Source organism: Bacillus yunxiaonensis (assembly GCF_037104695.1).
In the GTDB taxonomy this organism is placed as follows: Bacteria; Bacillota; Bacilli; order Bacillales; family Bacillaceae_G; genus Bacillus_A; species Bacillus_A yunxiaonensis.
Window position 1 is genome coordinate 288,357 of the sequence record NZ_JBAWSV010000004.1, and the last position, 115,343, is coordinate 403,699.

124 protein-coding genes, 3 other RNA genes, 1 pseudogene and 3 riboswitches (2 of these 131 cut by a window edge) are annotated in these 115,343 nt (G+C 36.0%); of the genes and pseudogenes, 109 read left to right on the forward strand and 19 right to left on the reverse strand.

The window, feature by feature from the left end:
- The 31 genes from WAX78_RS13575 to WAX78_RS13725 all read left to right on the forward strand — a co-directional run.
- Positions 1-310, forward strand: the 3' portion of a protein-coding gene (locus WAX78_RS13575; RefSeq protein WP_336482790.1) for a YphA family membrane protein. Its footprint begins 290 nt before the window's first position; the window shows 310 of its 600 coding nt (coding positions 291-600); its start codon lies off the left edge, out of view; its stop codon occupies positions 308-310.
- Between the two features lie 3 nt (positions 311-313).
- Positions 314-1,207 (forward strand): YIEGIA family protein, encoded by an 894-nt coding sequence (locus WAX78_RS13580; RefSeq protein WP_336482791.1) that lies wholly within the window; start codon positions 314-316, stop codon positions 1,205-1,207.
- Positions 1,204-1,392, forward strand: coding sequence for a capping complex subunit for YIEGIA (locus WAX78_RS13585; protein ID WP_230574009.1), 189 nt, complete (start codon positions 1,204-1,206; stop codon positions 1,390-1,392). Before WAX78_RS13580 ends, WAX78_RS13585 begins: the two co-directional genes overlap by 4 nt.
- A gap of 120 nt (positions 1,393-1,512) precedes the next feature.
- The gene (gene der / locus WAX78_RS13590; RefSeq protein ID WP_336482792.1) at positions 1,513-2,823 is read left to right on the forward strand and encodes a ribosome biogenesis GTPase Der; all 1,311 of its coding nucleotides are present in this window, start codon (positions 1,513-1,515) and stop codon (positions 2,821-2,823) included.
- Between the two features lie 18 nt (positions 2,824-2,841).
- Positions 2,842-3,864, forward strand: a complete 1,023-nt coding sequence (locus WAX78_RS13595; RefSeq protein ID WP_336482793.1) for an NAD(P)H-dependent glycerol-3-phosphate dehydrogenase — start codon at positions 2,842-2,844, stop codon at positions 3,862-3,864.
- 117 nt (positions 3,865-3,981) lie between these two features.
- Positions 3,982-4,233: a stage VI sporulation protein F gene (locus WAX78_RS13600; RefSeq protein ID WP_336483023.1), complete on the forward strand. Its 252-nt coding sequence runs from the start codon at positions 3,982-3,984 to the stop codon at positions 4,231-4,233.
- A gap of 552 nt (positions 4,234-4,785) precedes the next feature.
- Positions 4,786-4,989: a DUF2768 domain-containing protein gene (locus WAX78_RS13605; protein WP_336482794.1), complete on the forward strand. Its 204-nt coding sequence runs from the start codon at positions 4,786-4,788 to the stop codon at positions 4,987-4,989.
- A 21-nt stretch (positions 4,990-5,010) separates the two neighbouring features.
- Positions 5,011-5,721 carry a hypothetical protein gene (locus WAX78_RS13610; protein WP_336482795.1) on the forward strand — a complete coding sequence of 237 codons (711 nt, stop codon included), beginning with the start codon at positions 5,011-5,013 and terminating at the stop codon, positions 5,719-5,721.
- A 191-nt stretch (positions 5,722-5,912) separates the two neighbouring features.
- Complete coding sequence (gene spoIVA / locus WAX78_RS13615; RefSeq protein WP_336482796.1) at positions 5,913-7,391, forward strand: stage IV sporulation protein A; 1,479 nt, start codon at positions 5,913-5,915, stop codon at positions 7,389-7,391.
- A gap of 287 nt (positions 7,392-7,678) precedes the next feature.
- A complete protein-coding gene (locus WAX78_RS13620) occupies positions 7,679-7,951 on the forward strand; it encodes an HU family DNA-binding protein (RefSeq protein ID WP_001043860.1) in 273 nt (90 codons plus the stop codon).
- Positions 7,952-8,074: 123 nt separating this feature from the next.
- Entirely contained in the window at positions 8,075-8,644 is a 570-nt protein-coding gene (gene folE / locus WAX78_RS13625) for a GTP cyclohydrolase I FolE (protein WP_154709048.1), read from the forward strand.
- Between the two features lie 217 nt (positions 8,645-8,861).
- Positions 8,862-9,605: a heptaprenyl diphosphate synthase component 1 gene (locus tag WAX78_RS13630; RefSeq protein WP_336482797.1), complete on the forward strand. Its 744-nt coding sequence runs from the start codon at positions 8,862-8,864 to the stop codon at positions 9,603-9,605.
- A gap of 37 nt (positions 9,606-9,642) precedes the next feature.
- Entirely contained in the window at positions 9,643-10,350 is a 708-nt protein-coding gene (locus tag WAX78_RS13635; protein WP_336482798.1) for a demethylmenaquinone methyltransferase, read from the forward strand.
- A gap of 187 nt (positions 10,351-10,537) precedes the next feature.
- Positions 10,538-11,500, forward strand: coding sequence for a heptaprenyl diphosphate synthase component II (gene hepT / locus WAX78_RS13640; protein ID WP_336482799.1), 963 nt, complete (start codon positions 10,538-10,540; stop codon positions 11,498-11,500).
- Between the two features lie 123 nt (positions 11,501-11,623).
- On the forward strand, positions 11,624-12,070 hold the full coding sequence (gene ndk / locus WAX78_RS13645) for a nucleoside-diphosphate kinase (protein ID WP_336482800.1): 447 nt from the start codon (positions 11,624-11,626) through the stop codon (positions 12,068-12,070).
- Between the two features lie 352 nt (positions 12,071-12,422).
- Positions 12,423-13,595, forward strand: coding sequence for a chorismate synthase (gene aroC / locus WAX78_RS13650; protein WP_336482801.1), 1,173 nt, complete (start codon positions 12,423-12,425; stop codon positions 13,593-13,595).
- Complete coding sequence (gene aroB / locus WAX78_RS13655) at positions 13,595-14,686, forward strand: 3-dehydroquinate synthase (protein ID WP_336482802.1); 1,092 nt, start codon at positions 13,595-13,597, stop codon at positions 14,684-14,686. The genes aroC and aroB overlap by 1 nt, the downstream gene beginning before the upstream one ends.
- Positions 14,683-15,045 carry a chorismate mutase gene (gene aroH / locus WAX78_RS13660; protein WP_336482803.1) on the forward strand — a complete coding sequence of 121 codons (363 nt, stop codon included), beginning with the start codon at positions 14,683-14,685 and terminating at the stop codon, positions 15,043-15,045. Before aroB ends, aroH begins: the two co-directional genes overlap by 4 nt.
- A gap of 14 nt (positions 15,046-15,059) precedes the next feature.
- Positions 15,060-16,172, forward strand: coding sequence for a histidinol-phosphate transaminase (gene hisC / locus WAX78_RS13665; protein WP_336482804.1), 1,113 nt, complete (start codon positions 15,060-15,062; stop codon positions 16,170-16,172).
- A 207-nt stretch (positions 16,173-16,379) separates the two neighbouring features.
- Positions 16,380-17,669 carry a 3-phosphoshikimate 1-carboxyvinyltransferase gene (gene aroA / locus WAX78_RS13670; RefSeq protein WP_336483024.1) on the forward strand — a complete coding sequence of 430 codons (1,290 nt, stop codon included), beginning with the start codon at positions 16,380-16,382 and terminating at the stop codon, positions 17,667-17,669.
- A gap of 109 nt (positions 17,670-17,778) precedes the next feature.
- Positions 17,779-19,041: a tetratricopeptide repeat protein gene (locus tag WAX78_RS13675; RefSeq protein ID WP_336482805.1), complete on the forward strand. Its 1,263-nt coding sequence runs from the start codon at positions 17,779-17,781 to the stop codon at positions 19,039-19,041.
- Positions 19,042-19,113: 72 nt separating this feature from the next.
- Positions 19,114-19,650, forward strand: a complete 537-nt coding sequence (locus WAX78_RS13680) for a ReoY family proteolytic degradation factor (RefSeq protein ID WP_336482806.1) — start codon at positions 19,114-19,116, stop codon at positions 19,648-19,650.
- 234 nt (positions 19,651-19,884) lie between these two features.
- Positions 19,885-20,340 carry a YpiF family protein gene (locus WAX78_RS13685; protein WP_336482807.1) on the forward strand — a complete coding sequence of 152 codons (456 nt, stop codon included), beginning with the start codon at positions 19,885-19,887 and terminating at the stop codon, positions 20,338-20,340.
- A gap of 140 nt (positions 20,341-20,480) precedes the next feature.
- The gene (locus WAX78_RS13690) at positions 20,481-20,993 is read left to right on the forward strand and encodes a QcrA and Rieske domain-containing protein (RefSeq protein WP_336482808.1); all 513 of its coding nucleotides are present in this window, start codon (positions 20,481-20,483) and stop codon (positions 20,991-20,993) included.
- A 1-nt stretch (position 20,994) separates the two neighbouring features.
- Positions 20,995-21,669, forward strand: coding sequence for a menaquinol-cytochrome c reductase cytochrome b subunit (gene qcrB, locus WAX78_RS13695; RefSeq protein ID WP_336482810.1), 675 nt, complete (start codon positions 20,995-20,997; stop codon positions 21,667-21,669).
- 47 nt (positions 21,670-21,716) lie between these two features.
- Complete coding sequence (locus WAX78_RS13700; protein ID WP_336482811.1) at positions 21,717-22,484, forward strand: menaquinol-cytochrome c reductase cytochrome b/c subunit; 768 nt, start codon at positions 21,717-21,719, stop codon at positions 22,482-22,484.
- Between the two features lie 141 nt (positions 22,485-22,625).
- Positions 22,626-23,216, forward strand: a complete 591-nt coding sequence (gene lhaT, locus WAX78_RS13705) for a lipoprotein heptaprenylglyceryl N-acetyltransferase LhaT (RefSeq protein ID WP_336482812.1) — start codon at positions 22,626-22,628, stop codon at positions 23,214-23,216.
- A gap of 27 nt (positions 23,217-23,243) precedes the next feature.
- A complete protein-coding gene (gene lit, locus WAX78_RS13710; protein WP_336482813.1) occupies positions 23,244-23,942 on the forward strand; it encodes a lipoprotein intramolecular transacylase Lit in 699 nt (232 codons plus the stop codon).
- A gap of 71 nt (positions 23,943-24,013) precedes the next feature.
- Entirely contained in the window at positions 24,014-24,796 is a 783-nt protein-coding gene (gene ypjB, locus WAX78_RS13715) for a sporulation protein YpjB (protein WP_336482814.1), read from the forward strand.
- A gap of 120 nt (positions 24,797-24,916) precedes the next feature.
- Complete coding sequence (locus tag WAX78_RS13720; RefSeq protein ID WP_336482815.1) at positions 24,917-25,600, forward strand: zinc metallopeptidase; 684 nt, start codon at positions 24,917-24,919, stop codon at positions 25,598-25,600.
- A 290-nt stretch (positions 25,601-25,890) separates the two neighbouring features.
- Positions 25,891-26,523, forward strand: a complete 633-nt coding sequence (locus WAX78_RS13725; RefSeq protein WP_336482816.1) for a uracil-DNA glycosylase — start codon at positions 25,891-25,893, stop codon at positions 26,521-26,523.
- 113 nt (positions 26,524-26,636) lie between these two features.
- Here the strand turns inward: WAX78_RS13725 and WAX78_RS13730 are convergent, their stop codons facing one another.
- Positions 26,637-27,518, reverse strand: a complete 882-nt coding sequence (locus tag WAX78_RS13730; protein ID WP_336482817.1) for a YitT family protein — start codon at positions 27,516-27,518, stop codon at positions 26,637-26,639.
- Between the two features lie 270 nt (positions 27,519-27,788).
- Here WAX78_RS13730 and WAX78_RS13735 point away from each other — a divergent pair, with 270 nt between their 5' ends.
- The 17 genes from WAX78_RS13735 (at position 27,789) to WAX78_RS13815 (ending at position 43,055) form a co-directional block, all read left to right on the forward strand.
- Positions 27,789-28,133, forward strand: coding sequence for a nucleotide pyrophosphohydrolase (locus WAX78_RS13735; RefSeq protein WP_413789197.1), 345 nt, complete (start codon positions 27,789-27,791; stop codon positions 28,131-28,133).
- Positions 28,130-28,930 (forward strand): 4-hydroxy-tetrahydrodipicolinate reductase, encoded by an 801-nt coding sequence (gene dapB / locus WAX78_RS13740; protein ID WP_336482819.1) that lies wholly within the window; start codon positions 28,130-28,132, stop codon positions 28,928-28,930. The genes WAX78_RS13735 and dapB overlap by 4 nt, the downstream gene beginning before the upstream one ends.
- 14 nt (positions 28,931-28,944) lie before the next feature.
- Positions 28,945-29,340, forward strand: a complete 396-nt coding sequence (gene mgsA / locus WAX78_RS13745; RefSeq protein ID WP_336482820.1) for a methylglyoxal synthase — start codon at positions 28,945-28,947, stop codon at positions 29,338-29,340.
- A gap of 10 nt (positions 29,341-29,350) precedes the next feature.
- On the forward strand, positions 29,351-30,055 hold the full coding sequence (bshB1, locus tag WAX78_RS13750) for a bacillithiol biosynthesis deacetylase BshB1 (RefSeq protein WP_336482822.1): 705 nt from the start codon (positions 29,351-29,353) through the stop codon (positions 30,053-30,055).
- A complete protein-coding gene (gene bshA, locus WAX78_RS13755) occupies positions 30,052-31,197 on the forward strand; it encodes an N-acetyl-alpha-D-glucosaminyl L-malate synthase BshA (protein ID WP_336482823.1) in 1,146 nt (381 codons plus the stop codon). Before bshB1 ends, bshA begins: the two co-directional genes overlap by 4 nt.
- Positions 31,184-32,377 carry a CCA tRNA nucleotidyltransferase gene (locus WAX78_RS13760; protein ID WP_336482825.1) on the forward strand — a complete coding sequence of 398 codons (1,194 nt, stop codon included), beginning with the start codon at positions 31,184-31,186 and terminating at the stop codon, positions 32,375-32,377. Before bshA ends, WAX78_RS13760 begins: the two co-directional genes overlap by 14 nt.
- Positions 32,362-33,342, forward strand: coding sequence for a biotin--[acetyl-CoA-carboxylase] ligase (locus WAX78_RS13765; RefSeq protein ID WP_336482826.1), 981 nt, complete (start codon positions 32,362-32,364; stop codon positions 33,340-33,342). Before WAX78_RS13760 ends, WAX78_RS13765 begins: the two co-directional genes overlap by 16 nt.
- Before the next feature lie 399 nt (positions 33,343-33,741).
- Positions 33,742-34,578 (forward strand): 3-methyl-2-oxobutanoate hydroxymethyltransferase, encoded by an 837-nt coding sequence (gene panB, locus WAX78_RS13770; protein WP_336482827.1) that lies wholly within the window; start codon positions 33,742-33,744, stop codon positions 34,576-34,578.
- A complete protein-coding gene (panC, locus tag WAX78_RS13775; protein WP_336482828.1) occupies positions 34,578-35,426 on the forward strand; it encodes a pantoate--beta-alanine ligase in 849 nt (282 codons plus the stop codon). The genes panB and panC overlap by 1 nt, the downstream gene beginning before the upstream one ends.
- Before the next feature lie 12 nt (positions 35,427-35,438).
- On the forward strand, positions 35,439-35,822 hold the full coding sequence (gene panD / locus WAX78_RS13780; RefSeq protein WP_336482829.1) for an aspartate 1-decarboxylase: 384 nt from the start codon (positions 35,439-35,441) through the stop codon (positions 35,820-35,822).
- 159 nt (positions 35,823-35,981) lie between these two features.
- Complete coding sequence (dinG, locus tag WAX78_RS13785) at positions 35,982-38,771, forward strand: ATP-dependent DNA helicase DinG (RefSeq protein WP_336482830.1); 2,790 nt, start codon at positions 35,982-35,984, stop codon at positions 38,769-38,771.
- 390 nt (positions 38,772-39,161) lie between these two features.
- Positions 39,162-39,332, forward strand: coding sequence for a YpmA family protein (locus WAX78_RS13790; RefSeq protein WP_098309380.1), 171 nt, complete (start codon positions 39,162-39,164; stop codon positions 39,330-39,332).
- 7 nt (positions 39,333-39,339) lie between these two features.
- The gene (locus tag WAX78_RS13795) at positions 39,340-39,816 is read left to right on the forward strand and encodes a cell wall elongation regulator TseB-like domain-containing protein (RefSeq protein WP_336482831.1); all 477 of its coding nucleotides are present in this window, start codon (positions 39,340-39,342) and stop codon (positions 39,814-39,816) included.
- A gap of 18 nt (positions 39,817-39,834) precedes the next feature.
- Positions 39,835-41,019 carry a pyridoxal phosphate-dependent aminotransferase gene (locus tag WAX78_RS13800; RefSeq protein ID WP_336482832.1) on the forward strand — a complete coding sequence of 395 codons (1,185 nt, stop codon included), beginning with the start codon at positions 39,835-39,837 and terminating at the stop codon, positions 41,017-41,019.
- A 144-nt stretch (positions 41,020-41,163) separates the two neighbouring features.
- Positions 41,164-41,871: a DNA replication protein DnaD gene (gene dnaD, locus WAX78_RS13805; RefSeq protein ID WP_336482833.1), complete on the forward strand. Its 708-nt coding sequence runs from the start codon at positions 41,164-41,166 to the stop codon at positions 41,869-41,871.
- 15 nt (positions 41,872-41,886) lie between these two features.
- The gene (gene nth, locus WAX78_RS13810) at positions 41,887-42,543 is read left to right on the forward strand and encodes an endonuclease III (RefSeq protein WP_336482834.1); all 657 of its coding nucleotides are present in this window, start codon (positions 41,887-41,889) and stop codon (positions 42,541-42,543) included.
- Positions 42,540-43,055: a YpoC family protein gene (locus WAX78_RS13815; RefSeq protein WP_336482835.1), complete on the forward strand. Its 516-nt coding sequence runs from the start codon at positions 42,540-42,542 to the stop codon at positions 43,053-43,055. Before nth ends, WAX78_RS13815 begins: the two co-directional genes overlap by 4 nt.
- 44 nt (positions 43,056-43,099) lie before the next feature.
- Here WAX78_RS13815 and WAX78_RS13820 read toward each other — a convergent pair whose 3' ends face one another.
- Positions 43,100-45,700, reverse strand: coding sequence for a PBP1A family penicillin-binding protein (locus WAX78_RS13820; protein ID WP_336482836.1), 2,601 nt, complete (start codon positions 45,698-45,700; stop codon positions 43,100-43,102).
- Positions 45,701-45,765: 65 nt separating this feature from the next.
- Positions 45,766-46,368 carry a Holliday junction resolvase RecU gene (recU, locus tag WAX78_RS13825; RefSeq protein ID WP_336482837.1) on the reverse strand — a complete coding sequence of 201 codons (603 nt, stop codon included), beginning with the start codon at positions 46,366-46,368 and terminating at the stop codon, positions 45,766-45,768.
- A 105-nt stretch (positions 46,369-46,473) separates the two neighbouring features.
- On the opposite strand from recU, the gene WAX78_RS13830 reads away from it, so the two are divergent.
- From WAX78_RS13830 to WAX78_RS13840, 3 genes are all read left to right on the forward strand, one after another.
- On the forward strand, positions 46,474-47,475 hold the full coding sequence (locus WAX78_RS13830) for a DUF2515 domain-containing protein (protein ID WP_336482839.1): 1,002 nt from the start codon (positions 46,474-46,476) through the stop codon (positions 47,473-47,475).
- A 529-nt stretch (positions 47,476-48,004) separates the two neighbouring features.
- Positions 48,005-48,247: a hypothetical protein gene (locus WAX78_RS13835; RefSeq protein WP_336482840.1), complete on the forward strand. Its 243-nt coding sequence runs from the start codon at positions 48,005-48,007 to the stop codon at positions 48,245-48,247.
- Positions 48,248-48,260: 13 nt separating this feature from the next.
- On the forward strand, positions 48,261-48,611 hold the full coding sequence (locus WAX78_RS13840; RefSeq protein ID WP_336482841.1) for a YppE family protein: 351 nt from the start codon (positions 48,261-48,263) through the stop codon (positions 48,609-48,611).
- Between the two features lie 114 nt (positions 48,612-48,725).
- Here the strand turns inward: WAX78_RS13840 and WAX78_RS13845 are convergent, their stop codons facing one another.
- Positions 48,726-48,935: a YppF family protein gene (locus tag WAX78_RS13845; protein ID WP_336482842.1), complete on the reverse strand. Its 210-nt coding sequence runs from the start codon at positions 48,933-48,935 to the stop codon at positions 48,726-48,728.
- 292 nt (positions 48,936-49,227) lie between these two features.
- Between WAX78_RS13845 and WAX78_RS13850 the strand changes: the two genes are divergently transcribed.
- The 9 genes from WAX78_RS13850 to WAX78_RS13890 all read left to right on the forward strand — a co-directional run bounded on the left by WAX78_RS13850 (position 49,228) and on the right by WAX78_RS13890 (position 57,409).
- Positions 49,228-49,644, forward strand: a complete 417-nt coding sequence (locus WAX78_RS13850) for a YppG family protein (RefSeq protein ID WP_336482843.1) — start codon at positions 49,228-49,230, stop codon at positions 49,642-49,644.
- 445 nt (positions 49,645-50,089) lie between these two features.
- Positions 50,090-50,593, forward strand: coding sequence for a spore coat protein (locus WAX78_RS13855; protein WP_336482844.1), 504 nt, complete (start codon positions 50,090-50,092; stop codon positions 50,591-50,593).
- 58 nt (positions 50,594-50,651) lie between these two features.
- Positions 50,652-51,206, forward strand: coding sequence for an SLOG family protein (locus tag WAX78_RS13860; RefSeq protein ID WP_336482845.1), 555 nt, complete (start codon positions 50,652-50,654; stop codon positions 51,204-51,206).
- A 70-nt stretch (positions 51,207-51,276) separates the two neighbouring features.
- Positions 51,277-51,624 (forward strand): cell division regulator GpsB, encoded by a 348-nt coding sequence (gene gpsB / locus WAX78_RS13865; RefSeq protein ID WP_336482846.1) that lies wholly within the window; start codon positions 51,277-51,279, stop codon positions 51,622-51,624.
- Between the two features lie 87 nt (positions 51,625-51,711).
- Positions 51,712-52,100: RNase P RNA component class B (gene rnpB, locus WAX78_RS13870), an RNA gene on the forward strand.
- A gap of 210 nt (positions 52,101-52,310) precedes the next feature.
- Positions 52,311-53,447 (forward strand): THUMP domain-containing class I SAM-dependent RNA methyltransferase, encoded by a 1,137-nt coding sequence (locus WAX78_RS13875; RefSeq protein WP_336482848.1) that lies wholly within the window; start codon positions 52,311-52,313, stop codon positions 53,445-53,447.
- Between the two features lie 63 nt (positions 53,448-53,510).
- Positions 53,511-53,696: a DUF3921 family protein gene (locus WAX78_RS13880; RefSeq protein WP_336482849.1), complete on the forward strand. Its 186-nt coding sequence runs from the start codon at positions 53,511-53,513 to the stop codon at positions 53,694-53,696.
- Positions 53,697-53,828: 132 nt separating this feature from the next.
- Positions 53,829-55,766: an ATP-dependent DNA helicase gene (locus WAX78_RS13885; RefSeq protein ID WP_336482850.1), complete on the forward strand. Its 1,938-nt coding sequence runs from the start codon at positions 53,829-53,831 to the stop codon at positions 55,764-55,766.
- 125 nt (positions 55,767-55,891) lie between these two features.
- Positions 55,892-57,409, forward strand: a complete 1,518-nt coding sequence (locus WAX78_RS13890; protein ID WP_336482851.1) for a carboxypeptidase M32 — start codon at positions 55,892-55,894, stop codon at positions 57,407-57,409.
- 38 nt (positions 57,410-57,447) lie between these two features.
- On the opposite strand, the gene WAX78_RS13895 is transcribed toward WAX78_RS13890, so the two are convergent.
- The 3 genes from WAX78_RS13895 to WAX78_RS13905 are packed head-to-tail and all read right to left on the reverse strand — an operon-like array spanning position 57,448 to position 59,744.
- A complete protein-coding gene (locus tag WAX78_RS13895) occupies positions 57,448-59,097 on the reverse strand; it encodes a b(o/a)3-type cytochrome-c oxidase subunit 1 (protein WP_336482852.1) in 1,650 nt (549 codons plus the stop codon).
- Entirely contained in the window at positions 59,094-59,567 is a 474-nt protein-coding gene (locus tag WAX78_RS13900) for a cytochrome c oxidase subunit II (protein WP_336482853.1), read from the reverse strand. Before WAX78_RS13900 ends, WAX78_RS13895 begins: the two co-directional genes overlap by 4 nt.
- A gap of 30 nt (positions 59,568-59,597) precedes the next feature.
- Positions 59,598-59,744 carry a cytochrome c oxidase subunit 2A gene (locus WAX78_RS13905; protein ID WP_336482854.1) on the reverse strand — a complete coding sequence of 49 codons (147 nt, stop codon included), beginning with the start codon at positions 59,742-59,744 and terminating at the stop codon, positions 59,598-59,600.
- A 375-nt stretch (positions 59,745-60,119) separates the two neighbouring features.
- A riboswitch (purine riboswitch) is annotated at positions 60,120-60,221 on the forward strand.
- 107 nt (positions 60,222-60,328) lie between these two features.
- Here WAX78_RS13905 and WAX78_RS13910 point away from each other — a divergent pair.
- Together WAX78_RS13910 and pbuX are read left to right on the forward strand one after the other, a co-directional pair.
- Positions 60,329-60,922 (forward strand): xanthine phosphoribosyltransferase, encoded by a 594-nt coding sequence (locus WAX78_RS13910; RefSeq protein ID WP_336482855.1) that lies wholly within the window; start codon positions 60,329-60,331, stop codon positions 60,920-60,922.
- A gap of 1 nt (position 60,923) precedes the next feature.
- Complete coding sequence (gene pbuX / locus WAX78_RS13915) at positions 60,924-62,246, forward strand: xanthine permease PbuX (RefSeq protein WP_336482856.1); 1,323 nt, start codon at positions 60,924-60,926, stop codon at positions 62,244-62,246.
- Positions 62,247-62,790: 544 nt separating this feature from the next.
- On the opposite strand, the gene WAX78_RS13920 is transcribed toward pbuX, so the two are convergent.
- Positions 62,791-64,119, reverse strand: coding sequence for an erythromycin esterase family protein (locus WAX78_RS13920; RefSeq protein WP_336482857.1), 1,329 nt, complete (start codon positions 64,117-64,119; stop codon positions 62,791-62,793).
- 343 nt (positions 64,120-64,462) lie between these two features.
- On the reverse strand, positions 64,463-65,632 hold the full coding sequence (locus WAX78_RS13925; protein ID WP_336482858.1) for a DUF418 domain-containing protein: 1,170 nt from the start codon (positions 65,630-65,632) through the stop codon (positions 64,463-64,465).
- A 342-nt stretch (positions 65,633-65,974) separates the two neighbouring features.
- Here WAX78_RS13925 and WAX78_RS13930 point away from each other — a divergent pair, with 342 nt between their 5' ends.
- Entirely contained in the window at positions 65,975-66,139 is a 165-nt protein-coding gene (locus tag WAX78_RS13930; RefSeq protein ID WP_336483035.1) for a hypothetical protein, read from the forward strand.
- A gap of 134 nt (positions 66,140-66,273) precedes the next feature.
- Positions 66,274-69,924, forward strand: coding sequence for a dynamin family protein (locus tag WAX78_RS13935; protein ID WP_336482859.1), 3,651 nt, complete (start codon positions 66,274-66,276; stop codon positions 69,922-69,924).
- 3 nt (positions 69,925-69,927) lie between these two features.
- Here WAX78_RS13935 and WAX78_RS13940 read toward each other — a convergent pair whose 3' ends face one another.
- Positions 69,928-70,182, reverse strand: a complete 255-nt coding sequence (locus WAX78_RS13940) for a DUF3931 domain-containing protein (protein ID WP_336482861.1) — start codon at positions 70,180-70,182, stop codon at positions 69,928-69,930.
- A 72-nt stretch (positions 70,183-70,254) separates the two neighbouring features.
- On the opposite strand from WAX78_RS13940, the gene WAX78_RS13945 reads away from it, so the two are divergent.
- From WAX78_RS13945 to WAX78_RS13980, 8 genes are all read left to right on the forward strand, one after another.
- On the forward strand, positions 70,255-70,716 hold the full coding sequence (locus WAX78_RS13945) for a GNAT family N-acetyltransferase (protein WP_336482862.1): 462 nt from the start codon (positions 70,255-70,257) through the stop codon (positions 70,714-70,716).
- A gap of 12 nt (positions 70,717-70,728) precedes the next feature.
- Complete coding sequence (locus WAX78_RS13950) at positions 70,729-71,001, forward strand: YpbS family protein (RefSeq protein ID WP_336482863.1); 273 nt, start codon at positions 70,729-70,731, stop codon at positions 70,999-71,001.
- Between the two features lie 2 nt (positions 71,002-71,003).
- On the forward strand, positions 71,004-71,837 hold the full coding sequence (locus WAX78_RS13955; protein WP_336482864.1) for a sulfurtransferase: 834 nt from the start codon (positions 71,004-71,006) through the stop codon (positions 71,835-71,837).
- 115 nt (positions 71,838-71,952) lie between these two features.
- A non-coding RNA gene (gene ssrS, locus WAX78_RS13960) (6S RNA) lies at positions 71,953-72,137 on the forward strand.
- A gap of 21 nt (positions 72,138-72,158) precedes the next feature.
- Positions 72,159-72,342, forward strand: a non-coding RNA gene (gene ssrS / locus WAX78_RS13965) — 6S RNA.
- Positions 72,343-72,473: 131 nt separating this feature from the next.
- Positions 72,474-72,639: riboswitch (M-box (ykoK) riboswitch) on the forward strand.
- A 316-nt stretch (positions 72,640-72,955) separates the two neighbouring features.
- Entirely contained in the window at positions 72,956-73,666 is a 711-nt protein-coding gene (locus tag WAX78_RS13970; protein ID WP_336482865.1) for a P-type ATPase, read from the forward strand.
- A 118-nt stretch (positions 73,667-73,784) separates the two neighbouring features.
- Positions 73,785-74,651 carry a 5'-3' exonuclease gene (locus tag WAX78_RS13975; protein ID WP_336482866.1) on the forward strand — a complete coding sequence of 289 codons (867 nt, stop codon included), beginning with the start codon at positions 73,785-73,787 and terminating at the stop codon, positions 74,649-74,651.
- 411 nt (positions 74,652-75,062) lie between these two features.
- Entirely contained in the window at positions 75,063-75,203 is a 141-nt protein-coding gene (locus WAX78_RS13980; RefSeq protein ID WP_336482867.1) for an FbpB family small basic protein, read from the forward strand.
- Between the two features lie 160 nt (positions 75,204-75,363).
- On the opposite strand, the gene WAX78_RS13985 is transcribed toward WAX78_RS13980, so the two are convergent.
- Positions 75,364-75,819 (reverse strand): MarR family winged helix-turn-helix transcriptional regulator, encoded by a 456-nt coding sequence (locus WAX78_RS13985; protein WP_336482868.1) that lies wholly within the window; start codon positions 75,817-75,819, stop codon positions 75,364-75,366.
- A gap of 302 nt (positions 75,820-76,121) precedes the next feature.
- Between WAX78_RS13985 and WAX78_RS13990 the strand changes: the two genes are divergently transcribed.
- On the forward strand, positions 76,122-76,382 hold the full coding sequence (locus WAX78_RS13990; protein ID WP_336482869.1) for a DUF6123 family protein: 261 nt from the start codon (positions 76,122-76,124) through the stop codon (positions 76,380-76,382).
- A gap of 2 nt (positions 76,383-76,384) precedes the next feature.
- Here the strand turns inward: WAX78_RS13990 and WAX78_RS13995 are convergent, their stop codons facing one another.
- The 3 genes from WAX78_RS13995 to WAX78_RS14005 are packed head-to-tail and all read right to left on the reverse strand — an operon-like array spanning position 76,385 to position 78,578.
- Entirely contained in the window at positions 76,385-77,290 is a 906-nt protein-coding gene (locus WAX78_RS13995) for a DMT family transporter (RefSeq protein ID WP_336482870.1), read from the reverse strand.
- 4 nt (positions 77,291-77,294) lie between these two features.
- On the reverse strand, positions 77,295-77,690 hold the full coding sequence (locus WAX78_RS14000) for a reverse transcriptase-like protein (protein ID WP_098309337.1): 396 nt from the start codon (positions 77,688-77,690) through the stop codon (positions 77,295-77,297).
- 15 nt (positions 77,691-77,705) lie between these two features.
- Positions 77,706-78,578, reverse strand: coding sequence for an aldose 1-epimerase family protein (locus tag WAX78_RS14005; RefSeq protein WP_336482871.1), 873 nt, complete (start codon positions 78,576-78,578; stop codon positions 77,706-77,708).
- A gap of 212 nt (positions 78,579-78,790) precedes the next feature.
- Positions 78,791-78,835, forward strand: a riboswitch (PreQ1 riboswitch).
- Positions 78,836-78,841: 6 nt separating this feature from the next.
- Here WAX78_RS14005 and WAX78_RS14010 point away from each other — a divergent pair.
- The 3 genes from WAX78_RS14010 (at position 78,842) to WAX78_RS14020 (ending at position 80,351) form a co-directional block, all read left to right on the forward strand.
- Positions 78,842-79,327: a QueT transporter family protein gene (locus WAX78_RS14010; RefSeq protein WP_336482872.1), complete on the forward strand. Its 486-nt coding sequence runs from the start codon at positions 78,842-78,844 to the stop codon at positions 79,325-79,327.
- 175 nt (positions 79,328-79,502) lie between these two features.
- On the forward strand, positions 79,503-80,162 hold the full coding sequence (locus tag WAX78_RS14015) for a ribonuclease H family protein (RefSeq protein WP_336482873.1): 660 nt from the start codon (positions 79,503-79,505) through the stop codon (positions 80,160-80,162).
- 12 nt (positions 80,163-80,174) lie between these two features.
- Positions 80,175-80,351, forward strand: coding sequence for a zinc-finger domain-containing protein (locus tag WAX78_RS14020; protein WP_336482874.1), 177 nt, complete (start codon positions 80,175-80,177; stop codon positions 80,349-80,351).
- Between the two features lie 215 nt (positions 80,352-80,566).
- On the opposite strand, the gene WAX78_RS14025 is transcribed toward WAX78_RS14020, so the two are convergent.
- Both WAX78_RS14025 and cspD read right to left on the reverse strand, forming a co-directional pair.
- Positions 80,567-80,815: a DUF2564 family protein gene (locus WAX78_RS14025; protein WP_336482875.1), complete on the reverse strand. Its 249-nt coding sequence runs from the start codon at positions 80,813-80,815 to the stop codon at positions 80,567-80,569.
- Positions 80,816-80,930: 115 nt separating this feature from the next.
- Positions 80,931-81,128: a cold-shock protein CspD gene (cspD, locus tag WAX78_RS14030; RefSeq protein WP_336482876.1), complete on the reverse strand. Its 198-nt coding sequence runs from the start codon at positions 81,126-81,128 to the stop codon at positions 80,931-80,933.
- Positions 81,129-81,884: 756 nt separating this feature from the next.
- On the opposite strand from cspD, the gene WAX78_RS14040 reads away from it, so the two are divergent.
- The 10 genes from WAX78_RS14040 to nfsA all read left to right on the forward strand — a co-directional run bounded on the left by WAX78_RS14040 (position 81,885) and on the right by nfsA (position 91,345).
- On the forward strand, positions 81,885-82,193 hold the full coding sequence (locus WAX78_RS14040) for a cytoplasmic protein (RefSeq protein ID WP_336482877.1): 309 nt from the start codon (positions 81,885-81,887) through the stop codon (positions 82,191-82,193).
- A gap of 62 nt (positions 82,194-82,255) precedes the next feature.
- Positions 82,256-82,876, forward strand: coding sequence for a sterol desaturase family protein (locus WAX78_RS14045; RefSeq protein WP_336482878.1), 621 nt, complete (start codon positions 82,256-82,258; stop codon positions 82,874-82,876).
- A 203-nt stretch (positions 82,877-83,079) separates the two neighbouring features.
- Entirely contained in the window at positions 83,080-83,418 is a 339-nt protein-coding gene (locus tag WAX78_RS14050; RefSeq protein WP_336482879.1) for a DUF485 domain-containing protein, read from the forward strand.
- Positions 83,419-83,421: 3 nt separating this feature from the next.
- Positions 83,422-84,972: a solute symporter family protein gene (locus WAX78_RS14055; RefSeq protein WP_336482880.1), complete on the forward strand. Its 1,551-nt coding sequence runs from the start codon at positions 83,422-83,424 to the stop codon at positions 84,970-84,972.
- 194 nt (positions 84,973-85,166) lie between these two features.
- Entirely contained in the window at positions 85,167-86,519 is a 1,353-nt protein-coding gene (locus WAX78_RS14060) for an aspartate aminotransferase family protein (protein WP_336482881.1), read from the forward strand.
- A gap of 189 nt (positions 86,520-86,708) precedes the next feature.
- The gene (locus WAX78_RS14065) at positions 86,709-87,542 is read left to right on the forward strand and encodes a MerR family transcriptional regulator (RefSeq protein ID WP_336482882.1); all 834 of its coding nucleotides are present in this window, start codon (positions 86,709-86,711) and stop codon (positions 87,540-87,542) included.
- A 320-nt stretch (positions 87,543-87,862) separates the two neighbouring features.
- On the forward strand, positions 87,863-89,215 hold the full coding sequence (locus WAX78_RS14070; RefSeq protein ID WP_336482883.1) for an MATE family efflux transporter: 1,353 nt from the start codon (positions 87,863-87,865) through the stop codon (positions 89,213-89,215).
- A 258-nt stretch (positions 89,216-89,473) separates the two neighbouring features.
- Positions 89,474-90,055 (forward strand): YdcF family protein, encoded by a 582-nt coding sequence (locus tag WAX78_RS14075; protein WP_336482884.1) that lies wholly within the window; start codon positions 89,474-89,476, stop codon positions 90,053-90,055.
- A 112-nt stretch (positions 90,056-90,167) separates the two neighbouring features.
- Positions 90,168-90,479, forward strand: a complete 312-nt coding sequence (locus WAX78_RS14080; RefSeq protein ID WP_336482885.1) for a DUF4870 domain-containing protein — start codon at positions 90,168-90,170, stop codon at positions 90,477-90,479.
- Positions 90,480-90,610: 131 nt separating this feature from the next.
- The gene (gene nfsA, locus WAX78_RS14085) at positions 90,611-91,345 is read left to right on the forward strand and encodes an oxygen-insensitive NADPH nitroreductase (protein ID WP_336482886.1); all 735 of its coding nucleotides are present in this window, start codon (positions 90,611-90,613) and stop codon (positions 91,343-91,345) included.
- Between the two features lie 56 nt (positions 91,346-91,401).
- On the opposite strand, the gene WAX78_RS14090 is transcribed toward nfsA, so the two are convergent.
- Complete coding sequence (locus WAX78_RS14090) at positions 91,402-92,004, reverse strand: HD domain-containing protein (protein WP_336482887.1); 603 nt, start codon at positions 92,002-92,004, stop codon at positions 91,402-91,404.
- Positions 92,005-92,103: 99 nt separating this feature from the next.
- Here WAX78_RS14090 and WAX78_RS14095 point away from each other — a divergent pair.
- From WAX78_RS14095 to WAX78_RS25195, 7 genes and pseudogenes are all read left to right on the forward strand, one after another.
- Positions 92,104-92,214: pseudogene (locus WAX78_RS14095) on the forward strand (OmpA family protein); the annotation flags it as partial.
- 177 nt (positions 92,215-92,391) lie between these two features.
- Positions 92,392-92,760, forward strand: a complete 369-nt coding sequence (locus WAX78_RS14100; RefSeq protein WP_336482889.1) for a response regulator — start codon at positions 92,392-92,394, stop codon at positions 92,758-92,760.
- Positions 92,761-92,917: 157 nt separating this feature from the next.
- Positions 92,918-94,876, forward strand: a complete 1,959-nt coding sequence (locus tag WAX78_RS14105) for a chemotaxis protein CheA (protein WP_336482890.1) — start codon at positions 92,918-92,920, stop codon at positions 94,874-94,876.
- A gap of 352 nt (positions 94,877-95,228) precedes the next feature.
- Positions 95,229-96,827: a flagellar motor switch protein gene (locus WAX78_RS14110; protein ID WP_336482891.1), complete on the forward strand. Its 1,599-nt coding sequence runs from the start codon at positions 95,229-95,231 to the stop codon at positions 96,825-96,827.
- A 55-nt stretch (positions 96,828-96,882) separates the two neighbouring features.
- Positions 96,883-97,977: a transglycosylase gene (locus tag WAX78_RS14115; RefSeq protein WP_336482892.1), complete on the forward strand. Its 1,095-nt coding sequence runs from the start codon at positions 96,883-96,885 to the stop codon at positions 97,975-97,977.
- A 78-nt stretch (positions 97,978-98,055) separates the two neighbouring features.
- Entirely contained in the window at positions 98,056-98,769 is a 714-nt protein-coding gene (locus WAX78_RS14120) for a hypothetical protein (RefSeq protein ID WP_336482893.1), read from the forward strand.
- Between the two features lie 1,021 nt (positions 98,770-99,790).
- On the forward strand, positions 99,791-100,540 hold the full coding sequence (locus WAX78_RS25195) for a methyl-accepting chemotaxis protein (RefSeq protein WP_413789200.1): 750 nt from the start codon (positions 99,791-99,793) through the stop codon (positions 100,538-100,540).
- 207 nt (positions 100,541-100,747) lie between these two features.
- Here WAX78_RS25195 and WAX78_RS14130 read toward each other — a convergent pair whose 3' ends face one another.
- Together WAX78_RS14130 and WAX78_RS14135 are read right to left on the reverse strand one after the other, a co-directional pair.
- Positions 100,748-101,530 (reverse strand): CheR family methyltransferase, encoded by a 783-nt coding sequence (locus WAX78_RS14130; RefSeq protein WP_336483025.1) that lies wholly within the window; start codon positions 101,528-101,530, stop codon positions 100,748-100,750.
- A 54-nt stretch (positions 101,531-101,584) separates the two neighbouring features.
- On the reverse strand, positions 101,585-102,082 hold the full coding sequence (locus tag WAX78_RS14135; protein ID WP_336482895.1) for a flagellar motor switch protein FliG: 498 nt from the start codon (positions 102,080-102,082) through the stop codon (positions 101,585-101,587).
- A gap of 220 nt (positions 102,083-102,302) precedes the next feature.
- On the opposite strand from WAX78_RS14135, the gene WAX78_RS14140 reads away from it, so the two are divergent.
- The 16 genes from WAX78_RS14140 to fliK all read left to right on the forward strand — a co-directional run.
- The gene (locus tag WAX78_RS14140) at positions 102,303-102,767 is read left to right on the forward strand and encodes a YaaR family protein (protein ID WP_336482896.1); all 465 of its coding nucleotides are present in this window, start codon (positions 102,303-102,305) and stop codon (positions 102,765-102,767) included.
- Positions 102,768-102,782: 15 nt separating this feature from the next.
- On the forward strand, positions 102,783-103,235 hold the full coding sequence (locus WAX78_RS14145) for a hypothetical protein (protein WP_336482897.1): 453 nt from the start codon (positions 102,783-102,785) through the stop codon (positions 103,233-103,235).
- 21 nt (positions 103,236-103,256) lie between these two features.
- Positions 103,257-104,582 carry a flagellar hook-associated protein FlgK gene (flgK, locus tag WAX78_RS14150; protein ID WP_336482898.1) on the forward strand — a complete coding sequence of 442 codons (1,326 nt, stop codon included), beginning with the start codon at positions 103,257-103,259 and terminating at the stop codon, positions 104,580-104,582.
- 170 nt (positions 104,583-104,752) lie between these two features.
- Positions 104,753-105,616 (forward strand): flagellar hook-associated protein 3, encoded by an 864-nt coding sequence (locus tag WAX78_RS14155; protein ID WP_336482899.1) that lies wholly within the window; start codon positions 104,753-104,755, stop codon positions 105,614-105,616.
- 19 nt (positions 105,617-105,635) lie between these two features.
- Positions 105,636-106,964: a flagellar hook-associated protein 2 gene (locus WAX78_RS14160; protein WP_336482900.1), complete on the forward strand. Its 1,329-nt coding sequence runs from the start codon at positions 105,636-105,638 to the stop codon at positions 106,962-106,964.
- 23 nt (positions 106,965-106,987) lie between these two features.
- On the forward strand, positions 106,988-107,356 hold the full coding sequence (locus WAX78_RS14165) for a flagellar export chaperone FliS (RefSeq protein WP_336482901.1): 369 nt from the start codon (positions 106,988-106,990) through the stop codon (positions 107,354-107,356).
- On the forward strand, positions 107,346-107,618 hold the full coding sequence (locus tag WAX78_RS14170; protein WP_336482902.1) for a flagellar biosynthesis protein FlgG: 273 nt from the start codon (positions 107,346-107,348) through the stop codon (positions 107,616-107,618). The genes WAX78_RS14165 and WAX78_RS14170 overlap by 11 nt, the downstream gene beginning before the upstream one ends.
- 330 nt (positions 107,619-107,948) lie before the next feature.
- On the forward strand, positions 107,949-108,356 hold the full coding sequence (gene flgB / locus WAX78_RS14175) for a flagellar basal body rod protein FlgB (RefSeq protein WP_336482903.1): 408 nt from the start codon (positions 107,949-107,951) through the stop codon (positions 108,354-108,356).
- A 17-nt stretch (positions 108,357-108,373) separates the two neighbouring features.
- Positions 108,374-108,787 (forward strand): flagellar basal body rod protein FlgC, encoded by a 414-nt coding sequence (gene flgC, locus WAX78_RS14180; protein WP_336482904.1) that lies wholly within the window; start codon positions 108,374-108,376, stop codon positions 108,785-108,787.
- 22 nt (positions 108,788-108,809) lie between these two features.
- Entirely contained in the window at positions 108,810-109,106 is a 297-nt protein-coding gene (fliE, locus tag WAX78_RS14185) for a flagellar hook-basal body complex protein FliE (RefSeq protein WP_336482905.1), read from the forward strand.
- Between the two features lie 23 nt (positions 109,107-109,129).
- The gene (gene fliF / locus WAX78_RS14190) at positions 109,130-110,686 is read left to right on the forward strand and encodes a flagellar basal-body MS-ring/collar protein FliF (RefSeq protein ID WP_336482906.1); all 1,557 of its coding nucleotides are present in this window, start codon (positions 109,130-109,132) and stop codon (positions 110,684-110,686) included.
- A 12-nt stretch (positions 110,687-110,698) separates the two neighbouring features.
- Positions 110,699-111,703 (forward strand): flagellar motor switch protein FliG, encoded by a 1,005-nt coding sequence (locus tag WAX78_RS14195; RefSeq protein WP_336482907.1) that lies wholly within the window; start codon positions 110,699-110,701, stop codon positions 111,701-111,703.
- Positions 111,690-112,391, forward strand: a complete 702-nt coding sequence (locus tag WAX78_RS14200) for a FliH/SctL family protein (RefSeq protein ID WP_336482908.1) — start codon at positions 111,690-111,692, stop codon at positions 112,389-112,391. Before WAX78_RS14195 ends, WAX78_RS14200 begins: the two co-directional genes overlap by 14 nt.
- Positions 112,388-113,692 carry a flagellar protein export ATPase FliI gene (locus WAX78_RS14205; protein WP_336482909.1) on the forward strand — a complete coding sequence of 435 codons (1,305 nt, stop codon included), beginning with the start codon at positions 112,388-112,390 and terminating at the stop codon, positions 113,690-113,692. The genes WAX78_RS14200 and WAX78_RS14205 overlap by 4 nt, the downstream gene beginning before the upstream one ends.
- 241 nt (positions 113,693-113,933) lie before the next feature.
- A complete protein-coding gene (locus WAX78_RS14210) occupies positions 113,934-114,308 on the forward strand; it encodes a cytoplasmic protein (RefSeq protein WP_413789201.1) in 375 nt (124 codons plus the stop codon).
- A gap of 10 nt (positions 114,309-114,318) precedes the next feature.
- Positions 114,319-115,343, forward strand: partial view of a flagellar hook-length control protein FliK gene (fliK, locus tag WAX78_RS14215; RefSeq protein WP_336482911.1) — the 5' portion only. Its footprint extends 118 nt past the window's final position; 1,025 of the gene's 1,143 nt are visible here — the first part of the coding sequence; the start codon lies at positions 114,319-114,321; the stop codon falls past the right edge of the window.

The window sequence follows — 115,343 nt, forward strand, 5'->3', positions numbered from 1 at the left end:
ATACGATCCAATTTGGATTGTTATAAATCGTACATGGATGTTAAGTGGTATTCTCGTTTATACATCTATTTTATTGCATCGAGATCGTCTGTTACGCATATGGGGATTATATGTAGGGGCTTTGCAAGGTGAGGTATTTGTAGCTTTTGTTTTAAAGAACTTCAATTTTCCATATCAACTGGGGAGCCTGCAGTTTTTTAATATGATTGCTGTGTCCACAATGTTCTTTAGTCTTCTATATGGCGTTGGAAAAATAATGACATACACAGGACAATTTAAGCAAAAACAAGTGAAGGAGGGACAAGGGTAGTTTATGAACTCATATACATCGGCCATTTTACTTGGAGTAATTGTTGGGACAGTTACACGAATTTTAATGCTTCAAACTGATACAAGGCAGTATCCAACTCGCTTGCATGGCAAGATTATTCATATTGCCATGGGAATTACTGCATCTGCTCTTGGGGCAGTTGCAATCCCAGCTATTTTGAAAAAAGATTTCTCCGCTATTACATTTCTGACATTAGCAGCATCACAGTTTCGTGATGTGCGTAATATGGAGCGTAACACACTGCAGCAACTAGACGGATATGAGCTTGTCCCGCGGGGGAATACATATATTGAAGGAGTTGCACTTGTGTTTGAGAGCCGTAACTATTTAGCCATGTTAACATCTTTTGTAACCAGCTGTGCGTATTTAGGGTTTAAATCTTGGTATGCCGGTATTTTAGCTGGAATAATAAGTTTTTTTGTTTCGAAAATGTTAATGTCTGGTAAACGGCTGCGAGATCTCGTTGAAATTGAACATGTACCACCGCATTTTGAAGGAGCTGGTCTTTATGTGGATAATATTTATATTATGAATATTGGTTTACCAGCGAGACAAAAAGAAATTATGAAGTATGGTATGGGGTTTATCCTGAAACCAAAGTCTATTGATGCAAAAATAACATTAGCGAATCTAGGGCAAAGGCAGGCCATTTTGCATGATATGTCTGTTGCGCTTGGTATTTATCGAGATTCTGGAACACCAGCACTTGTACCGCTTGCAAAACGGGATTTAAATGATGGAAGAATAGGTGTGTTTGTTTTGCCGCAAGATCAAGATGTGAATAAAGCTATCCAAATTATCGGAAATGTTCCGACGTTAGAAAGTGCCGTTCATATGCCTTCTGAGGCTCCTACAGGAAGGGGAGATAAAGGATGATATTAGAAAAATGCATTCTTGCTGTCATTACAACAATTCCAGAAAAATTCGCTGGCGGCGCTCCATTATTTGTATGTGAGACAGTAGAAGAAATGGAGTTTGTTGCTAATAATTTAGAAGCGATTATAGATGGAATTGCACACCGCTTACAAGAGAACCTATATATTATTGTGAAACATTCTTGAAGTGTGCTATAATATGAGATGTTTTGATATGAAGAGAAATATTCTGGAATGCAAATCCCTTCTTGCACAAAGAAGGGTTTTTTACATAATAACAGAAGCAAATAGAAAGGATGAAAGTATATGCCAAAACCGGTAGTTGCAATAGTAGGACGCCCAAACGTTGGAAAATCTACTATTTTCAATAGAATTGTTGGGGAAAGAGTTTCAATTGTAGAAGATATTCCTGGTGTAACACGAGATCGCATTTATAGTGCAGGAGAATGGTTAAATCATGAGTTTAACATTATTGATACAGGTGGAATTGATATTGGAGACGAGCCATTTTTGACACAAATTCGTCAACAAGCAGAAGTTGCGATTGATGAAGCTGATGTTATCATTTTTATGACGAATGGTCGCGATGGTGTAACAGCAGCGGATGAAGAGGTTGCAAAGATTTTATATCGTTCTAAAAAGCCAGTTGTATTAGCGGTCAACAAAGTAGATAATCCAGAGATGCGCAGTGATATTTATGATTTTTATGCGTTAGGATTTGGAGAGCCGTTTCCGATATCTGGTACACACGGTTTAGGATTAGGTGATTTATTAGATGAAGCAGCAAAACATTTCCCGCAAATTGAAGAAGACGCATACGATGATGAAACAATTAAATTCTGTTTAATTGGTCGTCCGAATGTTGGGAAATCATCAATGGTAAATGCATTGCTTGGTCAAGAGCGTGTAATCGTTAGTAATGTAGCGGGTACAACACGTGATGCAGTTGATACTCCGTACAGTAAAGATGGACAAGATTACGTTATCATTGATACTGCTGGAATGCGTAAAAAAGGAAAAGTATATGAAAGTACCGAAAAATACAGTGTACTTCGCGCGCTTCGAGCAATTGAACGCTCTGACGTTGTTTTAGTTGTTTTAGATGGTGAAGAAGGAATTATTGAACAAGATAAAAAAATTGCTGGATATGCGCATGATTCAGGTCGTGCTGTTATTATCGTTGTAAATAAATGGGATGCGGTTGAAAAAGATGAGAAAACGATGAAGGAATTCGAAGAGAATATCCGTGCTCACTTCCAATTTTTGGATTATGCACCAATCGTATTTTTATCTGCAAAAACGAGAAAACGTACACATACATTGATTCCGGTTATTAATGAGGTAAATGCAAGTCATAGTATTCGTGTACAAACAAACGTATTAAACGACGTGATTATGGATGCTGTTGCAATGAATCCAACACCAACACATAATGGACAACGTTTGAAAATTTTCTATGCAACACAAGTCGCGGTGAAACCACCGACATTTGTTGTATTTGTAAATGATCCAGAGTTACTGCACTTCTCATATGAACGCTTCTTGAAAAATCGTCTGCGCGATGCATTTGGTTTCGTAGGAACACCGATTAAAGTTATTGCAAGAGCACGAGATTAATGGAGAGGATGTGATTTTATGAAAAAAATCACAGTAGTAGGAGCAGGTAGCTGGGGAACGGCGTTAGCAATGGTATTAGCTGACAACGGCCATGATGTACGTCTTTGGGGAAACCGAGTAGAACTCATGAATGAAATTAATGAAAAACATGAAAATAGTCGTTATCTTCCGGGGATTACACTGCCAGCCAGTATTGTTGCTTACTATTCCTTAGAAGAAGCATTAGCAGGGGTGGATACAGTACTTCTCGTTGTACCTACAAAAGCATATAGAGAAGTATTGAAAGATATGAAAGAAATTGTTTCGCAGCCAATTACATGGATTCATGCGAGTAAAGGAATTGAACCAGGAACTTCAAAACGTATTTCGGAAGTGATTGAAGAAGAAATTCCGGCACATCTTATTCGAGATGTTGTTGTCTTATCGGGACCAAGTCATGCAGAAGAAGTTGGATTGCGTCAAGCCACAACAGTTACATCAGCTGCAAAGCGTATGGAAGCAGCTGAAGAAGTTCAGGACTTATTTATGAATAGTTATTTTCGTGTATATACAAACCCAGATATTGTTGGAGTTGAGCTTGGCGGAGCGTTAAAAAATATTATTGCCCTTGCTGCTGGTATTACTGATGGACTTGGTTTAGGTGATAATGCAAAGGCGGCACTTATGACGCGTGGTTTAACGGAAATTGCTCGTTTAGGTCATAAAATGGGTGGGAATCCTTTAACGTTTGCTGGCTTGACAGGTATGGGAGATTTAATTGTAACGTGTACGAGTGTTCATAGTCGAAATTGGCGTGCTGGTAACTTGCTTGGTAAAGGTTGCTCGTTAGACGAAGTGTTAGATAATATGGGAATGGTTGTTGAAGGTGTGCGGACAACAAAAGCTGCATATGAGATGGCAAAGAAAATGAATGTAGACATGCCAATTACAGCTACCTTATATGATGTATTATTTAATGGGAAAAATGTAAAAGATGCTGTTGGAACGCTGATGGGGCGTGTGCGCAAACACGAAGTAGAAGAAATTCCAGATTTGTTGTAAGAAAAGCTGTACAAGTGTAAAGATACACTTGTGCAGCTTTTTCTTATTTTGGGTCTTTTCACCATTCTTTGTTTTCTGCATACCATGAAGTGTAGATTACAAGAGAGGGTGAACAAAGTGGATAATAATTTATTTAACAATATTGAAAAGGAATCGAAAGTAAAAAAAGATGATATTTTTAAATTAGCTTCTTCTGTCCAAAATGCAAATTTGCGAGATGAGCAAGTATTACGTCAGTTAATTCATCAAGTTGCCGCAATGGCAGGAAGAGATGTATCAAAAGAGAAAGAAGATCAAATTGTAAATGCGATTATTAATAATAACATGCCAACCGATTTTAGCTCATTAAGTAAAATGTTTAAAAAATAAAGTACGAGAAACCATTGTTATATATATTGCATACGATATGATGAAGGAATGAATATGAGCTGTTTGTGGGAATATTTGGTCGACCGAAGCGAAGAGGTATCGTTCGCTTCGGTTTTTTATTGGTTTCATCCCGCTATTCGTGGACAGTAAGCCCCCCACCTCAAAATTCAGAGAGAATCGTTGTCCAGCTCTAGCGGCTAGAATCTCCGGTCGTTTCGCTCCCTTGGACGAGGCGAAAAGTGCCTCTCTGCCTTGGGCGTGGGCGTCCTGTGATTCTGAGCGAGCCGCTTCTGCTTTTCTACAGAAGTTAGGTGGAGGATAACTTCTGGCATGTGCCCGATTGGTGAGAGTTTTCCGTCAATGAGGGATGAAGAAAACCACCACTGACGGAAGTTTTACTTTATCATATGTGAATGCATAACGCCGGCCCTTCAGCAGCAGAGTTTCGTTTTGTTTTCAGTTTAAATAGAATAAATGAATTATTTATATTTTTTTAAAAGTTATAATTTGTTAAAATAGTAGAAAAATACATTAAAATAAAGGAGTGTATATATGTCTGTTGGACTTATAAAGATGTGGTTTTCTTTGGGGGCAATGGCTCTTATGTTTATTGCCGTTATTTTCATTTTGTTAAGTCGTCATAAAATAAAGAATTCGTTTTTGAAAGGTTTTACAGCTTTATTTGCATATACATGTATGATTATTTCTGGAGTTATTATTTTTCTTGTTGTATTTAGCGGGCCAATTGAACAATAGAAACTAAAGGACGGATTTTTGATGAAGAAAATACTAATGATTTTCGTATTATGTTGTACTAGTATGCTATCTGGGTGTCTATATCCGAAAGAAAAGGTACAACAAAATGTAGTACCATATGAAGATCAATTACAAGCAGTGCAAACAGCAGTTAATACATATAGAGAACAAAATGATCATATATTGCCTATTAAAACACGCGATATGAATACACCAATCTATCAAAAATATCCGATTGATTTTCAAAAGATTACACCTAGGTTTATGCAAGAACCACCTGGAAATGCTTTTGAAAGCGGAGGTATTTATCAGTATGTATTAGTTGATGTAGAAACAAATCCAACTGTGAAATTAATTGATGTTCGAATGGCTGAACAAATTCGAGATCTAAAGTTGAAACTACAAATCTATCGTGATGAGCATCAATATCCACCGTTTAAAAAAGTAATTACAGATGGTGTGTATGAGCTTGACTATAAAAAAATGGGATATAAAGAAATTCCCCAAGTGGAAAGTCCGTATTCTGGTAAAAACTTACCTTTTGTTATCGATGAGAAAGGTGAGGTGTATATTGATTATCGTATTGATTTATACGACATGTTACAAAAATATGGTGATGAAGTGAAAGAAGGAGAAGATATTCGCCAGTTGTTTGTGAAACATACCCCATTTGTCCCTGTGTATTCTTTGCCGTATACAGTAAAGAACAAAGAACCAATTTTTTTTAAGTGATAAGTCATGAACCTTTCTTCTAACGAATAAGTTCTAGAAGAAGGGTTTTTTACTTCTTGAAACATTCGCATCGCATACAAAAAGTTCTTTTTAAATAGTGATATGAAATTGGGACAAAATCATATGCTGTACAGTCCAAACTACAAGAATAATCATGATTTATTCCCAAAAATGTTGAGGGAGGGAATCACTTGGAAAAGGTTGATATTTTTAAAGATATCGCTGAGCGTACAGGCGGTGATATTTATCTAGGGGTTGTAGGAGCTGTTCGGACAGGAAAATCCACTTTTATTAAGAAATTTATGGAGCTAGTTGTTATTCCTAACATCGAAAACGATTCGGATCGTCAGCGTGCACAAGATGAACTGCCGCAAAGTGCGGCAGGGCGCACAATTATGACCACAGAGCCCAAGTTTGTTCCAAACCAAGCGGTTTCTATCCATGTTGATGACGGACTTGATGTGAATATCCGCTTAGTAGATTGTGTAGGTTATACTGTCCCAGGAGCGAAGGGATATGAAGATGAAAATGGACCACGTATGATTAATACACCGTGGTATGAAGAACCAATTCCATTTCATGAAGCAGCGGAAATTGGGACACGGAAAGTAATTCAAGAACATTCTACAATCGGTGTAGTTATTACAACCGATGGAACAATTGGAGAAATCCCGCGCCGCGACTACATTGAAGCGGAGGCACGGGTTGTAAATGAGTTAAAAGAAGTTGGAAAACCTTTCATTATGATTATTAATACAGTACAGCCATATCATCCTGATACAGAACAACTTCGTCAAAGTCTAGTAGAAGAATATGATATTCCAGTGTTAGCAATGAGCGTAGAAGGGTTAAGAGAAGGTGATGTATACAATGTACTGCGCGAGGCATTATATGAGTTCCCTGTTTTAGAAGTGAATGTAAATCTTCCAAGTTGGGTAATGGTATTAAATGACAACCACTGGCTTCGTCAAAGCTATCAAGAGGCTGTTCAAGAAACCGTAAAAGATATTAAGCGTCTTCGTGATGTTGACCGCGTTGTATGGCAATTTAGTCAATATGAATTTATTGATCGGGCAAGTCTTGCAGGAATTGATATGGGGCAAGGTGTTGCTGAGATAGACTTATACGCACCAGATGAATTATATGATCAAATTTTAAAAGAAGTGGTAGGCGTTGAAATTCGTGGTAGAGATCATTTGTTAAAATTAATGCTTGACCTTGCTCACGCGAAAACAGAATATGATCAAGTTGCAGATGCACTAAAAATGGTAAAACAAACAGGATACGGTGTTGCAGCACCAGCACTAGCAGATATGAGCTTAGATGAACCAGAAATCATTCGACATGGATCGCGCTTTGGGGTGAAATTAAAAGCTGTTGCCCCATCTATTCATATGATTAAAGTCGATGTGGAATCAACATTTGAACCAATTATTGGAACAGAAAAACAAAGTGAAGAGCTTGTTCGCTATTTAATGCAAGATTTCGAAGATGACCCACTTTCTATTTGGAATTCAGATATTTTTGGACGATCACTTAGCTCTATCGTTCGAGAAGGGATTCAGGCAAAATTATCATTAATGCCAGAAAATGCTCGTTATAAATTAAAAGAAACGTTAGAACGAATTATAAATGAAGGATCAGGCGGTTTAATAGCAATTATTTTATAATCGAAAGACTCCTTATTTGGGAGTCTTTTTTTGTTTTTCTCTGAAAAATAAAATGTCATTATCTAATACTTTATAGGTGATTGTCAAGTTTCATCAGTTTTTCGCATTTTCATGGCAACATTTTCTTTAAAAATATTGAATTATAAAGGAGAATCGTATAATATAGGCCTAGATAATGATTTATCTACATCATTGTAGTATAGAATTTGTAAAAATTGCCTACAAATGAAGGTAAGACTCATTTTATGATCATTATACAGTCGTATCTTTGGGAGGAGGTGAATGGCATGAACAAGACAGATTTAATCAATGCTGTTGCAGAAGCAAGTTCCCTTTCTAAAAAGGATGCAACAAAAGCAGTTGACGCTGTTTTTGATTCCATCTTAGAAGCTTTAAAGCAAGGTGATAAAGTACAACTTATCGGATTTGGTAACTTCGAAGTTCGTGAGCGTGCGGCTCGTAAAGGACGCAACCCACAAACTGGTGAGGAGATTGAAATCGCGGCAAGCAAAGTACCTGCATTCAAACCTGGTAAAGCGCTAAAAGATGCGGTTAAATAATCCTTACATATTTACAGGGAAGAAGAGTTTCCTTATTGGAAACTCTTCTTTTTGCATTTAAAAACATATATATGCTAGAATGTGTTCGTAGTATTTTTAGGTTTTATTCGGGAGGGCTAGCGGATGGCAAATGTAAACTTAGAGCAAATCGAACATGCAGTACGCCTTATTTTAGAAGCAATTGGGGACGACCCAAATCGTGAGGGAGTATTAGATACACCAAAACGTGTTGCAAAGATGTATGCAGAAGTATTTTCTGGTATGCATGAAGATCCAAAAGAACATTTACATAAAGTGTTTGGTGAAGAGCATGAAGAACTTGTATTGGTAAAAGACATTCCGTTCTTTTCTATGTGTGAGCATCATCTTGTTCCGTTTTATGGCGTTGCTCATGTTGCATATATTCCACGTGGTGGAAAAGTAACAGGGTTAAGTAAATTGGCACGTACAGTAGATACAGTTGCACGTCGACCACAATTACAAGAACGAATTACATCAACAGTAGCAGATTCTATTATGGAAGTGTTAGAGCCGCATGGTGTAATGGTTGTTGTAGAAGCAGAGCATATGTGCATGACAATGCGCGGTGTGAAAAAACCTGGTGCGAAAACTGTAACAACTGCAGTGCGTGGTGTGTTAGAAACAGACGCACCAGCACGTGCGGAGATTCTATCTTTTATTAAGACGAATTAGTAGGAAAGCAGGAGACTGCTTTTCTTTTTTTATCCCGCATGAACGGGAAGTAAGACCCCCACTGATGGAAGTTACACTTTATGCCAATTTAACAGTCAGAATAAGGGGAAATAAAGAGCAATTTTTACTTTGTTTCGTTTCGTCAAGTTTTCTTTATAGAAAAATGAATGAATGTGTTATAATAGATTTTATGAATTAGAAAACAAGGGTGATTTTTGTGGGTAACATCTACGGAGGGTTTACGGATATAAAGGAGCAGCTATATAAGAAACTACGCCATCCTTATTTTATAAAATATATTGAAGAACCAGTTATTGATGAAAAAAAATTAGCGTTCTTATATTCCATTTTAAAAAGTGCAAACTTACATAGAGAGCAAATTGAACATTACGTAGTAACCATTATGCTTGTACAAATTGCTTTAGATACACATGAAAAGGTATCAAATAAAGAGGAGACGGATGGGTTTCATAAGCGGCGCCAACTAACAGTATTAGCAGGTGATTATTACAGCGGACTATATTATTATTTACTTTCAATGAATCATGATATTACACTCATTCGTGCGTTGGCAGAAGGTATTAAACAGATTAATGAACACAAAATTATGTTATATCAGCAAACATATGAAACGATAGAAGAAATGTTAAGTAGTGTAGGGATGATTGAATCGGCTCTTTTACAAAAAACATGTGATCATTTTCAAGTGACACATGTAAAGTCAACAATTAACAATATGTTGGCAATAGCTCGTTTGCAAACTGAGTACCAAATATTCTTGAAGAAAGAATCGTCGCCAGTATTTACGATGTTTCAAAAGATTTTATCTTCTGACGATAAAACGAAAGTGGAAAACGTATACAACGAATCGATAAAAAAGATACGAAGTCAAATTGATATTTTGATGCAAGATGATACAGGAATTGAAACATTTTTTTCCACATTGAAAGAGGCGACTTGAGTATTTTGAATTTTACAGTTGGAAGAAGGGTAAAAGCATGCAACAATCAAAAGAAGAAAGAGTACATGACGTATTTGAGAAGATATACAATAAATACGATGTAATGAATTCAGTTATTAGCTTTCAAAGACATAAAAAATGGCGCAAAGAAACGATGCAAATTATGGACGTTCAACCTGGCAGCACAGCGCTTGATGTATGTTGTGGAACGGCTGACTGGACGATTGCACTTGCTGATGCGGTCGGTTCCAATGGAAAAGTATATGGATTGGATTTTAGTAAAAATATGCTTTCGGTTGGAAAAGAGAAAGTGGAAGCTTTACAATTGGATCAAGTAGAATTAATTCATGGTAATGCAATGGAACTACCCTTTGAGGATGACATGTTTGATTATGTCACAATTGGATTTGGACTACGAAATGTGCCGGATTATATGCAGGTATTAAAAGAGATGACTCGTGTTGTAAAACCGGGTGGGAAGGTTATTTGCTTAGAAACATCGCAGCCGACAATGATTGGAATTCGACAAGGATATCTTTTATATTTTAAATACATTATGCCTTTATTCGGAAAGTTATTTGCTAAAAGTTATAAAGAATATTCGTGGTTACAAGAATCAGCAAGCTCATTTCCAGGAATGAAAGAATTGGCTCGTATGTTTGAAGAAGCTGGACTTGAACAAGTAAGAGTAAAGCCGTTTACTTTTGGAGTAGCAGCAATGCACTTAGGTTATAAGCCGAAGTAAAGTGAAACTTCCATCAGTGGGGGCTTCATCCCCAACTGATGGTTAGTTGAACGAATCGGGCTCTAATGGGCGGTTCTCTCCCGTCTATCTTTATTTTTTTGTTTCCTCATAATCTTGAGGTGGGAGTTTTACTTCCCGTTAAAGCGGGATAAAAAAAGAAAAGAAGTTTTAGGTTAAGGTGAACGATATGAAGTTACAACTTATGTATTCTTTTTTACGATCGGATATTGATAAAATTGAGAAAGAGTTAAAAGTGGTTGTTGCTTCTGAGCAACAACTGCTTGAAGAAGCTGCGTTGCAACTGATTGAGGCCGGTGGAAAACGAATCCGACCTGTTTTCGTTCTGCTTGCGGGGAAATTTGGAAATTATAAACTTGATGTAATTAAACATGTTGCGGTTGCATTAGAGCTTATTCATATGGCTTCTCTTGTGCACGACGATGTAATTGATGCTGCTCTTTTAAGAAGAGGAAGTGCGACTGTAAATGCAAACTGGGGCGATCGTATTGCAATGTATACAGGTGATTATTTGTTTGCAAAGTCTCTAGAGTGCATTACAAATTTAGAAAGTCCAGAAGTACATAAAGCATTATCGCATACGATTCTTGAAGTGTGTAAAGGAGAAATTGAGCAAATTAAAGATAAGTATGACTTTGGACAAAATTTACGAACGTATTTACGTCGTATTAAACGAAAAACAGCGCTTTTAATTGCCGCGAGTTGCCAATTAGGAGCGATTGCATCTGGTGCATGCCGTGATACAGTGAATCGTTTATTTTGGTATGGTTACTTTGTTGGCATGTCTTATCAAATTATTGATGATATTTTAGATTTTGTATCGACAGAAGAAAAGCTTGGAAAACCGGCGGGCGGAGATTTATTGCAAGGTAATATTACACTTCCTGCTTTATATGCGATGGAAGATCCTAAACTTCGCGAGAGAATTGTTCGAGTTAATGAAAATACGCCTACAAATGAAATGAAAGAAATTATTGAAGCGGTCAAAAATAGTAATGCAATTGATCAAGCTTTTGCATTTAGTGAAAGATATTTACATAAAGCATTAGAAGTTATTAAGCCGTTGCCTCGTAGCCAGGCGAAATTGGCATTGCAAAATGTTGCAAAGTATATAGGGAAACGTAAATTTTAAATGTTTTTCGAGGAAAATAATAATCTTCTCCATTTCAAAACTGTTGCACAATTTTGATAACGGTGATACTATGTGTTTGGGGATGTACAATTACATACATAATAGGAAGTGGAGAGATTTATTATGGAAAAAACGTTTTTAATGGTAAAACCAGATGGTGTACAGCGTGCAGTCATTGGGGAGATTGTTGCTAGATTTGAAAGAAAGGGCTTTCAATTAGTTGGTGCTAAGCTTATGCAAGTAACACCAGAGATTGCTGGACAGCACTATGCTGAACATAAAGAGAGACCTTTCTTCGGTGAATTAGTAGATTTCATTACATCTGGACCTGTTTTTGCAATGGTATGGCAAGGTGAAGGTGTTGTTGAGACAGCTCGTAACATGATGGGGAAAACAAGACCAAATGAAGCTGCACCTGGTACAATTCGCGGTGACCTTGGAGTAACTGTTGCGAAAAACATTATTCATGGCTCAGATTCTCTTGAAAGTGCAGAGCGTGAAATTGGTATTTTCTTTAACAAAGAAGAGCTAGTTGAGTATTCTAGATCAATGAATGAGTGGATTTACTAATTATTTCGAAATAATTTGTAAACGCTTTAAAATATAGCGGGAAAGCGCAAGAAAGGATGGTTACATTCCTTCTTGCGCTTTTTTTGTTTCGTATTATGTAAATCTATTTTGATTTATATATATAAGTCATTGCTATGCAGAATAAAAAGTGATCTGCACTTGTTTTCTTTGTTTTCGTATTGCAAGTGGCAGGAAAAGGTGCTGACTGTTTCTATGCATGGTCAGATGCCCTCGCCCACCTAAAAAGAAAGCGGTTTTTATGTCGTTTTTTCAATTTGTACTTATATAGTTACGAATCAATAGAGGTTATGATATAGTGTTACATAAATACTGAAATAAAGGGGAGTAACCGATGCGATATATAACAGCTGGTGAATCTCACGGACCACAACTAACGACAATATTAGAGGGGATTCCGGCAGGTTTATCTTTAGTAGCGGATGACATTAATACAGAATTAGCAAGAAGACAAAAAGGGCATGGGCGCGGACGCCGCATGCAGATTGAAAAGGATCAAGCTCAAATTTTAAGTGGTGTTCGTCATGGATATACAATTGGTGCACCAATTACGCTCGTTGTTGAAAATCGTGATTTTGCACATTGGACAAAAATTATGGGAGCAGAACCATTGACAGAGGCAGAGTCAAAAGAAATGAAACGACAAATTACACGACCTCGTCCAGGGCATGCGGATTTAAATGGTGCGATTAAATATGGTCATCGCGATATGCGCAATGTATTAGAGCGTTCTTCAGCTAGAGAAACAACAGTTCGTGTAGCTGCTGGAGCTGTTGCAAAGCGCATTCTAGAAGAATTGGGTATAAAAGTAGCAGGGCATGTAATTGAAATTGGAGGAGTGAAAGCGGAGAAGCAGTCGTATAACTCTATTGAAGAGTTACAAACGATTACAGAGGCATCTCCTGTTCGTTGTTTAGATGAAGAAGCAGCGCAGAAAATGATGCAAGCAATTGATGATGCAAAAACAAGCGGAGATTCTATCGGAGGAATCGTCGAAGTTGTTGTAGAAGGTATGCCAGTTGGTGTTGGAAGTTATGTGCATTATGATCGTAAATTAGATGCAAAACTTGCTGCTGCAATCATGAGTATTAATGCATTTAAAGGTGTAGAGATTGGGATTGGTTTTGAGGCAGCGCATAAGCCAGGAAGTCTTGTTCATGACGAGATTTTATGGGATAAAGATAATGGATATACGAGACGTACAAATAATGCAGGTGGATTAGAGGGCGGTATGACGACAGGTATGCCAGTTGTTGTTCGCGGAGTCATGAAACCAATTCCAACTTTATATAAACCACTGCAAAGTATTGATATTGATACGAAAGAAGCATTTCAAGCAAGTATTGAGCGTTCTGATAGCTGTGCTGTACCAGCAGCAAGTGTTGTAGCGGAAGCTGTTGTAGCTTGGGAACTGGCTACAGCCGTGATTGAACAATTTGGGACGGATCGCATTGATTTAATTCGTGAAAATATTGAGAAACATAATGAATATGCGAGGGAATTTTGATGAAGACAATACAGATTCAAACAGGTTCCAAACAATATAATGTGTATGTTGGAAATCATGCCTTGTTACAATTATCAAAGATTATAGAAAATATGAAACCAGCTGTTTCAAATATTCTATTGATTTCTGATGAAACGGTAGCTTCATTCCATCTAGATGAAGTGAAAAATACTTTGCAATTAGAAAAAGATGTGTTTTCATTTGTTATTCCGAGTGGTGAAAAAGAAAAATCGTTTGAAAATTATTATGCGGTTCAAACGTTTGCGCTTGAAAAAGGTTTAGATCGCCATTCGCTTATTATTGCACTTGGCGGTGGAATGATTGGAGATTTAGCGGGATTTGTTGCGGCGACGTTTATGAGAGGTATTCGATTTGTACAGGTACCAACAACGTTACTTGCGCATGATAGTGCAGTTGGAGGTAAGGTTGCAATCAATCATCCGCTTGGGAAAAATATGATTGGTGCATTTCATCAGCCAGAGGCGGTGATTTACCATACTCCGTTTTTAAATTCTCTTCCAGAAAAAGAATGGCGCTCTGGTTTTGCAGAAGTAATTAAACATTCGTTTATCGGGGATGTAGAATTATATCATTGGCTGCGCGAAGAAGTGAAAACATTAACTGATTTAAGAGATGATAAGTTAATTTATACACTGCAACGTGCGATTCCAGTAAAAGCAAAAATTGTTGCAGAGGATGAAACTGAAAAAGGTGTTCGCGCTTACTTGAATTTTGGGCATACACTTGGACATGCTCTGGAAAAAGAGATGGGATATGGAAACATAACACATGGTGATGGTGTTGCAATCGGCATGTTATTTGCCATCTTTTTAAGTGAACAAATATATGAAAAAGACCTTCAATATAGAGAAATCAAACGGTGGTTTACTGCATATGGCTATCCGAACATGCCAAGTAAACTTGATGTGAATCGTCTTGTTCAAGTGATGAAACAAGATAAAAAAGCAAATGGTGGGACAATTCGTATGGTTCTTATGCAGGAGATTGGGGTAGTGGATGTCGTATCTATTTCAGATGAGACCGTCCGAATGGCTTTAGAAGCATTTCAAAGAGAGGAGGAGTCTATTTGATTCGCGCGATTCGCGGCGCAATTACAGTCGATTGTAATGAAATAGAGGGAATATTGACTGCAACAGAGCGTTTAGTGAAAGAAATGGCAAGCAATAATAGAGTTTCTCCTATTGATATTGTATCTGTATTAATTTCCACAACAGCAGATATAAATGCATGTTTTCCGGCAGCTGCATTAAGACGTATTGAGGAGTGGTCTTATGTACCGGTCATGTGCATGCAAGAAATAGAAGTGCCAAATGCTCTTGAGAAATGTATTCGCGTTATGATGACGGTTATGACAAATAAACAACAGCATGAAATTTACCATGTCTATTTAGAGAAAGCGGTGCAGCTAAGGCCCGATTTACAAAAATGATAGGGGGAATTTGAATGAAGGTAAAAGAGCAATTATTGTCGTTAAAAGCGTATGTGCCTGGGAGAAATATTGAAGAAGTAAAGAGGCAATATGGGTTATCTAAAATTGTGAAACTAGCATCAAATGAAAATCCATTCGGATGTTCAAAACGTGTTTCTGAAGCTTTGATATCATTAGATGGACAATATGCGCTTTATCCAGATGGTGCAGCGTATGCTCTTCGTGAAAAACTAGCAGATCATCTTCATGTAAAAAGAGAACAAATTTTACTTGGCAGCGGCTTAGATGAAGTGATTCAAATGATTAGTCGTGCTCTGTTACAAGAGGGAACAAATGTTGTCATGGCAAAGCCGACATTTTCACAATACCGTCATCATGCAGTAATTGAAAAAGCTGAAGTACGTGAAGTGCCTTTAAAAGAGGGGACACATGATTTAGAGGCAATGCTTGCGCAAGTTGATGAGCATACACGTATCATATGGATTTGTAACCCTAATAATCCGACGGGAACGTACGTTTCGATGGAGCGGTTACGTTCATTCTTAGAAGCAGTTCCGAAAACAGCACTTGTTATTATGGATGAAGCATACTATGAGTATGCAGGGGCTGAAGATTATCCGCAAACATTACCACTTCTAGAGAAGTATGAAAATCTTATGGTGTTACGTACGTTTTCAAAAGCATACGGATTAGCATCATTTCGTATTGGTTATGCAGTCGGAAATGAAAACTTAATGCGTTCGTTAGAGGTAGCAAGATTACCATTTAATACGTCATCAATTGCACAGGTAGTTGCGCAAGCCGCGATAGAAGATCAAGCGTTTTTGCAAGAGTGTGTGAAAGTAAATAATAAAGGATTACAGCAATATTACGATTTTTGTGAGAAGTATCAAGTGTTTTATTATCCATCACAGGCGAATTTTATCTTTTTAGAGCTTGGTCTCCCAGGGGATGAAGTATTTGAAAGGTTACTACAAAAAGGATACATCGTTCGTTCTGGTGGCCCGCTTGGTTTACCAAATGGTATTCGTATTACGGTTGGAACGAAAGAAGAGAATGCAGAGATTATTGCGGTTCTTACTGAACTTGTAGAAGAGAATTTAGAAAAAGAAGAGACATACTCATAAGAAAAAGAAACGGCTCCATTATTAGGAGTCGTTTCTTTTCATTCTATTTGCGTAAAGAAGAAGGAAAGAAGTACAATAAAGTGAAACTTCCATCTGTGTGGAGGATTCTTCATCCCACACAGATGAAAAGCTCTCACCAATCGGGCTCTTCCTGCCCAAAAGCATTAGGATAAAAAAAGAGTGCATATGTGAACATGAATAGGGGTGATAGAGGTGAAACGATTAACAAAGCTTAAGAACGGATTAAATGGAACGATTTTTGTTCCTGGGGATAAATCCATTTCGCACCGTGCTGTTATGTTTGGAGCAATCGCAGAAGGAACAACGAAGATTACAAATTTTCTTCAGGGTGAAGATTGTTTAAATACGATTGCTTGCTTTCAAAAGTTAGGAATTAAGATTGAGCAAAATGGTAACGATGTCACTGTATATGGAAAAGGGTTACAAAGACTAGTAGAACCGACAGAAGTATTAGATGTTGGAAATTCAGGAACGACAATTCGGTTGATGCTTGGTATACTAGCAAATGCATCATTTCATTGTACAGTTATCGGAGATCCTTCAATTGGAAAGCGTCCGATGAAACGTGTTACAGAACCCCTTCGTCAAATGGGCGCTAAAATTGATGGAAGAGAAGATGGACAATATACGCCTCTTTCTATTCGAGGAGGAAATATAAAAGGCATACATTATCGTTCACCCGTGGCAAGTGCACAGGTGAAATCAGCTGTTTTACTTGCAGGGCTACAAGGAGAAGGCGTGACAACTGTGACAGAACCATTACAATCTCGTGATCACACAGAGCGTATGTTACGTACATTTGGTTGCTGTGTTACTGTTGATGGATTAACTGTCTCATTAGAAGGTGGACAAAAGCTTTCTGCGGCGAATATTGAGGTGCCAGGAGATATCTCTTCAGCTGCCTTTTTCTTAGTTGCAGGTGCAATTGTACCAAATAGTAAAGTTGTATTAAAAAACGTGGGGTTAAATCCGACAAGAACTGGAATTCTTGATGTGTTATCACAAATGGGAGCGAATTTGTCAATAGATAATATTCGTAATGAAGAGTTTGAGCCATGCGGTGATATTACAATTGAAACCTCACAATTAAGAGGAATAGAAGTTAGCGGTACGCTTATTCCTAAATTAATTGATGAAATTCCAATTTTAGCGCTGTTAGCAACCCAAGCAGAAGGGACAACTGTGATTAAAGATGCGGAAGAATTAAAAGTAAAAGAAACGAATCGTATTGATACAGTTGTAAATGAATTAAAAAAACTAGGAGCACATATTGAAGCAACAGAAGATGGTATGATTGTGCATGGTAAAACGCAATTACATGGAAACGTGGTAAATAGCCACGGTGATCATCGTATCGGTATGATGCTAGGCATTGCATCGTGTATAGCAGACGGAGAAGTTATAATTGAAAATAGTGAGGCAGTAGCTGTGTCATATCCGAACTTCTTTGAACAGTTACATATGCTGCAAAACTAAAAGAATCTTTTCTTTTTGAGAAGGTTCTTTTCTTCTTCACACTGTTGCTTACATAGAGACAGTTGTTTATTATGGAATTTACATAAGTATTTATATAAAGGAGAAAGTTATGCAAAAGTTTGAACAAGCTGTTACATATATTGAAAACGGTGAAGTAGAGAAAGGATTACAACTATTAGCAGAGCAAGTAAAACAAGGAACAGATGAAGAGAAATATGATATTGCTCGTTATTACTATACACTAGGATTTGTAGATCAAGCGCTAGAAATAGTAGAAGATTTACGCTTGTTGTACCCGGAAGAAAGTGAATTTACGCTATTTTTAGCAGAGTTATATATTGATTTAGACAAAGAAGATGAAGCGATTGAAGTCCTTCACGATATTCAAGAGAATGATGAATTATATGTTCAATCTCTTCTCCTTGCGTCTGATTTATATCAAATGCAAGGTTTTGATGAAGTAGCAGAACAAAAATTGTTAAAAGCGAAAGCGATGATGCCAGATGAGCCGGTAATTGCTTTTGGACTTGGGGAATTGTATAGCAGTAAAGGAGAAGATAGTAAAGCAATTCCATATTATGAATCATTACTCCCAGAACATAAAGTGATGGGCGGGGTTGTTGTTCCGCTTCGATTGGCTGAGAATTTAAGTGCACTTGGACAATGGGCTGAAGCAATTTCTTATTACGAGGAAGGTTTAGAAGAGCAGAAGGATATTCATTCTTTATTTGGATTTGCATTTACCTTGTATCAAGGAGAACAGTACCAAAGAGCAATTAGTGTATGGGAAGAATTAAAAGAATTAGATCCAGAATATGCATCTTTATATATATATTTGGCGAAATGCTACGAAAAAGAAGGTATGCTTCAAGAAAGTTATGAAACACTTCAAGAAGGAATAAAAATTGACGAATTATCGATACCATTCTATGTAGAGTTTGCTAACGTTGCAGCGAAGCTAGGGAAAAGATATGAAGCGGAAGATGCACTTAAGAAAGCATTAGCGATTGATCCTTCTCATTTAGGGGCTACATTAAAGTATTCATACATCTTAAAGGAAGAAGAAAGGTATGAAGAGGTGATTGCTGTTGTAGAAAAAGCTATCGATAATGGGGAAATGGACACGCAATTACTTTGGGATATTGCACATGCAAAAAAACAATTAGAATTGTATTCGGATGCATTAAAACATTACCAAAGTGCATATACTTCTTTTAAGAATCATCCAGATTTCTTGGAGGAGTACGGTTACTTCTTGCTAGAAGAAGGATTGCGAAAAGAGGCGAAAGAAGTATTTACACGTTTATTACAGCTAGATCCGACACAAACTCATATAGAAGAATTATTATATAATTTAGAGGATTTTTCATAAGTTGGAAGGAAACTGAATGCTGCTTCTTGAATGTAAAAAGAAAAAAGAAGGACAGAGGAGGGATTAAGCGCTATGAATACCCCTGTTTCTGTGAATGAAAAGAAAGATTTTGTAAAATGGTTTTTAAATAATTATCAACTGAAACAGCGAGAATGTGTTTGGATTTTAAATTATTTAATGAGTCATGATCAATTAATGGATAAGGTACATTTTGTAGAGCATGCGAAATATTGTCCGCGTGGGTTGGTAATGTCAGCAAATTGCGTGAAAGATTTACCGTTTCATTTTTATAAACAAAATGTAATGACGACTGATGCGGAAAAATCATTTCATGATATTCGCTTAAACAGAGATGAAGATATTTATATTCAGCTCAACTTTAAATCATCTTTTCAAAATGCGAATTATGTGGCAGTGCTAGAAGAAAATCCATACTTACCGAAGAATATCGAAGTAAATGAAAAAGATCGTTTATTAGCAGAGCGATTTTTAGAAGAAAGTGTATATTCGTTTCGGAAAGAACGACTTTTGAAATTAATTGATGAAGCGCTTGATACTCATGATGAAGAAGCATTCCGCAAATTAACAGATGAGTTAAAACACTTATAAACTTCTCTGTGAAAAGTAATTATGAAAATTTTTAGACTATTAAAAAGAAAAACCGTCTTTTATAGATGGTTTTTCTTTTTTTACCTTTATCTGTATGGTTTAATAGAAATAGAGTGAACTTTCTGTATGATTAGTTGAACCGCTCGGGCTCTTATGGGTAATTATTGCTTATTTTCTCAATAGAATCATACTGGCCGTTAGAGTGGGAGTAAGGGAAAAAGGGGGCTATTAAGTGTGAAGTGGGCTGTAGCAGATGTAGTAGAATACGAACAGGCAAGAGAATATATTGATACGGGGATTATACCACTTCTTTCAATTTCCTTTGAAAAGGGGATGAAGGAAACAGCCGTAGAAGGAGAATTTATTTCTGCTTTAACGAGAGAGTTAGAGAGGGAGTATAAAGGGAGAGTATTTTTATTACCAGCATTTACGTATGTAGAAGGATGTGTAAGTGAACAGCGGCGTTTACAAGAGTGGACGAATTACCTGAAAGATAAAGGTTTGCAGCATATTGCGCTGATTACGAGTGATTTTTCTTGGAAAGAAATGGAGCATGAATTAACAGAACCGCTATTTTGTTTACAAGCACTGCCGCTAGACCAGCTTAGTGATCAAACAAAAAGGGAACTAATTCATGCACAAATAAAAAATATTATGGAAATATTTACTGAAAAGTGGGAAAATAAATAATAAATTGATAGTTTAGATAATTGTGAGTAGTATGATATTGACCAATGTAGTAGGGTATTATATCATGATAGTGTCCTAGTTTTTATCTTTTATATTAGTTTTTCACGGGGGACAATTTCTGATAGAGGGGGGAAATTTTCGTGAGTGAGAAAGAACACAGGGTGTCAAGAAGACAGTTTTTAAACTACACTCTTACAGGTGTAGGAGGATTTATGGCAGCAGGTATTTTAATGCCAATGACGCGTTTTGCGCTTGATCCAGTTTTAAGGAAAGAAGCAGGGGGAGAGATGGTTGCAGTCGCACAGGTAAAGGATATTACGTCTGAACCGAAACGCTTCGACTTTAAAGTAAAACAAGTTGACGGTTGGTATAAATCAGACGAACCAAAGTCAGCTTGGATTCACAAAGATGAAAGCGGAGACATTGTAGCATTTTCTCCAATTTGTAAACATTTAGGGTGTACGGTGAACTGGAATTCGGACAAGGCACATCCAAATCAATTCTATTGTCCGTGCCACGGAGGGCGTTATACAAAAGATGGTATAAATATAAAAGGAACACCGCCTCTTGCTCCGCTTGATGTGTATCAATCACAGGTGAAAGATGGGACGCTTTATTTAGGTAAAGCGAAGCCAAGAGGGGGGGCGAAATAAGATGTTAAATAAAATTTACGATTGGGTAGATGAACGGCTAGATATTACCCCTTTATGGCGCGACATTGCGGATCATGAAGTGCCGGAACATGTAAATCCAGCGCATCACTTTTCAGCTTTCGTTTACTGTTTTGGAGGACTTACGTTTTTTGTTACAGTTATCCAAATTTTATCGGGAATGTTTTTAACAATGTACTATGTACCAGATATTAAAAATGCGTGGGAATCTGTCTACTATTTACAAAATGAAGTGGCATATGGACAAATTGTTCGCGGTATGCATCACTGGGGCGCAAGTCTTGTTATCGTTATGATGTTTTTACATACACTTCGAGTTTTCTTCCAAGGTGCGTATAAAAAGCCTCGTGAATTAAACTGGATTGTTGGGGTACTTATTTTCTTTGTTATGTTAGGATTAGGTTTTACAGGGTATTTATTACCATGGGATATGAAGGCATTATTTGCAACAAAAGTAGGGCTTCAAATCGCAGAGCAAACACCGCTTATTGGCCCTTATGTAAAAACATTGCTTGCCGGCCACTCCGAAATTGTCGGTGCTCAAACATTAACTCGCTTCTTTGCTATTCACGTATTCTTCTTGCCAGCCGCACTTCTCGGATTAATGGCAGTTCACTTCATCATGATTCGCAAACAAGGTATTTCCGGTCCGCTATAAGATTTTATTAGATTATAAGGGAAAAACACAATTAAAGGAGGGAGACTATGCATCGCGGCAAAGGGATGAAGTTTGTCGGAGATTCGCGAGTACCTGCTGTCAGAAAACCGAATATTCCGAAAGATTACTCTGAATATCCAGGGAAAACAGAGGCATTTTGGCCAAACTTTTTATTAAAAGAGTGGATGGTTGGTGCAGTCTTTTTAATTGGTTATCTTTGTTTAACAGTGGCACATCCATCACCACTTGAAAGGATTGCAGATCCTACAGATACAGGATATATCCCACTTCCAGACTGGTACTTCTTATTTCTGTATCAATTGTTAAAGTATTCTTATGCATCCGGTCCATATACTGTCATTGGTGCATTTATTATGCCAGGTATTGCATTTGGCTCGTTATTACTTGCTCCGTTTCTTGATCGAGGACCGGAACGTCGTCCATTTAAACGCCCGGTTGCAACAGGATTTATGCTTTTAGCATTAGCATCTATCGTTTTCTTAACGTGGCAATCGGTCGCAACACATGACTGGGCAGCTGCGAAAAGACAAGGTGCGATTGTAAAAACGGTACAAGTTGATAAAAATGATGACGGTTATAAAATTATGCAAAAAAATACATGTTTAACATGTCACGGTGATAACTTACAAGGGGGAGCAGCTGCACCATCACTGCAAAACTTGACGTTAAAGCCGGAGGAAATTGCAAAAATCGCAAAAGAGGGAAAAGGTGCAATGCCAAAAGGTGTCTTTAAGGGCACAGATGAAGAGTTGAAGAAGGTAACAGAATTTATCGAGAAATATAATAAAAAGTAAATGAGTGCCGACTGCAATTTTGCAGTCGGTTTTTATTTTTTTAGAAGAGAATTTGCTATAATAATAATGTAACTCCATTGCCTTATAATGCTGACTTATGGGAAATGGTGTTTATTTTGAGAAAGTTGAGGTAGTTACATTTTGGTATTTATCTATTTGTTATTAAAACAACGCTCTTTTCTATGGTTATTGCTCATTATTAATATTCTAGGGACAATTTATGGTTATATTTGGTATGGGGATCAATTAAATGAAACCCCTATCATTTTTTTGCCGTTTGTTCCAGATAGTCCGACAGCGAGCTTGTTTTTTGTTTTTGTATTAATTGCATTTTTACAAAAGAAAAATTGGGGTCTAATGGAAGCGTTAGCAATTATAACGTTAGTCAAATATGGGATTTGGGCTGTTGTGGTAAATGTATTAACTCTTATTGTGACCGGATACATTGGAATAGAAGGGTATATACTCATTGTTTTTCATCTTGCGATGGCTGTCCAAGGACTTTTATACGCACCATTTTATAGAATTAAATATTGGCATTTTATCATTGCAATTATTTGGACACTGCATAATGATATTATTGATTATTTGTTTGGTCAAATGCCGAAATATAGTGTTATGTTTATGTATGATCGACAAATTGGTTATTTCACATTTTGGCTTAGTATGGTTGTTATAGCTATTACATATTATTTTTGCTTAAGAGAGAAAAGACGTATGTTTTCTTTATAAATAAAAAATAGGGAATGGGGAAGATGGATGAATTCACATAGTATATATTCAAAAATTTGGAATGGAGTCTTATTATGTCTTGTTCCTTTTTGTATCGCCTTTTGCGTTTTTTCAATCGCAGTTATATGTGTTGTATATGGGAAAGAGATTTATTACATAGAGATTGACATGTTAAATATTCCTCAAATGGCAAATATGACAAAAGAGGCAATTATTCAAAACTATGATGCACTTATTACCTATCTTTCCCCTTTTTATGATAAGCCATTACATTTTCCAACATTAGACATGTCTGAGAGTGGACGAATTCATTTTGTTGATGTAAAAAATATTATTGTTTTTATTCAATATGCGATGTATATAAGTATAGGTATATCATTTATCGGGGGAGTCTATCTTTTACGAAAACAAAAGGAAAAGTTTTTGTTGTATGCAGCGATTCTTACAATTGTATTTCCAATTGCATTAATACTCCCGATAGCAATCAATTTTGAAAAGAGTTTTGTATTCTTTCATAAACTTCTTTTTCAAAATGATTATTGGTTGTTTGATCCAGATACTGATCCTATTATCCTTATGTTGCCAGAACAATTCTTTATGCATGCTGCTTGTATAATTTTATTACTTATTTTGTTTGGGAGTGCTTGTTGTTATTTTCTCTATCGTTTTTTTATGAAAAAGAGAGGGATGCATGAAGTAAGTCGTAACGCCTCATCAGAAAAGTAACTTGATAGGTTCAAGGTCTATTCTTGTCCACCAATTCATATAGTGTATTAGAAGCTATAGGGGGGACAAGAATGAAAAGAGTATTAGCTGGAATCATAGCGTTTATGTTTATATTGTTTCCTGTTCGCATATATGCAGCTAATTGGAATGAGTTAAATGGATTATTGGATGACTCGTTGCAATTTGTAAAACAAGAGGAATACGATAAAGCAGCCCAAATGTTAACGGATTTTTCACAGCAATTTTTAACGGTCAATCAAACAAAGAAAATAGCGCCTGAGCATATTCGTGTTATTTCGCTTGCTTATGATAAAGCATTGCAATCACTAGAGGAAAAAGGAACGAGTAAACAAATAAAGATAGATGATGTGCTAGCACTTCGTCTCGCGTTAGATGCAGAAGTATCGAAATATCAGCCGCTTTGGATGGAACGAGAAGAAAATGTGATGAGTGCATTTAGGCAGGTCGAAAACACAATGCAAAAAGAAGAACATGAACATTTTCAACAGTCGTTAAATGTATTTCTGCATGAATTTGATATTATTTATCCAAGTTTAATGATTGCCTTGCCGGAAGAACAATTACAGCGCATGAATTCTCATTTGTCGTACTTAGATGAATTTCGTTATATGATGATCCAAAATAAGAGTGGTCAAACACAAGTGAAAATTATAAAAGATGATTTAAATAAAATTTTTCACATGGCGAAAAGGGATGAGGTAGGCTCTTCGCTTATATGGTTTATGACTGTAACAGGAGGCATTATTATTTTTACATTAACGTATGTTGGTTGGAGAAAGTATAAAGGGGAAAAAGAAAAACAAAAAAGTACAATGCATTCGAAGAATAGATAAGATTGTTTTTAAATGAAGTGAAATAAAGAAGCTATGTTGTAAGGTTTCTTTATTGACAATGTTACAGGAAGAAAATAGAATGGTTATTACTATATGACATAACTTTATTGGAGGTTCATGATGGGTTTTTACTTAATTTACTTCGCTATCATCATGATCATACCGTTGTATGCACAGTCTCGAGTACGAAGCGCATATAGTAAATACTCTCAAGTGTATTCAACTTCTGGTATGACAGGTGCGGAAGTGGCTCGTAGAATTTTAGATGAGAATGGTTTGTACAATGTAGCAGTAGAAGAAACACCAGGGCATTTATCTGACCACTATGATCCAACATCGAAAACAGTTCGCCTATCCACAGACAATTACTATGGGCATTCTGTTGCAGGGACAGCAGTAGCTGCACACGAAGTTGGGCACGCAATTCAAGATGCAAAAGATTATGGCTTTATGCGTTTCCGCCATTCGCTTGTTCCTGTTGCAAATTTTGGTTCAAATATGTCGTGGATTTTTATTATGATCGGTATGTTTGCACGTATGTCAAATTTATTGTTATTAGGAATTATCCTAATGGCAGCGGGTGTGTTATTCCAACTTATTACATTGCCAGTTGAATTTGATGCATCAAAACGTGCAATGAAGCAAATTGAAGCGCTTAGAATTGTATCAACGGATGAATATGGCCAAGCTCGTAAAGTATTAAATGCAGCAGCGCTTACGTATGTTGCAGCAGCGGCAGTTGCAGTATTTGAACTGCTTCGTCTTTTATTAATTTATACAGGTATGCAACGTAATGATGATTAAAGACTATCAGTTTTGATAGTCTTTTTTATTGTCATAATTATCGAAGTGCCTGTTATGTCTTTTATAAACGTATGTAATGTGAGAAGTTTGTGTAAGAATAAATGAAGAGTTAGCTGTTTATCATTGAGCAGCAGCTCTTTTTATCGCCCACTGATGGAAAGCTCTCACCAATCGGGCGCATGCCAGCAGTTATCTCCCACCTATCTTCTTTGTTTTCTCAGAATCTTGAGGTGGGAGTCTTACTGCACTAAAGTAGCGGGATAAAAGTGTAACAAGCAGAGGTGATAAACATGGAATTTCCAGAGTTATTAGTGAAGCAAGCGAAAGAGAGAATCGCCCCTTATCCTGTTGAAGGTTTTGTATATGGACAAGGACCACAAAATCCAAAAATGATGCTTGTAGGAGAAGCACCGGGCGAAACAGAAATTCATAATGGGATACCTTTTAGCGGAAGAGCTGGTAATCAGCTCATGGATTTTCTAAAGAGGGTTGGTGTGACAAGAGAAGAAGTATACATTACTAGTGCAGTACGTAGTCGGCCGTATAAATGGGGAGAGAAACGAGAGCGAAGCGGAGAAATAGTGAAGCGTAAATATAATCGTACGCCGAATCAGCAGGAAATACTTGCCCACGCTCCAATTTTGGATTATGAAATTGAGCATATTCATGCACCTATTATTGTTACACTAGGAAACATTGCGCTCAAACGTTTAGCTGGTTCAGACAAAAAAGTATCAGAGATGCACGGTCAAGTGTTTACGCAACCTGTTCGGCGACTAGCAGATCCTAATGACGCAACTTATACTTGGACAGAGAAAGCTTATACAATTTTCCCAACTTTTCATCCTGCTTCAATTTTTTATAATCGGAGTTTATTGGATTTGATCCATGAGGATTTAGAAAAGTTGAGGAAGTATATATAATAGCTTTTTTTCTACAGGTAATCATAAAAAAACTAGAAAAGTTATTGGATTCGATAACTTTTCTAGTCTTGTGTTTAGAAAGAAAGTTCGTTATTTTTGAAGAACCTGTATAGTTAATTATGCAGGGGATTTTTATTTTCATCGAGCGTAAATCCTTCGCCAACAACATCATGCACATCACTTACAGCAACGAAAGCGTGTGGATCAACAGATGTGATAATACTTTTAAGTTTTACAATTTCATTTTTAGCAACAACGCAATATAAAACATTTCGTTCAATTTTTGTGTATGTACCCATTCCTTTTAAGAAAGTTGCTCCGCGATCCATTTCTGATAAAATTTGTGCAGCAATTTCATCATTTTTCTCAGATATAATTGTTGCTCCTTTGGCAGCGTATGCTCCTTCTTGCATAAAATCAATGACCTTTGCTCCGATAAAAACGGCAACTAATGTATACATTCCTTGTTGGTAAGATAAATATGTAAGGATTGATAAGATAATGACAACGGCATCAAACATAAACATAGTTTTCCCCATGCTCCAGCCGATATATTTATGAGCTAGCCGTGCAATAATATCGACTCCACCTGTTGTGCCGCCATACTTGAAAATAATTCCTAACCCAACACCAATAAATAAGCCAGCAAACAAAGCGGCTAACATCATATCATTTTGTAACTTTAAATGTAAATTAAATATATCATAACGCTGAAAAATCCAGAGAAATAACGAAACACTAAATGTCCCTATTAATGTATATAAAAATGTCGTACGACCAAGCATTTTCCAACCGATAAAAAAGATTGGTATATTTAAGATTAAGTTTGTATAGGATGGGTCTAGTGAAAATAGGAAATAAAGAAGTAGTGTAATTCCAGTAAAGCCACCTTCTGCTAAATGGTTTTCAATATTAATATTAACGATGCCAAATGAGAAAATAGCAGAACCAACCAGAATAAAAAGAATATTTTGGATTTTTAAGTTTAATTTCATGCAAATCCCCCTAGTATGTAGTCATCACCTTATCTTGTTCTTAAGGATAGTATACGTAATTTATTGAAAAATTGGCAAGAAAACTTCACGCGTGTTAAGCATCTAGTAAAGGTGACACATAGGAAACTACCACTTCAAGATCCGAAGTGGAACGGAAGCTTTCATAGTGTATCGTCAAAAACGTGGCAAATAAGCGATAACATGCGATAATATTTGTCAAATCGTCATGAATTGGCTAACATGATAAATGAAGGATTAGAGGTGAATAACATGGAACAAAAAACAATGAAAGATATGCAAAAGGAAGTAGATGCATATATTAGTCAATTTAAAGAAGGATATTTTAGTCCACTTGCTATGCTAGCTCGTTTAACAGAAGAGGTGGGAGAGCTTGCGAGGGAAATTAATCATTATTATGGTGAAAAGCCTAAGAAAAGCACAGAAAAAGAACGTACAATTGAAGAAGAGCTTGGGGATGTGTTATTTGTTATGATTTGCATGGCAAATAGCTTAAACATTGATTTAGAAACAGCTCATAATATAGTTATGGAAAAATTTAATACACGTGATAAAGATCGCTGGACACGTATTGAAGAGGGAGAGAAGAAGGAATGAATGAGATTAAAGTAATTATTGCAGGGCCACGAGGACGTATGGGGCAAGAAGCAGTACTTCTTATGGAGAGAACACCACATTTCAATTTAGTTGCTGCTATTGATTACAAACATGGTGGTAAGAAAATTTCTGAAATTGCTGGATTACCTAATATAGATGCTCCAATTTATGCGGATTTACATACTTGTTTAGATGAAGTAGAAGCAGATGTTTTGCTTGATTTAACAACACCAGAAATCGGAAAGAAACACGTAACACTTGCGGTAGAGCGAGGCATTCGTTCTGTTATCGGAACAACAGGTTTTACAGAAGAAGAGTTGCAAAAATTAACAGAAACAGCGAAAGAGAAACAAGTTGGTACAATTATTGCACCAAACTTTGCAGTTGGAGCTGTTTTAATGATGAAGTTCTCTCAAATGGCAGCGAAATATTTCCAAGATGTTGAAGTCATTGAATTGCATCATGATCAAAAATTAGATGCTCCTTCTGGTACAGCTGTGAAAACAGTAGAGTTAATTCGTCAAAATCGTGAACCGAAACAACAAGGGCATCCAAATGAAACAGAACAACTAGAAGGTGCACGGGGGGCAAATGTTGATGGTATTCATATTCATAGCGTACGGTTACCAGGATTGATTGCACACCAGGAAGTACTATTTGGCGGGGATGGACAAATGTTAACGATTCGTCACGATTCTTTTAACCGTGCATCATTTATGTCAGGAGTAAAACTTTCTATTGAAACAGTCATGCAATTAGATCATCTCGTATATGGTTTAGAAAATATTATTGACTAAAGGGGAAAATAAAGATGAAGATTGCCTTAATTGCCCATGATAAAAAGAAAAATGATATGGTCTCGTTTGTGTATGCATACCAACCTATTTTAGAGAAACATATGTTATTTGCAACAGGAACAACAGGTCTTCGAATTATGGAGGCGACAGGTATGTCTGTGACAAGATATCAATCTGGTCCGCTTGGGGGCGATCAAGAAATTGGTGCAATGATTGCAAAAAATGACTTGGATATGGTGATCTTCTTCCGTGATCCATTGACATCGCAGCCACATGAACCGGATGTGAATGCGCTTCTTCGCTTATGTGATGTATACTCAATTCCACTTGCAACGAATATGGCAAGTGCGGAGCTTTTAATGCATGCATTAGAGCGGGGCGATTTAGATTATCGAAAGCTACGAAAATGAGGGGAACGACATGAACGGATTACATATATTAGCTTTTGGTGCCCATGCCGATGACGTTGAAATTGGCATGGCAGGTACGATCGCGAAATATACGAAACAAGGGTACAAAGTTGGAATTTGTGATTTAACAGAGGCGGATCTTTCTTCTAATGGAACGGTAGAACTGAGAAAACAGGAAGCGCTAGAAGCAGCTAGAAGGCTTGGCGTACAGAAGCGCATGAATCTAGCGATGCCAGACCGCGGTCTATATATGAAAGAAGAGTATATTCAAGAGATTGTGAAAATTATTCGTACGCATAAACCGAAGCTTGTCTTCGTACCATTTTATGAAGATCGTCATCCAGATCATGCAAATTGTGCAAAACTTGTAGAAGAAGCTATCTTTTCAGCGGGAATTCGTAAATATATGCCGGAAATTCCGCCTCATCGCGTACAATCACTCTATTTTTACATGATTAATGGCTTTCATAAACCGGATTTTTGTATTGATATTAGTTCATATATTTCTGATAAGATTGCTGCGCTAGAAGCATATGAAAGTCAATTTACAAAAGGAGAAAACGGTGTAATAACTCCATTGACAGAAGGGTATGTAGAAACGGTTGTAGCGCGTGAAAAAATGTTTGGAAAAGAAGTTGGCGTGAAATATGCAGAAGGATTTATGAGCAAAAGGCCACTTCTATTAGATGAAGATTTAATAGGAGGAGTAAAATGAAATTAAAAATAGGAATTACTTGTTATCCTTCTGTTGGCGGTTCTGGAGTGGTTGGAACGGAATTAGGAAAGTTGTTAGCAGAACGCGGGCATGAAATTCATTTTATTACATCAGGATTGCCGTTTCGTTTAAATAAAGTATATCCGAACATTTATTTTCATGAAGTAACAGTTAATCAATATTCTGTTTTTCAATACCCGCCGTATGACTTGGCGCTAGCGAGTAAAATGGCAGAGGTAGCGCAGAGAGAAAAGTTAGATATACTGCATGTACATTATGCAATTCCGCATGCGATTTGCGCATATTTGGCAAAGCAAATGATTGGGGAAAACATTAAAATTGTAACAACATTACATGGAACAGACATTACTGTATTAGGATCGGATCCTTCCTTAAATAATCTAATTCGGTTTGGAATTGAACAATCAGATGTTGTGACGGCTGTATCCCATTCACTTATTGAAGAAACATATGAAGTAGTAAACACGCAAAAAGAAATTAAAACGGTTTATAATTTTATTGATGAACGCGTGTACTTCCAAAGAGATATGTCCCAGTTAAGAAAAGAATACGGTATACAAAAAGAAGAAAAAGTATTAATTCATATTTCGAACTTTCGAAAAGTAAAGCGTGTTCAGGATGTGGTACAATCATTCGCTCTCATTGTAAAACAAGCAAAAGTAAAACTATTGCTTGTTGGTGATGGTCCTGAATTTTGTACGATTGTGCAGCTCGTGAAAAATTTAGGGATTGAAGATCATGTCCTATTTTTAGGAAAACAAGATAATGTAGCTGAGCTTCTGGCAATGAGTGATGTGATGCTACTGTTATCAGAGAAAGAAAGCTTTGGACTTGTATTGCTTGAAGCAATGGCGTGCGGTGTCCCTTGTATTGGTACGCGTATTGGTGGTATTCCTGAAGTTATTCAACACGGAGAAACGGGATATATATGTGAACTAGGAGATGTAGAGGGAGTTGCACAGCAAGCAATACAGCTTCTTCAAGATGATACATTACATGCTAAAATGGCCAAGCGTTCCATGCAAGTGGCGTATGAACAATTTGGCTCAGAAAAGATTGTTTCACAATATGAAGCGATTTATTATGACATATTAAGGGATGACAAATATGAAACGATTTAAACGAGCGGTTCCAATTATTAATACGTTAACGCAAAATGGCTTTGAAGCGTATTTTGTAGGTGGGAGCGTGCGCGATTATATAATTGGAAGACCAATTGGTGATATCGATATTGCAACATCTGCTTTGCCGGAAGATGTAATGCGTCTATTCCCGCGCCACGTACCTGTTGGAATTGAACACGGTACGGTCATTGTTGTACAAGAAGATGTTCCATATGAAGTAACGACATTCCGAACAGAGGGAGACTACGAAGATTTTCGTCGTCCGAGCAGTGTTCAATTTGTTCGTTCGTTAGACGAAGATTTGCAGCGTCGTGATTTTACAATGAATGCAATTGCTATGACGGAAACCGGAGAAATCGTTGATTTATTTGGTGGACAAGAAGCCATTGCTAAAAAGGAAATTGCAACTGTAGGGAATGCAGCAGATCGTTTTCAAGAAGATGCTCTTCGTATGATGCGTGGTATTCGCTTTGTTAGTACACTTGGATTTACTTTAGAAGAAGAAACAAAACAAGCCATTATAAAGTATGGACATTTACTTGAACATATCGCAATTGAAAGAATTACAGTTGAATTTGAAAAACTACTTGTCGGTACATATTGCGCAAAAGCGCTTCAATTATTAGTAGAAACGAAATTATATGAGCACTTGCCTTATTTACAAATGTGTGGAGATTTTATTTCAAAATCGGCAGAGTATGATTGGAGTTTTTTCAAAAGTGATACTGAAGCGTGGGCGTTCTTTTTATATTGTATGAGGGAAGAACACCCATCTGTTTTTTTACGACAATGGAAATTCTCGAATAAAAAAATAAAAGATATTGTATCCGTTATATTATATGTGAAAGCACGAGAAAAACAAGAGTGGAATGTGTTTTTATTATATAAAGCTGGGAAAGATATTGCTCTTATGGCAGAGCGTGTATACGAAGCTATCATGAATACATATTCAAATTCGAATGTTGAGAGTGTAGAAAAGGTATATGAAGATTTACCAATTCATAATCGTCAGCAATTGCAAGTCAGTGGCAACGATTTATTATCATGGTCAAAGGAACAGGCAGGACCGTGGGTTGCTAATGCACTGCAAAAAATTGAAGAAGAAGTCGTATGCGGACGATTAAAAAATGAGAAAGAGTGTATAAAGGAGTGGCTGCATAGATGCAATCTGCTATAAGAAAACAGTTATTGCAAATCTTTTCTGAAGCTAATGGTGAATTTCTATCGGGACAAACGATTAGCGAAAAGCTTGGATGCTCAAGAACAGCTGTGTGGAAACATATGGAATCCCTTAGGGAAGAAGGATATGAGCTAGAGGCTGTACGACGCTTAGGTTATCGCATTGCAAGTAAACCGGACAAAGTAACGGCAAATGAAATTCAGCTTGGTTTACAAACAGAGTTTTTAGGCAGAACGGTATACTTTGAAGAGTCGGTAACATCTACACAGCAAATCGCAGCTCGCCTTGCTTATGAAGGAGCGGCTGAAGGAACCGTTGTTGTTGCAGAGGAGCAAACAGCAGGTCGTGGCCGATTAAGCAGAAAGTGGTACTCACCAAAAGGGACAGGAATTTGGATGAGCATTATTTTACGCCCAACAGTTCCGATTCATCAAGCACCGCAATTAACATTGTTAGCTGCTGTTAGCGTAGCGCAGGCAATTGAAAAATGCACAAATCTTTCCGTTGGCATTAAATGGCCGAATGATATTTTAATTAATGGGAAGAAAGTAGTTGGCATTTTAACAGAAATGCAAGCAGATCCTGATAAAATTAATGCTGTTATTATTGGAATTGGCATTAATGTCAATCAAAAACAAGAGCATTTTGCGGAAGATATCCAGCATATTGCTACTTCCTTAGCACTTGAAGCCGAAAAAACGATTGTACGTGCTGAACTTATGCAGCAAATTTTCTTACAGATGGAAAAGCTATATAAAGAGTATTTAGATCGTGGTTTTTCAGTTATTAAGCTTCTGTGGGAAAGTTACGCTGTGAGTATTGGAAAAGAAATTACAGCGCGTACGATGACAAATGCAATTACGGGAATTGCAAAAGGAATTACGGCTGATGGTGTCCTTATACTTGAAGATCATGAAGGGATCGTACATCATATTCATTCCGCTGATATTGAAGTAAAGTAAAACGTTTAGCAGTTATTTTGCACTTCTTTTCTTTACTGCTTATGAAAAACGAAGTATCATTGCTCATTAGATTAGCATCAACATATAGCCCTTTGCTTAAAAAGAAGCAAAGGGCTATTGTATGTGAAAAATGATTTTCTTTTTTAGAAAAGTATAGCAATTATGTTTCGCTATTTGTTATAATAAGGTCGAATATGGGCAGTATCAATGTGAACTGCACCGCTGTTTAGGAAAATCAAAATAAAAATGTGGATTCTGCCTTGATCCAAAATAGGACTGGGACAGAGGGATGAATTTTGCCGAATGATACTACCCTTCTGCCTTTTTGTGGCTAGAAGGGTTTTTTATATGTTTTTTCATCCGGCCATCTCCTCTCTCCAGGTAAAGGAGGAGAAGTTTTTGAAAACTGTAACGGATTTTTTGAAAATGAAAGAACAAAGTGAGCCGATTGCGATGGTAACTGCATATGACTATCCATCAGCAAAGTTTGCTGAAGAAGCAGAAGTTGACATGATTTTAGTTGGTGACTCGCTTGGCATGGTTGTGCTTGGCTACGACTCAACAATTCCAGTAACAGTTGATGATATGATCCATCATACGAAAGCAGTGCGCCGCGGCGCGAAAAATACATTTGTTGTAACAGATATGCCATTTATGTCTTATCACGTTTCACTGCAAGAAACTATGCATAACGCACGTCGTATTGTGCAAGAAAGCGGTGCGCATGCAGTAAAAGTTGAAGGGGCAGATGAAGTTGTTTCGATCATTCGTTTCCTTACGAATGCAGGCATTCCAGTTGTAGCTCATCTTGGATTAACACCGCAATCTGTCGGTGTGCTAGGTGGCTATAAAGTGCAAGGAAAAGATGCAGAAAGTGCGAAGAAATTGTTAGAAGACGCCAAAAAATGCGAAGAGGCGGGAGCAATTGCGCTTGTATTAGAATGTGTACCGATGCAATTAGCGGAACTTGTAACAAAGCAATTGTCGATTCCAACTATCGGTATTGGCGCTGGTAATGGAACGGATGGTCAAGTTCTTGTCTATCACGATCTTATTACGTATGGGGTAAACCGCGTCCCAAAATTTGTGAAGCAGTACACATCTGTGCAAGAAGAAATAGTAAGAGGTATTGGACAATATGTTCATGAAGTAAAGGAAAGACAATTTCCAGAGAAAGAACATTCGTTTACGATGAAAGAAGAAGAATGCTTAGCCTTATACGGAGGAAAACAATAATGCATATTATTACGACAGTGCAAGAGATGCAGCAAATCGCGGGAGAGCTTCGTGCAAGCGGGAAAAAAGTTGGGTTCGTTCCAACAATGGGCTATTTGCATGAAGGACATTTAACGTTACTGAGACAAGCGAAAAAAGAAAATGATATTGTTATGTTAAGTATATTTGTAAATCCATTGCAGTTTGGACCGAATGAAGATTTAGATCGCTACCCGCGTGATATTGAACGTGATGAGCGATTAGCGCGTGAAGTAGAAGTGGATTATTTATTTTATCCAAGTGTCGAAGAAATGTATCCAACAGATCGGACGACGAATGTTGAAGTTGTGAAGCGTACGGATGTTTTATGCGGAAAGCAGCGACCAGGTCATTTTGCTGGAGTTGTAACAGTATTGATGAAGCTTTTCAATATTACAATGCCAAATCGTGCGTATTTTGGTATGAAAGATGCACAGCAAGTAGCAGTTATTGAAGGATTTGTGGATGATTATAATATTCCAGTTACAATTGTGCCAGTTGAGATTGTACGCGAAGAAGATGGCTTAGCACGTAGTTCTCGCAACATTTATTTATCAGAGAGAGAACGCCAAGAAGCGCCGCATTTATATAAAAGCTTATGTATGGCGAAAGAACGAATTGTTAAAGGAGAGCGTAATCCAAAAAATATTACGAGCTTCATTAAAGAATATATTGAAACGAACACACATGGTGTTGTCGATTATGCTGATCTATATGCGTATCCGAATTTAACTGAGGTTGAGAAAATAAGCGGGCGTATGATTATTGCAATAGCTGTAAAGTTTGAAAATGCACGATTAATTGATAATATTACACTTACGGTTGAATAAGGAGGAGCAACTATGTTTCGCACAATGATGAGAGCGAAGTTACACCGAGCTACAGTAACGGAAGCAAATTTAAATTATGTAGGAAGTATTACAATTGATGAGGATTTAATGGATGCAGTTGGTATTGTTGAAAATGAGAAAGTGCAAATTGTAAACAACAATAACGGTGCTCGTTTAGAAACATATGTTATAAAAGGAGAACGTGGCACAGGGGTAATCTGTTTAAACGGTGCAGCTGCTCGACTCGTTCAGCCAGGCGATAAAGTTATTATCATATGCTACGGGCTAGTTTCAGAAGAAAAAGTACTAACTCATGTTCCGAAAATTGCTGTTTTAGATGACAATAATCAAATTGTGGAAATGCTTGGAGTAGAAAAAGCAGGCACAATTTTATAATGTATAAGAAAAGCTATCTCTGTGAAAGGGATAGCTTTTCTTGTGCGAAAGCAAAATCATTTCATTTTTCGTATCTTTCCATTAAGATGAGTAAAAACGTGGTATAGTAACACTATAGAAATTTTGTTGTTTGAAAGGTAAGAAATTGAGGTGTCATAGATGAGTAAGCGTTATGTCGTAGTCGATTTAGAAACGACAGGGAATGCCTGGAAAGATGGGAAAGATAAAATTACTCAAATTGCAGCAGTTGTTGTAGAAGATGGAGAGATTCTTGAAATTTTCTCTTCTTTTGTAAATCCTGAACGGGACATTCCACCATTTATTGCAGAATTAACGGGAATTGATGAAACACTTGTGAAGCAGGCTCCGTTATTCCGAGATGTAGCGCCGATGATTATTGAACTATTACAAGGTGCGTACTTTGTTGCACATAATGTTCATTTTGATTGGAATTTTTTACAAGAAGAATTACGGCAAGCGGGATTCCTAGAAGTAACATGCCCGAAAATTGATACAGTTGAACTGGCACATATTTTATTGCCGACAGCTGATAGTTATAAATTACGTGATTTAGCAAAAAGATATGGCTTTGATCATGATCAGCCTCATCGTGCTGATAGTGATGCAATGGTAACAGCAGAGATATTTTTACAATTGCTTGCTAAAATGGAAAGTTTACCACTCGTTACATTGCAATCGTTATATGAATTAAGTGATATGTTCCAAAGTAACATTGGAGACATTATGTCTGCATGTATTTTGAATAAGATGATACATGGAACAGACGATGCGGAAAAATATGATGTACACCGAAATTTTGCTCTCTGCAAACGCAATTATGCATTGCAGATTGGCGAGGAGAAAATTACTGATTTTTCTTCTTTTTTAACGGAAGCGATGCAGCGTTTAGCTGAAGTAATGCCGTTTTTTGAAAAAAGAGACGGGCAGCAGATGATGATAAATGAAGTTTACGAAGCGCTTAGAGACTCTCGATTTTCGTTAATTGAAGCGGGAACAGGTACAGGGAAAACATTAGCGTATTTACTGCCTAGTATTTTTTATGCGAAAGAAAAAGAACAGCCGGTAGTCATTAGTACACAAACTGTGCAATTGCAGCAACAAATTTTAGCAAAAGAAATTCCATTGTTGAAAAAAATACTTCCGTTCCCGTTTGAAGTAGCGATGTTAAAAGGAAGGAAGCATTATTTGTGTTTACATAAATTTGAGCATGCACTGGGCGAAGTGGACAATCATTACGATGATGCATTAACGAAAGCGAAAATTTTAGTATGGCTTCTTGATACGGAATCAGGAGATCAAGATGAGTTAAATATTCCAGCTGGAGGAAGGTTATTATGGGAGCGTATTTGTAGTGATGCTCATAGTCCAAATAGCATGAAAAGTGCGTGGTTTAGCCGCTGTTTTTATCAGCGTGCAAAAAATAAAGCATTATTTGCTGATGTTGTAATCACAAACCATACCTTATTGTTCCAAGATTTCGTAAGTGAAGAATCACTACTTGCATCATGTGAACACATTATTTTTGATGAGGCTCATCACCTGGAAGAAACGGCAAGTAGAGCGTTAGGAGAGCAATTTTCTTGTATGTACTTTCAACTTATTTTATCGCGTTTTGGTACGTTAGAAACATCTGATGTGTTAGCCAAAGTGTACGATATGATGAAGCAGTCGCAAATTGCTGTTCGTTCTGAATTTCAAACGATTAGTCGTACGTTGAAAGAAATTAAGTTTGACGCAGATGAGCTGTTCCAAATGCTGCGTACATTTATATTCCAAAAAACAAAGCAAGAACATGCACCTGGAAATATGCCGCTTATGTACCGTTATGATGTAAATAAAGAAAGAGGAAAGCTTTGGCGCAGTATTGTCGAATTAACGGACCGTTTTGTGCATCAGCTAGGCATATTGCTGACGTTATTAGAAAAACAAGGTGAGATGTTGCAAAAGCAAAGCGAATGGGAAATGCATATGATTACGGGGGAGTTTGTACATCTTATAGAGGTACTTTCTAAGATGGTCCATTCTTTACGGAAACTTATTTTAGAAGATACGAGTTATGTGACATGGATGGAAGCAGAAACGAAAGGAACAATTCATTCGACTATCCTGTATGCACAGCCAGTTGATATAAGTGATTTATTTGCAGATCAATTTTTAACACGTAAACGAAGCGTTATTTTTACTTCAGCTACTTTAACTGTAAATGATACGTTTGATTATATAGAAGAAGAGCTTGGATTAGTGGATTTTACACCAAATACATTAACAATTCCATCACCATTTCATTATGAAGAGCAAGTAAAATTAATGGTTTCAACAGATGTTCCGCATATTAAACATGTAACTGAAGAAGAGTATGTAAGAGCAGTGTCTGAACATATTATGAAGATTGCTAAAGCTACAAATGGTCGAATGCTTGTTTTATTTACATCATATGAAATGTTAAAGCAGACATTTGAAGTATTAAAAAAGGAAGAGGCACTGGAAGAATTTCTTTTATTAACACAAAGTGTTCATAATCGTAGCCGTACCCGAATGATTCGAAAGTTTCAGGAGTTTGAAAAATCTATTTTATTAGGAACAAGCAGTTTTTGGGAAGGAATTGACATACCAGGAGATGCGTTAAGTTGTCTTGTAATTGTTCGTCTCCCGTTCACATCACCGCATCAGCCAATGATGCAAGCGAAAAGTGAACGGCTAAAAGAAAAAGGCGAAGATTCATTTACAAAGATTGCTTTGCCACAAGCAATCCTTCGTTTTAAACAAGGTTTTGGACGCCTTATTCGTACAACGACGGATACAGGAACAGTATTTGTGTTAGATCGTCGTCTCACCGCATCTTTTTATGGGAAACGATTTATTCAATCTATTCCGAGCATTCCATTGTACGAAGGACCGTTAGAGGATTTAATCGAAAGAATGGAATAGCAAAGTGAAACTTCCATCATGAAAGGGATTCTTCATTCCTTACTAATGGAAAACTATTACTAGTTGGGCGCATGTTAGCTGTTATCCCTTATCTCTCTTTTTTGTTTCTCGAAATTTTGAGGCGGGGTCTTACTGCTTGCGAATAGTGGGATAAAAACTAACGCCTGAAGCAAATTTGCTTCAGGCGTTACATGTGGGTAGGAGGAAATTTTATTTTTTTCTTACATTAAGTATAGAAATACGATGGTTTTCGACTTCAAACCTTTTTTTGAAGAACATGTCCTGCTATAATAGATGGGTGATGAAGCAGGGTTTATAAAGAATGTACTCTTATTGTAACCGCAATGCGTTCTTCTATGATTAGAAATTTTGTGTAACGGAGGAGTTTTTATGGAGAAGAAAATTGAAGTACTATCAACGACGCGTCTTGGATACACGTCTGATTTATACAAGATTGTTGATAGCTTAAATCGAACATTAAAAGAAAAAGATCTGATGTTCGGATTAGCATTAGACGAAAAAGAAAAAGAGACAGCAATATTTACGATTTACAGAACGTAGTGATACAATGAAAAAGTGGATTTTAACAATTTTTATTGTAATCGTTGCTGTTGTTTTATATGGGGTACACATTTATAGTACAACGATGGAGAAAAAAATTCCGAAAGAATCGAAAACAGTTGAGATTGCAAAAGAAAAAGCAAAACTTACAACAGTAACAAAAGTCGATTATTATAACGGGCAAGCTCCATATGAAGTTGTACAAGGTGTGAATGAAAAAGGAGAACAATATATCGTTTGGGTGCCTGAGAAAAAAGGAGATATTCTGATGCGAAAAGCAAGCGAAGGTATTTCTGAAAAAGATGCATTGCAAATTGTTGCTAAAGAGCGAAAGCCAAAGCAATTTGTGAAAGCAAAATTAGGCGCCGAAAACAATGTTCCATTATGGGAAATTACATATATTGATGATGAAAATCGTTATACTTACTATTATCTTGCATTCGAAGATGGTAAGTTTTTAAAACGATACAGCATTGAAAAATAAGTGCAGGGGGAACTCAGGATGAAATTAGCAAAGCGAGTAGCTGCTCTAACACCATCTACAACGTTAGAAATTACAGCAAAGGCACAAGCGTTAAAAGCAGAAGGACATGATGTGATAGCATTAGGAGCAGGAGAGCCTGATTTTAATACGCCAGAGCATATTATGGATGCTGCTCATAAAGCAATGTTAGAAGGTTATACGAAATATACACCAACAGGTGGATTAGCTACGCTGAAACAAGAAATTATCAAAAAGTTTGAGCGTGACCAAGGCATATCTTATGAACCATCTCAAGTTATTGTATGTAACGGTGCAAAGCATGCTTTATATACGCTATTTCAAGTATTACTTGATGAAGGTGATGAAGTTATTATTCCAACTCCGTATTGGGTAAGTTATCCAGAGCAAGTAAAGCTTGCGGGTGGTGAACCAGTATATGTAGAGGGGTTAGAAGAAAATAATTATAAAATCACATCAGAGCAATTGCGTCAAGTGATTACAGAAAAAACGAAAGCCGTAATTATTAACTCGCCTAGCAACCCAACAGGGATGATTTATAGCAAAGAAGAGTTGCAGCAGCTTGGACAAGTATGCTTAGAGCATGACATTTTAATTGTTTCTGATGAAATTTATGAGAAATTAATTTATGGCGATGCAGAGTATACATCAATTGCTGAGATTTCTAATGAATTAAAAGAACAGACTCTTATTATTAACGGTGTATCAAAATCGCATTCAATGACAGGATGGCGCATTGGCTACGCAGCAGGTAATAAAGAACTTATTAAAGCGATGACGAACTTAGCGAGTCACAGTACATCAAACCCTACTTCAATTGCGCAGTATGGAGCGATTGCTGCTTATGCTGGAGATCAACAACCTGTAGAAATGATGCGCAGCGCATTTGAAGGGCGATTAAATATCGTTTATGAGAAACTGATTCAAATTCCTGGGTTCACTTGCATTAAACCGCAAGGAGCGTTCTATCTGTTCCCGAATGTGAAAGAAGCAGTAGCATTAGCTGGTTTTGAAACAGTTGATGAATGGGCAAAAGCATTATTAGAAGAAGAAAAAGTTGCCCTCATTCCAGGAACAGGATTCGGAGCACCAAATAACGTTCGTTTATCATACGCAACTTCACTTGAACAATTAGAGAAAGCGTTAGAACGTATTGATACATTTATGAAAAACAAAATGAAATAAGAGTAGCTCTTTTATTTTTATCTTTGCAATTGCCTTAGACAGTTCAAATCGTACCTCCCTTTTATATAGGGAGGTTTTTTTGACGAATTGTGCCAAAAAGAAATGTGAAGAGGTGTGTTATACTAGAAAGCGAGGTGTTTGATTATGAAGAAGAAAATCATGTTAGAGTGGTTTGAACAAGGCAGTATTGCGATTCCAAAATTATTAATGATGCACTATAAAAAACTCGGTTTGAATGAAGTAGAGTTCATGGTACTATTGCATGTCCATACATTTTTAGAATCGGGAAATTCTTTCCCAACACCAGGAGAAATTGCAGAGCGGATGACCATTACACAAACAAAGTGTATGGAGATTATTCAAGCGTTAATTCATAAAGGTTTTTTAGCGTTAGAAGGGAGCCGTAAATCTGCAGCAATGATTTGCGAAAGCTACTCATTACAGCCTCTTTGGGAAAAGATATTACACTTTTTAATGAGTGAGAATATTGAAGAAGAAGAGCGAGAACAAAAACAATTACAAATAAATTTATATACGGTGTTTGAGCATGAATTTGGAAGACCATTATCTCCATTTGAGTGCGAGACGTTAGCAATGTGGCAAGATCAAGATCAGCACGATCCCCTTTTAATTCAAGCTGCTCTTCGCGAGGCTGTTATGAGTGGAAAGTTGAACTTTCGGTATATCGATCGCATATTGTTTGAGTGGAAGAAGAACGGAATTAAAACGCTTGATCAAGCGCAGAACCAAGGACGTAAATTTAGAGAAAATCAGCAACGAAATCAGCAAGTATCGCGTCAAGAAACGAAGTATACAGGAAAAGTACCGTTTTATAATTGGTTAGAGCAATAATGGTAGGAGGAAAAAATGCTAAACAAAACACAAATTAGACATTGCCTTGATGTAATGGGAGAAATGTATCCAGAAGCGCATTGTGAACTTAATCATGACAACGCATTTGAACTTGTTATTGCGGTAGCACTATCTGCGCAGTGTACAGATGTTCTTGTAAATAAAGTAACAAAAAATTTATTTCAAAAATATAAAACACCAGAAGATTATTTAAGCGTGCCTTTAGAAGAATTACAACAAGATATTCGCTCTATTGGTTTGTATCGAAATAAAGCGAAAAATATTCAAAAACTATGCCGTATGCTTATTGATGAATATAATGGAGAGGTGCCGCAAGATAGAGACGAGTTAACGAAGTTGCCAGGTGTAGGACGAAAAACTGCAAATGTTGTTGTCTCTGTTGCATTTGGTATTCCGGCCATTGCTGTTGATACGCATGTAGAGCGCGTTAGTAAACGACTTGCCTTTTGTAAATGGAAAGATTCTGTATTAGAAGTAGAGAAGACTTTAATGAAGAAGGTACCGATGGAAGAGTGGGGTGTAACACATCATCGTATGATTTTCTTTGGACGTTATCACTGCAAGGCGCAGCGTCCCCAGTGCGAAGAATGCAGGTTGTTAGAGTTATGTCGTGAAGGTAAGAAACGTATGAGAGAGAAGGAGAAGAAATGAAGCAGGTACTTGAAATACCAAATGATTTCCGGTGTAGTCCTTTCTTTGAAGAAGAGACTGTTATTGAATACAATGCAGAGAAATCATTTGGAGAGCTTTTAAAAGAGACGTGCTTTTTCTTTGATATCGATCAGCGATATAAGCCGTGGAATGAGATAGAAAAGAGCATTTCTACTGTACTAAGCTTATGGAAAGAACAAAAAGAGGAGATCTCTATACTATTTCGAAATCGAAACAAAAAGGAAGCAAAAGATCCGATGGTCCGTTTTGCAGGACATCTTTTATCCATTTTACACTGGATGAACGGAACGTCTATTGTCAGTTTACAGGATATGAATGAACAAATAGAAAGGCTAGAAAAAAAGCCAGTTAATTTTATGGAACGTTTTTTATTTATTATGAAACAGCCGGATCATTATCATTCTTTTATTCAGCTGACACAGTTATATGAAGAAATGGAAAAGTTATATGTTAGAGTACTTATTATGCAAAAGAAGCCATCTTCTCTTTAGAGAAGATGGCTTCTTTTTTATTAGTTTGTAACTTGTTATCATTATTATTGAGTCGGTTTATTTGGATTTCCACCGTCTGCTGGTGGATTCGGGTGATTTCCTTCACCCGGTGTGGTTCCTCCACCTGGTGGGGGAGTTCCTCCACTTGGTGGGGTAGTTCCTCCACCTGGTGGGGTAGTTCCTCCGCCTGGTGGGGTAGTTCCGTTATTTTGGTTTTGGTCTTGATTTTGATTTTGATTTTGTTTATCTTGTTCAGCCTTCTTAGCAGCATCTTCTTCGGCCTTTTTCTTAGCGTCATCCTCAGCCTTTTTCTTAGCGTCATCCTCAGCTTTTTTCTGAGAATCATCACCACCAGGCACTGTTACCGTCGCTGTTGCTGCATCACTTGAGCTGCCACCTTTTTTCGCAACAAGAGAGATGGTATACGTAACACCAGGTTTTACACCGCTAATGGTTGCACTTGTGCCGCTAACTTTTGCACTACCGCTAGAACCATCACTACCTTTATAGCTTACAGCATAGGATACGTCTGAATCAGATGAAGCAGCCCAGCTTAATGATATAGTTTGTGTAGCAGGATCATATGATGGATTCATTCCAGTTGGTGCATCTACGTTAATTTTTGGAACATCATCCTTTTTAGCACCTTTAACATAAAGCTCATTATTTACGCGTTCTACACTACTTGGCATTTCAAAACGAGATTTATCATTTCCAAATTCACTCATCATCGCTTTAAACATACGTTGTGCGATAGTAGCTGATGATGATTTATTAGCAATATAATTTTCTGGACCATCTTTATCGTACCCGGTCCATACAGCCATTGTATATTGTGGTGTATAGCCAGCGAACCAACTGTCACGGTTTGCTGAGGATGGAATGCCATATTTTCGTAATACTTTGTCATCAAAGTTTGTTGTTCCCGTTTTACCAGCAACGTCTAATGATGGAACATTTGCTGCTTTACCAGTACCAGAATCCACAACACTACGAAGCATATCAGTAATCATATATGCTGTGTAATCTTTCATAGCTCGTTTTCCTTTTGGTGTAAAGTTCACTTCTTTTCCATCAGGATACACAACTTTTGTTACGAAGTGTGGTTTATGATATACACCGCCATTTCCGAATGATGCATAGGCACCAGCAAGGTCAAGAGGGGATGCAGCATTACTTCCGATTGCTGTTGATTCATGTACACCATCTTGTCCAAATGTCATACCAAGTCCTTCAGCAAAAGATTGTGATTTATCTAAACCGACTTCTTTAGCAGTTTTCACAGCAGGAACGTTACGAGACTGTGCTAATGCATCACGCATTGACATTGGACCTTTGTGGTCGTTATCAAAATTTCGAACCTCTTGTCCTGTTGAATATTTAAACGTTGAATCGTCAACTTGATGATACGTTGACCATTGTTTATATTCAATAGCAGGGCCGTAGTCAAAAATTGGCTTCATTGTAGAACCAACTTGGCGATCTAAGTCAACAGCCATGTTATGTCCTTTAAATGTTGCTTTATCTTCACCGCGTCCGCTACCGATTGCACGAACTTCACCTGATTCTGTATCCATAAATACAAATGCACCTTGGAATTTGTCATTTGGATAGTTAATAACGTCTTCTGTATTCATTATTTTATCTGCATAGTTCTGTGCTTTTGGATCTAATGTTGTGTAAATAGAAAGACCATCAGAACCAATGTTGACATCTTTAATTTGTGATTCGATTTCTTTTACTGCAGCATCTAAGAATCCTTGATAAGGCATTTGTGTTGCTTCTTGAGACGGCTGAAGACCTTCCGTTACTGGAACTTTCTTCGCATCTTCCATTTGTTGCTTCGTAATATAGCCATGTCTGTTCATTAAATATAATACTGTGTCGCGTCGTTCTGTTGCAGCTTTCACGTTTTCTGGTTTTGTCGGATCATAAATACTAGGACCTTGTGGTAATCCTGCAAGCATCGCTGCCTCAGGTAATGTTAAATCTTTTAATTCTTTTCCATAATAATTTTTTGCAGCTGTTGCAATACCATAAGAACGGTTACCTAAGTTAATTTTGTTTAGGTACATTTCTAGAATTTCATGTTTTGAATATTGCTGTTCTAACTTGTAAGCTAAATACCATTCTTGTACTTTACGTTTTGTAGTTTTTTGCATTGTCAGGAAATAGTTTTTAACAACTTGTTGTGTAATTGTACTACCACCTTGAGAGCCGAAATCCCCAGTTACATTTAAGAAAATCGCTTTTGCAGTACGCCTATAATCAATTCCATGGTGCTCATAAAAGCGTGCATCTTCTGTAGCTAGGAAGGCATTTTCTACTACTTTTGGAACTTGATCATATGTGATTTTCGTTCGCTTTTCAGCGCCATATTCATATATGAAATTACCGTCTTTATCATAAAATTTTGTTGATAATGGAATTTCAAGTTTTGCTTTATCTAATTTTGGAGCATCCTTTACCATAATAAAGAAAGCAGAAACCCCAGCTACTAGCGTCACAATGCCTACTAATAAGCAAGTGATTAAAAATTTACGTAGAAAAGAACCTTTTTTCTTTGGTTTCTCTTTTTTAGGATGTTCTGGCTTCTGTTTTTTAGCTTGTTTTCGTTCTTCACGAGAACGATAATTTTCTGACATTATACTTTCTCCTACCTTTCATTTCCTCCCCAAAAGTCGAAAAATGAGCCTTATTGTTGACTCTATCACGAAAAATAAAGTGTGTCTAGTGTATGAATATAATCAATGCGGGGGTGATAACCGCACGGTAATAAGTATCCATACTCTGCCACTTCTTCTTTTGTAATTGATTTACGTCCACCAGCTTCTTGTCGATTCCAAAATGTAATGACATGTTTTGCTTCTAATAAATAAAATTCATCATAAAGTGTAAATTTAATAATAACAAATGCAATCCCATTATGAGCTAATACTTGCTTCATATGTTTAATTTGGTGAAGGTGGAAGTTTTGTAATGGAAAGCTTGTTTTATTTTTCGTTTCCTTCGCTTCAAAGTCAATGTATTTGCCTTTGTATACACCGTTGTAATCAGTTGTAGAAGGTTGTTTAAAATACGCTTCTTTAATTACAGCAGCGCTTCGTTTTGGATAATCGACTTTTACAATTTGAAGAGGGGTGGGCTTTTTATGAACACAAGCAATATTGTGCGTTAAATAGTACTGATTTGTGTCATTTAGTTCCTCTTCAAGTGACATACCTCTATTACTATAAGTATGTTTTCTTGTAGGACCATTATGAATTTGCTGCGTTTCATTATACTTTCTTCCGTTTGGGTAACGAATGGTCATAGATTGTACACTCCAACTTGCATAGAATCACTTACAAAGGTGATTATATCAAAAAAAATGAAAAATAGGCGATTTTTTTGAATATAGAGAAGGGGTGAAAGTATTGTGTTTGCACAAAGTGAATATGAAAAAATAAGACAAAAAAGGCAAGTTATATCCTATACAAAAGAAGAGAAAGAGATCGTGCATCGTATTGAACAACAAACTCTTCTTGCTAATGTTGATAACATTTCGCGCACGCATGCTTATAAAGAATATTATGAACACAATAAAGAAATTCGTTGGTCATTTTTAGCCAGTATGATATCTCGTAATGCAGGCTGGAATATGACAGATTTAGAAGGAAAATATTATCCAAAAGTTTTATCCAAGGAGATACGTAAACAATTATTTCTTACATATGAACGTTCAAATTGGCTTATTTTTTTAGATGCATATCCCCAGCTGTTATTGTATGAATATAGTAAACAAATGCAAAAACCGTTGTTTCATTTGTTACAAATATTTTCTGTTTCTATATTTATGGAAGTAGAATGGAATTATTTTTGGAATCAAAAAAATGAGGGTCGACTTATGACGGCGCTCATAATTAATGAACAACATATTATTCAAAAGCCGGTAATCGAGCATCCTTTTTATCAAAAGCATGTATTTCAAACATTATTATTTAAGTTTCAAGAATTATTTCATTTTAGTGCAGTGATATTTCCAACAGTTAATGGGAAATTATATGGTTTCTCTGTACGTCAGTTTGAAACTCTAATAAAGAGAATTGAGCTAGGGAAACGATTAGCATGGTTATTGTTTCATCCAACTTATAAGGATTCGTTTTATACATTTTCCTCTCAAACAGTTCATACAGGATCGAGGTTAGATTATGAACAATACTTCCTTACTTTTAAGGAGCAAGATACTCCTCAGCTTCGTGATGTATTTTCTGTCATCTCACATCATCGTGATGCAGAGAAAGATTGGTTTCATTCAGGAATGAATATAGAGGAATTGTTTTTGTTTGAAGAACCGAAAATAAACATTGACATTACAGAATGGTTTTTACACAAACAGAAGCAATTACACTTGTTTGCTTCACTCAACAGCCTTTTTTAACAGAATTCAGTATTCATGATATAATAAAAAAAATCCCGCTTCATGAAAGCGGGAAGAAAGTTAAACTAGCTGTAAAAGCTCGATTGGTAACCATCAATGGGAAAAGCACCTACTGATGGAAGTTTCGCTTTATCCCGCTCAAACGGTTGGTAAGAAGTGAGAGCGGGGAGGGAATCAAACCAACCGTAAAAGCCCGATTGGTTCAACTAACTTTTTATGGAAGAAAACCGTTTCCATGAAAAGAAGTTTCACTTTATGTAGCAGGGAAATTTGGTCCATCTAATTTTGGATTTCCTGTTTCTGGTTTATTTCGTTTGTTTTGAGTTTGTGTTTGTGTTTTCTTATCTTCATTTTTGTTTTTAGTCATTGTCAACACCTCCCTTTCGTATTGTTGCCACTTTCATAAACTTCATACAAAAAATCACTTTCTTTGCCGAATTAAAACTAGTTTTGTCAAGCATGCAGGAGCGAAAAAGGAGCTGTCGAATTAACATGACAAAAGGAAGGCAAAGAGGGAGGCGTTTTGAAGATGAAAATGGTTCAGAAAGAGGATGTAATGAAAAAAATGGATCAGATGTTAAATACTCTTGATTTGCTTGAAATGAACGTGTCGCTTAGAGTTAATCATGCGCTTAAGGATAAAAGAGAATTTGTAGCGAATAAAGTAGAGATAATGGAAATGCATATAAAACATATGGAAACGAAATTATTGCATCATGAAGAGAAAGGAAATTGGGTACAAACGTTTCAAGTAGTAGCAGTTAGCATATAAGTAGGTGGAAATAGTGGAATATATAGCATTAATTGAAGTGACAAAAAAATTAATTGAATATAATGATGAAACAATTGCAAAAAAAAGAGAAAGTGAAGAACTTGAGTTTGACTTTTATCATGATATAAAGCCATTCGTGTCTTTAGTAGATGAAGGATTAGAAGAATGGAAACAACTTGCGACTGATTGGTTGTATCGGGCAAAGCCTAAATATATACATGTACAGCAAGTCGAACAAGTATGTACAAATTTACAAAGTAATTCTTTACAGTGTTTTGCAAAGAAAATGAATGGAAAGCGTTTTTATGAAACACATCAGGCGATTCATTATACATTACAAAATATTTTAGAACAGTGTAAATGATAAGAGGGGAGCCCCCTCTTATTTTTATCCCGCTATTTTAGGGCAGTAAGCCCGATTGGGCGGGCTTACCATCAGTGGGAGATGAAGAAAACCCCCACTGATGGAAATTTCACTTTATATTTCTGTCACGATATCTTTTTCTGTTTCGTAAGCTGGTTTTGTAGCTCCGATTGTTTCTAGTTCACGTGTTACACTTCTATACTCTGATAAGCAAATTTTTCCTTGTAAATAAGAATGTCTTGCAAAATCAAGTAACTCATTTAAATCCTCAGGTTCATACCCCTTTTTTTCGAAAAAATCTTGTTTTAAATCCCCTAATACCATGCTGATTCCTCCCCCATAAGAATCTTTTCTATTTAATGGTAGCATACAAACGCTTACTTTTTTATTTTTTTGAAAATTTAAATTTTGCATAAGGTATAATTTGTATTACTTTATCAACTATCTATTATCTTTTACCTTTCATGGTAATGATTTGGAAAAATAGGGATCGACTAGTAATGGCCAATGAAAAAGTTAGTCAACGCAGGAATTTTCAACTTATAGGATGATTACACATTTTTTTTATGATTTCATATTCTAACTATATAGAAAACTGTTAGAGGAGGGAGCATGTATGTTTCAACATTCCAGCATGTATCAGATTGAACAAGATCCATACTTACGTTATAACATGTATCCTTTTATGCCTTACTATATGAATCAAACAAATTATTTTCAACCTTTTCAACTTCCGCCAATGAATCAATCAATGAATCAACCGATGAATCAGCCAATGAATCAACCAATGTTTTATCCACCGAAACAACCTATTCAATCTTCTTTTCATCCACATACGCCATATCCGATGATGAATAAACAAAACTATACAAAACAACAGCCAGGTCAATTTTCTAGTTTTATATCGCAGTTTAAAACAGCTGATGGAAATTATGACATTAATAAAATGATGGGTACTGCAGGTCAAATGATGAATGCAATGAATCAAATTACCGGCATTGTAAAACAAGTAGGAGGCTTTTTTATAAAGTGAAACTTCCTTTCATGGGTGCTTTTCACATGAAAGGTTAGCTGAACAAATTGGGCTCATACGGGCTGTTTTTTAATCTTTTACATAGGGAAATATGTGTAAAGGATTGAAGAAGGATTCCCTAAAATTTGTATGATACGTGTGGGTTAATAAAAATCCAAATTTTGCATGTGAAATGTCATAAAAAAGAGTTGTTCGGACCTTCCATCCATTTTACAATGACAGTAGCGTTAAAATATGATGTATGGAGAGGACGAATGTGAAAAAGGTTATTTTACTTTTGTTTTTTGTCATGATTACATTAACTGTTTTTATTTTTACAAACTTTAAACATTTTTTATAGACAAATTTCCGATATAGAAATAGGTATTTGTAACAAACAGCTTTTACTCTTTTCTCATATTGTAAAGTGTAAGCTCATTTTCAAACTGTGAGAGGAGAGAAAACTATGCATCATTGTCATCCGTGTTTCGGGGGAGCAGCACCTTTCGGGGGAGCAGTTTCACCTTTTGGGGGAGCAGCACCTTTCGGGGGAGCAGTTTCACCTTTCGGGGGAGCAGTTGCACCAATTACAACAACACCTCCTATTGTGCATCCGACAAAATGTTGTGAAACACACACATTTTCAAAAACGGTGGTTCCTCATATTCACCCAACACATATGAAACACATTCATCATCAGGTAGTGCAATCTCAACATTATTTCCCACAAACAAACTCTGCTGCAACTGTTATAGACCCTGCTGATCCAGTGTTAGTTGGTGGATTTGGTGGACATTATGGACATCATGGACATCATGGCCCATGTGGTCATCATGTATCGCCATTTGGCCCAAATATGGGACCAAGTGTAAGTCCAGCAATGTTACCGCCAGGCCCAAATATGGGACCAAGTGTAAGTCCAGCAATGTTACCACCAGGCCCAAATGTTGGTGGCATGTTTAAAAAGTAAGTGCTATGCTAGAACTAGCAAATTGCTAGTTCTTTTTTTTAGAGAAGGGGCGTTTCACATGAAAGTTGTAGCTGTTACAGGATATAAGCCATTTGAACTAGGCATTTTTTCAAATGACCATCCTGGAATTTCTTACATAAAAAAAGCGATACATCAAAGGCTGCTTTCTTTGTTAGAAGAAGGATTAGAATGGGTTATGATTAGCGGACAATTAGGGATTGAGTTATGGGCAGCCGAAGTTGTATTTGATTTGCAATTGGAGTATCCAGATTTGAAATTAGCTGTATTTACCCCTTTTTTAGAGCAAGAAGAAAATTGGAAAGAAAACAATCGGGAGTATTATGAATTTATTCTTTCACAAGCTGATCACGTTGATAGTATAACGAAGCGGAAATATGAAAGCCCAGAACAATTCCGGCTAAAAAATCAGTTTTTCATTGAAAAAAGTGATGCACTACTTGCTATGTATGATGAAGAGAAACCAGGAAGTCCTAAATATATGGTAGAGGCAGCGAAAAAAAAGGAAGAAGCACAAAATTATCAATGTTATTTTATACTTTTTTCTGATTTACAAGATATAATAGAAGAAGAACAGTGGAATAAGGATATATGATTGACAAAACGGACTGTTTCTGAAAAAATTTACTTAATGAAAGTTTTGGTAAAGACTTGAGGTGGAATAAATGATTTCTGATAAAATTAAGTTAACAGCGAAAGATATTTTAGAAAAAGAGTTTAAAACAGGAATGCGAGGCTATCAACAAGAAGAAGTAGACAAATTTTTAGACATGATTATTAAGGATTATGAAGCATTCCATAAAGAAATTGAACAATTACAGCAACAAAATTCACGTTTAAAGCAAGACTTGGAGCAACAAAAAGCAATGGCACAACAAGTACAATCTCAGCCAGTGCCAACTCCAGCTCCTGTTCCTACTCCGCAACCAGTTTATAACAATACGAATACAGATATTTTAAAACGTCTGTCGAATTTGGAAAAAGCTGTGTTTGGAAGTAAATTGTACGAATAATGGAAGCATCTAAATAAACTTGTAGCAATTTACATGCAAAAAACGTTGCAAAATGTTTATGTTTCCACTATACTAATTCATGTCATAACGTTTGGGTAATCGCTGCAACGCTTAGTTGTAGAGGAAAGTCCATGCTCGCACGACCTGAGATGGTCGTAGTGTTCGTGCCTAGCGAAGTCATAAGCTAGGGTATTCTGGCGTAATGCTGGATTAACGGCAGGGAAAAAACCTAAGTCCATTGGATATGGTTTGACTACCTTTAAAGTGCCACAGTGACGAAGTCCCAGAAGAAATGATGGGAGTGGAACGAGGTAAACCCCACGAGCGAGAAACCCAAATATTGGTAGGGGAACTTTTCCTAAGGAAATGAACGATGGGAAAAGACAGATGCAATTGCTCTGTAGATAGATGATTGCCACCGGAGTACGAGGCGTGGGCCGTTTGCAGTACAAAGGTACAGAACATGGCTTACAGAACGTTATGAACCAATCATGAGTTAGTTCAGCTCTCCTTTGTAAGAGGAGGGCTTTTTATTTGTATGAACTTTTGGAATGTGAGTTAAAATGGTAAAGAAAGTTTTGCAAACTTAATACAATTGAAGTGAAATAAGTTGTTATGATTTTAACTGATTAGCAGAGAACAATATACTGCCAATGAGTATTTGATTATATATGAGGAGAATGGAAATGGGAAAAGTTACTTTAATTGCAACTGCTGCAATGGGAATTGAAGCGCTTGTTGCAAGAGAAGTTCGCAATCTCGGTTATGAATGCCAGGTAGATAATGGGAAAGTAACGTTTGAAGCGGACGAAAAAGCTATTTGTCGCAGTAATTTATGGCTCCGTACAGCGGATCGTGTGAAAATTAAAGTTGGTGAATTTAAGGCAACAACATTTGATGAATTATTTGAAAAAACAAAGGCCCTAAATTGGGGAGATTATATTCCGGAAAACGGAGAATTCCCTGTTATTGGTAAATCGATCAAATCTACATTATTTAGTGTACCTGATTGTCAAAGTATCGTAAAAAAAGCAGTCGTTGAAAAATTGAAAAGTACATATAGACGTACAACATGGTTTGAGGAGAATGGCCCGCTATTTCGTATCGAAGTTGCACTATTAAAAGATGTAGCAACATTAACAATTGATGCAAGTGGTGTTGGGCTTCATAAACGTGGATACCGCGTTGGACAAGGGGAAGCACCGTTAAAAGAAACGTTGGCAGCTTCGTTAATTATGCTGACAAACTGGAAGCCGGATCGCCCATTTGTAGATCCATTTTGCGGCTCTGGAACAATTCCACTTGAAGCTGCATTAATTGGCCAAAATATTGCTCCAGGTTTTAACCGTGATTTTGCTTCTGACGGATGGGGTTGGATTGGTAAACAAAATTGGGATGAAGCTCGTCAAGAAGTAGAAGATTTAGCAAACTACGATCAACCACTTCAAATTATCGGATCAGACATTGATCATCGTATGGTACAAGTTGCGCAGGATAATGCTGATGAAGTAGGACTGGGTGATCTTATTACATTTAAGCAAATGCAAGTAAAAGATTTTACAACAAAAGAGGAATATGGTTATGTTGTGACGAATCCTCCATACGGAGAGCGTTTGAGTGAAAAGCCTCTTGTTGAAAAAATGTATTCAGAGATGGGACAAGCATTTAGGCCGCTGGATACTTGGTCTTTATATGTATTAACAAGCCATCCAGAGTTTGAGAAATGGTACGGCAAAGATGCATCAAAGAAACGAAAATTATTTAATGGATTTATTCGCACTGATTACTATCAGTATTTCGGCAAACGTCCGCCGCGTGATTAGTATAAAACTTCTTTAGAACGCATATACTTGCTATTATGCGATAATCTAAAGGAGGAAGCGCTAATGGATGGTTTGCAATTTTCTATGATTCAAAGGGCTATTCATCGAACACATGATGAATTAGAAAAAGAAGTAAACCTTCACGGCGTAGCTGATCATGAATTACAAAGAGCACGTGAAGAGTATTTATCGGCTTTATCACATGAAACATTGATTGATAAACAGTATTTAAAATCATTGATAGAGTAAAAAAGTTTTCCTGCATCTAGGAAAACTTTTTTCGCTCATTTGTTATGTAAGCAACAAGAAAACAGCAACTGCTCTTTTTATGAGTGGTTGCTCTGTCTTTTTATATAGAAATTATGTAGTTGGAGGAATATGATGTTTACGAAACAAAAGTTGCCATTTGAAGTGGGGAAACAAGATAATTTTTTCGACAAGTTAAATGAGTGGATTGGAGACGTATTTTACGACATTTTACCAGAAAAGGGATTTGAAGAGCGTGACGAGCAAATCTTTATGGCGTTCCAATTAGAACGAGCATTTCAAGAGAAGAAAGTAATGTTTGCTGAAGCGGGTGTTGGAACAGGAAAAACCATTGTATATCTTCTTTATGCGATTTGTTATGCACGTTATACAGGGAAGCCAGCTATTATTGCTTGTGCGGACGAAACGTTGATTGAGCAGCTTGTGAAAGAAGAAGGGGACATTGCTAAACTATCAGAAGCATTAGGATTATCTGTCGATGTACGTTTGGCAAAATCAATGGAGAATTATCTATGTTTACGTAAACTCGAAGATGTAATGAGTGGACGAGCACCGGAAGTGATTGAAGATTTATATTATGAATTGCCTCAATTCGTATTTGATCATGGAACAATGCAAAACTTTACTCATTACGGTGATCGAAAAGAATTTCCGTTATTAAACGACGAAGAATGGTCTAAAGTATCTTGGGACTATTTCCAAGACTGTTTTACATGTGAGTCTCGTCATCGCTGCGGACAAACATTATCTCGTGAACATTATCGTAAAGCAGCAGATTTAATTATTTGTTCGCAAGATTTTTATATGGATCATATTTGGACGTATGATGCACGTAAACGTGAAGGACAAATGCCATTGTTACCAGAAAGTAGCTGCGTTGTTTTTGATGAAGGGCATCTTGTAGAATATGCAGCGCAAAAAGCACTTACGTATCGTTTAAAACAAACAATGATGGAACAACTTTTAACAAGATTACTGCAAAATGATATTCGCGAAGAGTTCGCTCATTTAGTAGAAGAAACAATTTGGCAAACGGAACAGTTCTTTGAAGCGCTAAAAGAAAGTAAGAAAGAAATTGCTGGTTCTGACCGTTTAGAAATTCAATTAACAGAAAAAGTAACGACAGAGGCAAAGCGTTTATATGCAAAAATCTCTGAAGTTGGCGACGCGCTTGTTTTTGAAAGTGAAATGTACACAGTGAACACATATGATTTAAATATTGTTGACGAACATTTAGATGTATTAGAGCATTCATTACGCTTGTTTATGCATGAGAAAAATGTAATTACGTGGGGAGAAGAAGGCGATGGTGCCTTTACGCTTGTTATTATGCCGCGTGCGGTGGAAGAAGTGCTGCAAGAAAAAGTATTCTCCAAAAAAATTCCGTACATCTTCTCATCTGCGACATTATCAGAAAATAATTCTTTTGCATTTACTGCAAATAGCTTAGGGGTAAAAGATTATTTATCATTCTCAGTTGCTTCTCCATTCGAATATGAAGAGCAAATGAAAGTTTATTTACCAACATATACAAAAGAGAATGAATGGGAAAGAAAATGTCAGTATGCATTAGAAGAAATCCAAAAAACAAATGGACGTACATTGATTCTGTTCCGTACGAAACAAGAGCTATCAGCATTTAAAGAATATGTAGGTAAAGAACAAATGTCAGTACCGTTTTTATATGAAGGAGATCAAGAAATTAGTCAGCTTGTTTCTCGTTTCCAAAATGAAGAGGACACGGTATTATGTGCGGTTCATTTATGGGAAGGTTTAGATATTCCGGGTTCTTCGCTATCTCATGTTATTATTTGGTCACTTCCATTTCCTCCGAATGACCCTGTATTTGAAGCGAAGCGCAAGCACGTAAATGATCCGTTTTGGGATGTTGACGTTCCATATATGATTTTACGTCTTCGTCAAGGAATTGGGCGTTTAATTCGTACGAGTGAAGATAAAGGATATATTTCGTTATTCTTATCAGAAGGTGAGAATGAAAAAGTAGTAGAAGCTGTCAAACAAGTTCTCCCAGTAGAAGGTACAGTACTATAGAATGACATCTTTCTCTTTTTAATCGGAAAAAGCTTGGCGGTTGCTAAGCTTTTTTTTTATTAGAAAAGGAATTTATTTGTTTATGTCGAAATAAGGGTGAGGTAGAAAAAGGAGGTTTTTATAGTATGACGATTCCTACATATGAAGTAGAAAAAGAATTTTTAGCATATGTGAAAAAGATAGAGAATTATGGGGAAGCATTAAGCCTAATATTTTGGGATTTACGAACGGGGGCACCAAAGAAAGGTGTTGATCAACGTTCGGAAGTGATAGGAATGCTTTCATCAGAGGTGTTTTCATTATCGACTTCTGGTGAGATGGAAAGATATTTAAAAGAATTAGAACAGCTAATTGCAGATAATAAAATTTCTGAAACAACGAAGAAAATTGTAGAAGAGTGCCGCAAAGAGTATGATCGAAATAAAAAAATTCCACAGGCCGAGTATGAAGAGTTTGTTAAATTACAAGCAAAATCGGAAAGTATTTGGGGAGAAGCTCGTGAAAAATCTGATTTTGAAATGTTTCGACCATACTTAGAAAAAATTGTTGAATATAAGAAGAAATTTATTACATATTGGGGTTATGAAACTTATAAATATAATACGCTTTTAGATATGTATGAGCCAGGTATTACGGTAGAAGTGTTAGATCACGTATTTGGACAACTACGTGAGCGTATTGTTCCGCTTGTAAAAGAAATTTCCAAGTCCGATAAAGAATTAAAAACAAATGCTTTATTTGAACATTTTTCAAAAGAACAACAAAAGAATTTCACTTTAGGGTTACTAAAACAATTAAATTATAATTTCGAGGCCGGTCGTTTAGATGAAACGATACATCCTTTTGAAATTACATTAAATAGAGGGGATGTTCGCATTACGACTCGTTATGATGAGAATGACTTCCGCATGGCAGTTTTCGGAACAATTCATGAATGTGGACATGCTGTATACGAACAAAATATTTCAGAAGAATTAGAAGGTACACCGCTTTGCAGTGGTACATCAATGGGGATTCACGAATCACAATCACTATTCTTTGAAAACTTTATTGGACGTAATAAATCATTTTGGAAGAAAAATTATGATGTATTGAAACAATTTAGTGATGGACAATTTGAAAACGTATCTGTAAATGAATTCTATGATGCGATTAATGAATCGAAGCCTTCCTTTATACGTATTGAGGCAGATGAACTTACATATTCGCTTCATGTTATGGTTCGTTATGAACTGGAGAAAGAATTATTTGATGGAACATTAGAAGTAAAAGACTTGCCGGCAGCATGGAATGATAAAATGGAAAGTTATTTAGGTATACGTCCAGAAACGGATGCACAGGGTGTACTGCAAGATGTGCATTGGTCAGATGGATCGTTTGGCTACTTCCCATCTTATGCACTTGGTTATATGTACGCAGCGCAATTTAAACATAAGATGTTAGAAGAAATTCCGAACTTTGATACATTGCTAGCGGAAGGAAACGTGACACCAATTCGTGAATGGTTAACAAAAAACATTCACCAATATGGGAAAACGAAAAAGCCTTTAGAAATTTTACAAGATGTAACGGGTGAAGGATTGAATGCGAACTATTTAGCTGATTATTTAGAGGCGAAGTATAAAGAGATTTATGAATTATAAAAAGGAAAAGCAGAGGGAGACCCCCCTCTGCTTTTTACTTACCACATTTTAAACCCTTTTGAACCTGGCGGCGCATTTTGAATCATATCTATAAATGGAATGGTATACGCAAATAAAATAAGTAATGCTGTAATTCCAAGCCATAGTTTCCAATTCTCAAAGACAATCGGTGGTTGATCAGATGCATCAGATACTTCTCCAACAGGAAATTCAGTGTGCCCTTTCGGTGCAAAGAAAGCAAGATCTAAGAAGATAATAATAGCTAGTATAATGCCGACGAATAAGATTGTTCCTCCAACTGCTTGTGCAATTTGATACGGTATCCACTCAATAGCTTGCGTTGCATTTCCATATGTGGAAAAAGAAGAGCGGCGCGGAGCTCCTAATAGTCCAGCAAAGTGCATCCCAGCAGACATGAAGAACATCCCAAGTGCCCATACACAAGTTTGAATTATCGCAAGGCGATTCATTTCTTTTGTCATAACACGTCCTGTTAAGTGAGGGATAAGCCAATAGCCAATGCCGAAGAATGTCAATACAACAGATGTGGCTAATGTTAAGTGAAAGTGCCCTGTTATCCAGATTGTATTATGAACTACTTGGTTTAATTGGTGGCTTGCATTCACAAGTCCTCCTGCCCCGGCTGGAATGAACATAAGCATTCCGACGAACGGTGCAAAGAATCTAGCATCTGACCATGGAAGCATACGCAGCCAGCCGAATAATCCAGTTGCTCCTTTTGAGCGTCCATATTGCTCAAATGATGCAAATAGAGAGAATGCCGTCATTAATGAAGGGATGATAACCATGAATGTTAAGGTGACTTGTAAAAACTTCCACCCAGGGTCAATACCTGGTTCTGTTAATTGATGATGAAATCCAACTGGAACGGAAAATAATAAGAATAAAATAAATGATAAACGAGCGAGTGAATCACTAAAAATTTTTCCGCCAATAATCTTCGGAATGATGACATACCATGCCATATAGGCAGGGAGAAGCCAAAAATAGACAAGTGGATGGCCGAAGTACCAAAATAATGTTCGGCTAACAAGTACATCGATTTTATCAACGATGCCTAAACTCCAAGGGATAAATTGTACGAGTGCTGTTGCAGCAACGCCAAGAGTAGCAACGAGCCAAAGCAGCATTGTAATAACAGCCATGAAGCTAAGTAATGGACCATTCTTTCCTTTATTTTGTTTTTTCCATGTGCGATAATGAGCAAACATTGCAAAGCCGCTAAACCAGCTACCGACAACAACGAGGGTAAGACCGATGTAAAATCCAGGATGAGCTTTTAACGGAGCATAAAATGTATAGAGAACAGTAGCCTTATTTAATAGTATAAAAACTGCAGTAATCGTTGTTCCAATCGTCATAAGCCAAAAACCAATCCAGCCTGTTGTTCGTACCCCTTTTGAAAGAATCCCAGCAGTTTTGCTCATACAAGCAAACAAAAAGCCAATAATAAAAAATGTTGTTAATACGAGGCCAAGTAACACACCATGTGTTGTTAGTACTTGGTAATAACCAATTCCAGCTGGAAGATTAAACTTTCCAGATCGGACAAGTACTTGCAGTAGCCCGCATATCCCTCCTAAAAATAGAGCGATAAATGCAACATGTATATGAGCCATCGCAAGTTTGGCATCTTTTTTATATATTTTATCTTGAACATGCATCATTTGTCAGTCACCTCTACTTTCGCACTCATCATATGATGGCCTGTACCACAATACTCATTGCATACGATTAAATATTCACCTGGCTTGTGGAATACTTGAGAAGCTGTACTAACATAGCCAGGTTCAACCATCATATTCACATTTGTCCCAGCAATTTCAAAACCATGCACAACATCTTTCGTTGCGACAACAAAGTCAATTTTGGCGCCTTTTGGCACTTTAATCACATTTGGTGTAAAGGAAAAGGCTTGTGAGACAATTGTTACTTGATAATGATCTTTACCAACTTGTTTTACACCAGGATGATCAAACGGAGCGGTCGCATTTACTTTTTCTGGATCAATTGTTGTTAAACAGCTGGGCGGCTGGTTTCCCATATAAAAGGCACTTATTCCAATTACAGCTAAAAATACAAATAATGAACCAATACCGAAAATGAGCCAAATTTTTTCGTATTTATGCAGGTGCATATCCCATCTCCCCTTTGTTTACCAATAACATTACAATCGATTTAAAAAAATTTGATATACACTAAACCATGTAAAGATTAGAAAGAAGCCGAGTAAAAAAACAGAAATTAATGTTCCTTTTAGTGAACTTTTCTTTTGTTGTTTCTTCTCGACTGGCTGTAATTTACGCTCCCCCATTTTTTCTCCTCCTCAAGAAAGTGAATTTTACATTTTTATCATACAAAATATTTTGACAATTACTACATAGTCTGCAGTGCTTTCAAAAAGTGTTCATTGATACAATTAAAACTATGCTTATGATGAAAAGCTGATAAACCGTGATTTATTACAGATTTTATAATGAGGAAATGTGAAAGAAATGTGAAATGGGTAGTTCATTCACAATGCTAGCAAGCTAAGTGGTTTTGGATTTCTTAAAAAGTATATGTATCATTTCAAAATGAAAGAGGTTTCAAAAGTCGAACGAAGATTGTATATTTTTGAAATTTGTACGTGTTTTTTTCGAGAAATGCTTTTCAAAGTAAAAAAAGTGAGTTATAATCCTTTTATTAAATTAAATAAGTTAGCAACACTCATATAATCGTAGGGATATGGCCTGCAAGTTTCTACCGAAGTACCGTAAATGCTTCGACTATGAGTGAGGACGAATATATGCTATAGTTGCATTCTTTTTTAGCAAAGCTCCAAAAGCACGTCTCTCACTTGTATTGGGTGAAGGCTGCTTTTGGAGTTTTTTATTTGCATAAGAGGGGGAACAAACCATGAAATTATTACAAGAGAAAATTATGCGAGAAGGAAAAGTATTGTCAGATGATGTGTTAAAGGTAGATGCATTTTTAAACCATCAAATTGATCCAGTGCTTATGCAAGAAATCGGGAAAGAATTTGCCAAGCGTTTTAAAGACGAGAAGATTACAAAAATCGTGACGATTGAGTCTTCAGGAATTGCTCCAGCTGTGATGGCTGCATTAGAATTTGGTGTTACAGTTGTTTTTGCAAGAAAACGTAAATCGTTAACGTTACAAGATAATATGTATATTGCAAAAGTATATTCTTATACAAAGCAAGAAACGAACGAGATCTCCATATCAAAACAATATATACATGAAGACGATCGTGTTCTTATTATTGATGACTTTTTAGCAAATGGTCAGGCAGCACTTGGTTTAATGAACTTAGTACAGCAAGCAGGAGCAACAGTAGCGGGTATCGGAATCGTGATTGAAAAAGCATTTCAAGATGGCGGAAGTAAATTACGTGAGAGCGGCGTTCGTGTAGAATCGTTGGCAGAAATCGCATCGCTTAATAATGGGACAGTTCGTTTTGTCGAACATGCGGTAGCGGAGGTGAAGTAAGATGAAACAACACCCTTTTAAGATTGCATCTCTTGGTATTCAACATATGTTGGCAATGTATGCTGGGGCAGTTATCGTTCCGCTCATTGTTGGAGGCGGACTTGGATTAAATCAGCGTGAACTTACGTATTTAGTGTCAATTGATTTATTAATGTGCGGTATTGCAACAATTTTACAAGCATTAACGAATCGCTTTTTCGGTATTGGGCTTCCAGTTGTGCTTGGTTGTACTTTTACAGCAGTCGGACCGATGATTGCTATTGGTAAACAATATGGGGTATCCGCTGTGTATGGTTCTATTATTGCAGCAGGACTATTCGTTGTTTTATTTTCTAGTGTGTTTGGGAAGCTTGTAAAACTATTTCCCCCAGTTGTTACGGGTTCAGTTGTAACAGTTATTGGAGTTACATTAGTTCCAGTCGCGATTAACGACATGGCTGGCGGTGTAGGAAGCAAAGATTTTGGTAGTTTATCCAATTTAGCATTAGCATTTGGAGTATTGTTATTTATCATCATTATGTACCGTTTTTTTGATGGTTTCATTCGCTCTATTTCTATTTTATTAGGATTATTATTTGGTACAGCAATTGCTGCGTTAATGGGGAAGGTAAGTTTACAAGCAGTAGCGGAAGCAGATTGGTTTCATGGTGTGCAGCCATTTTACTTTGGTACACCAACATTCGAATTAACACCTATCATTACAATGATTCTCGTTGCTTGTGTGGGAATTGTCGAAGCAACAGGAGTTTATTTTGCACTATCAGATATTTGTAACAAAAAAATTGGTGAAAAAGAATTAGCAAAAGGATACCGTGCAGAAGGAATTGCAATGATGTTAGGTGGTATTTTTAACTCATTTCCGTATACGACATATTCACAAAATGTAGGTCTTGTTCAACTGACAGGTGTGCGCAATCGTGTTGTCATTTACACATGCGGCGGTATGCTAATTGTACTTGGATTTATTCCAAAGATTGCAGCATTAACAACAATTATTCCAACGCCAGTACTTGGCGGTGCAATGCTTGCGATGTTCGGAATGGTTATGGCATATGGTATTAAAATGTTAAGCGCTGTTAACTTTGCAAAACAGGAAAATTTATTAATTGTTGCATGCTCTGTTGGGATTGGTCTTGGTGTAACAGTTGTGCCAACATTATTCTCGCAGCTGCCAGAGAGCGTTCGTATTTTAACAGATAACGGAATTGTATTAGGAAGTGCATCAGCAGTACTTTTAAATATTGTGTTTAATATGGTTCCGCAAAAGCAAACGAAGATAAAAGAAGAGCAAGTTGCAATGCAAAGTGCGGTGTCTGAAGCGTAAAATTAAAGACGTGTGATTGTACATGAGTGTTATGTGGCATTCAATCATAAAAAATGGGTTGCAAGTCATTTTGAAATGTTTAAATAGATGATACTTTCTTTATCATCTTTCTTCTTCAACAAACGGGTCGAATTCGTTGAAGAAGAATCTGTAAAATATTGTGTATCAATAAATGTATGAGAATTAACCTATTCAAAAAAGTAATCCTTTACGGATAAAAAATTCTTTAGTTCCAAGGGTTGTTTTTTTGATGTAACCTTGAAATGGAGTTTGATTAAACTAACTCTATAAACGTTGATAAAAGAGCAAATATTAAAAGCGTGTTTTGGAAAAAAATAATCAAAACACGCTTTTTCTATATTCAATTGAAACATTCTTCTATAAAAATGTTTGATCATCTCTATGATCGTTATTGCATTAAATGACCCTTTAATGCAATAACGTGACTGATATTTTTTAACAACGTTATTATGTTTTAAACGACTTTATTGTAAATTTACACTATCATCGATACCACACCTCGTTGAGCCACATTATTACAGATTTATAGATTTAGTTGAGATGGACTCACTTTTTGAATTTGAACAAGTATGTCAAACGATTTACCTAATGATATATTAACAGTTTTCGGTATGTCAGGGCCTACGGAAGTTATTCCGGAAAAAAATGGATGTTGCGCGTTTAACCAAGTTTTTGTCATTCCGTTTGCCTTACGTAAATCAATCAAAAATTGGTCGTTTTTGACTTGTCCCAAGGTGTAGTTATAACTGTTTGGATCATCTGATTTTACTGTTCCATATGGGCCAAATTCACGGTTACTATTATAAACATTATACCGTCCTTCATAAACAGATGTTCCAATAGATACATACTGTTTTCCATAATGTTCTGCTAAATGTTGTCCAGCTACTTTAGGATATATAAAAGGTAACATATTTGTTTTCGAAACGTGTCCATTATGTGCCCATACAATTGTTTTTCCTAAATGTTCTTCTGCCCACTTCGCATTTTCATACATTGCAATATCATGCTTCAAAAAAAGATCTGACGGGTTATCAGGCAATGATGCTGCCATTGTAGTAAACTGCTCGATAATACGGGCATTTTGTTTTATCCATGCGAACTCTTTGGAGTTTCCGTTTAGAGTACTTTTATTTTGTTCTAATAAAGCACTGATTTGTTTAGCATCTGAAATATATTTTTCTTTATCTTCTTCCGTAAGGCTGCCAATGATAGAAACATCCTTTGTTACAGGAATAAGGTCTTTTATCTTCTCTTCTAAACTAGACACAAGATTTGGATTATTTCTTTTTACATATTCTGTTATATTATTATAAACATTTCTGTTTACTGATTGTATATCCATCCCAATGACACGCACTTTGGATTTATGTTTTGGATTAGCATTATATTGATGTATCCAATTGATAAGATTTAATATTTCTTTCGTGTTAAATACAGGCGATAGATGTTGGCTAGGATCCCCTTTTCCGGTAAGAACATAGCGATCTAGTTCTAAAGCTTTGTCCCATCCCTCTTCTAAAACTAAGTTGGTAAAGCCTTTTTCAGATACTAAATAATTAACAATGCGATGTTTCATTGTAAAAACTTCATGAGCCCCATGCGTAGCTTCACCTAAGCCTACGATTGAAGCTGATCCTACCATCTCCTTAAGTGGTTTTAAATCATTAAGAGATGCAGTGGGATTAGTTGTTTTTAAAGGATTTGCATGCTCTTCTAACCATTTGGCTATTGGATTAGTATTGTGGGGCGTTGTAACAGAAATCTCTGTGTTTGAAGTTGCATAAGTATTTTCTGTAAAATTAGTCAGTGATATAGTAGCAGCGGGAATTGTAGTAGTCATTTTTTTCATAAAAACCTCCTAAAATGCTTATTTATTAGTTTTTTGACATGTTCTAAGAGCATCCGTTTGAAACATAATTTTCCTCTCACAAATTTATTCTATTTCCTAAAACTCACTTATTTCTTAATAGATTCTTAAGAAATCCTTAATTTACTCATGCCAATACAAAAAAACAAAATAACTTGCCACCCAAAAATACAGGAAGCAGGTTATTTTGTTTTTCACTTTTAAATTCTGTGGAATAAACAGCATAAATATTTTCTATCCTATCTATCCTTCTCTTGTCCTTTATATAATGTGCAACATTATATAAAGGACAAGAAAGTTATAAAGTATCTTGACTTTTGATAAATTATGACGAGATACTGCTTTGTTTTTTCAACGGCATGTTTCTTCCGTAGGTACTAAGACGCCAAATATATTCAAGTGGTCCATACTGATAACGAGATAGCCACCAGCGGCTGATAAAGATTTGAATCATATAGAAGCCAATACAGAAAAGTGTGCCGCCCCATAGTGGGAATATGATATTTGCTTGAAATAATAAGCCAAATACTAATAAGGTTACAATAGTTTGCGAAATATAGTTTGTTAATGCCATGCGGCCAACATATTGGAAGGGGCGGAATACTTTTTGCCATTTTGCATGCTGCAACAGACGCATAAGTGTGAGAATGTAAAAAATGAATAATGTTTTTCCGCTTAACGTAATAAAGGCAATCATCTTAAACGGCACGTATGAATCGTTCATATTGAAATAGACAATCATAATCCACCAAGTTGGCAAAGTAGCAAGGAAGGAAATGATTTGCCATTTTTTTAGCTTTGTATCAATGTCTTTTTTGCGGCGGAAGATTTCTTTTTTGCCGGCGTATAGACCGAGTAAAAAGAGACCAACTGTTTCCGGTAGCATCATAAGAGAATAGCCGATTTCTTCAGAGTAAAAAGTGGTAAAGCGATCTTGAACTTGCAAGATCCAATTTTGTAATGGAATAACTGGAGCTGAAAAACCCCCAAGCTTTTCAGATGGAACGACTAGCATCGTTAAACTAGCAAGTAACATAATGAATTCCCATATACTTAACAAAATAATCGACCAAATCAGTAAAGTTTTTGGTTGTCTTTTATAAAATAAAAGGAGAACGAATCCGCTAATCGCATAATTATGTAAAATATCGCCATCCCAAAGTAACACATAATGTAAAAATCCAAACAATAATAAAATGAATAGTCTACGTATAAATAATATTTTTGGACGATGTACTTTCTCTTCGGCTCGCGTCATAAAAATATAAAAACTAAGGCCAAACAAAAAGGAGAAAATCGTGTAAAATTTTGTTTGGACAAATATATCATAAAATAGTCGAATATAACGATCCAATCCTTCGTAAACACCTGTTAAATCTCTTGATTCAATGCCAGCTAATACTGGCCAGTTTACAAGGAAAATACCAAAAACTGCAATCCCGCGTATAATATCAATAGAATGAATCCTTTCATTTTGTGAAATACTTTGTTCCATACTTCATCTCCTTTTCTTTTTATCCCGCTATTCGCGGGCAGTAAGAGCCCCACCTCAAGATTGAGAGATAAGTGAAGAAAATGGGTGTGGGATAGCTGCTGGCATGCGCCCGATTGGCGAGAGCTTTCCATCAGTGGGGGATGAAGAAAACTTCCACTGATGGAAGTTTTCTTCATCACTTTTAGTATATACGGTGTGAAAAGCAGGGGATATATATTTCCAGTTTTTTAAACTGTTAACATTTCTTCTGTGAGTTATAATAAGAGGGCACAACAATTTTACACTCCTTTAAAACAGGCAGTATGAAAAGCTCTCTGAAAGAGAGCTTTTATTTTTAAATGTATGTTGATAATCATTCTCTTTAGTGATAAAATATCTTTAAAAGTGATAATCATTATCAAGAAAGTTAGGTGTGATTATATGGTATACGCATTTTTAGCAGGAACAGTTGTTTTATATGCAGTTGTAACAAAGCATGTGTTAAATCGAGTAGGAGCAACTAAATAATGAACTATATTACATAGAAATCCCTTTCATTTTTGCATAGAATGAAAGGGATTTTTTATTTTTTTACTGTGAAGATGCTGAAAATTTAGTAATATAGAAGATATATACATCTTGGAACAAAGGGGCACGAGGGGATGACAAAAACAGTGCAAACAAACAGTTTACAAAAGCTTGTTTGTTTTTATGAAGAATGGCAGAAAAAAAGTGATACAGAACATAGTGAAAAGCTGCTTGAAGTTATACAGAAATATAAAGAAGAGCAGCTCATGATTGCCTTTTGCGGGCATTTCTCTGCTGGAAAATCAACAATGATGAACTATCTATATAAAGATCAATTGTTGCCAACAAGTCCGATTCCAACGAGTGCGAATGTGGTAAAGATAGAAAAAGGACACGCACGCGTTATTGTTACATTAAAATCAGGACAGAAATACGAGTATGCTGGTATGTATACAGCAGAAGAATTAAAACAGCTTTGTAAAAATGGCGATGAAGTGATTGGAGTTCATATTTACCGGAGCGATGCACCGCTCCCAGAAGGCGTTGTTCTTGTTGATACGCCTGGTATTGATTCAACTGATGATGCACACCAACTTGCGACTGAATCTACGCTGCATCTTGCTGACATTATTTTTTATATGATGGATTATAATCATGTGCAATCGGAAGTGAATTTACAATTTGTTAAAGAATTAAAGCAGCGTAACAAAACAGTTTATCTTGTTGTGAATCAGATTGATAAGCATAAAGAACAAGAATTGTCTTTTTCTGCTTATCAGCAAAGTGTAATGCAGTCATTTGCAAATTGGAATGTTGACGTTGATGGTATATTTTATACGTCTTTACGATTACCAGGGCATTCGTACAATGAATTGGAAAAGCTAGAGGATCTGCTTGTTTCTATTATGAAAGAACGCGGTTCTTATGTAGAAGGTGGAATGGAAAAGGAAGTTTCTTATTTACTACAAGAACATCTTTCCCATTTGTTAACTCAGTATGAGAAACAACTGGAGCCGTTTCGTGAAGAATTAGCATCGGTATTATCATATGAAGAAGTTACGGCGATTTTAGAAGAACTTGCTAAAAAAGAAAAAGAATTTTACGCAAAAGAAGATGAAGTAAAAAATAGATTTATCATAGGGCTGCAAAATATATTAGATAATGCATATTTAATGCCATTTGAAATGCGTGATTTAGCAAATCAATACTTAGAAACAAAATTGACGAAATTTAAAGTTGGTTTATTATTTGCAAAAGCGAAAACTGATCAAGAAAAACAGCGTCGTTTACAAGTGTTTTATGAGTCCCTGCAAAAGACGGTAGAAGCGCAATTAGACTTTCATGTAAAAGAATATATTGTTTCTTTTGCAAAGCAAGAAGCGATATTTACAGAAGAATTAGGAAAAGCAGTATACGATTTGAATATTTTCTTTGAACCGTCGCTTTTAGAAGAAGTAATTAAGCAAGGAGCAGGATTTACAGGAGATTATTTATTGCATTATACAGCAGATGTTGCAAATGAATTAAAGAAACGATATTACAATGCGGCACAATCTATATTTGCGAAAGCTTTACCGATAATACAAGAAAGAGGAAAAGTTGAGCTGTTAAGCATTGATAGAGAACGGAAGCAATACGAAGCGGTGCGACATGCGAATGACATGAAACGTCAATATATGGAACAATACGATCAGTATGCAACATATTTGCATGATGTATGGAACGATTGTGTTTCTGTGCCTGAAACGATGAAAATAGAAGAAATTTTACAACAAACACAACAAGTGACAAATGCTAAATTTGAATTACAAGAACAAGGAGCTGTATCTACGTATACGGAAGATCAAGTTGCAAGTGCAGGCAATGTTAATATTCAGAGCGTATTAGAACATGTGAAGGAAACAGAATTTGTTCTAAAACAGCTTCCAGCTTTGACGCACGTATACGATGAAATTGTTGAAAAGAGAAAACGCATTGAAACAAAACAATTTACTGTAGCGTTATTTGGAGCATTTAGTGCAGGAAAATCGTCATTTGCCAATGCCTTATTAGGAGAGAAGGTACTACCGGTATCACCGAATCCTACAACAGCAACGATTAATCAAATTTTACCGGTAACAGATGAGAAGCCGCATGGTACGGTAGTTGTACAGTTTAAATCGGAAACGGCGCTCTTTGAAGACTTAAAGGCTGTTTATAAGTTATTTCATCGTGATGTTACAACGTTAGAAGAAGCTCTCTTACAAATTGATGATGTACTGCAATATCCAGAGCCAAGTGGCAGACAAAAAACGACGTTTAGTTTTTTACGAGCAGTTCAGCATGGATATGCTGAAGTAGGGCATCGTTTGGGAGAACAATCGCACGTAACGTTAGCTGAATTTGCTGATTATGTTGCCAATGAAGAAAAATCATGCTTTGTAGAATATATGGAGCTTTATTATGATTGTGAATTAACAAGACAAGGCATTGCGCTTGTTGATACACCGGGAGCAGACTCTGTTAACGCGCGCCATACAGACGTAGCGTTCCAATATATAAAAAATGCAGATGCAATTTTATTTGTAACATATTATAATCACGTATTTTCACGAGCTGATCGAGAATTTTTAATTCAGCTTGGACGCGTAAAAGATACATTTGCACTTGATAAAATGTTCTTCTTAATTAATGCTGCGGATTTAGCGCAGTCAGAAGAGGAATTACAAACAGTAAAAGGATATATTAGCGATCAATTGTTGCAGTACGGGATTCGTAATCCACGTCTGTTTGCGATTTCTAGCTTATTTGCATTAGAAGAAAAACAAGGTAAAGATATTTCGCCAGAAACGTATGGTATTTTAAAACATTCTGGTCTTGCACCGTTTGAACAAGCTTTCACTTCGTTTATCATGAGAGATTTAATGCTTGTATCGATTCATTCTTTATATGGGGCACTTCAAAACGGCTATAAACTTCTCACAAATATGATTGAAAGTGCAACGCAAGGAAATGAAGAAAAAGAGAAAAAACGAAAAAAATATGAAGCGGAACGTGAAGAACTGCTTCATATGATTACTTCGCATAGTGTTGTAACAGAAGAGATGGCGTTAGAAAATGAAGTGAAAGAGCTTCTATATTATGTAAAGCAGCGCTTATTTTTACGCTACAATGATGTGTTTACAGAATTTATTAATCCAGCTTCCTTACGAACACAAGGGAATGTGAAAGAAAAATTACAAGAGTGCATGATGGAGTTAATTGCTTTCTTACAACATGACTTATTGCAAGAAATGCGTGCAACGTCGCTGCGTCTTGAAAAATGGATGAATGAAACGATGAAACATGTGCAAGAAGAAGTAGCAGTGCAATGTGCTACAAAGAATGAACAGCTCGTCATCCATACAGATACAACATATGACTATCGCGTTCTTATGCATGAAAATCCATTTCCAAATATGGAAGCAAAACAATTTAAAAAAGCATTATCCCATTTTAAAAGTGAGAAAAACTTCTTTGAAAAAAATGATAAAGCATTGATGCAAGAAGAAATGAAGCAAACATTAGAACCGTTTGTAGCAGATTACGTAATGGAAGAACAGCATCTATTTATTGATCATTATAAACAAGAATGGCTTCATAGATGGAAACTTGTGAAAACAGTCATGATGCAAGACGCAGCGCAATACTATGAAAGTTTATTATTTGCGTTATTGGAAACAATTGATGTTTCTGCATACGAACAGAGAAAAGAAGAATTGGCAAAACAATTAATGAAAATAGAACATGAAGTAGAAGTTCTATAAGTATTAAGAAAAAAAGATACGTTCAATGCGTTTTTGTAGTACAGTATCTAATGATTTTACAAATCCTGCAAATTCATCTGAGGAAACCATATGAGTTAAGACGAGTCGTTTTCCATCTGGCGTTTCGCCGCATAAGACGAAGGATGCGAATTCATATGGTTTCCCTTCTATCACTAACTTTGGATAAGAGTACGTGCCATTTTTCTTTTTCTTCTCATCAATGGAGATTATATTGCACTTCTTTTCATTGTTGTCCATAGTGATGACCTCCTTTGTATTACTTATGGAAGACAAGGGGTATTTAGAACAGGAGGGGATGAGAGAATTTTTATGGAACGATTCATTGTTGAGCGCATTTCTGAGGATAAGGCACCGATATCGTTATTATTACTTGCTGATCCGAGCGAAAGGCAGTTACAGTCGTATCTTCAACGAGGAATGATTTACGTTGCTAAACGCGATGAACATGTAATAGGGACATATATATTATTGGAAACACGTCCTCAGACGATGGAGATTATGAATATTGCAGTTTGTGAACAAGAACAGGGTAAAGGCATTGGGAAGCAGTTATTGCAGCATGCAATTACAACTGCAAAAGAACAGGGCATGCGGAGGCTTGAAATTGGGACAGGTAATTCGAGCGTTTCGCAGCTTGCTTTATATCAAAAATGTGGATTTCGTATTTTTTCTATTGATTTTGATTACTTTTCGAAGCATTATGAAGAAGAGATTATTGAAAATGGCATTATATGCCGGGATATGATTCGGCTTATGATGGACTTACACTAGGGGGAAGAGAACATGGAAGTACATGCAGCAATTACAGAGCATTCTCGTAAACAAAATGAGGTTGTGAAAGCATTTCTACAATTAGAGGCGCAGCGTGAAGCAGCAATAGAAGCAGCCGTATCACTTGCGTTAAATGGAAAACCTTTCTCTGTTGATGTAATTAATATGGTAACAAAACAAATTAATGAGCTTGCAAAAAACGGTATTGCACAGCAACGTAAGATTGTGACAGAAGAAATGGTGATGGAGTACGTAGGACGTTTACAAGAGAAAGAAGGTCGCTAAGTATGATCGTTACAGTCGAGTGGTTGCATGAACATATACAAGATGAGCATGTTCGTATTATCGATTGTCGTTTTGACTTAGCAAATCCGAATTGGGGCAGAGAGCAATATAATGAGGCGCATATTTTGGGTGCACTCTATTTTGATTTAGATAAAGATTTATCAAGTCCGATTACACAACATGGAGGACGTCACCCGCTTCCAAATATAGAAGCGTTTGTACAAAAGCTTTCACGAGCTGGGATTGATGAACGTACAACAGTTGTAGCATATGATAGCCAAGGAGGAGCGATGGCCTCTCGTCTTTGGTGGCTCTTAACGTACCTTGGACATGACAAAGTATATGTATTAAATGGTGGTTTCCCAGCATGGAAGGAGCAAAAATTCGAAGTAACGAATGATATACCGGTTTTTGTATCTAAGACGTTTGTTCCATCTATACAGCATGATATTGTCGTAACAATGGCGGAATTACAAGAGAAAATCAACAAACAGGCAGATATAACACTTATTGATTCGCGAGAACCAAGGCGCTACGAAGGATTAGAAGAACCAGTGGATAAAGTAGCAGGTCATATTCCAACTGCGCAAAACTACTTTTGGAAAGACGGCGTAACTGATTTTGGTGCTTTTAAAGGACAAAGCGAACAAGAAGAGCGCTTTATTCATCTTGATAAAAAGAAAGAAACGATTGTATATTGCGGATCAGGTGTAACGGCATGTCCGAATGTATTAGCGTTAAAAATGGCTGGTTTTACAAATGTAAAATTGTATGCAGGCAGCTGGAGTGATTGGATTTCGTATCCTGAAAATTCAATTGTGAAAGAAAATCAGTAGCCTATTGCATGGTGAAAAAATTTGTATTACAATAGGAACACAAACAAGAAATACTTAAGAAATAATATATTTTACACATTGTGAACAATGTGATAAGATAACGACAAATAAATAAAACATCCTGCGGTGTGCGTAACTTATTTATGTCTAAAACCGATGTTAGTTTTACGGAAGTTCGATATTTAGAGGCCAACATCAAGCCTTTCTTTGAGAAGGAAGATGAAAGGTAACTGTGAGAACATCCACCTGCGAGTAGCGGGTTTTTGGACATTTACGAGGGACGGCACGTGCGGGGTTCTATTTATCCTAATGATTAATAATAAATGCCTACGATGTACGTAGCTTGTGTATGTCTTAAACCAATGAGAGTAATACGGAAGTTCAATATTTAAATGTAGCCATCATGCCATCTTTTTAAGAAGGAAGATGAAAGCATTTTTGAGAGCATCCACCTGCGAGAGCGGGTTTATGGACATCTAGAGAGAACGGCATATGTGGGTCCTTTATAAAAACTTTATGTTGTATAACATAAGGTTTTTTTATTTGTTTTTCAGTATCATAGAAGAAATATGAGAATGTTACATAAAAAACATTGACACCAACTAGAAACGAGAGTAACATTTTTCTTATAATTAAATATGTCTCTGTTAGGTGAGGCTCCTGTATAGAGAGATGCTACTGCCCAAAAATGTCGAGAGACGCCAATGGGTCAACAGGAATGATCGAATTAAGGTCCTTTTTAATGTAGCTGGTGAAGAACCTATGCTATACAGTGCTAAAGCTCGGCGAGGGAGAGGTGCGATTGTTTTTAATGTAAGCTACTATGAAATGTAGTTTCATTAAGCTTCGCTTATTTGCGTATGTTCAGGCCTTTCTTGTTTCCGGGAAAGGTCTTTTTTAGTAAGGATGTATGTTGTACAAATACACATAACAAAAAATAAGTTTATGAGGAGGTGAGGAGCAATGTCAGCTTCGGACTCGGTTCCGTTACCCATATATTTCAAAAAGAGAATATGTCATGTAGGTAGGAAGCGAATTGTTCCTCCCTCTATATCTGTAAATAGATAAGTCGAGAAACAGTGAGTTCCTTCCTGCGTGCGTCAAAGAGGAGACGGACGATGTTATATGTAAATAAACGAGATGGAATTATAGATAACATAAATCATAAAGGGCGAGAAATTTTACAGAAAAATAATGAAATGTTAGTAGAAGTTGCGATTCGAGATGTGAAATCTGTATATGCTTATTTTAAAACAACAAGAAATGGTCTTTCTGTTAAAGAAGCAAAAAAACGTATCGCGCAATATGGGAAAAATGAACGATATGCGAATAAAAAAATCATGCTGGCTTATATCATGATGAAGTTGATTGAAAAAGTAAGTCTGTTTGAAAAGGAAGCGAATCAAACGAGTGCACCAACATCAAAAACAGTTGCAGTTTTAAGAGTAGTAAATGAAAAGGCAAATGGAGTAGATCCAGATTCTGAAATGATGAATATTCCTGTAGAAGAATTGGTTCCAGGTGATGTAATTTGTCTTTCCGCAGGTGATACTGTACCAGCTGATGCCCGCATTATTTACGCAAAAGATTTATTAGTAGATGAATCCCCCTTAACAGGAAAAGAAATACTTGTAGAAAAATATGAAAGTTGTTATCATATCGAGAAAAAGAGATTTATGCCGTTAAAACGCATAAAAGATTATAATCCGCTTTATCTTGAAAATTTATGTTACAAAGGTACCCATATTGTTAATGGCACAGCAAAAGCAGTTGTTGTTTCCACTGGAAATAATACATATGTGGAACTATTACATCAATATTGTAAGTAATCTTTATGGATGCTAAATGGGGTAAATCATTGTATAATAAAAAGTACAATCATCATTGATTATTTATAACCTTGCGTCATGACGTGAGGTTTTTATTTTTGTCATTAGGAGAGGAATTATGAAAAAAGTATTATTAGTAGATGGAATGGCACTATTATTTCGTGCTTTTTATGCAACAAGTGTATACGGACAATTTATGAAAAGACAAGATGGTACCCCGACAAACGGGATTCATGGTTATATGAAGCATTTATTAACAGCGTCTGGGACAATTGAACCGACTCATATTGTAACGTGCTGGGATATGGGGAGTACAACGTTTCGAACAGAAACATTTTCAAACTATAAGGCGAATCGCGGTGCACCGCCAGAAGAATTAATTCCACAATTCGATTTAGTACAAGAAATGACTGCACATTTATCTATTCCAGTTATTGGTATAAAAGGATATGAAGCTGATGATTGTATTGGAACATTAGCAAAAGTGTATCAAAACGAAGCAGAAGTGTTTATTTTAACGGGTGATACAGATTTGCTGCAGCTTGTTGATACAAATATTACGGTCATGCTTCTTCGAAAAGGAATTGGGAACTATGAATATTACACGCCTGAAAAAATTATCGAAGAAAAAGGTGTACAGCCGTGGCAAATTGTTCATGCAAAGGCATTTATGGGTGACTCAAGCGATAACTATCCAGGCGTAAAAGGAATTGGTGAAAAAACAGCATATAGGCTTATTCAAGAGTATGGAACCGTTGCAGCTGTCTTAGAAAACATTACATCATTGACGAAAGCACAGCGCACAAAAATTGAAAACGACTTAGACAATTTGCATATGTCATTACAACTTGCACAAATTCATTGTGAAGTGCCAATTTCTTGTGGATTAGAAGAAGCCCTTCACACAATTGATATAGAAAAAATGCGATTCGTTTGTGAGCAAATGAACTGGAACAGACCAGAAATGTTTGTAAATATGTTATAAAGTGAAACATCCGTCAGCGGTGACTTTTCTTCATTCCTCACTGATGAAAGTGTACCTAAAAGTAGCGGGATAAAAAGTGCTTTTTGAAAAGAATTTATTTTAGACTAATAATAACGCCCAATCAAACTATACATTTGATTGGGCGTTATTATTTATATTTAAAACATTTTAATTGGATATGGTTACTAGCATATCTAATTTCTTTAGATTGATAGTAAAGGTAGTAAACAAACTGTTGGCAAAGTTACAATCACAGAACTATACACATATTGACTCATGCAAAAATATACGTAGTTTTCATTTAAAATTCAAATGGATTTCACACAAATCTATTATTATTACACAATACAGATAATTACTTATCTTTTATATAAATGAAATTTTTCATAGCAATCAAGGAGGAATCTAAGTATGCGAAAAAAAATAAGAAAATCCTTTAAACAATTACTAATAGAAAATAAACAATTATTATTGAATGATAAGGAGAACCTAAGAGAAATTGAAGAGAAAATTGAAAAACGACATGTATCATATAGAGCGGTGAGTAACTGAGTAAAGGAAAGTTTTTGATCAGGAAAATAATTTATAAATCGTGAACATACATTCAAATAACAACAGTGCCACTTAAGGTGCTGCTAATTTGAAAGTCCTTTCAGTGATAACCTGAAAGGACTTTGTTTATTTAAAAATAGTTTTTAATTGACCGTAAATCTTATTTATAGTCGATTTCTTGTAAATGAGTGAGTAACTGACTATGAATACGTAACAAAGTTTGAATATCTTCTTGTGGCATTTTTTCTAATGCAATCATCATTGCACGATAAGAGGATGAATTTTCGATAGATTTTTTTGCGATTTCTTTTCCTTTAGAAGTGACGTTTAATTTGAGCTCCCTTCGATCTTCTTGAGATTGTGCTCTTTCTACCAATCCGAGCTGAAAAAGTCCCTCTACACTTACACTTACTGTACTTTTAGGTAAAGAAAGCATTTCTGTTACTGCTTTTAACGTAAGGTCTGGTTTTGTATAAATAGTGTTTAAAATCCCCATTTGAGATACCGTCAATCCTAAGCTAGCAGCATTTTGTTGGGTGAATGAAGCAATTGTTTTTTGAATTTCTAAAAATGATTGCATGATTTTTTTGGTTGTATGTAAATCGTTATTCGCCATTGCTAATCCTTCTTCCTATGTATTTAGTTCCTTTTTGAACAGTTCGATATTAAACTAAAATAAATAAATAATCAACGAATTTGTTCTTTTTATCCCGCTATTCGCGGTCAGTAAGACTCCCACCTCAAGATTATGAGGAATGAGAAGGATGATAAGGTGGGGGAAACCACTGATAGAAGTTTCACTTTATTTTTCAGAAAACAGGAGATTCTACAGCAGTTTTCAAAGAAAATTCATTCTCATAATGCTTGAAAACATGTATGATAGAAAGTAGAGGATTTTTCAAATTAGGTGGGGACATCATGCAAACAGTTCAAGACTATCTTTCATTCTTACATACAAAAGGATTTAAATTATCAGAGGAAGCACAAGGATTTATTATGTTTGGTCAAGGATATACAGGTGCATCTGATGGAATTGTGAATGTGGCGATTGAAGCGACGATTAAGCATCAATTACAGTTTGATGGTAGTTACTTTATTGCTTTATTAGAACGATTAAATGAAGAGAAAATTACCGATAAAAAAAGCGCGCTGGCTTTTATGCGGAAGTTACAAACATAACTTCATGCAGCCTGCGCTTCTTTTTTTTGTTTATTTGGGAGTTCCACAAAGATCATTCCTAAGAAAATACAAATGCACCCAATGATAGCTGATACCGACAATTGCTCATTTGCAACAAGAACACCTGTGATTGCTGCAAAGACTGGCTCCATTGCAAAAATAATGGCAACGCGAGTAGGTGACGTGTACTTTTGTGCTGTTGTCTGAATAAAGAATGCTAGAGAAGTGGCAAATAGCGATGTTAGCAATAGTGCAAACAAAAATGAGCGATTTGTCCATAATGAAAGCGAAAATAACTTCTCCCAATCTTCAAACAAAAATGCACAAATAGAAGAGAAGACGCCAACTGCTAATATTTGTGTTGTACTTAATAATAGCGGAGACACCTTTTTTGAAAAGAACCCATTTACAAGTATGTGAGCAGCAAATGCTACAGCGCAACCTAAGATAAGAAGGTCTCCTATATTTAATTGAAAAGAATTTCCAGCTGTTAATAAGAACAATCCAATTGTAGCTACTGTAATTCCGAGTACAATAAATATATTCGCTTTTTGCTTTAAAAAGATAAACGATAAAACAGGTACCATGACAATACTAAGTCCTGTTAGAAATCCTGCTTTAGAAGAAGTTGTATATAATAAGCCGCATGTTTGCAGCAAGTAACCAATACATAAAAAGAATCCTACTATGATACCAGCGACGCTACTATACCCTGCCCGTTTAATAGGTGTTTTTTTCATAGAAATGAGCTGAATAACGAATAAAATAAGTCCAGCAAATAAAAAACGTACAGCATTAAAAGAAAATGGTCCGACAAATGACATAGCATTTTGAACGACAACAAACGTAGCTCCCCAAATAAAGGCAACGAACAACAATGCGAGAGGAGCAATCCACTCTTTTTTCAATACACTACCCCCGTTCATTTTTTAAAATCGCTTTTCGCGCTAATTCATCTGCTACTTTATTTTGACTGCTTGGAATCCACTTCATAAAAAAGAGATCAAATTGCTGGGTCATCTGCAATGCTTCTTCTAAAAGTGGTGCATATAAGGGATTCTTCGCATATTGTTTTTCAACAGCTTGTTCTACAAGTTGGGAATCTGTTCGAAACGATACAATTTTATAATTATGTTCGGTGCAATATTTTAATGCAGCAAGTAATGCATGATACTCAGCTTCATGGTTGCTCATAACTCCAAGTGGAACAGAAAGCTGCACAGGCGGTTGAATACCTTTAATAAAAACCCCAGCGCCAGAAGGACCTGGGTTTCCTTTTGATGCACCATCAATGTACACTTCAATCAAATTGAAAACCTCCGATTAACCGATTGTAATGCTATAGCGGCATGTAAATGTTTCATTCGCTTTTAACATTTGAATTCCTTTTTTCTCTTTAAAGTCTTTTGCGGGTTCTACTTCATCAGCAATGCCATACCAAGGTTCAATACATAGAAACGGTGCGCCGTTTCCAGGTGTCCACACACCTACAAATGGAAATCCTTCAAATGCTACTTTAATAAATTTATTATGTTTATGAGAGCGGATAGCAATTTCGTTTTTGTTCATATTTTCAAAAATAAGCGCATCGTTTTTAAATAAATCGTATGTAAGCAGAAGTTCGGTTGTTCCTTCTGCTACTAGGAGTTTATTTTTAGAAAGAAATGGTCCTTCTAATACGCTTGTTTCTAAATGTTCTGGAGTGCTGAAAGATAAGTAGTAATCTGTGAAAGATTCATTTGGTAGTAAAGGACAATTAAAACCAGGGTGTCCTCCAATTGAAAAATACATTTCTTTCGTATTTGGATTGATTACTTCGTATGTTATGTACACAGATGTTTCATGTAATTCATAAGAAACGAGTAATTCAAATGCAAATGGATAGTTTTGAAATGTTTCTTCATTACTCGTTACTGTGTATGTAATTTTTGATTCACTTTGTTCTTTTATTGTAAATGTTAGATCGCGAGCAAATCCATGCTGTGTTAACGAATAAGATTTTCCATCGATATAATATGTATTATCTACTAATCTTCCGACGATAGGGAATAAAATGGGAGCACGTCGTCCCCAATACTTTGAATCCCCTTGCCACATATACTCTGTATGATCTTCTTTTAAGCGAATGCTTTGCAATTCTGCACCTTTTTCAGAAATAGAAACGATCACTTTTTCGTTTTGAATTGTTGCTGTCATGAACAATCCCTCCTAAATCTTTCATGTTTTTTATCCCGCTATTTGTGGACAGTAAGTCACCCACTGATGGAAGTTTCACTTTATTATACGTCCTATAAAAAGAAAAGGATAGTTTATGACTGTCCGTTTGTAATTCAGTTCATTTGATACATCTTTTGCCATATTGACTTAAATTCAAATTATAAATATAATGTATTTTTGTTCATTTACATATTCACGTGGTTCGTAACCATCCCACGTAAAAAAACTAAGGAGATTATACAATGAAAATTAAGACAATTGTTGGTAACGGGATTTTAGCAGCGTTATATATTGCCGTTTCCATGCTTATTCAACCTTTTGGTTTTACGAATATTCAATTTCGCATTTCGGAAATGTTCAATCATCTTGTTGTGTTCAATAAAAAATATATTTATGGGATTGTGTTAGGCGTATTTTTAACAAATCTCTTTTTCTCACCAATGATTGCATATGATCTTGTATTTGGGGTGGGGCAATCTATTGTCGCCTTGCTTTGTACAATTGTTTCTATGCGTTTCATAAAAGGGATATGGGCGCGTATGATTTTTAATACAGTTGTCTTTACCTTTACAATGTTCCTTATTGCCATTGAACTACATCTTGCATTCGATTTACCATTTTTGCTTACATGGCTAACATGTGCAGTTGGTGAATTTGTTGTAATGGCTATTGGAGCACCTGTTATGTATTTTATTAATAAACGAGTGCAGTTTGAAAAATTTGTATAAGATGGCTAAGAGAGTTGTTCACTTAATCGTGACAACTCTTATTTCTTTTCCTCAATTCATCGTTCGAAGATGTGATGTATTCGGAATAGAATACTGTACTCATAGACAAAATATTATAAAATGAACATGTAATATTTGGTAGTGCATTGATTTTATACGTACAAGGGGGAGCGAAATGAAATATAAAATAACTTGGTTATATCGAACAAAGAATGGTTTAGAGACTAAACTTGAAACAGATTACCTTCGTTTAGAAGAGGCGATGCAGTTTGCAGTGGACTTTGAAAAAACAGGGAGAGCGAAAGAACTGTTGTTTTACGATGAAATGGGGACAGAATGGACGTTAAAAGAAGTTAAGAAACTGAGTAAACAAGTTGAAGAAGAGCCGCAAGATCTCTTATTGTATTTCGATGGAGGATACGATATTGAGACGAAAGAGGCGGGTGTGGGAGTGAGCATTTATTATAAGAAGCAGGGAAAAACGTATCGAATTCGTCGCAATGCTTACATAGAAGGAATTGATGATAATAATGAAGCGGAATACGCTGCACTATTATATGGAATGAACGTGCTAGAAGAGCTAGGAGTTAAGTATGAATCCGTTATACTTCGCGGTGATTCTCAAGTGGTGCTCCAGCAATTAGAGGGTGAATGGCCATGTTATGAGGAACATTTAATCCATTATTTAGATCAAATCGAACAAAAAGCAAAACAGATGAGAATAAAATTGATATGTGAACCCGTTTCTAGAAAACAGAATAAAGAAGCTCATCAATTGGCAACGCAAGCACTTGAGGGAACAAACATTGATAGTCATAAAGAAATAACAGAATAGGGGTGTAAGGGAGTGGATCGTAAGCAGCTGATTACGGAAGTGAATGATTTATTAGAAACATATTGCGATGGCTGCTTTTTACAGCAGCATTTTCGAAAAGAACATAGTAAACGTTATGCCCACTCCTTTTGCATTCGGCAATGCACAATAGGAGCAAAGCTAAAAGAGTATGGAACTCGATTGTCTTGAATGATTCCCTATTAACTTTGTTGAGATAGGGAATTTTATACGATTATATGTAGAAAATTTACAGCCGTTTTTTATCCTGCCATTTAGGGGCAGTAAGACCCCGCCTCAAGATTTAGAGAGGATAGGTGGAGGATGAAAAACACTGACAGAAGTTCCACTTTATAGCCCGTTACGTACATAATAAAAACATCCAGAGAAAATCCCCTGGATGTTTTTTAATGCTTTGCTTCTTGTAATTGATGCTCGCATTTCTCTAATTTTGCTTCTTGATCTAATAAAAATGGTGCATCTAAATCTGTTGCTACTTCTTTCATTGTTTCGAGCTGAAGGCGAGCTGATTCAACCGCATTTGTAGCATGCTGCAATGATTCAGGATCCATTGTGATCGTCGCGGAACCAACCATCTTTTGAGCAGTTTCTACGCGAAATTTTACTTCTTCAAAATCGTTTACAGGTAGACCCATTGTTTTCTCCTCCTTTATTTTCTCATTTCACATAGTTTTCGCTCTGTGAAAAAGAAATATACAGAGGAAACAACAAAGGAGGCTACCGATAGGCAACCTCCTGTCATATGTCGAATTAAAGTTTTACTACGTTAGCAGCTTGAGCTCCGCGGTTTCCTTCAACGATTTCGAAAGAAACTTCTTGACCTTCTTCTAAAGATTTGTAGCCTTCTCCTTGAATTGCAGAGAAGTGTACGAATACATCGTCTGCGCCTTCAACTTCGATAAATCCAAAACCTTTTTCGCTATTAAACCATTTTACTTTACCTTGCATGTTATAATGCCTCCTAAATATAATTACTTTCTCATTTAGTGAACGAAAACATTTACAAATTCATAAAATTGAAATTGTTATATTCTCGAATATTCTGCTAAATGATAATTTAAATATACATGGAATGGGAGATTTTAGTCAAGTAAGCGGTTTTATCTTTTTGTATTTTTAAATAATTTTTCACACTAGCTTTATGTATAGGTATAGAACAACTGTTATTTTTAATATCTTTAAATAAAGGCTGTACATAAAGAGCTGAGAGAATGCAGCAGTCTTATTTATCCTGCTATTCGCGGGCAGTAAGACCCTTACATCAAGATTCAGAGGGAAGATAGGTGGGGGATGAAGAAAAGGACGATATACCAACTTGGATATTTACAGTAATTTGAGAGCTTTTCTAATGTTGTATTAAATCCAGCGTTACTTTGCAAATTTGGATTATCTTTTGTGTTTCTATACACATATTGTACAGGCATTCATATGCTATATAGGATTTTTTATTGTTTTATCTTGGATTTTGAAGTGTAAAACAAGGAATTTTACAATAAAATATGGAATATAAACAGAAAGAGGCAGGAGAATTTCTTTCAGAAATATATTAAATATCGCTGTTTCTGTTCATTTTGAAAGAACGTTATTTCGCCCCAAAGTATTTGGGTATATTACAGTAAAGCAGGAATTATATTAGTGGACTATTCCATTCGTTTTGTGTATCAAGCTTTATAATTGTTCATATAAATTAAAGGGGAGATTTTTATGTATCGAACCAAGATAAATGAAAAAGAAATTATTATTACATTAGCACCGAAAATTCGTAAAGAAGTAACGGACAGAAATCCATTATACGAGGCTGTTCTTCAAACTGCTGAGCGATTACTTCAAACAAAACAACCAACATTTGCTGTAAATCATGAAATATTAGGGCTAATTATTGGAGAAGTACAAAGAGGGGAAGTAACAGTTTTTGCAGTGGAACATATTATTCCGAAACAGAATATATTTGGCTCAAGTAATTTTTTATATCGAAATGGAGAAGCAAGTAAGTTTATAATGGGAATGGAATAGAGATAAAAGAAAGCGGCCATAACAATACGTTACGGTCGCTTTCTAAGGAGAGGAACATAGGGATGAAGCGAGTTATAAAAGAGTTTTTCTTTCAGCATGATATTGCCATTATGATTGGAATATTAATTGCTTTTATCGTTTTTTTGAACATGCAATTGTTTACATGGATTGCAGCTATTGCAGTTATTGCGGGGATTATCTTTTATACAATTAACGAATATGTAACACATCGTTTTTTATTTCATTTAAAGCCGCCAAAGAATCAGTTTTTATTAAAAATGTTAAAACGTCTTCATTATGATCATCACGTATATCCGAATGATTTAAAGTTATTATTTTTACCTGTTTGGTATAGTCTTCCTGGATTTACGATATATTTATTCATCGTATATGGTATTACTTCTAGCATCACGGTGACATTATCATTTGGAATCGGAATGATTTTCATGCTTTTAGTATATGAATGGAAACATTACATTGCCCATCGGCCAATCCGTCCAATGACTCCATATGGAAGATGGCTAAAGAAACAGCATATACTCCATCATTATAAAAATGAGAACTACTGGTTTGGAGTATCGAATCTGTTTTACGACTTTTTGTTCAAGACATATAAAGAAGGAAAAGATGTCGAAACGAGTGAAACAGCTCGTAATTTGGAAGGTGAGAAAGCAGTGCAATAAGCACTGCCTTTTTTATTGCAATACATGTTTCGTTAAAAATGGAAAAATATGACGTAATTTGTCTATCGAAAAATCTTTGCTTATAAAAATAGATTGTCTACAATGAGATTAAGTTTCTGAATATTTATAAAATTTAGTAATTAATGTATTCATGGGAGGGGATTTTCTACTATTCGTATGGAAAAGAAAGGGGACGATATGAAGTGAAACAAGAATCATCTGCTCGTAAATTAAATAGTGAAATCAATTACACAGAAGTAGTACAATCTGCTGCATTTCAAAATTTATTACAAGCAAAGAAAAAATTTATTGTACCGATGAGTATTTTCTTTTTCAGTTTTTTTATTGCCTTGCCTATTTTAACATCGTATTCAAAAGTGCTCAATACACCAGTATTTGGTGATATTACATGGGCATGGGTGTTTGCATTTGCTCAGTTCGTTATGACGTGGGCATTGTGTATGATCTATAGTAAAAAAGCGGAATCATTTGATCGGTTATCGAATCAGATTCTTGAAAATGTAGATAAAGAGAGGGGATAAAGATTGAATACAACAGCTTTTACGTTGTTTTTAGTAATTGTTCTTGGGACGCTCGTCATTACGTACTATGCATCGAAAAAAACAAAAAATGCAAGCGATTTTTATACAGCAGGCGGTGGATTAACAGGATGGCAAAACGGTTTGGCGATTGCGGGTGATTACATGTCCGCTGCTTCTTTTCTTGGGATTGCTGGAGCCATAGCATTAACAGGTTTTGATGGTTTTTTTTATAGTATTGGTTTTCTTGTTGCCTATTTAGTTGTATTATATCTTGTTGCAGAGCCGCTTCGAAATCTTGGGAAATTTACGTTAGCAGATATGATTGCAGCGCGTTTTGATGCAAGAAAAGTACGCGGAGTAGCAGCGCTTAATACGATGACGATTTCGATTTTTTATATGATTGCACAGTTAGTCGGGGCAGGAGCACTTATTAAATTATTATTAGGAATCGAATACACAACGTCTGTATTGATTGTTGGGACGTTGATGACTGTATATGTTATTTTTGGCGGAATGACAGCAACGAGCTGGGTTCAAATTGTTAAAGCAGTATTATTAATGGCAGGTACATTTATTATTTCTGTTATTGTGTTTGCCAAGTTTAATTTTAGTATTACAGAAATGTTTGCACAAATGAAGACAGCAACACCGCTGAAAGAAGCATTTTTAAATCCAGGTGTGAAGTATAAAATTGGTTTAGATACCATTTCCTTGAATCTAGGACTTGTTCTTGGTACAGCGGGATTGCCTCATATTCTTGTTCGTTTCTTTACGGTTCGTGATGCCAAAACAGCTCGTCAATCTGTTGTATATGCAACGTGGCTAATCGGATTTTTTTACATTATGACAATTTTCTTAGGGTTTGGAGCGGCGGCATTTGTTGGGAATGAGGCAATTATCAAAGCGAATGCAGCAGGTAATATGGCAGCGCCAATGTTAGCGAAAGCGTTAGGTGGAAACTTTTTGTTTGCTTTCGTTTCGGCAGTAGCATTTGCGACAATTCTAGCTGTAGTAGCAGGACTTGTTTTAACAGCTGCATCAGCGTTTGCTCATGATTTCTATAATGAAATTTTACGACGAGGAAAAGCAACGGAAAAAGAACAAGTAAAAATGGCACGCTATGCTTCAGTGGGAGTTGCAGTATTTTCTATTATTTTAGCGTTATTTGCGCAAACATTAAATGTAGCATTCCTTGTATCACTTGCATTTGCTGTTGCGGCAAGTGCGAACTTACCGGTTATTTTATTCACAATATATTGGAAACGCTTTAATACTACGGGTGCAATTTGCGGTATGCTTGTTGGTTTAACTTCTGCTATTGTTCTCGTTGCGATGAGTCCGAATGTATGGAATCCAGTGGCTGGAAAAGCAATTTTTGTTGGGGACCCGTTATTTCCATATACAACACCAGGAATTGTCTCCATTCCACTTGGATTTTTAGCTGCCTATTTAGGGACAATTTTATCTAGTAAGAAAGAAGATGCCGCTAAATTTGATGAAATATTAGTAAAGTCGAATACAGGACATGGTATTAGTGACGTATCGGCGCATTAAGAAGCAGAGTGCTTTCTAGCTAAAGGAAAGCACTCTGTTTTTTATTTTACTAATTTTCTTTTTTGAATTTTTTAATTATCTGGTAGGATTTACCTCACTTTTGTGGAATGAAGGTTTAGGAAGAGAAAAATTCACATCATCATGAGGCACCGAACAGCTTTAGATATAAAAAGTTGTAATGGAAGGTGGAATGTATGGTGAAAACGAAGCAATCTGGAGAATTATTAGCAAAAGATGAAAAATACGTATGGCATGGAATGCGTCCGTATAGTCCGAATAGTACAATGATTGGAATGAAGGCAGAGGGCTGCTGGGTGGAAGATAGTGAAGGAAACCGCTATTTAGATGGAATGAGCGGTCTTTGGTGTGTGAATAGTGGCTATGGAAGAAAAGAACTAGCTGATGCTGCGTATGAACAGTTACAAAAACTTTCTTATTTTCCGATGTCACAATCACATGAACCAGCAATTCAATTAGCAGAAAAATTAAATGAATGGCTTGGCGGGGATTACGTTATTTTCTTCTCTAATAGTGGTTCAGAGGCAAATGAGACGGCGTTTAAAATTGCTCGTCAATATTATGCATATAAAGGAGAACCGCATCGTTTTAAAGTTATGGCACGCTACCGCGGTTATCATGGAAATACGATGGCGGCGATGGCAGCCACAGGACAAGCACAGCGGAAATATCAATATGAGCCGTTAGCGGCAGGCTTCTTACATGTTACACCGCCAGACTGTTATCGTATGCCAGGAATTGATGAACAGAATATTTACGATGTGGAATGTGTAAAAGAAATTGATCGCGTGATGACGTGGGAATTGAGTGAAACGATAGCGGCATTTATTATGGAACCAATTATCACAGGCGGAGGTATTTTAATGCCGCCGCAAAATTATATGAAGGCTGTCCATGAAACGTGCAAAAAGCATGGGGCACTTCTTATTAGTGATGAGGTCATTTGTGGTTTTGGACGTACAGGAAAACCATTTGGATTTATGCATTATGATGTAAAGCCAGATATTATTACGACGGCAAAAGGAATTACAAGTGGATATTTACCATTGTCCGTAACGGCAGTGAAAAAAGAAATTTATGAGGCGTTTCAAGGGGCAGGAGAATACGAGTTTTTCCGCCATATTAATACATTTGGCGGAAATCCAGCTGCTTGTGCATTAGCGCTTAAAAATTTAGAAATTATGGAGAACGAAGGGTTGATTGATCGTTCTGCTCAGATGGGGTCTCTTCTATTAGAACAATTAAAAGACGCGATTGGCGACCATCCATATGTAGGAGATATTCGCGGAAAAGGGTTACTCGTTGGAATTGAACTTGTAAACGATAAAGCGACGAAAGAGCCAATTGATGGGGACAAAATTGCAAGTGTTGTGAATGCATGTAAAGAAAAAGGATTACTTATTGGCCGCAATGGTATGACGACAGCGGGTTATAATAACATTTTAACGTTAGCGCCGCCGCTGGTAATTTCTAGCGAAGAAATTACGTTTGTTGTAGAAACGGTGAAGGCGGCGATGGAACGTATTTGATAAAAGGTGAAAAGCGAGCCAGAAGGATAAGGCTCGCTTTTCGGTTTGTTGTTTATTGAAAAGAGTACATACATGTATAATATATTTGCTGCTTTATGGAGAGCGAGAAAAACTGTTATTAGCAGGGTAAAGGGACAATATAAAAAGTGTGATTAGGTTAATGAATTTGAAATGAACGGAGAAATAAATATGTTATTAAATCAACGTTTTACAATCGGTGAAATGGCAAAAATGCATAATATTCCTGAATCGACATTGCGGTATTATGATGAAAAAGGTATCTTTCATCCAGCAATTGTTGATTCACAAACGAATTATCGATACTATACGATTGGTCAATTTTCAATGCTAGATACGATTAAGTTTTTACGTCAGTTAAACATACCGCTAAAAGAAATTAAACGATACATAGATGAAAGAACACCATCATTTGCATTGAATTTATTAGAAAAGCAGGAAGAGATGTTATTAAAAAAACAAAGGGAAATTGAATATACATTAGCAAAAATAAAACATAAAATTCGTTTAATGAAAGAAGCTGTGCAAACAAATACTCATACGGTCTTTTTTACAGAAATACCAAAGCGTAAAATTACGTCTTTACCTATTACTCCAAATGTAACGGATGACATGTTTGAATATTATATTCATTCACTTCAAAAAAATATGAAACAAGTAGATAATAGTTTGTTTTCGGGTGATATAGGTGTTACTGTAGCAAAAGATGCATTATTACAACATGATTTTCAAGCGTACAATAGCGTATTCATTCTTCTTGATTACATGCCATTTCAAATTGCTACTTCTAATGTAATTGAAGAAGGGATATATGCGTGTGCGTATCATCATGGACCATACGAAGAAACCGATAAGACTTACATAAGGCTGCTACTAGCTATTGAGCAGGATGGGTATGAAATATGTGGTGATGCAATTGAACTAGCCTTAATTGATTTGTCTGTAACGAGTAATCAAGAGGAGCAAGTGACAGAAATCCAAATCCCTGTGATCAAAAAAAGATAAAGTGAAACTTCCTTCTGGGAGCGTTTTTTCCCAGAAGGTTAGTTGAACCAATCGGGCTTTTACGGGCAGTTGTCCCCCCACCTATCTTCTTTTCTTTTCTTTTCTTTTCTTTTCTTTGCATGTTGAGGTGAGGGTCTTACTGCCCGTTAATGCGGGATAAAGTGAAACTTCCATTAGTGGGTGGCTTACTATCCGCAAATAGCGGGATAAAATAGGTAGGACATCATGAATAACAAAATATATTGTTTACTTCTCTCTTGACCTTCAAGTAACTTGAAGGTTTAAAATGTGAACAGAGAGTCGTAAAGGAGAGTTTTGTTATGGAAGCAACTGAGACTTTAAGAGAAAAACCGATTAAAAGTTTATTTATTTCGTATTTAATTCCGGCTGTACTTGGAATGGTACTGATGTCGGTGAATATTATGATTGATGCAGTTATGGTTAGCCGAGGTGTGGGGGCGAATGGTTTGGCAGGAGTAAATGTTGCTGTTCCCGCATTTTCCATCTTTTTCTCGATCTCATTATGGATAGGAATGGGCGGAGCAACAATGTATTCTATCGCTTTAGGAGAAAATAAAATAGAGCGAGCACGTTCTATTTTCACGCAATCTATGACGGTAGCCGTTGCTATTGTTGGTGTGTTAATGATTATTTGTTTATGGAAAATAGAAGATATAGCTTATTTATTTGGAGCAAATGATGTGATTTTACCGTATTCATTAGATTATCTCCATGTATTATTTACATTTGGAATGGTATATGTATTAGAAAATGTTTTGAGTACATTTATACGAAATGATGGAAATCCGAATTTAGCTATGGCAGGTTTAATTATCACAGCCGTATTAAACATTGTATTTAATTATATTTTTATCTTCATTCTTGGCTGGGGTGTGACAGGATCAGCAGCTGCTACTATTTTATCTGCAGCAATTGGTTTTCTTGTGCTGCTGAGTCATTTCTTTAGAAAAAACAGTATTTTAAAATGGACGAAATTACATTTAGAATGGTCGACGGTAAAACAAATTATGATCATCGGTTTTCCAAGTTTCACGACAGAGGTTACGGTAGCAATTGTAACAATTGGTTTTAACGTTACTTTTATTCAGTACGCTGGTGAGCAAGGCGTTGCATCCTATGCTATGGTAAACAGTATTCATGCCGTGACGCTACTTTTATTCTTTGGAGTTGGGGCAGCACTACAACCTATCGCGAGCTTCCATTATGGTGCAAATTTATCGGAAAGGTTGAAAGAAGGGTTACGGCTTGCGGTAAAAACAGCTGTTGTACTCGGTGCTATCGCAACAATAATCGGTTTATTCTTTGGGAAATATCTTATCGGTTTATTTGACGTTCAATCTGAAGAATTATTAAATATGACGATAATAGGAATCAGTTTATTCTTCACGCAATATGTATTTTTAGGTTATAACATTGTATATGGAGAGTATTTTCAATCTGTAAGACAAACAACAAAATCTGTTTTTATTATATTGAGCCGTGGATTGCTGCTTATCATACCTCTTCTGTGGATCATGCCGAAATTGTTTGGTGTAAATGGAATATGGATTGTAATGCCTGTGGCCGAACTAATAACAGCGTGTGCGGTATTTGCAATGAATCGTTTTTCACATCCAGTTTCTATACAAATGTTGGCAGAGAAACATATATAATGATGAGATCCCCTTAATGTGTTAAGGGGATTTTTTGCTATTCATAGACAGAATTTCTACTTTAAAATTCGAAGCACCACTTTAATTTCAGTATGATTTTTGTGAAAAATTGTATTGTATACATTATTCTATATTTCTATTTAGTATGGAAATATTACTTTTAAAGGATGAAATAGGTTGAATTGGAAAAAGGAACTACACAAATAATCAGAAGAATATTATGATGGAAAAAATAGAGAGATGGGAGTATTTGTAGAAATGCTAAAAAGAAAAAAGTGGATAACGTATAGCGTGATTCTTTTGATGATTGTAGTTGGTTATATGAGTACTTTACAATATATTATTTACAAGCATGGACATATGAAAGCACCGAATGATGCAGAGTATATGATTGTACTTGGCGCCCGTGTGAACGGAACAGAACCATCTTATTCTCTGCAATATCGTATTGATAAAGCCGCTGAATATTTAAAAACACATCCAGAAACAACTGTAATTGTGTCTGGTGGTAAAGGAAAAGGGGAGAAAATCTCCGAAGCTTTAGCTATGAAACAAGGATTAATGGAACAGGGAATTCAAGAAGAACGAATTACAATGGAAGATCGTTCTACAAATACAAATGAAAACATACAATTCTCAAAATCTCTTATTCCAACAAATAAGAAAAAAGGAATTATTGTAACGAGCGATTTTCATATGTACTGTGCAAAAAAGATTGCTGAAAAACAAGGATTGCAGTTAGAGGGATTGTCTGCAAGAACACCAAAACCTGTTATCATTCAATCTAATGTTCGAGAATATTTGGCAATTACAAAGTATTGGCTCATGGATCAAATATAACGGGAAATCTTACAAAACTGTAATTTAGCTGAAAGATAAAACGATAGTTTCTAAAGTTTTGGAATGGCATAATAAAAGTAACAAAAACAACAAAACTTTAGAGGTGAATCGTATGAAAAGCAATAATATTTTATCTTCATTATGTTATTTTAGTATTTTCTTTGCACCATTCTTATTTCCAATTATCGTCTACTTTATTGCTGAAGGTGACGTGAAATATCATGCGAAAAAAGCACTATGGACGCATATAATTCCATTCATTATCTTATTTGGAGGCTTTGCTTTTTCGGGGGCAGTTGGTATTGGTATGGGAGACGCTGCAAGTGTTGGTGTGATTGTAACCTATATCATTTGTGCAGTTGTAGGAATTTATTATTGTGTTTGGAATATTGTAAAAGGTGTGAAGGTGTTGAAAGCAGCTTAATTATGTATGAAAGGATCAATCAAATAAGATTGGTCCTTTTTTATATGTCATTTTGTCATAAACATATCATTTGTCTATAAGTGAAAAATATGTTAATTATTGAGTATTCAGATTACAGGAGGCAGGATATTATGAATGAAGTTATACATAAAATGGAGCAACACGTATCAGTTCGTAAATATAAAAAGGAACCGATTCCAAAGAATATAATTGAAAGAATGATTGAAGCAGCACAGCATGCGGCATCATCACATTTTGTGCAAGCTTATTCTGTTGTATATGTAACAGATGAAGCATTAAAAGAACAATTAGCGGAGCTATCTGGAAATCGTCATGTGAAAAGTTGCGCGGCATTCTTTGTTTGCTGTGCAGATTTAAAGCGATTGGAAATAGCATGTGAGAAGCATGGAACAGAAATTAAATCTGATACAACAGAAAATTTCATTGTGGCAACGGTAGATGCTTCCCTGTTTGCTCAAAATTTAGCACTTGCTGCTGAATCTCTTGGATATGGCATTTGTTATATTGGCGGCATTCGTAATAATCCAGAGCAAGTAAGCGAATTATTACATTTGCCGGATAAAGTATATCCAGTCTTCGGAATGACACTTGGTGTACCGGATGAAAATCATGGGGTGAAACCTCGATTATCAGTTGGAGCTATTTTACATGAAAATGTATATGATGAGAAAAAATATAATGAATTATTGGATGAATACGATCATACGACAAATCAGTATTATAAAGAAAGATTAACAAATCAAAAGGATGTGACATGGACTGGTTCAATGAGTGCGTTTATGTCACAGGAGAAGCGATTGCATATGAAAGAATTTTTGGATAAAAAGGGATTTAATAAAAAATAATGTAGAAAAAGCGGCTATTACATATGCCGCTTTCTTTCATGTATTTTGGAATTGTTCTACTGTTTACAAGCCTCTACATCAATCCCCGCAGCAATTAATTTCTTTTCTCCTTCTTGTTCAATAATCTTTTGTAGTTTTGATAAGAACGAATCAAAATCTGTATGCTGTGCAACTTGGAATGTCATTTTATGTTCAATTGGAAGCCATGTATCAATGTCTGCTTCATTATGTTGGATTTTTACTTCTAGCTTATCTAGAGCGTTTGCTACTTTTGCTTCATATGTTTCTTTTTCTTCAAATTCCATCCATAGGTCATATAATTCTTCTCCAAGTGGACCTGACAGTGTATGTTTAATATTCAGGATTGCTTGCTGTTCGTTTTCTTGTTTTTTTCGCTTTAATTCTTCACTATTCATTGTATCAAACGCAGGGATATCACCAGCTTCAGCTTCAACTAAATCGTGAATAATTACCATTTTAAGTAACTTTTCTATATTCACTTCTTTATCTAAATAAGGCTGAACGAGGATAGCCATGAGTGACATACGCCATGTATGCTCTGCTACACTCTCTTGACGGCCGTTAGAAAGCCAACTGTGCCGCATTTCGTATTTTAGTTTTTCTGCTAGTGCAATTACTTTTAAAATATTATATTCCATATAAATCTCCCCTCTATATATATTAATCTTAATACGAAAATGAAATGTGTCAATTTTATGCGTTTATTGCGATAAATAGAAGACTATGGAATTTTAGCATCACGTTTAGCTGCAGTTGGATATGCAGATACAAAACCGGTTGCTGCAAATGATTCTCCAGAAAACTGGCAAAAAACCCGTCGTGTTGTCATTTATATTAAAGAGCTTTAAATTAGATAAAAATGTAATAATTTACCGTTTTTTTATCTAATTTTAAAAAAAAAACAAAAATACAAGTATTCTTTTAAAAAAATATTTAAATTTTATCATTTTATTTTGTATAATGAAGGAGAATGTTAACATTAAATATTAGGATATCTCTATACATAGAAAGGGAGAATTATTAGAATGGCACATAAAATTTTAGTTGTAGATGATGCAATGTTTATGAGAACGATGATTAAAAACTTATTAAAAAGCAGTACTGAGTTTGAAGTAATTGGTGAAGCAGAAAATGGATTGGAAGCTATCCAAAAATATCAAGAATTGAAGCCAGACATTGTAACGCTTGATATTACAATGCCAGAAATGGATGGATTAGAAGCATTAAAAGAACTTATAAAGATTGATGCAAGCGCAAAAGTTGTCATCTGTTCTGCTATGGGACAACAAGGTATGGTATTGGATGCAATTAAAAGTGGAGCAAAAGATTTTATTGTAAAACCGTTCCAAGCGGATCGTGTAATTGAAGCATTAACAAAAGTAGCAACAAACTAACATACAAAATAACTGGAGGCGCCAACTTGAACATAAGCTATTGTATATGTAATGAAAAAAGGGTGCCTCCTTTTTATATCCTTTCTATTAGTTTATGAAACATTAAATTAATATACATAAATTATAGGTTTCCAGAACGGACAGGTAGGGGATTGATATGCAAACAGACTTATTAAGTATTTTTTTCGAAGAGTCAGAAGAGCATTTACAAGCGTTAAATGAAAATGTGCTCATATTGGAACAAAAACCAGGAGACATGGAAGTTGTTGGGGAAATTTTCCGATCTGCACATACATTTAAAGGGATGTCTGCTAGTATGGGTTTCACAGAAATGGCAGATTTAACTCATAAAATGGAGAATGTATTAGATGAAATTCGTCACGGCAATATAGCTGTAAATGCTAACATTATTGATGTGATTTTTGAATGTATCGATAATTTAGAGAAAATGGTTGCGGATGTGCAGCAAGGTGGTATGGGGAACATTCATGTTGCTAGTACAAAACAAAAATTAGAAGCATTGCTTCATGGTGATCAACCTGCGGAGCAAGCTGAAAACGCGATAGAGCAAAATCTAGATGATAATGCATCTGCATCTCATGTGGTACATATTTCTATTCAGCAGCAGGCGATGTTAAAAGCAGTGCGCGCGATTATGTGTATTGAGGCATTGCAAAGCCTTGGGAAAATTGAAAAAACAGTGCCGACTGTAGAGGAAATTGAAGCGGATACGTTTGATTTTGAATTTACCGTTTATTTAAAAACAGAGCGAAGCGAAGAAGAAATTCAGCAAGCTGTACTTCACGTATCTGAAATTGAAAAAGCAGAAGTAAAGAAATTAGAAGTATTGTCGTCTGTAAAAATAGAGGAAAAGCAAACTGTTCAAGAGAGAGAGCTTCCGCAGCAAACATCAGTAAAAGAACCTGCAAAGGCAAAAGGTAAAAATGCGAAGGTTGAAAATCGTTCGATTCGTGTACAACTAGATAAAATTGAGCGCTTAATGAATATGTTTGAAGAAAGTGTCATTGAACGCGGAAGAATTGATGAATTAGCAGAATCCATTCAAAATAAAGAATTGATTGAGCATTTGAACCGATTAGGAGACATTTCAAAGGATATTCAAAATGTTTTACTAAATATGCGCATGGTTCCAATTGAAACGGTTTTTAATCGTTTTCCGCGTATGGTACGTATGCTTGCAAAGGAACTTGGAAAGAAAATTGATTTGCAAATTACAGGTGAAGATACAGAAGTCGATAAGATTGTTATTGATGAGATTGGGGATCCACTTGTACATATTATTCGTAATGCAATCGACCATGGTATTGAAACTGTTGATGTAAGGCGTAATGCTGGAAAAAGCGAAACAGGAACAATTAAACTCGAGGCATTTCATAGTGGTAATCATGTTGTCATTCAAATCTCTGATAATGGCAGTGGTATTCATAAAGGAAGAGTATTGAAAAAAGCGATTCAAAATGGCGTTGTGACAGAAGCAGAAGCGAATAAACTAACGGACCGTGAAGTGTACGAGCTTATCCTTGCACCGGGATTTAGTACAGCGGAAGTTGTTTCTGATTTATCAGGCCGCGGTGTAGGGCTAGATGTTGTGAAACATACAATTAATAGTTTAGGTGGACATGTAATTATTGAATCAGAAGAAGGGAAAGGAAGTACGTTCCGCATCGAGCTTCCGTTAACACTTTCTATCATTCAATCAATGCTCGTTCAAACAAATGAAACACGCTATGCCCTGCCGCTTGGAAATATCGTTGAAGCGGTTCGTATTAGAAAAGAAGATATTCAAACACTGCAAGGAAAAGATATTTTAAATTATCGTGATCAAGTTATTGAAGTAAAACATTTAAGCGTTATTTTCGGTGAAAAGACATTAGAAGAAGCATTGGCAACATATGAGGGACAAATGGTTCCAGTTTTAATTGTTCGTAACTCACGTCGCAGTTACGGATTAGTTGTAAACACGATTATTGGTCAAAGAGAAATTGTACTAAAATCACTGGGGGACTTTTTTGCTGATAGTGTAACATATTTTTCTGGTGCAACGATTCTTGGTGACGGACGAGTAGTTCTCATTTTGAATCCGGAAGGTTTATAAGATGAATAAACTCCTCAACGCATATGGTTGGGGAGTTTTAGATTATCTTGCTATTTGCGGGTAACAACCTCTCTAACGTAAGCTTCAGAAGAAGCAAAGATATGTGGTGGATAACTGCTGGCATGTACCCGATTGGTGGAATCTTTCCATCAGTAGGACATGAAGAAAACCTTCACTGATGGAGGTTTTACTCTATATATTAGCTGCTTTTTGTAATAAATTTGTTAAAATGTATAGATTTTAGTTGTTTTCTTTAGTAAATTTGTATTTAATTTTATATGGACATTAAATTATTAAAATGTAAAAATGCCATGATGATATAGAGAAAGAGCGATATGAGGGGGTTTAGCAAATGGCTGAACAACAGAAACACGGAGACAGTGGTACACTTGTACTTGAGAAAGATCATTCACATTTATTAACACAACAAGAATGTGATATTCTCGGAGAAATTGCAAATATATCATTTGGCTCAGCTTCAACGGTATTGTCAACTTTATTAAATCGACAAGTGAGTATTACTGCTCCTCACGTAGAAGTAATAGATTTATATGATACGAGTGAAGTTGAAACTCCACATGTTGTATTAAATATTAATTTTACAAAAGGTCTTGAGATGGAGAATTTGCTTGTGATCAAGCAAGATGTTGCGTTAGCAATTGCGGATTTAATGATGATGGGGACAGGCGAAATTGAAGACGGAAAAGAACTGTCCGAATTAGAATTAAGTGCTGTTAAAGAAGCGATGAACCAAATGATGGGATTTGCAGCAACTTCTATGTCGGAATTTTTCCAAGATGTTGTAGATATGTCTCCTCCGACAATTCAAGTTGTTACCCTTAAGGAAGAAATGGAGAAAATTTCTGATGTAGATAATAGTGGTGCGATTATTAAAGTATCATTTGATTTGAAAGTCGATGATTTAGTAAATTCAAAACTTGTACAAATTATTTCAGTAGAAGGTGCAAGGAAAATGGTTAATAAGCTGCTGCAGTTATCAGGAGATCTAGAGGAGCAAGAAGATCCTTCAGTAGTAGAAGTATTAACCCAAGAAGAGAAAGATGTCATTGGCGAAATTGCTAATATATCAATTGGTTCAGCTTCTACTGTTTTATCGACATTGTTGAATCAACCTGTAACCATCAGTACACCACAAGTTGAAACGATTAGTATTCGCCGTTATGACGATATGCCTGTTCCGTTTGTTATTTTAAATGTAGATTTCGTTGAAGGGTTACAACATGAAAATATATTTGTATTTTCCAAAGATGTTGCTTTAACGATGGTAGATTTAATGATGATGGGAACTGGTGAAATTGATCCGGAACAAGAGCTGACTGAATTGGAATTAAGCGGCGTAAAAGAAATAATGAACCAAATGATGGGGCATGCAGCGACGGCAATGTCTGAAATGTTCTCAGAGAAAATGGATATTTCACCGCCAACAGTTAAATTTGTTAGTCTTCATGAAGAAATGGAGAGTATGAGTGTAAGTAGTCAGATGGATGAGCTCGTTCAAATTACATTTCAATTGGAAATTGGCAATTTAGTTCATTCGAAGATGTATCAAATCTTGCCAATACCAGAAGCAAAGGCAATGGTAAGGCGTTTACTTCCACAGGTAGAAGATGAAGGAATAATAGAGAAGCAAGAGGAACATGTAAAAGCTCCTACAGTACAGCCTGTACAGGTACAAGAAACAAAGGCTGAAGTTAATACATATGTGCAATCGGATATATTACAAAATGTAGAAGTGAACTTGAAATTTGTATTTGGAAGTACGATGAAAACAATTGAAGATATTTTAAATTTACATGAAAATGAAACAGTGTTCCTGGACGAAAGTACTGAGGAGCTGATTCATATTTATGTAAATGATGTGTTAGTGGCTTACGGAGAGCTTGTAAATGTGGATGGATTTTTCGGTGTGAAAGTAATGAAATCGCTGTGATTCATCATGCTAGGAGTTAGAAATGAAAAATATAAGGTATTTTCTCAGTAGCTGTATGGTTTTGCAACTGTTAATGCTGTTTCCTATATATAGTAGGGCAGAAGCAATTGAGAATCCTCCTGCTGCAAAACAAGAAAATAATGAACAAGTAGAAGAACAAAATATAAACACGGAAATAGGACATATTACCGTAAGTAAGACAAAAGCTATTGTCGGTGAAACAATTCACATTGCGATTGAACCAAAAGAATTACGAGTTCAAAAATTGCTGGGGCGGCTTCATTTATCCAATAACGAACAGCAATATGAACAAGAACGCCAGTTATCTTTTACATACGATGAAGAGATGAAACGATGGACTGCAAACTATACAGTTACCCCGTACGATTTAGAGGGAAACTGGCAGCTTGATGTTCTTATGTATGGTGACGGGGAACCGATAGAGCAAAAAGTAGATCTTGTGCAAATTGAAAATAAAGAACCTCTTCCTGATAAGGAAGGTCCAAAGTTGGAGGAATTTCTGATTTCGGATCATCCAGAGGGTACACTTGAAATGAAAAAAGGTGAATCACTGACTATTCATGCTAAGGGAAAAGATGCGGTGTCAACTGTTAAACAAACTACGGTTCGATTAGAAGGGAAAGAAACAAATTTCTCCTTCCAGCTTCAATATGATAAAAAGGAAGATAGCTGGATAGGAACGTATAAAATTACCGAGGCAATGCCAATTGGTGTATACAAACTTATGATTGAATTAGTTGATGCAGCGGGGAATACAAGTGTGACGGAAAGTCAGTACGTTGTTTCAGTTGTAGAAGAGCAAAAGACAGCAGATTCAACGAAAGAACAATCGGAAGAACAAAAACAGCAGGAAGAAACAAAAGTTGTAGCTCCTCCGAAAGAGGCAATTATTACAGTAACAGAACCACCAAAACAAAAGCAGTATGATACTAGTTATACACAAGCTGCAGAAGTAAAAGAGAAACAAAAAGCGCCACATAATAAAGGCGTAGTACAACCAAAGAAAGAAGACAAGAAGGAAGAAAAGAAACAACAGACTGGGGTACAGTCTTCCGATTTATTTGCTATCATATCTGGAGGGTTTTTAATATTTTTCATACTAAAAAGTAATAAAGACTGGAGTTCATAGAGTAAAACTTTCGTCGATTGGATAAAAATAAAGCGCTGCAGTGAATCACTGCAGCGTGTATAAGAGGGAGGGCTGTGTATGGAAATTAATCGAGTGACAACAGGAAAAACAACATTTGAACCATTACAACAGCCTTCAAGTTTGGATAAAGGGGAAGTAACTACACAGCAAAAACAGAATACAATATCGTTTGCGATTGACCGTCATATCGTTACAAAAGGAGAGCAAGTCGGAATTATAGTATCAAATGTTCAAGATGGGCAAGTTGCTGTGCGCATCATTTTAAATGAACTAAAGTCGGTCTTACAATTGTTTCAGCAGCTACAATCGTTATTGGAGCAGCCAAAGGGACAAAATGAGCAAATGTATCAAGGGATTTTACAAAACGTGCAGGAGCTTGTAAAACATGTACATGTTCGGCAAATTCCATTATTAGATGGAACATACGATTTTATTGAATTGCCGGTCTCTTTTCAGCAATATGGGAAACAAGTGACGATACCTTTGCTAGATGTCCTTGCTTTTACTCATATGCTAGAGCAAGATTCTTCTAAAGTAGAGATGGTTGTTCAAACGATAACAGCGTATATGATGAAACTATCAAACGAAAGTACAGGTATTGATGCAACAACTATTGTTTCAAAAGAACTTGATGTCGGTATGTGGAGAGCGTTAGCTGAAATGAGTATGACACAATTATCGCAACAGATGAAACAATGGACAATGCAACATAAATGGTCAATTACAATCTTTTTTCTACTCATTTGGATGATTTGTATATTTGTTATATAGGGGTAACAATAAAATCTTTTTATTTTTATATAAAGATTTAAAGGGAGAAAATACAATGAGTTTAGTAAAAAAGATTACAATCGTGAATTCAATTTTCATTATATTACTCGTATTGTTGTCTGTGTGTAGTAGTTTTGTTGTGTATACGTATGATCAAAAAAGACAACGTACAATGATGGAAGCGAATGAAACGATGCAGTTATATGATTCTATTCGCTTTCAATTTATGTCTGCTACAGCTTCAGTTCAAAGTGCCTTTATACAAGAGCCAAATGATGATCGTAGTGAAGAGGAACGAATAGAGGAATCAGTTGCAAAATTTAACGATGCAAAGAAGGCATATGAGCATATTCAACAGGATGTAGAGAAACTCGGAAAGAGTAGTTATACAACAAATTTTTATAAGCAATTGCAATTGCAAGTTACTGAGGGAAATAAACAAATTGGTGAGTTGCAAAATGTAATAAAGCAAGATCGTCTGCAAGCGTATATTCAAGCGAAACAGGCACTTCGAGTAATTGATTCTGGTGTGAATTTAGCGAATACGCAAAAAAATTCGATTCAAGAAACATTAAGAAATCGTATGGATGAGATTGATGGGACAATACAGTTTATTCGAACTAGTATTACTGTGATGATGGTCATTGTAAGTATTGTTCTTATTATTGTTAATTTCTTGATGATTAAACGTTCTTTACAACCGTTAAGTCAAGTAGCTCGTAAGTTAGAAGCTTTTTCAGGTGAGGAAGCAGATTTATCGTTTCGACTGCAGTATAGAAAACGTAATGAAATTGGCCGCCTTGTAATCGGATTTAATAGCTGTATGGATGAATTGCAGCGAATGATGCTTCATGTTAAAGAAGTAACAAAGGCGGTAACGGAACAATCGAATCGCGTTATGGTTACGTCGGGTGAAGTGGCAGCATCAGTTTCAGGACAAGCAGGGACATTTACAAATATGTCTACACATATGTCTGAACAGGCAAAAGTGATGAATGATAGTTTACAAGCGGCTGAAGATATGTCTAATCGTGTGCAACGCGTAGCGGAAGTGGCGTCTTATGTTGCTGAAACGACGGGACATGCAACGCATCAAGCAGAAGATGGGCGCAAACAAATTCGTCAATCTGTAGAACAAGTCGACACGATTCATCAGTCGGTAAATCATACAGCAAATGTAATTGGAAGTTTAGCAACAAGTTCGAAGCAAATTGAAAGATTAATTGAAGCCATCCGCGATATTGCTGAACAGACGAACTTATTAGCACTCAACGCTTCTATTGAAGCAGCGCGTGCTGGTGAACATGGACGAGGATTTGCTGTTGTTGCAGAGGAAGTGCGTAAATTAGCAGAGCAGTCTAAAGGAGAAACGACAGAAATTCAAGGATTTATTATGCAAATTTATAATGACATTCAACGAGCAACCGCAGCGATTTCGCAAGGTGTAATGGAATCGAAAAAAGGACAAACGATGATGCATGAAGCAGGTGCGGCTGTGGATGGTATCGTACAAGAAATTGCAAAAATTGCAAATGAAATGCAGGAAGTATCTGTACAAACAGAGGAAATGGCAACGCACGTAGAAGATATGCAGCAAACATTACAAACAGTTGCAAATCAATCGACGCGGTATGCAGAACAAACAGAACATATTTCAGTACAGGCTCGTGAACAGGCAGCGGCAGTCGATGTGATGAAACAAGAAGCCGAATCATCTAAACATGTGTCTAATGAGCTCTCAGATGTTATTGGTCGCTATAAATTATCTTAGTTTGTGTCAATATAAAAAGGTCGCTATTCAGTGATGAAAGCGACCTTTTTATATTGGTTTTATCCCGCTATTCGCGGGTACCCCTACCTAAAGACTGAGAGAAAAGCGAGGAAGATAGGTGAGGGACAACTTCCCGTAAAAGCCCGATTGGTGAGAGTTTTCCATCAATGGGAAATGAAGAAAACTCCCACTGATGGGAGTTTCATTTTATATTTTTTCATAGAAAAATGTATCAAAGCGCTGTAAGTTATAGCGCTCCGGAGTTAAAATTTGTTCGGTGCTACCGACAAATAATACTCCGCCTTTCTTGAGGGAACGGCTGAATTTTTCGTATATCTGTGTTCGTGCTTCCTCTGTAAAATAAATCATGACGTTTCGGCAAATAATTAAATCGAAATTTGTATCGAATGCTTGCAATAATAAGTCATGTTGTTTAAATGTAATTGGTTGTTTTATATCAGGATGAATGCTATATTCTTCATTTTCTTTTATAAAATATGTTTGTTTCACAGCACTTGGCACTTCTTTTAAAGAACGATCAGAATATGTGCCGCGTTTTGCTTTTTCTAAAATATTTAAATCGAGATCAGTCGCATGAATTTCAAAACGATATTTTGATAGAATTTGCGAAAGAATGATAGATAATGTATATGGTTCTTCCCCAGCTGCACAAGCAGCGCTCCACATTTTTAATTTTCCGCTATTCTGCCCAATGAGTTTAGGTAACACTTTCGTTTCAAGAGCATCCCACCTTTCACGATTGCGGTAAAATTCAGACACGTTAATTGTTAAATGATCAATAAACGCGGTGAACAGGTGGGGATTATTTTGTAGTTCACGAAGAAATTGTATATAACTCTCATAACCTTTTCGCGTAATAAAAGAATCAATTCTTCTCTTCATCCTATCTTGTTTATATAACGAAATATCGATATTGAAGTGTTGTTTAAACTGTGCAATGAAATAGGTATAGTCTTGTTCTAGCATGATTATGACATAGGCACAATATTTGTATATTGTGCCCCCTCCTTTTTATATTGTGTACTACATTATGCGGATTTTTTGTTCAAAACTTGTTCTAACTTGCTTATCCTGTAGAATCGGTAAATCAAAAATAAGAGCATCTGTACCTATTTCTTTGGCAACGTCTACTGGAATAACAGCTGTATGTTTGTCACCGTTATAAAAACAAAGTACTAAATCTGTATTTTCAATGATTTGTTTTACAAAAAATATATATTCTGAACGATAAACCGCTTCGCTTGGATGATTAAAAGAAAAAAACTGTGATCCGTGTGCTTTTAAATATGTCACAATATCTTGAAATTCATTGGATAATACATGTAACGGCTGCAACGTGTATATGTATAAATTAGGAGCAAGGCGCTCATTTTCAACGAAAAAACGAAGTACTTCATTTTCAATTGATTTATAGCATAGTACATAGATATTATGTTTATAAGCGTATTCAGATAAAAAGTTTTTAATTTCTGTTTGATCTAATGTTGTTAGTTGATTAGAACCACAAAGAAAGATATTCATAGATTTATGCCACCTCATCGTAAATTGTAACATATCTCCTGCAAAAAATAACTGCAAATTATCGTTTGGCAGAGTATAATTGTAAATAGATAGATTTTACGATAAATCAGTCGGGCGCTTATGGGCATCTTACCTATCTTTGATATTTTCTCTAAGTCTTGAGATGGGGAGCGTATTGCCCATGAGTAGCAGGATAAAAAATTAAATAGGTGATACATATATGTTACGTTTTGTGCCCAGCAATCCAGTTTTATCGCACATACCGCCTCAGTTACCAATACAAAAGGAAGCTAAGGATATGCTGCGACCTGCTTTTTCGGATAAATTACATGCTGATCCGAAAAAAGAAAAATTACTCGAACAAATGGAGGCTCTTGTCGGTAATATCGGGGAAATAAAAGAAAAAATTGAACAAGAATTAACACTTGATAACATTATGGAATATAAGAGTACAGTGAAATCATTTTTGAATTTCTATGTAGATAATTTGATGCAGTATAAAGATGTATTAACACGTCATCCACGTTACGGTTATTCGCAAAAAATGACGGTTGTCAAACAAGTCGAAAATGAACTGAATGACTTAGAAGACATTATGAACCTAGTCAATACGAAAACGGGACATTTAGAAATATTAGATCAAATTGGAGAAATTCACGGTTTAATTGTCAATTTAGTATTGTAAAAGGAAGGAAACAGCATGTATACAAAATTATATGAACAGCTTATGGAAATCAAAGATACATACGAAAATATTAGTGCTTTCGGAGAACAAATTTATGAATATTTACAGCAAAAAAAAGTAACAGATGTACAATCTTTACATGTAAAACAACTTCAGCATATTGAACAAGCTAAACAGTTATCCCTTCGTTTTCAAGAAATGATAGAGAACGATTGTAAAGAAAAAGGAATAAGCATAATCAAAGTTCGTTCTTTATTTTCCTATTTTTCGGAAGAGGAAATTAAAAAAATGGAAGAATTACAAAAAATATTAACAGACTTAGAGAAAAATACAAAAACGATACTTTCGAAAAATCAATATTACTTAAACGTACTATTAAAAACTACAGAAAGTATGGTAGATTCGGTTTCGGAATTTAATCTCGAGAGGAACCAAAACTCACAAATTTTTATGAATGAGCTATTGTAGATAAGGGAGAAGTGAAGAAAAATGAGACTATCAGATTATAATACATCGTTGTCTGGGATGCTGGCGGCACAATCAGGACTTCAAGTGACGAAACAAAACCTTTCTAACATACATACACCAGGTTATGTTCGTCAAACAGTGAAGTATGGAGCTGTCGGAGGAAGTAATGGATATACACCTGAACAACGAATTGGCTACGGTGTACAGACATTAGGTGTGGATCGTGTAACAGATGAAGTAAAGACACGCCAATATAATGAACAGTTATCGCAACTGGCATATTATTCGTATATGAATTCAACTTTATCCCAAGTAGAATCAATGGCAGGATCTACAAATGGAAATTCATTATCGAATGTAATGGATCAATTTTTTAATGCATTTCGTGAGGTGGCGAAACATCCAGATCAGCCTACCTACTATCAGTCGTTAATTGCGCAAACAAATGGATTTACACACCAACTGAATGTTCTTGCGAAAAACTTCGAACAAGCAGAAATGCAAACAGGAAAAGATGTAACGCAGCATGTGAATGAATTTAATCAATTAGCTCACAAGTTAGCAGAGGCAAATCAAAAAATTGGTCAAGCGGGAGAACATGCACCGAACGAATTGCTTGATGAACGTGATCGAATTATTACTGAGATGTCGCAATATGCGAATATTGAAGTATCATATGAATCGATGAATCTGAATATCGCAAGTGTTAGAATTAACGGAGTATCAGCTGTTAGCGGTCAAAATATAATTGGAGAAGGCGGCAATCAAGATATGTATCCGCTGCAGCTCATCACAAAGAATGGTACATCATCTATTCAAATTTCTGGAACAGAAGTTCAGTTGCAAGGCGGTGCAATTCAAGCTGCTATTGATACGAAGAAAACAATTGCAGGATATAAAGATCATTTAAATCAACTAATGGTTTCTTTAAAAGATAAGGTAAATGGCATTATGCAGAAAGATTTCTTTGTTGGAGGTAGTGCAAAGGATATAAAGCTTAATCCTGACTTCGAAAAAGATATTTCTAAAATGCAAATTTCAGTTGATACAGCAAATCAACTAGCAGGACTGGGAGATCAGCCTTACGCTGATGGACTGACATATAAGCAGTCTTTGGATAAAATGATTGTCCAAGTTGCAACAGATACGAATGCATCCGGGGCATATAAAACAATTCATGAAGATTTATTAAATGGAATTCAAGAAGAAAAAATGAGTTTAGAAGGTGTCAATATGGACGAAGAAATGGTCAATTTAATGACATATCAAAAATATTTTGTTGCCAATTCGAAGGCAATTAACACAATGAATGAAGTATTTGATAGTTTGTTTGCCATTATTAGATAGATAAAGTAAAACTTTCATCAGTGGGGGTCTTACTACCCGCAAATAGCGGGGGAGGAATTCCGATAAGGATAAGGGAATGTCCTTTTCTTATCCTTATCGGAACTGATGAGGATTATATAGAAAAATAAAAATCCTACTATATGTTTGAGTGAAAGCGAGAGGGAGATTTTATGAGAGTATCAACATCTCAAAGTACAAGTTGGGCAAAAAGTGAATTAATGCGTCTTAATTCTCAACAAATGTATCATCGTAATCAAGTTTCATCTGGTAAAAAAAATATTCGTATGAGTGAAGATCCGCTTGCAGCAAGTAAATCATTTGCGCTTGATCATTCTATAGCGAATATTGAACAAATGCAAAAAGATATAGCAGATTCCAAAAATGTCTTAAAACAAACAGGGAACACGTTGCAAAGTGTGTCTAAATCATTATCAAGAGTAAATGAGATTACTATCCAAGCATTAAATGGAATAAATGGATTGGGTGAATTGAAAGCAATTGGAACAGAAGTAGATCAAATATTAAAACAAGTTGTATCTTTGGCAAATACAAAAGAAGAGGGACATTATCTTTTTGGAGGTGAAGGTACAACACAGCCGCCATTTGCTGATGATGGTACATATCAGGGCGGGGAGAAAGACATTGCTTGGACATTAAATGATGGTTATGACGTGAAGGTATTTCGAAATGGAAAAGACTTGTTAACACCAACCATTCAAACGTTAGTGAAACTGAAAGATGCACTGCAAAGTGGTGACCGAAAAGCATTAGAACCATTGATGCAGCAAAATAAAGATAACTTAGATAATGTTTTAAATCATACAACAGAAGTCGGTGCGACGATGAACACGTTAAATTCATTTGAAACCATTTTAAATGAGCAAAACATCGCACTGCAAGAAAATAAAAAAGAAGTTGAAGGTGTCGATTTATCAGTAGCTATTTCTGATTTAGCCTATATAAATGCAACGTATGAAGCAACGTTAAAAGCAGTAAGTACAATGAGTAAAATTAGTATTCTAGATTATATGTAAAAACGAGGAGTGGGAGAGTATGGCAGGAACAATAACAGGTATTGGCGGAGGTCAACAAATTTGGAACCTCGGAAATAATTTAATTGATACATCACAGTTAGTGCAACTCGAATTGCAAACGTTAGAAATGAGAAAAACGCCCTATAATACTCAAAAAAAATCATTAACAGATGAAAGGGCTGTATATAGTAGCTTAAAAACACAGTTTAGCCCATTTGTCCAAACTTTTAAAGATTTAGCTGCTTTTAAGGGGAATGAAAAGAAAGTTACTTTATCACAAGATGGATACGCGAGTGTTCAAGCGGATGCGACAGCCATTGCCGGAACGTTTAATATTGAAGTAAAGCAATTAGCAGAACGTCATCAAATTTCAAGCGGGTCAATTGATATAAATGCCAAACCTGGTGCAGGTACAATTGAAATTAAAGGTGAAAAACTAACGATTACAGCGGATATGACATATAAAGATCTTATAAATACAATAAACAGTGGGAATTATGGTGTATCTGCTTATACGTTAGGAGATAAAATGTTTATTTCTGCTACAAAAGAGGGAACAGCCGATGCAATTCAACTGAAAGACATCTCTGGCACAATTCTGAAAGATAGTGGTTTTTTCACAGATACTGGGGAAATAAATACAATAAATGCTGCAAAAGATGCTATATATACAATTAATGGAGTGGAAATAACAGAAGCTGACAAAAAAACTAATACAATAGATACAATTCCAGGTGTAACCATTCATTTAGAGAAAGTAACGGAAGCTGGTAAACCAATTAAACTCACAGTGGAAGATTCTGGTGTGAAAAATGCAGCAGACATTATAAAAAAAATGGTTGCCGACTATAATAAAGGCGTATCTGCAATGGACTTATTTTCAGGGGAAAACGGTGCACTTCAAGGACAAACTGTTATGCAAACGATTCGACAAGCGATGAATGATGCTGTGTCGTTTACACAAAATGGAAAGTACTTATTTTCATTTGGTATACAAGTGAATAAAGACGGAACGTTGCAAGTAGATGAAACGAAGCTAACGAATGCATTAAAAGAAAATCCAGAAGCAGCAAAACAGTTTTTCTTTGGAGTAGATGGTTTAGGAAAACAAATAGATAAAAAGCTTGATAAAATTTTTGGCGAAACAGGTATGATTGGAGAGCATGTAAAAAGCATTGATGATCAAGTATCGAAATTAGACAGTAAACTTAAAGATATTGATACGCTAAATAAACTAAAACAAGATGCTATTGTTGATAAATATGCAAAATTAGAGCAGCAATTGGCTATGTTAGATACTCAATTAAAATCTATTCAAGCGATGACAAAACAAAAGAATAACGATTAAGAAAAGTAGAGGGAGTTAAGAGTATGCAAGCGTGGCAGAGATATATGCAAAATGATATTATGACAAGCAATCCAATTAAAAATACAATTTTTATTTATGAAAGATGTATTGTTGAGTTTCGTAAAATAGAAGAATTGTTAAATAAATTTCAATTTCAAGAAGCTGATGAAATATTAGATAAATTAGAACGTATTTTTGATGAATTAAAGCTGCAGTTAAATCCAGATATTAGTGAAGATTTATATGACAATTTATATTCGTTATATGACTGGATTAGTAATCAAATTCAAACGATGAAAATAACTCGTGAAACAACAGATATGGATGCTGTTGTACAAGTATTACAAGATTTAGCTGAGGGATACCGCGGAGTATTAGAAAATGAACAATAAGGCATATGAAGAATTTGTGAGCTGTTTTAATAATACAAATGATGTAATTGTATCAGAAGAGGTATTAGAAACGAGGATGAAAGAGTTTAATACGTGGTTTTCGATATTAGATGAGCCAACGCGCATTCAAATAGCAGATGAAGTGATTCTGCTTATTACAAAGGCTAAAGAGCAAATTCGTCATAAGCAGCGTACATTAGAAGAAGTGATTTTAGTAAATGATAGCAGAATGAAAGCAAATTCATTTTATGGCAAGTATTAATGACATTTCTATACAAAAGAAGGGCGATCGTATTCGAAAGGATCATCGCTTTTTCTTTTGTTCTATCTCGCATTAACAGGTAGCAAGGAAAGCAGTTGAGGGATAAAAAAGGACTCATGGAAGTTTCATTTTATTGTAAAAGTTTAATTAGCTTGCTAGCGTATGTAGCAATACAGAAAAAAGATTCATTTTTTTATTTTTTTTAAAGACAATATTGCGAAAATAACATAAAATATTGAAAGATACCTAATAAAATATTATTTTAATAAATGGATACATATATTAAGGTAATCAAAATATAAAAATGAAATGATAGAAGAGAGTGGGAGTATGCCAGATTTTGTGAGTAGTGTCAGTCATTATATGGATTATTTAGTGACAAAACGAAATGCCATTTCTAATAATATTTCGAATGCAAATACGCCTGGATTTCAAGCGCAAGATGTTGATTTTTCTGAGCAACTTGCAAGTAATAATGAGTTGTATAAAAAAAATGAACTAGATTTGCAAAACAATAGTCAGCTCTATCAAACGAATCCCATGCATTTACCGTTAGCAAATGAAACAAATACATATGCGAAAATTCGAACAAATACTTTGTCTAACAAAGAAGATGGGAATAGTGTTGATGTGACAAAAGAAATGATTGATCTTGTGAAAACAAATCAGTTATATGGTATATCTATTAATGCAGTTAATACGCAATACACAATTGATCAAGCAGCTAGAGGACGCTAAAGAAAGAGGGTAAGCACATGTTTCAAGCGATTAATGCCAGTGGTTCTGGATTGACAGCAGCAAAAAAATGGATGGAAGTTACTTCTGATAATATTGTTAATGCGAATACGACGAGAGGATCTGACGGAGGACCGTATCATCGTCGCAGCGTTATATTAGAACAAAATAATAATTTTGCAAGTATGTTGCAAAGTGAGCCAAATACAGGTGTAAGAGTAGCCTCTATTGAAACGGATCCAAATGAGAACCTTATTTATGATCCTTCGCATCCACAAGCGAACGCACAAGGATATGTGCGTTATCCAAATGTTGATATAACAGCCGAAATGACAAATGTTATGGTTGCACAAAAAATGTATGAAGCAAACACAAGTGTATTCAATGCGAATAAAAAAATGCTTGATAAAGATTTAGAAATCGGACGAGGTTAAGAAGGCGAAAGGAAGAGAATATATGCGAATTCAACCACTTAGCAATACACAACCATTTAGCGGTATTCAACCGCTTACAGCACAAAAAACTTCTTCAACTTCAGTGGAAGGTAAACAATTTATCGATTTATTAGAAGAGATGAATCAAACGCAAAACAATGCACAAACAGGAGTTTATGACTTGCTTACAAAAGGGATAGGCAACACAAATGATGTACTTATTCAACAAAAAAAAGCAGAATCACAAATGAAAACAGCGGCTGTTGTGAGAGATAACCTTATTGAAAATTATAAACAGCTTATGAATATGCAAATTTAGAAATATGGACGGATGTGTGTGAAATGGAAAAAATAAAAGGCGTTTTCCAATCGTTAAAAATGTGGCATAAGATGGTGATTGGAGCTGCTGTTTTAGCCATTGTTACAGCTGGATTGCTATATTACACTTTGCCTGATAAATATGTTGTTGTTTATCAAAATTTAAGTGATAAGGATAAACAAGATATTACAGTGGAATTATCGAAGCTAGGTGTAGACTATAAGCTTAATCAAGATGGATCAATTGGTGTGTTAAAGAAAGATGCCACTTGGATTCGTAAAGAGATGACAGGAATGGGCTTACCGTTCAACTCTAAAAGCGGAGAAGATATTTTGCTCGAAAGTTCTCTCGGCTCTAGTGAGCAAGACAAACAAATGAAGCAGCTCGTTGGAACGAGGAAGCAATTAGAACAAGATATTGTAAAAAACTTTGCAACAATTGAAAGTGCAAATGTGCAAATTACATTGCCGGAAAAAGAGACAATTTTTGATGCAGAGAAAGCAAAAGGAACAGCAGCTGTAACAGTTGGTGTGAAAAGAGGACAAACATTAACAGAAGATCAAATCATGGGGGTCCAGTCTATGATTAGCGCGGCTGTCCCTGGCGTAAAGGCAGAAGAAGTAAGCGTTATTGATAGTCAGAAAGGTATTATTTCAAAAGGCGCAAATGAATCTCATAACACAGGTTCATCTTCTTACGAAAAAGAACTAGAACTGAAAAATAAAATAGAAGACAAATTAAAGCAAGACATCGACTCTACATTAGTGACAATGTTTAAGCCAGATGAGTTTAAAGTAAATACAAACGTAACTGTGAACTATGATGAAGTAACAAGACAGTCTGAGAAATATGGCGATAAAGGTGTACTTCGCAGTAAACAAGATCAACAGGAGAAATCGACAGCACAAGAAGGAGCAGGTGCTCAGCAAGGTGCAGGAATTACTGCAAATGGTCAGGTTCCAAATTACGGAACAAGTAATAATCAAAATGGAAAAGTTATATATGATCAAAATAATGGAAATAAAATTGAAAACTATGAAATTGATAAAACAGTTGAAACGGTGAAACAACATCCTGAATTAACAAAAACGAATGTTGTTGTTTGGGTAGATAGTAAAACATTAGCAAAACGAAACGTTGATATAAATGCCTTTAAACAAGCGATTGCAACAGCTGCAGGACTACAGGCAGATCCAAATGGTAATTTTACGAACGGTCAAGTGAATATCATTACTGTTCAATTTGATACGCCGCAGAAAGCAGCACCGAAAGCAGCACCACAAAGTAGCTTCAATTGGTGGATTATTGGAGGCGCGCTCGCAGGATTATTATTACTAGGCGGTGCCTTATGGTATTTCTTAGCGAAGCGAAAGAAAAAGGAAGAAGAACAGTTTATTCCAGAGTTTGATCCAGACGCAAGAGAAGAAGTGGCGGCTACAGAAGGTATAATAGATACTCGAGAGAAAATTGAAGAACCAGAATCGACAGAGCCTTCGTTAGATGAACAAGTACAACAAGTGTCAAGAGAACATGTAGAAGGCACTGCAAAAGTAATTAAAAAATGGTTAAACGGACAGTGAGGGACATAAGCGATGATAGAAGAAATCTCCTCAATAGAAAAAGCAGCCATACTTGTTCGTATATTGGAAGAAGATGTGGCAACGCAAGTTATTGAATATATGAATGAAGAGGAAAAAGAAGTACTATTGCGAGAAATTGCTAAGTTTCATGAATACAAACCAGAAACGTTAGAAAATGTATTAGGGCAATTTTTATATGAATTAAACGTCAAAGAATTGAACTTAATCACACCAGATAAAGAATATATTCGCCGCATTTTCAAAAATATGCCGGAAGAAGAGCTTGAGAAACTATTAGAAGATTTATGGAATAGTAAAGATAATCCGTTTGAGTTTCTCAACTCGCTTACGGATTTAGAGCAGCTGCTTACAGTGCTAAACGATGAATCACCACAGACGATTGCAATTATTGCGTCATATATTAAGCCGCAGCTTGCTTCAAGGTTAATTGAAAAATTACCAGACCATAAACGAGTTGAAACGGTTATGGGAATTGCGAAGCTTGAACAGGTTGATGGTGAGCTTATTAACCAAATCGGTGATTTATTAAAATCGAAATTAAACAATATGGCGTCTAGTATGATTAACAAAACAGATGGTCTGCAAACAATTGTTAATATTTTAAATAATGTTTCTCGTGGTGTAGAGAAAACGGTATTTGAAAAACTTGAAAAAATGGATTACGAACTATCTGAAAAGATTAAAGAAAATATGTTTGTGTTTGAAGACTTACTGCGTCTTGATGATTTAGCGCTGCGCCGTGTGTTAGAGGAAGTTTCTGATAACGGACTGATTGCGAAAGCATTGAAAATTGCAAAAGAAGAAATTAAAGAGAAGCTCTTTACGTGTATGTCTAGTAACCGTAAAGAGATGATTATGGAAGAGTTAGACGGTCTTGGTCCACTGAAAGTGACAGAGGCTGAAAAAGCACAACAAACGATTACAAGTGCTGTGAAAAAATTAGAAAAAGAAGGTCGTATTGCTGTTCAAAGAGGTGAAGAAGATGTCTTTATTTAAAAACAGAATTCCGAAGAATTCTGTTTCTTTTTCGCATGAAACGTATGAATTACAATTTCCGCAGCAGATAGTATTGTCAGAAGAGAACTTGGAAGAAGAAACGGAAATAAGTGCAGCTAAGGCGGAGTTATTCGCCCAAAAGGAACAGCTACAATTACAGATGTTGAAGCTCCAGCAAATAGAAGAAGAGTTAAAGCAGGAGAAAATAAGCCTTCAGCAAGAACGAGAACAATTTAGCTTATTACAAGAAGAGCATCGAAAGAAAATAGAAGCAGATCGAAGTGCTCTTTTTGAAGAACAGAAAGAGATGGCGATTGAATGGTCAGAATTACTTTGGGATCAATCACTGCAATTAGCCGAAAAGGTTGTTAATCAAGCTCTTGATTTGGGACAACTTGAGTTATTGCCAATTTTAAAGGGCATCGTTCAAACACTGCCAACATCGTTTGAAAAGCTTATGATTACGGTTCATCCGGAAACGTTTGAAAAAATCGAACAAGAAAAGACTGTAACGAAAGAATATTGGCTTCTTGAACTTGTTGAGTGGAAATATGACTTTTCTTTACAATTTGGTGAATTTATTTTAGAAGAAGAAAAAGAGTTTTTCGAATTTAAATTCAAGCCAATTTTTGAAAAACTTCGCGAGCAATGGCAAGAACAGCAACTATTTGAGGGACAAACAGTATGAAAGAGCGGCTTGTAAAAGAACATAAAAAATGGAATGCCTTTATTGAAACACCATTTTATATAAAAAGAGGAAAAGTACATAGTGTGCAAGAACAATTTTTCGTTGCAAAGGGGCCGAAAGCGAAAATTGGTGATGTATGTCTCGTTGGAGAACATAACGTCTTATGTGAAGTCATTGCAATTGAAAAAGAAAACAATATGCTGCTTCCGTTCGATCAAACAGAAAAAGTATGTTACGGTGACGCTGTTACACTCATTAGCGAGGATGTTGCTGTGCCGCGCGGTGAGCATTTACTTGGTAAAGTGTTAAGCGCAAATGGTGAAATTTTAAATGAACAGGTAGCAACTGTGCCGCTCCAAAAAATAAAGCTTGATGCACCGCCAATTCATGCGTTTGAGCGTGAAGAGATTACAGAAGTATTTGAGACCGGTATTAAATCAATTGATGGAATGCTTACGATTGGGATTGGACAAAAAATCGGGATTTTTGCAGGATCAGGTGTCGGAAAATCAACACTTCTCGGTATGATTGCAAAAAATGCAAACGCAGATGTGAATGTGATTAGCTTAGTAGGTGAACGCGGACGTGAAGTAAAAGATTTTATTCGAAAAGAGCTAGGCGAAGAAGGCATGAAAAAAAGCGTTGTCGTTGTAGCGACGTCTGACGAAAGCCATCTTATGCAACTTCGGGCTGCAAAATTAGCAACCTCGATTGCAGAATACTTTCGTGATCAAGGAAACAACGTCCTTTTAATGATGGACTCTGTCACTCGTTTTGCTGATGCAAGAAGAAGTGTTGATATTGCCGTGAAGGAATTACCGATTGGCGGAAAAACATTGTTAATGGAAAGTTATATGAAGAAATTACTTGAGCGCTCTGGGAAAACAAAAAAAGGCTCTATTACTGGTATTTATACGGTTCTTGTTGACGGCGATGATTTAAATGGTCCGATCCCAGACTTAGCACGTGGTATTTTAGATGGGCATATTGTATTAAAGCGTGATTTAGCTACGTTAAATCATTATCCAGCTATTTCTGTATTAGATTCTGTAAGTCGGATTATGGAAGAGATTGTTACACCGAAGCATTGGCAGATTGCGAATGAAATAAGAAAGACGTTATCAATTTATAAAGAAAATGAATTGTACTTTAAACTTGGTACAATTCAAGAGAATGAAGAGAATGCGTATGTTTTTGCATGTAAAAATAAAATAGACGATATTCATGCATTTTTAAAACAAGGTCGAACGGACAGCTATCGTTTTGCCGATATTATTCAGCATATGTATAGTATTGTGTAAAGGCCTCAACATAGAGGCCTTTTTCATTATAAAGTGAAACATCCACCAGTAGACGCTTTTCTTACTGATGGATAGCGGGCGCTCACTGACCGCGAATAGCGGGATAAATTATAGCTTCCTTCTAGAATATTTCACAGATTTTTTTGTAAAAAAACTATATAATAGAAAAGAGGACAGGTATAATAGAGAGGGGTTATAAAAGCAGGTGAATGCAAAACAGTATAAAATAATAAAACTACAAATGAACCAAGAAAAAGAGCAGATTTTAAAAGAAGTATACGAATTAACAATTGAAAAACGAAAAATAGAAGAAAAAAAAGCGCACGATTTGTATGTATTCAAATCGCGTAGTAAAGTTATGCAAATAAATGAACGCATTCGTATTGGTGTGCTATCCTCTCATACGTTTTCACCTGAAAGAATAGAAGAATGGAATCGAAAAATAAAAAAAATTGAAGAGTTTATTCGAAAAAATGAAAGTCTTTTAGAGCAAATAAAAGAAAAAGAACGCGTGATTGATGAAATGTTTCAGCAAGATTGTCAGAAGCAAATAAAAGAAAAAGAGAAACGCGAAGAAAACATATTGCTCGATTTAAGAATGTGTATGAATGGGTGAGGTGGATTTAATGATAGGAAATGTGCTGCCGATGCAGTTGAATTTGCCTCAGCGAAAAGATAGGCAGCTTGAGTTGCAATCGAAAGAAGAACCAATTTCTTTTTCAGAGAAAATGAATGAGAAGCCGGTTAAGGAGCAAAAGTCGCAAAAAACAGAAAAAAATGATGCGCCGCAAGAAATACAAAAAAATGTTTATGAAGGAAATAAACTTTGTAAAAAAGAATCATGTGTTCCAAAGGAAGAAACGAAAGAAAAAAAAGAGACAGAAGAATTATTAGTAGCTGTTTCAGGACAAATGCTTGCGATTGCGCAATTACATGCGCAACCAGAATTGTTATATCAATACATACAAAAAATACAAGAACTATGTAAAACATACGGAAATATTAAACTAAATGAATTGCCGCCAGCGGAATTGCAACAACTTGTTGCTTTTTTAAAAGATTCTAATATCGAAAATACAATATGTTTAGAAGATACAATGCAGGTAGCGGTAGAAAAATTAGCAACCCCGGAAAAAATGATGGAACTTGCAAAAGGTGTTCAAAGTGAAACTTGTGATTTAAGTAAGAAAGACATATCTCAAGAAGCAACAATAGCAATAAAGAAAGATGTACCTGAAGAAACGATAACAGCAATAAAGAAAGAGGGCCAAGGGAAAACGATAGAATTAGAGGATACAGATATCCAGCTTACGACTGGGGAGCAGCATGTAAAACCTATTTTTGGAGGAAATGACCAAGTTGTGAGGGAGAATATACCAACACAAAAAGTGGAACTTCCTGACTTAGGAAAGAAATTAGAGGCACAAGTTACAGAATTGCAAAAATTTGTTGTGAAACAAGAGCGCGTCCTCTTTCAGTTAAATCCAGAAAAGCTGGGTACATTAACAGTTTATATGAAGAAGCAAGGTGACCAAATCCAAGTTCATGTTGAAATGGATAAACATGATGTAAAGAAAAAGATAGAAATTATCTTTGATGAGTTAAAAAATAAATTAAGAGATAAAGAGATTCATATTGAATTAAGTTATAC

Excerpts from the sequence above, each read along its gene's own strand:
- WAX78_RS13580 (WP_336482791.1), top strand. The coding sequence starts at position 314 with ATGAACTCATATACATCGGCCATTTTACTTGGAGTAATTGTTGGGACA.
- WAX78_RS13585 (WP_230574009.1), top strand. The coding sequence starts at position 1,204 with ATGATATTAGAAAAATGCATTCTTGCTGTCATTACAACAATTCCAGAA.
- der (WP_336482792.1), top strand. The coding sequence starts at position 1,513 with ATGCCAAAACCGGTAGTTGCAATAGTAGGACGCCCAAACGTTGGAAAA.
- WAX78_RS13595 (WP_336482793.1), top strand. The coding sequence starts at position 2,842 with ATGAAAAAAATCACAGTAGTAGGAGCAGGTAGCTGGGGAACGGCGTTA.
- WAX78_RS13605 (WP_336482794.1), top strand. The coding sequence starts at position 4,786 with ATGTCTGTTGGACTTATAAAGATGTGGTTTTCTTTGGGGGCAATGGCT.
- WAX78_RS13610 (WP_336482795.1), top strand. The coding sequence starts at position 5,011 with ATGAAGAAAATACTAATGATTTTCGTATTATGTTGTACTAGTATGCTA.
- WAX78_RS13620 (WP_001043860.1), top strand. The coding sequence starts at position 7,679 with ATGAACAAGACAGATTTAATCAATGCTGTTGCAGAAGCAAGTTCCCTT.
- folE (WP_154709048.1), top strand. The coding sequence starts at position 8,075 with ATGGCAAATGTAAACTTAGAGCAAATCGAACATGCAGTACGCCTTATT.
- WAX78_RS13635 (WP_336482798.1), top strand. The coding sequence starts at position 9,643 with ATGCAACAATCAAAAGAAGAAAGAGTACATGACGTATTTGAGAAGATA.
- hepT (WP_336482799.1), top strand. The coding sequence starts at position 10,538 with ATGAAGTTACAACTTATGTATTCTTTTTTACGATCGGATATTGATAAA.
- ndk (WP_336482800.1), top strand. The coding sequence starts at position 11,624 with ATGGAAAAAACGTTTTTAATGGTAAAACCAGATGGTGTACAGCGTGCA.
- aroC (WP_336482801.1), top strand. The coding sequence starts at position 12,423 with ATGCGATATATAACAGCTGGTGAATCTCACGGACCACAACTAACGACA.
- aroB (WP_336482802.1), top strand. The coding sequence starts at position 13,595 with ATGAAGACAATACAGATTCAAACAGGTTCCAAACAATATAATGTGTAT.
- hisC (WP_336482804.1), top strand. The coding sequence starts at position 15,060 with ATGAAGGTAAAAGAGCAATTATTGTCGTTAAAAGCGTATGTGCCTGGG.
- WAX78_RS13675 (WP_336482805.1), top strand. The coding sequence starts at position 17,779 with ATGCAAAAGTTTGAACAAGCTGTTACATATATTGAAAACGGTGAAGTA.
- WAX78_RS13680 (WP_336482806.1), top strand. The coding sequence starts at position 19,114 with ATGAATACCCCTGTTTCTGTGAATGAAAAGAAAGATTTTGTAAAATGG.
- qcrB (WP_336482810.1), top strand. The coding sequence starts at position 20,995 with ATGTTAAATAAAATTTACGATTGGGTAGATGAACGGCTAGATATTACC.
- WAX78_RS13700 (WP_336482811.1), top strand. The coding sequence starts at position 21,717 with ATGCATCGCGGCAAAGGGATGAAGTTTGTCGGAGATTCGCGAGTACCT.
- lit (WP_336482813.1), top strand. The coding sequence starts at position 23,244 with ATGAATTCACATAGTATATATTCAAAAATTTGGAATGGAGTCTTATTA.
- ypjB (WP_336482814.1), top strand. The coding sequence starts at position 24,014 with ATGAAAAGAGTATTAGCTGGAATCATAGCGTTTATGTTTATATTGTTT.
- WAX78_RS13720 (WP_336482815.1), top strand. The coding sequence starts at position 24,917 with ATGGGTTTTTACTTAATTTACTTCGCTATCATCATGATCATACCGTTG.
- WAX78_RS13725 (WP_336482816.1), top strand. The coding sequence starts at position 25,891 with ATGGAATTTCCAGAGTTATTAGTGAAGCAAGCGAAAGAGAGAATCGCC.
- WAX78_RS13730 (WP_336482817.1), bottom strand. The coding sequence starts at position 27,518 with ATGAAATTAAACTTAAAAATCCAAAATATTCTTTTTATTCTGGTTGGT.
- WAX78_RS13735 (WP_413789197.1), top strand. The coding sequence starts at position 27,789 with ATGGAACAAAAAACAATGAAAGATATGCAAAAGGAAGTAGATGCATAT.
- dapB (WP_336482819.1), top strand. The coding sequence starts at position 28,130 with ATGAATGAGATTAAAGTAATTATTGCAGGGCCACGAGGACGTATGGGG.
- mgsA (WP_336482820.1), top strand. The coding sequence starts at position 28,945 with ATGAAGATTGCCTTAATTGCCCATGATAAAAAGAAAAATGATATGGTC.
- bshB1 (WP_336482822.1), top strand. The coding sequence starts at position 29,351 with ATGAACGGATTACATATATTAGCTTTTGGTGCCCATGCCGATGACGTT.
- bshA (WP_336482823.1), top strand. The coding sequence starts at position 30,052 with ATGAAATTAAAAATAGGAATTACTTGTTATCCTTCTGTTGGCGGTTCT.
- WAX78_RS13760 (WP_336482825.1), top strand. The coding sequence starts at position 31,184 with ATGAAACGATTTAAACGAGCGGTTCCAATTATTAATACGTTAACGCAA.
- WAX78_RS13765 (WP_336482826.1), top strand. The coding sequence starts at position 32,362 with ATGCAATCTGCTATAAGAAAACAGTTATTGCAAATCTTTTCTGAAGCT.
- panC (WP_336482828.1), top strand. The coding sequence starts at position 34,578 with ATGCATATTATTACGACAGTGCAAGAGATGCAGCAAATCGCGGGAGAG.
- panD (WP_336482829.1), top strand. The coding sequence starts at position 35,439 with ATGTTTCGCACAATGATGAGAGCGAAGTTACACCGAGCTACAGTAACG.
- dinG (WP_336482830.1), top strand. The coding sequence starts at position 35,982 with ATGAGTAAGCGTTATGTCGTAGTCGATTTAGAAACGACAGGGAATGCC.
- WAX78_RS13790 (WP_098309380.1), top strand. The coding sequence starts at position 39,162 with ATGGAGAAGAAAATTGAAGTACTATCAACGACGCGTCTTGGATACACG.
- WAX78_RS13795 (WP_336482831.1), top strand. The coding sequence starts at position 39,340 with ATGAAAAAGTGGATTTTAACAATTTTTATTGTAATCGTTGCTGTTGTT.
- WAX78_RS13800 (WP_336482832.1), top strand. The coding sequence starts at position 39,835 with ATGAAATTAGCAAAGCGAGTAGCTGCTCTAACACCATCTACAACGTTA.
- dnaD (WP_336482833.1), top strand. The coding sequence starts at position 41,164 with ATGAAGAAGAAAATCATGTTAGAGTGGTTTGAACAAGGCAGTATTGCG.
- nth (WP_336482834.1), top strand. The coding sequence starts at position 41,887 with ATGCTAAACAAAACACAAATTAGACATTGCCTTGATGTAATGGGAGAA.
- WAX78_RS13815 (WP_336482835.1), top strand. The coding sequence starts at position 42,540 with ATGAAGCAGGTACTTGAAATACCAAATGATTTCCGGTGTAGTCCTTTC.
- WAX78_RS13820 (WP_336482836.1), bottom strand. The coding sequence starts at position 45,700 with ATGTCAGAAAATTATCGTTCTCGTGAAGAACGAAAACAAGCTAAAAAA.
- recU (WP_336482837.1), bottom strand. The coding sequence starts at position 46,368 with ATGACCATTCGTTACCCAAACGGAAGAAAGTATAATGAAACGCAGCAA.
- WAX78_RS13835 (WP_336482840.1), top strand. The coding sequence starts at position 48,005 with ATGAAAATGGTTCAGAAAGAGGATGTAATGAAAAAAATGGATCAGATG.
- WAX78_RS13845 (WP_336482842.1), bottom strand. The coding sequence starts at position 48,935 with ATGGTATTAGGGGATTTAAAACAAGATTTTTTCGAAAAAAAGGGGTAT.
- WAX78_RS13850 (WP_336482843.1), top strand. The coding sequence starts at position 49,228 with ATGTTTCAACATTCCAGCATGTATCAGATTGAACAAGATCCATACTTA.
- WAX78_RS13855 (WP_336482844.1), top strand. The coding sequence starts at position 50,090 with ATGCATCATTGTCATCCGTGTTTCGGGGGAGCAGCACCTTTCGGGGGA.
- WAX78_RS13860 (WP_336482845.1), top strand. The coding sequence starts at position 50,652 with ATGAAAGTTGTAGCTGTTACAGGATATAAGCCATTTGAACTAGGCATT.
- gpsB (WP_336482846.1), top strand. The coding sequence starts at position 51,277 with ATGATTTCTGATAAAATTAAGTTAACAGCGAAAGATATTTTAGAAAAA.
- WAX78_RS13875 (WP_336482848.1), top strand. The coding sequence starts at position 52,311 with ATGGGAAAAGTTACTTTAATTGCAACTGCTGCAATGGGAATTGAAGCG.
- WAX78_RS13880 (WP_336482849.1), top strand. The coding sequence starts at position 53,511 with ATGGATGGTTTGCAATTTTCTATGATTCAAAGGGCTATTCATCGAACA.
- WAX78_RS13885 (WP_336482850.1), top strand. The coding sequence starts at position 53,829 with ATGTTTACGAAACAAAAGTTGCCATTTGAAGTGGGGAAACAAGATAAT.
- WAX78_RS13890 (WP_336482851.1), top strand. The coding sequence starts at position 55,892 with ATGACGATTCCTACATATGAAGTAGAAAAAGAATTTTTAGCATATGTG.
- WAX78_RS13895 (WP_336482852.1), bottom strand. The coding sequence starts at position 59,097 with ATGATGCATGTTCAAGATAAAATATATAAAAAAGATGCCAAACTTGCG.
- WAX78_RS13900 (WP_336482853.1), bottom strand. The coding sequence starts at position 59,567 with ATGCACCTGCATAAATACGAAAAAATTTGGCTCATTTTCGGTATTGGT.
- WAX78_RS13905 (WP_336482854.1), bottom strand. The coding sequence starts at position 59,744 with ATGGGGGAGCGTAAATTACAGCCAGTCGAGAAGAAACAACAAAAGAAA.
- WAX78_RS13910 (WP_336482855.1), top strand. The coding sequence starts at position 60,329 with ATGAAATTATTACAAGAGAAAATTATGCGAGAAGGAAAAGTATTGTCA.
- pbuX (WP_336482856.1), top strand. The coding sequence starts at position 60,924 with ATGAAACAACACCCTTTTAAGATTGCATCTCTTGGTATTCAACATATG.
- WAX78_RS13920 (WP_336482857.1), bottom strand. The coding sequence starts at position 64,119 with ATGAAAAAAATGACTACTACAATTCCCGCTGCTACTATATCACTGACT.
- WAX78_RS13925 (WP_336482858.1), bottom strand. The coding sequence starts at position 65,632 with ATGGAACAAAGTATTTCACAAAATGAAAGGATTCATTCTATTGATATT.
- WAX78_RS13930 (WP_336483035.1), top strand. The coding sequence starts at position 65,975 with ATGTTGATAATCATTCTCTTTAGTGATAAAATATCTTTAAAAGTGATA.
- WAX78_RS13935 (WP_336482859.1), top strand. The coding sequence starts at position 66,274 with ATGACAAAAACAGTGCAAACAAACAGTTTACAAAAGCTTGTTTGTTTT.
- WAX78_RS13940 (WP_336482861.1), bottom strand. The coding sequence starts at position 70,182 with ATGGACAACAATGAAAAGAAGTGCAATATAATCTCCATTGATGAGAAG.
- WAX78_RS13945 (WP_336482862.1), top strand. The coding sequence starts at position 70,255 with ATGGAACGATTCATTGTTGAGCGCATTTCTGAGGATAAGGCACCGATA.
- WAX78_RS13950 (WP_336482863.1), top strand. The coding sequence starts at position 70,729 with ATGGAAGTACATGCAGCAATTACAGAGCATTCTCGTAAACAAAATGAG.
- WAX78_RS13955 (WP_336482864.1), top strand. The coding sequence starts at position 71,004 with ATGATCGTTACAGTCGAGTGGTTGCATGAACATATACAAGATGAGCAT.
- WAX78_RS13970 (WP_336482865.1), top strand. The coding sequence starts at position 72,956 with ATGTTATATGTAAATAAACGAGATGGAATTATAGATAACATAAATCAT.
- WAX78_RS13975 (WP_336482866.1), top strand. The coding sequence starts at position 73,785 with ATGAAAAAAGTATTATTAGTAGATGGAATGGCACTATTATTTCGTGCT.
- WAX78_RS13980 (WP_336482867.1), top strand. The coding sequence starts at position 75,063 with ATGCGAAAAAAAATAAGAAAATCCTTTAAACAATTACTAATAGAAAAT.
- WAX78_RS13985 (WP_336482868.1), bottom strand. The coding sequence starts at position 75,819 with ATGGCGAATAACGATTTACATACAACCAAAAAAATCATGCAATCATTT.
- WAX78_RS13990 (WP_336482869.1), top strand. The coding sequence starts at position 76,122 with ATGCAAACAGTTCAAGACTATCTTTCATTCTTACATACAAAAGGATTT.
- WAX78_RS14005 (WP_336482871.1), bottom strand. The coding sequence starts at position 78,578 with ATGACAGCAACAATTCAAAACGAAAAAGTGATCGTTTCTATTTCTGAA.
- WAX78_RS14010 (WP_336482872.1), top strand. The coding sequence starts at position 78,842 with ATGAAAATTAAGACAATTGTTGGTAACGGGATTTTAGCAGCGTTATAT.
- WAX78_RS14015 (WP_336482873.1), top strand. The coding sequence starts at position 79,503 with ATGAAATATAAAATAACTTGGTTATATCGAACAAAGAATGGTTTAGAG.
- WAX78_RS14025 (WP_336482875.1), bottom strand. The coding sequence starts at position 80,815 with ATGGGTCTACCTGTAAACGATTTTGAAGAAGTAAAATTTCGCGTAGAA.
- cspD (WP_336482876.1), bottom strand. The coding sequence starts at position 81,128 with ATGCAAGGTAAAGTAAAATGGTTTAATAGCGAAAAAGGTTTTGGATTT.
- WAX78_RS14040 (WP_336482877.1), top strand. The coding sequence starts at position 81,885 with ATGTATCGAACCAAGATAAATGAAAAAGAAATTATTATTACATTAGCA.
- WAX78_RS14045 (WP_336482878.1), top strand. The coding sequence starts at position 82,256 with ATGAAGCGAGTTATAAAAGAGTTTTTCTTTCAGCATGATATTGCCATT.
- WAX78_RS14060 (WP_336482881.1), top strand. The coding sequence starts at position 85,167 with ATGGTGAAAACGAAGCAATCTGGAGAATTATTAGCAAAAGATGAAAAA.
- WAX78_RS14065 (WP_336482882.1), top strand. The coding sequence starts at position 86,709 with ATGTTATTAAATCAACGTTTTACAATCGGTGAAATGGCAAAAATGCAT.
- WAX78_RS14070 (WP_336482883.1), top strand. The coding sequence starts at position 87,863 with ATGGAAGCAACTGAGACTTTAAGAGAAAAACCGATTAAAAGTTTATTT.
- WAX78_RS14075 (WP_336482884.1), top strand. The coding sequence starts at position 89,474 with ATGCTAAAAAGAAAAAAGTGGATAACGTATAGCGTGATTCTTTTGATG.
- WAX78_RS14080 (WP_336482885.1), top strand. The coding sequence starts at position 90,168 with ATGAAAAGCAATAATATTTTATCTTCATTATGTTATTTTAGTATTTTC.
- nfsA (WP_336482886.1), top strand. The coding sequence starts at position 90,611 with ATGAATGAAGTTATACATAAAATGGAGCAACACGTATCAGTTCGTAAA.
- WAX78_RS14090 (WP_336482887.1), bottom strand. The coding sequence starts at position 92,004 with ATGGAATATAATATTTTAAAAGTAATTGCACTAGCAGAAAAACTAAAA.
- WAX78_RS14100 (WP_336482889.1), top strand. The coding sequence starts at position 92,392 with ATGGCACATAAAATTTTAGTTGTAGATGATGCAATGTTTATGAGAACG.
- WAX78_RS14105 (WP_336482890.1), top strand. The coding sequence starts at position 92,918 with ATGCAAACAGACTTATTAAGTATTTTTTTCGAAGAGTCAGAAGAGCAT.
- WAX78_RS14110 (WP_336482891.1), top strand. The coding sequence starts at position 95,229 with ATGGCTGAACAACAGAAACACGGAGACAGTGGTACACTTGTACTTGAG.
- WAX78_RS14115 (WP_336482892.1), top strand. The coding sequence starts at position 96,883 with ATGGTTTTGCAACTGTTAATGCTGTTTCCTATATATAGTAGGGCAGAA.
- WAX78_RS14120 (WP_336482893.1), top strand. The coding sequence starts at position 98,056 with ATGGAAATTAATCGAGTGACAACAGGAAAAACAACATTTGAACCATTA.
- WAX78_RS25195 (WP_413789200.1), top strand. The coding sequence starts at position 99,791 with ATGTCTAATCGTGTGCAACGCGTAGCGGAAGTGGCGTCTTATGTTGCT.
- WAX78_RS14135 (WP_336482895.1), bottom strand. The coding sequence starts at position 102,082 with ATGAATATCTTTCTTTGTGGTTCTAATCAACTAACAACATTAGATCAA.
- WAX78_RS14140 (WP_336482896.1), top strand. The coding sequence starts at position 102,303 with ATGTTACGTTTTGTGCCCAGCAATCCAGTTTTATCGCACATACCGCCT.
- WAX78_RS14145 (WP_336482897.1), top strand. The coding sequence starts at position 102,783 with ATGTATACAAAATTATATGAACAGCTTATGGAAATCAAAGATACATAC.
- flgK (WP_336482898.1), top strand. The coding sequence starts at position 103,257 with ATGAGACTATCAGATTATAATACATCGTTGTCTGGGATGCTGGCGGCA.
- WAX78_RS14155 (WP_336482899.1), top strand. The coding sequence starts at position 104,753 with ATGAGAGTATCAACATCTCAAAGTACAAGTTGGGCAAAAAGTGAATTA.
- WAX78_RS14160 (WP_336482900.1), top strand. The coding sequence starts at position 105,636 with ATGGCAGGAACAATAACAGGTATTGGCGGAGGTCAACAAATTTGGAAC.
- WAX78_RS14165 (WP_336482901.1), top strand. The coding sequence starts at position 106,988 with ATGCAAGCGTGGCAGAGATATATGCAAAATGATATTATGACAAGCAAT.
- WAX78_RS14170 (WP_336482902.1), top strand. The coding sequence starts at position 107,346 with ATGAACAATAAGGCATATGAAGAATTTGTGAGCTGTTTTAATAATACA.
- flgB (WP_336482903.1), top strand. The coding sequence starts at position 107,949 with ATGCCAGATTTTGTGAGTAGTGTCAGTCATTATATGGATTATTTAGTG.
- flgC (WP_336482904.1), top strand. The coding sequence starts at position 108,374 with ATGTTTCAAGCGATTAATGCCAGTGGTTCTGGATTGACAGCAGCAAAA.
- fliE (WP_336482905.1), top strand. The coding sequence starts at position 108,810 with ATGCGAATTCAACCACTTAGCAATACACAACCATTTAGCGGTATTCAA.
- fliF (WP_336482906.1), top strand. The coding sequence starts at position 109,130 with ATGGAAAAAATAAAAGGCGTTTTCCAATCGTTAAAAATGTGGCATAAG.
- WAX78_RS14195 (WP_336482907.1), top strand. The coding sequence starts at position 110,699 with ATGATAGAAGAAATCTCCTCAATAGAAAAAGCAGCCATACTTGTTCGT.
- WAX78_RS14200 (WP_336482908.1), top strand. The coding sequence starts at position 111,690 with ATGTCTTTATTTAAAAACAGAATTCCGAAGAATTCTGTTTCTTTTTCG.
- WAX78_RS14205 (WP_336482909.1), top strand. The coding sequence starts at position 112,388 with ATGAAAGAGCGGCTTGTAAAAGAACATAAAAAATGGAATGCCTTTATT.
- WAX78_RS14210 (WP_413789201.1), top strand. The coding sequence starts at position 113,934 with ATGAACCAAGAAAAAGAGCAGATTTTAAAAGAAGTATACGAATTAACA.